Raw genomic sequence first — 112,231 nt, forward strand, 5'->3', positions numbered from 1 at the left:
AGACCACCGACGCGACACCTTCCCATCCGCCACCGCCACAGCCAAATCCCGCGAACCGTTCGCATCACCGGACACGAATGTCACCACCGAACCCGACACACCCACCTTCGTCGAACGCTCGACCACAGGGATCCCATTCACCGAATATGTCCGCACCGCCGACGCATCCTTCGCACCAGGCGCCATCGTCAACTCCGTCTCACCCAAGAACAGAGTCGTCCCCGACTTCGAGTCCGACTGCAACAACACATTGCCGTCCGCGTCGTACACCTTCGACTGCGTCACACCACCCGCCGTCACAGACGCCAACTTCCCCGACTCGTTGAACGTCAACACCTGACCAGGCCGCGTCGTCGTATTGCCCGCCGCGTCATACCCATACTCAACACCCGCCACCGACGCCACAGCATGTGGACGCGGAGAACCCGCCGCCGGATACGCATACGCCTTCGACACATCACCCGCCGTCGTGTGCGACGTCGTCGAGGTTCGGTTGCCCGTGGCCGCATCGACCGCATACGACGTCCAGTACGGAGCCTTGCCACCGAGCGCGGACACCGAACGCGCAGCCGCGCAGTTACCCGACCCCGGCGTCCACGCCTCCGTCAGATTGTGCAGAGAGTCATACGCGAAACACTGCGTCTCCGCGCCGGCCGCTCCCGTCGTCGCGATGCTCGTCACGTCGCCGGCGGCGTTCATCTTGTACAGGCGGTCGGCCTGCGTGCTGAACTTGGCCGAGTATTGCGACGTGTCGATCACCTGGTTCACGGCGCCGGAGGCCGCGTCGTACCCGAACGTCGTGAACAGTTGCGTTGTCGTCCCTCGCGTCAATTGCAACGTCTGGCCGATCGGCGTGTACGCGACCAGCGAATACAGGCTCGTGCCGGAGAGAGTGTCCACTAGACCCAGCGAGTTGTATGCGGTGCCAAGACGCTCAAGGGCCAGGCCTCCCATCGCAGGAAGCGTGCGCTGCTTGATCTGGCCCTCGACCGTGTAAGTATTGGCGAAGGTGTACGACGTCCCTCCGAAGGCGGGCGCCCCTGTCGGAATGCTGACCTTCGTCGACGTCGCGTTGTAGAGGGCGTCGTACGAAACGACCTCTCGCTTGTACGCGAGACCCGGCTTGCCCGGTGCCGATCCGGTGTAGCTCGTCGACGACGCCAACTGCCCCTTTGCGACCGTGTCATACGTCCACGACGCCAGAAGCGGCCCGCTGGTCGTGCCCGAGTATGCCGCCGTCCTGCGGTCGAGTGCATCGTAGGTGTACGCGAGGGTCACGCCGCGCGCATCCTTGGACGCCGTCAGACGGCCGCCGAGGTCGTACGCGTTGATCGTCAGTCCGGAGTCCGGATCGTTCGATGTCGCCTGACGACCGAGCATGTCATGCGTCCACGACCACGCGTTGCCCGCAGGGTCCGTCATGGAGGACATGTTGCCCTTGGCGTCGTACATATACCGAGTCACGAGGCCATCGCCGACCGGTTTGGCCGCCTGGTACTGCGCAAGGGCCGTCTTCTTCCCCTGCGAGTTGGTCAGCGTCGTAGTCGGAGTTCCACCAGCGGGCGGAGTCATGTCGACGCGATCCGGCCCGAGGTGGGCCCAGGTCGTCCGGTGAGTTTCGACGCCGTATTTGTAGACGACGGACGCCAGCGTTCTGCCCACCGCATCGAATACGGTGTCCGTGCGTCCGGGGATCTGGCTGGCGTTCGAAGCCACGAAAAGCTCGGTCGAGGCGGACACCGTGGCCCAGTACGGAACCGTCGACGACACGGTTCGACCCTGCGCATCGTACGCGGTGTCCACGATCACGCTCCCGCTGCCGATCGCGGCCGATTGACTCTGAACCACGCGTCCTAGACCGTCGAGCAGTTCATACGACACGACCGTGCCCGCCTGTTTCATGACCTCCGTGGTCACCACCGACGGCGCAGTCTGCGACAGGGTGTAGGTGTACTTCGTCGATGGCGACGACGTGTTCTCCGCATACGGACGATTCGGCAGCCACACTCCGATGCGTCGCCCGAGCGCGTCATATCGCGCGGTCGTGACGTTTCCGTTCGGGTCTGTTGCGGAGAGCTCCGCACCGCGAGCGGGATCGAAGGTCTTCTTGGTCGAGAATTGCGCCGCGTTGGTGGTTTCGATCGCGGTCGTCTGCCCTGTCGCGCCCGAAGGGGTGTACGCGGTCTTCGTGGTGCGGTTCAGCGCGTCCTTCACCGACGTGGGGCGTCCCATCGCGTCGTAGGTCGTCTCGGACGCCTTGGACCAGGTCGGGACGGTGCCGCTGACGGCGGAGACGATTTCCGTCTTGGTCACGTTTCCGGCAGTCGGGGCGGCGCCGAACGCGCCGCCATCGAAATAGCTCCGCGTGCCACTGATGAGACCGTCTGCGCCGACGGTGGATGCGCTGGCGCACGGTCCGGCCGTCTCCATCACCTGAGACACGGCGCCGACGATCCAGTTGAAGGTGTTCGGTGGTGCATACGTGGTGGTCGTGCAGGTCGCCGGAGCGTCGGAGGGCACGGTGGCCACCGTCGTGGGCAATCCCGAAGTGGGATCGAACGCGGTTGTCGTCACCGTGCTCCGGGTCGTGCCATCGGATATGGGCTCCCACACCACGGTCTCGCGGTCGCCGACGAACCGCGCCGAGTGCAATCCATCGCTGGCTGTCGGCGCACTGGACCAGGGCGTCGAGAAGGTTCTCGAGAGCAGCGGGCCGTTCACCCCGTTACGCACGATCACCTGACGAGTCCTCCCCGCGAACTGCCGCGAATCGGGGACTCCCGGGCTCCCCGTGACACTCGCAGACCGAACGCCACCCGCCGGAGTCGCGCGGTCTCCATCGAGCCCCTGAAAGAAGAGGTACACCGTTACGTTCTGCGACGCCGGCTTGTTCTTGTCACCGACCCGGACCTCGGCCGTGTCGAATCCGGCGAACACAGCCCAGGTGCGCTTGTCGGCCGGCGTCAAGGGAGAGTCGTTGTAACGCCACGCCGGGGTTCCGTAGAAGTACTGTTTCTGGACGGCGGGGGCTCCGGCGCCACCGGTGTTGGGGTTGTCCACGATCGACGTCACCACGTACTTGTGGAACAGATCCTGTTGCGGCGCTTGTGCCGGCACCACCGACGGCGACCACCACTGCGGATAGCAGAGCTTCGTGTTCGATTGCGGCGCAGCGAGGATTGCCGCCCGGTCGCCGGGAACACACTGCTGTTTGCTATACGTGACCGACACCGTTGCGCCGAGTTCCGTCGTGATTCCCGTGACGCGCCACTTATCAAGAGGAGCCAGGCCGTCCATCGTCCAAACTCGGTTCTGCATGGGCGTTCCAGCGAAAGTCACCGCCGGCTCGACGAGAGTGGTGCCTCCCACGTAGCCAGTCCGCGTCACACTGTTCAGCCACAGTGACGCCGATTCGCCATCCCCTGGCGACGGGAAGCTTTGACGGAGGGTCCACATGTCGACATCGCGATACGCGCCCTCCGAGAACGCCTGCGTCTTGATGGCGGTCACCCGGGACACGGTCCAGAACGTGGGCGAAATCAGCCCGCTGCACGGACCTGCAGTGCACAACTGGTCGTAGGGAACATCGGGATAGGACGCCGGGATAGCGGGCTTCAGGGGAAAGCCGCTGGGCGCTTGGACTTCGCATTTGTCGACGGATGCGGAACAGCGGCCTCGTGAGTCGAAGTAGAAGTGGACTTTGCCTGACGCAGCGTTCGCTGAGTAGACGGACGATTTGGTCAGCCCGTATTCAATGCGCACGAGTTCACCACCGCGCTCGTACTTCGTCGGTGTGTTTCCGTTCCGCGCGTACATGTTTGTTTGGGCGTTGTAGTAGTACGCCTGAGCGTTCCCGTGCGTATCCACGATGTAGTCGAGATTCCATCGCCATGCCAGTGAGCACGACGACGCAGCGAACGTCGACGCGTGGCACGGCTCTCCCGGGTCGTTACCGAAGACCGGCACCGTCCAGGCCGAGTTGGTCGCCGCCTTTCCTGACGTGAAGCCAGGAAGCTGGTTGAGGCCGAAGTAGTACTGCGTGCCGTCCGTCGTCACCATCTGCCAGCAGGCGGTGTCGGCTGTGCCGTTGGGCGCGCAGGGCGCACCCTTGATCTCGGTGAAACGCGTCCCGTCATCGTTGGCCAGACGGTAGGTCTTCGATGCAGGATCCAGGATCAATTCGCCGGAGTGTCCACCAAAAGAGATCGTGGCGTTCGTGTTCTTGTAGCAAAGGTCGCCCGAGGTCGCGACCTTCCCGGTAGGACCGTCGTCGACAGCGCAACCGAGATAACTGCGCTCGATGAATCCCGTACCCGCGAGGTCCCACCCTTCACCGAAAGCGGATGGCTGATTGTTGGTGGAACCCGTCAGACCATCGACCGACTGCGAGCTGTAGTTGAGCGCGAGCTCAGGGGTGGCCCCGCCGGGCGCTGGTGGAAGGCTTAGGGGGAGGTTCCAACTGAATCCGCCGTTCTGCAACGACACATCCCAGGTCGAGGCCGGCTTGAGGGGGGTCGCTGTGAAGTCGCCGGTTCCTGTTTGAGAGGACGGCGCCGCCCGCGCGGCGAGCAGGATCGGGCTGTCGGCGACTCTCGGAGTCACGACGATCGCTCCCGAACCCTCCTCGACGACGGACGGGACAGGATGCACGGCATCCTCGACGGCTTCAGCCGACTTTTCCGCGACGCCGGCGTCAACCTGAACCCAGCGTGCGCGACTCGAGAAATCGCCACCGTACTGCGCATCCAGGAACCGGGATGGGATGCGCACACCAACAGACGCGTCGGACTTGGAACCATCGACGCGCGACAGCTCGATGACCGGCCCGGTCGCCCCGAGCTTGGCAGCCGCATCATCGTCGAGGAAACGAACCTTCAGCTTGTCGGCGCGGTCCTTCGCATGGGCTCGCCGCTTCTTTCCGGAATCGAGCTTCGAGTCCTTCTTGGCATTCAGCTCGGCCTCGGTGGTTTCCTGATCAGCAGGGTCGCCAGCCGATGCCACCTCGATAGCGCTTCCACCGACCTTCTGCCACGATCCGTCGACGATCGTCGAGGTCTCCCCGTCGTCGCTGTCTACGATCGTCTCCCCCTCCCGGACGGAGTCGATGGTCACATCGAACTCGCCGCCGGTCGGCACGTCCGCGGTGACGACCGGTGCGGATAGGGCTGCGGTATCCGACTTCGCCTTGAGCTCAGGAGCTGCTTCGCCGGGGACCGCTTTCGCGAACGGTGGAACCACGGGGCCGTCTAGGGCGCGCGAAGCTGCTGGCTCGACGACTCCCCCGATGAGGGCCAATGTGGCGCCGGTCGCGATTGCGAAGGTGAGGCTGCGCCGACCGAGGGCGCGACGGCGTGATGCGTGTTTCATTCGTGTGTTTCTCTGAGTGCGTCGGAATGGCCGGTGCGAACGATCAGCGTGGCAGTGGTGTCATTGCGAGTTGCGTACTCGAGAGCACGCCGGGATAGATTCCGACCGCTACGACCTGCCCCTTGTAGCCGTCCGAGGATGAGCCGCTTGAGATCGCGGACCCTACGAGAAGGCGCCCGGTGCTCGTCGAGTTGTCTTTCGGCGGGGCAAATGCTGCGTACTGGCTGTCGGAGACTCCATCGGCGACAACCTTGATGCGGACGACACGGTTCAATGCATCCCACGTGCCAGTGATGGTTGCGGCTTTGCCAGGCTGAACACTGGGGCCGGTTACGCACCCTGCGGCAGCGGATGGACCCTGGGATTGAACACAGAAGCGCCACTTGCCCCAGGCGATCTGCAGAAGGAAGGGCGAAAAGGAAGCGCTCTCCTGCGAAACGAGTGTCTGCCGGTCGTCGACGAACGTGCTGGGAATAGCACGGACAGAGACGCTGAAAGACGACGTCGTGTCGAGCGGAGCCGCGGTTGTCGCCGTGACGGCGTTGTCGATGAGGAACCCGAGTGAGCCGACGGACGTGTTGCCTTCGCAGTCCGCCTGGCGAGTGTCGAAATAGTCGCCGTTCTGCACACAGCGGTATACCTGCACACCCTTGTAGCCGACTCCGGTCGGCACGGCAGCGGCGGTCTTCCAGCTATAACCGATTGCAACCCCGGTCACGCCCTTTCCATCGCAGGCGGCCGAGAGCGATGTCCTGTTTCCGGGGGCGACCTCGCAGAGATAGACGATGTTCGTGTTCGCGGGCTGCGGCTTTCCGGGCTCGATACGGCCGAGCTGTCCCATCGTCTGCTCGAGGCGATACCCACTCGGAACGGAGACTCCGGATGCGATCGCGCGATGGTCGTGCCCGGGCCAGATATAGCGCCCAAGCGTGACAAGGCCGTCGAAGACCATGCTCGGGTTGTCGTCCTCATCGGTGCCCCACTTCGCGAGGGAGCCCACGTTCAGGGACGGCGTGCCGTTCAGCTCGTCGTCGATGGACTTCTGGCCGGACGTGGACGCTTGCCAGATGTGTCCCGCAGAGAGGTCCGCGGAGGCCGCGCGCGTTCCGATACCGCCGGCGCCGTACTCGTTCCCGACCTTGGAGACGTTGCCAGCTCGGTCGTACGCCGCAACCCACAGGGTCGCGTTCGTGTCGAACGCTGCCAGATCGAACGTTGCCGACCCTGTCGAGTCTGCACACACGATGCGAGCCGCCTTGGCCGCGACCATCGTGTCGCAGGTGGGAAGGAGCGACCAGTACTCCGTCACGGGTGGCGGTGCGGAGGTCGCCGTCTTGTCACCGGCCTGCCACCACACCTGAAAGCCCGCGACCTTGTCCAGCGGTGCAGTGGTCACTCGTACGGTCATCTTCTGACCGATTCGCGTCCCGAGATCGACTGTCCCTGGCCGTCCTTCCGCCGGGCTGCTCGCTGACGTGACCACCACACCCGGCACTCCGGGCGACGTCGCATCCGCTGTGAAATAGCAGGATGCGGAACGAGCGGACGTCGCCGCGTAATCGCTGCTGCGAGTCGACCACGCGTACGTGTTGCCGTTCACCAGACTGCCCTTGGGGATCACGTGCGTGAGGAGAGACCCCTGCGCTTGCAGAGGAGTCGTGCTGACCTTTGTCTCCACACCGGTCGTGATGTTCTTGAGGAAGAAGTCGACGGCGACGGCGCCGGGGTCAGGGTCGGTCGCCTTCGCCGTGAGCGTCACGGCCTGGACCGCGTTGTTGAGGAATGCGGGGTTTGCCGCATCCGACACGCACGGTCGGGCAGGCGAGCTCATCGCCAGATTGGTGGGCACATTCGGCGCTGAGTTGTAGGTGACCGTGAGCTTTGCATCCCAGCGGTAGTGCTTGCGCGTGAGGGGGCTTCCCTCGTTGGCGCTGCGTAGAGCAAGAGTGATGTATGGCGCCTCATAGACAGCCGCGTCGGAAGCGGTGGGAGTGGCACTGAAGCCGACCATTCCGGGTGCCGCGCACGAGCTGCCCCGAACGTTACCCTGAGCATCGATCGCGCGGACCCATTGGGCGGGATCGCTGTTCCAGGTGAACCCCGGATTCGACGGACCGTACTGCCACAGTTGGACGAGAGTGGTGTCGCAGCTGTTCGACCACGTCTGATACACGTTGAATCGCGCGTCGCTCACCTGTTTTCCGGCCAGGAAAGCTGTGTCGAAGCGGTAGAACGCCCGCGAGAGATAGTGGACGCCGTTCTCGATGCCGTAGCCGACGCTGTTCTCCGGTGGATTGAGATACGACTGGTTCGGGAAGGCACGATCGGTGAACCAGTCGTACTGCAGATAGGCGGACCAATCAGGATCGACGAAGAGCGGGTACGCGACGACGTCGTCTGCGATCGCTTCGACATCCAGGGTGGACTCCGTCGCCGTCGCCGTGACCGACACAGCCTTGGCCTCGCCTCCGCCGGGCCCGTCGGCATCGGACTTCTCGCCTGACGAGTCCCACCACAGCGGTGTGGACGCCATCAGCGGCACGCCGTCGCCTGTTCCGGCGGTCAGCACCTCGGTTTCAGGATCTTGCGAGAGCGTCGCGCCCGAGATTCTCAACCGGAAATTCGCGACACGCTCATCCCGTGCGGCCTCGGCGTTCTTGACGATGAGGACCTCGCGTGCTCCTGCTTTGGTCGCGCGCACGCGCAGGTCAACTCCGGGGAGGACTTCCGGAAATGTCGCGGAGTTCTTTTTGACGATGGGCGCTGGGAGCGTCCCGTACGCCCACGACTCCGTTATCCAGCCGCCATCTTCGGTCTTCACCTGCATGATGTCGTTGGAACCGCCGAGCGAAATGCGAATCGGCACGGCAGCGACGGAGGGAACGAGCCAGCCGTCCTGCTCGACGAGCGACGTGTCGACCTTCTTCCACGAGCCACGCACTTTGGCCTGCTCGGGAACCTGGCTGCTCGTCGCCTCCATGCTCCCATCGGGTTTCGCAGACACGAGGAGCGTGGGCGACGACTGGGAATCTACGACCACGTCGTGGCCATACAGTCGCGCGATGTCGCGAGCGTCTCCCTCGTTCGCGGCGTGGTCGGCGTCGGCGATCAGCATCGAGGAGGCGGCCTCGGAGGGCCCCGCGTCGCGAGCATGGTGGGAGGGCAGCGTGACCGACCCAGCGACCAAAGCCCCCACCGTTGCGCCCGAGGCGAAGATCGCGGATACGGAATGAGTGAAGCGCACGTGAACCCCCGGGTATGCAGTTAGAGTGCGTGATGTTAAATACAACATCACACACTCTAGCTATTAGGCGCTCAGGCGCCAAACACCGGGGGTTCGAACGTCAGCCGAGGATGCGGATGGGGAAGGCGACGAGGGCGTCGGAGGGGATGGGCGCGAAGAGGTCGCGGTGCCACAGGCCGTCGTTGTGGCGGACGAGGATGTCGCCGCGGCCGTCGTGCTCCGGGTACGGGGCCAGGATGCGGCTGCCGGCGGGCAGGGTGTCGAGCTCGGACGGAGTCCAGGCTTCGGCGATGGGGTCGAGGGAATCGAAACGGATTCCGAGAGTTGCTGTGTTCATCATTGCGGTACTTCTTTCAAAGCGTGTGGTTGATCCGCCGTCACGCGTCGACGTGTGACGTTCGCGGCCGGCGCTCGGGATGAGCGGCCTCGCGATGGGCGGAGGCGGACAGGTGGTCCGCGGCGGGAACGGGGCCGGTCTGGCCCGGTTTCGCGGCGACGATGAGAGGGGCGTCAAGCCGAACGAAACGGTGTGTTCCGCATACAGTATAGCCGACGCGGCGCGGAAACGGTCAGGAGCGGGCCGCGCGGACCTGTTCCCACTCGTCCAGCAGCTCGGGGAGCCGCTTCTCGAGGAAGCGGTAGAACCCCGCCATATCGCGGAGTCGCTCCGTCGCCAGCGAGTCAGGGTCGTCGACCGCGGCGATGCCAGCGTCGGCCTGAGCGGCGAGCACGGCGTAGATCGGGGACTGCCTGGTCATAGAGGCGTACCAGTCGCTCGGCAGCTCGTAGCGGTCGCGGCGGCTCGCTGTCTGCGAGACGCGGCGAACGATGCCGATGGTCTGCAGGTAGCGGACGGCGCCGGAGATGCCGGCGGGGCTCGCGGAGAGACGCTCGGCGAGCTCGGCGGCGGTCATCCCCTGCTGCTCGGTGACGGTGAGCGCCATCAGCACGCGGGCGGGCATCTTCGGGAAGCCGGCGGCGGTGAGCACGGCGGCGGCGTGCTCGAGCACATCGTTCAGGGCCCTCTCGTCTCTCGCCACCGGCCTATCCTTTCATTTCCGCGGGCCAGGGCGCCCGCATCGTCTCGATATCCGCAGCGTCTCGATATCCGCGTCACCCGATCGCGAAGTCCCTGCGGCGGATGAGCAGCGTCGCCGCCGCCGTCGCGACCACGGCGATACCGAGCATCCAGTAGCCGCCCGTCCAGTCGGGGGTGCCCACGACCACCGGCGAGTGCGCGAACGGCGACAGGTCGTGCACCCAGGTCGGCAACCCGATCAGTCCGCCGAAGATGCCGACGAACGCACCGAGGCCGAGCAGCGTCCAGCCGAGCGGGATGGTCCAGCCCGGCAGCACGACGAACACCAGCGCGAGCACACCCAGATAGACGAGGGCGACCGGCAGCTGAGCGGCGGCAGCGGCGAACGAATCGCCGATGCGCGCTGCGTCCTCCCCCGCACCCACCGCGGCCAGACCGGATGCGAGAGCGGCGGCCACGAGCACCAGCACGATCGCGATCACCCCGACCAGCAGGAACTGCAGCAGCCAGCGCACCCTGGACAGCGGCGCGGACATCAGCACCTCCGCCGCGCCACCCGCCTCCTCCTGCCGCAGCCGGATGACCGCCTGCGTGGCGCACGCGGCGGCGAGCACGCCGACGATCGAGAAGATCGCCGAGATGAAGATCTGCGTCATGGGTCCAGAGCCGCCGGCGCCGATCTCGCCGAGCGCCTTCCGGATGTTGCCCAGGCTCGGGTCGTTGGCGATCGACGAGCTGACGACGCTGCCGAGGGCTCCGGCGAGCAGGCCGGTGAACAGGCCGCCGACCGCCCAGCCGAGGATGGTCGGCCACTGCAGACGCCAGGCCAGGCCGAGCGGCCCGGAGAGCATCGCGCGCGCATCCCGTCGTCCTGGGCGCTCGGCGATCAGGCCCGCACCGCTGTCGCGGGCGGACTGCAGCGCGAACACCACGGCCGTGAGTACGACGGCGAGGCCGAGCTGCAGCAGCAGCGGGCGCCAGTCGTTCGCGCCGTACGGGTCGAATTGCTCGCCCCAGCCGATCGGGCTCAGCCAGGTGGGCCACGCGCTCACCATGTGGGAGCCGTCGCCGGTGACGGTGCCGGTGGCGTCGCCGATGCCGCGCAGCAGGTAGGCGAGCACGACGACGGCCGCGGAGAAGCCGTTGGCACCGCGCGAGGTCATCATGAGCTGCGACAGCAGCAGGCCGACCGCGAGGAATGCGATGCCTGCGCCGCCGACGGCCGCACCAGCGGCGAACGATCCAGCGACGGGAAGCCCTGCTGCGATGAAACCGAGGCCGGTCGCGACGGCGAGCACGACATTCGCCAGCACGCCGTGGATGAGGGTGGCGACGGTCGGCAGGATGCGCGCGGCCGGGGTCGAAGCGATCAGTTCCGCCCGGCCGGTCTCTTCTTCCGCGCGGGAGTGCCGCACGGCGAGGAAGGTCGACATGAGCCCGGCCAGAAGCGCGAGGAAGGTGAAGATCTCGAAGAACGTCACGGCGGCGAGCCCGGTGCCCTGCGGGAGCCCGCGCAGCATGAGGATGGCCGGGTTGGCGATGGCGAGCTGCATCAGCTCGACGCGACCCTTGGCATCCCCGTATGTATTGCTGATGCTGGCGGCGGAGAACGCGGCGAGCATGGCGATGCCGACGATCCAGATCAGCAACTGCCAGCGGTCGCGCCGGATGCGCTGGCGCAGCAGCACCGCGAGGGTGCGGCCCCTGCCTTGGTCGCGGCGCACTGCGGTGTGCTGGTGCGTCGCAGGTCCGGCGGAGCGGCCGGTGGACTGCGTTGCGGTGGTCATCGTTCGTTCGCCCCCGTGAGCTCGTCGCCGTAGTGGCGCAGGAACAGCTCCTCCAGCGACGGAGGCGCGACGGTGAGGCCCTGCGTGTTCAGCTCGGCGAGCGCGGAGAGCACGCCGGACAGCTTGTCGCTGTCGGCGGTGAACCGCACCCGACCGTCGGAGGTGTGCAGGTCGTGGGCGTTCGGGATGCGTGCGAGCTGCGCATCCGACACCCCGTCGGCGGCGAACGAGACCTCGGTGCGGGTGAGGTGGCGGAGTTCGGTGAGCGTGCCGGACTCGACGGTCCTGCCCGCGCGGATGATGCTCACTCTGTCGCAGAGCTGTTCGACCTCGGACAGGATGTGGCTCGACAGCAGCACGGTGGCCCCGTCGCGGGCGACGCGGGCGATCTCGGTGTTGAAGGTCGCCTCCATCAGCGGGTCGAGGCCGCTGGTCGGCTCGTCCAGGATGTAGAGGTCGGCCGGGGTGGCGAAGGCGGCGACGAGCGCGACCTTCTGCCTGTTGCCCTTCGAGTACGCGCGGCCCTTCTTGTTGGGGTCGAGCTGGAAGACGTCCATGAGGCGCTTCTTGCGCTCGGCGTACGCCTTCTTGTCGGCGGTGCCGCCGCGGAGCCGCGCGAGGAGGTCGATGGCTTCTCCCCCGGAGAGGTTGGGCCAGAGGTTCACGTCGCCTGGCACGTATGCGATGCGCCGGTGGAGCTCGACGGCGTCCTTCCACGGCTCGCGGCCGAACAGGGTGGCGCTGCCGCCGCTCGCTTTGGCGAGGCCGAGCAGGATGCGGATGGTCGTGGACTTTCCCGCGCCGTTCGGCCCGAGGAAACCGTGGACCTCGCCCGCCGTGACGGAGAGGTCGAGACCGTCGAGCGCACGCACTCGACCGAACCGCTTTTCGAGGCCGGTAGCCTCAATGACTGTGTCCATGGAGCGTGACTCTACGCTTGTTTCAGTAATTTCTGAATATTCCTAACGGATTCTTTACGGGCTGTCGCACCGTGGCCTATGGTCGTTGCGTGCCTCTCGCTCTCATCACCGGCGCGGCGCGGGCCGACAGCATCGCTGCCGGGATCGTGCCCCGGCTGCGCGCCGACGGCTGGGACGTCGCCACCAGCGACCTCGCCGACGCCGACTATCCGTGCGACCTGTCGACGCCCACCGGACCGGACGAGCTGGTCGCCGCCGTCGCGGCCGAGCGCGGGCCGATCGGAGCGCTGATCCTCAGCCACGCCCACGACGTCGAGTCCGGGATCCTCGACACGACCGCGGACAGCTTCGACAGGCACATCGCCGTCAACGCCAGGGCGAGCCTTCTCCTGATCGCGGCGTTCGCACGCCAGGTCGCACCGGGAGGCGGGGCGATCGTCGCGCTCACCAGCGACCACACGACCGGCAACCTGCCGTACGGCGCATCCAAGGGGGCACTCGACCGCATCGTCATCTCCGCAGCGCGAGAGTTCGGGCCGCTCGGCATCTCGGCGAACGCCGTCAACCCCGGCCCCATCGACACCGGGTGGATGGACGACGAGCTCCGGGCGACGCTGACCCCCGCGCATCCGCTTGGGCGCCTCGGCACACCGGCAGACGTCGCGGCCGTGGTCTCCTTCCTCGTCTCGGACGAAGGACGCTGGGTGTCCGGCCAGCTCCTGCACACGGACGGCGGGTTCTCCGCGCGGTTCTGAGCGGGGGCGCGGTTCTGAGCGGTGGCGCGGTTCTGAGCGGTGGCGCGCGATAGCGGTGGTGCGCGATAGCGTTGGCTGGTCGTGAAGCCAACCGCCGTCCGCCCGGTCGACCGGGACATCCTGCGCCTCGCCGTGCCAGCGCTCGGCGCGCTCGTCGCCGAACCCGTCTTCCTGCTCGCCGACTCAGCGATGGTCGGGCATCTCGGCGTCGCCCCGCTCGCCGGGCTGGGGATCGCCAGCGCGATCCTGCAGACCATCGTCGGCCTGATGGTGTTCCTCGCATACAGCACGACGCCCGCCGTCGCCCGGCGGCTCGGCGCCGGCGACCTGCGCGGTGCTGTGGCGTCCGGGGTGGACGGCTGCTGGCTGGCGCTCGGGCTCGGCATCGTGCTTGCGGCGGGCGGCTGGTTCGCGTCGCCGGCGCTGGTGAGCCTCTTCGGCGCATCCACCGCCGTGTCAGAGGCGGCGACGCGCTACCTGGAGATCTCGATGCTCGGGCTGCCAGCGATGCTGCTGGTGTTCGCTGCGACGGGTCTGCTGCGGGGGCTGCAGGACACGAAGACGCCACTCGTGGTCGCCGTCGCGGGGTTCGCGGTCAACATCGTGCTGAACTACCTCTTCATCTATGTGGCGGGGCTCGGCATCGCGGGGTCGGCGGTCGGGACCGTCGCCGCGCAGTGGGCGATGGCCGCCGTCTACCTCGTGATCGTCGTGGTCAACGCACGCAGGGTGGGCGCGCCCCTTCTTCCGCACCACACCGGGCTCACCAGCACGGCCAGGTCGGGCGGCTGGCTGCTGCTGCGCACGGCAAGCCTGCGCGCCGCGATGCTGCTCGCGGTGTTCGCCGCGACCAGGCTCGGGCCGGACGAGCTCGCCGCATTCCAGGTGGCGATGACGGTGTTCGCAACCGTGGCGTTCGCACTGGATGCGCTGGCCATCGCCGCGCAGGCGCTGGTCGGCAAGGGGCTGGGGGCCGGCGACCTGGCCGGGGTGCGCGCGGTGCTGAGGCGGTGCATCCAGTGGGGCATCGGCGCCGGGGTCGTGCTCGGCGCCGTCGTGGTGCTCACCAGCCCGATCGCCGCCGGGCTGTTCACGGGCGACGCGACCGTGGCCGCCCTGCTGCCGCCTGCACTCGCGATCATCGGCGTCGGCGCGCCGCTCGGCGGGTATGTCTTCGTGCTCGACGGGGTGCTGATCGGAGCGGGCGACGCACGCTATCTGGCGCTGACCGGGCTGGTGAACGTCGCGGTGTTCGTGCCGCTCGCGGCGGCGGTGGCGGCGTGGGGAAGCCACGATGTCGCCGGTCTGGCCTGGCTGGCGGCGGCGTTCGCGTTCGGGTACATCGGCGCACGAGCGGTGACGCTGGGCCTGCGGGCGCGGGGCGACAGGTGGATGCGCGCGGGCGCCACGGTCTGACGGCGCCGCTGCCGCCGTCGCTCTCGCGCCCGCGCACGAGTCGTGCGAAACCCGCGGTGCCCACCTCCGCAACCACACTTCTCGCACGAGCCGTGCGGGCTCGTCGCGGGAACCACGACGCACGAGTCGTGCGAAAGGTGCGGTGCGCGCCTCCGCAACCGCACTTCTCGCACGAGCCGTGCGAGCTCGTCGCGTGAACCACGACGCACGAGTCGTGCGAAAGGTGCGGTGCGCGCGTCAGCAACCGCACTTCTCGCACGAATCGTGCGAGCCTGTCGCGGGAGCCATGACGCACGAGTCGTGCGGAAGGTGCGGTGCGCGCGTCAGCCGAGCCAGGAGCGCGCGGCGACCACGAGGGCGCGCACGCCGGTGCCGATCGTCGGCTGGGCCAGCGGCGCGAAGTGCGGCGAGTGGTTGGACGGGATGTCCGTCTCCGCCGTTCCCGCCGCCATGGCCGCCGCGACCTTCGCCGGGTCGCCTCCGCCGAGCATCCAGTAGACCAGGGGCGCACCGGCGGCCGTCGCCAGGTTGCCGACGTCCTCGCTGCCGGACAGCGCGCCGGGGTCGAAGATGCGGTCCTCGCCGAACTCCGCCGCGAACGCCGCGTTGACGCGCGCCGTCGCCTCCGGCTCGTTCACCGTGACCGGGTACCGTTCGCCGTAGACCACATCGGGAGCCACAACGGCACCGGATGCGGTCGCCTCGGCCGCGATGATCCGCTCGACCGACGAGAGCACCCGGCTGCGCACCTCCTCGTTGAAACTGCGGACGCTGATCCCGAGGGTCGCGTCGGCGGCGATGATGTTGTTCGCCGTGCCGGCGTGCAACGAGCCGACGGTGACCACGGATGTGTCCTGCGCTGCCACCTCACGCGACACCACGGTCTGCAGCCGCATCACGGTCGCCGCCGCCATCACGACAGGGTCGATGGTTGTCTCCGGGCGCGAGCCGTGACCGCCGCGACCGTGGAGAACGACCTCCATCGTGTCGACCGCCGCCATCGCCGCGCCGGAGTGGGCGCCGAGCATCCCGGCCGGAAGCGGGGTGACGTGCTGGCCGAGCACGATGTCGGGCGTCGGCACTCTGTCGTAGAGGCCGTCCTCGATCATCACCTGGGCGCCGCCGCCGTGCTCCTCGGCCGGCTGGAAGACGGCCACCAGGGTGCCGGACCAGGCATCGCGGTCGGCGACCAGGCTCTCGACAGCGCCGAGCAGGCAAGTGATGTGGATGTCGTGACCGCAGGCATGCATGACCGGGACAGTCGCACCGGTGTGGTCGACGCCGGTCTGGGTGGACGCCCAGTCGAGGCCGGTGTCCTCGAGCACGGGCAGTGCATCCATGTCGGCACGGAGCAGCACGGTCGGGCCGTCGCCGTTGCGCAGCACACCGGCGACGCCGGTGACGCCGATGCCGGTCACGACCTCGACGCCGAGCTTGGTCAGCTCGTCGGCGACGATGCCGGACGTGCGGTTTTCGGAGAAGGCGAGCTCCGGGTGGCTGTGCAGGTCGCGGTACAGGGCTTCGAGATCCATGGTGCCCAGCCTATGCGCGGCGGGCTGGCGGGCGGGAGAGGTGGCGCCGTGGGGAGCGGCTGCAGCGGGTGCGGGATGCGGGACGTGACGCGGAGTGCAGGCGCGGCGGGGTGCGTGCGCGGCGGGGTGCGTGCGCGGCGTGCGGGCGCTGCGTGCGGAGTGCGACCAGCGCGTGCGGTGCGGGGTGCGACGAGCGCCGCGCGGCTCACGCCGTGCGGCTCACGCCGTGCGCGGCGCCGCCGTGGTGTTGCCCAGGTGGAACACGCTGGTGAAGGCGGCCGGATGCGCGACGCGGCCCTCCAGCATGTCCACGATCGCCGCGCCGGCCGCCCTGCCCTTGTCGACAGCGGGCTGCACGAGGGTCGTCAGGTCGTATGGCCACAGGCCGTCGACCCTGGCTCCGTCGAAGCCGACGACACTCACATCCGCCGGCACCTCCAGGCCCGCCTCCTCAGCGGCGCGGATCACCCCGGCCGCGAGCAGGTCGCTCTGCGCGATGATCGCGGTCGGTCGGGTTCCGGGGTCGTCGAGCAGGGCGTGGCCGGCGATGCGGCCCTCCTCCACGAACGATCCGCGGGTGATGTAGCCGCCCGCATCCGGGAACACGTCGCGGACGCCCGCCAGGCGCTCGATGGTGGTGTTCGAGCTTCCCGCGGCGACGCGCTCGGCGGTGAGCGAGCCGCGCGAGCGGTCGCGGGTGAGCGACAGGGTGACGACGGCCACATCCGTGTGGCCGAGGTCGGCGAGATGCTGAGCGGCGACGCGGGTGGCCTCGCGGTTGTCCTGCGCGATGGTGAGGACCTCGTCTGCCGGGTCGCCCTCGATCGCGACCAGCGGGATGCCGCGCTGGCGGAGCATGGCGACCGACTCGTCGAGGCGGGGGCTGCAGCCGATGAGGACCACAGCATCCATCGGCGCGTCCTCGATGCGCTGGGCCGCCTCGCCCGCGTCGGTGAGGATGAGCAGCCCGGCGTCGATCGCGGCGATCTCTTCGGAGATGCCGTCGAGCAGGGCGATCTTGATCGGGTCGCGGAACGCGTCGCCGACGCGCTCCTCCATGACGACGCCGACGATGCCGGAACGGCCGCGGCGCAGCGAGCGGGCGCGCGGGTCGGGACCGGCGTAGTTGAGCTCCTTGGCAGCGGCGAGGACGCGGTCGCGGGTGGCGTCGGAGACAGGGCCTGTGCCGCTGAAGGCGAGTGATGCGGTGGAGTTGGAGACGCCGGCCAGGCGGGCGACCGCGGCGAGCGTGGGGCGGACGATGGTGGCCGCGCTTCGCTCCAGGTCGTCGTTATCCGCGTCGGATTTCTCCACCTCGGGGGTCGTGCTCGTGTCGTTCACATGTGGTAGCTTAGTCGAATCGTTTCGATCGAAACGATTCGATCACCATTTCGCCCACTCGAACAGCAGGATTCAGCCGATGTCGCAGACGACCCCGACAAGCACCAGAAGCCGCCGCGAACTCCGCGCGTGGCGCAATGCGGTGTTCGTCATCTTCATCCTCAGCGGGCTCGCCATGGCGAGCTGGGTCGCCCGCATTCCCGGTGTACGCGACGGCCTCGGACTCGGCAAAGACCCGTCCGCTGTCGGACTGCTCATCCTCGGGCTGTCGGCCGGAGCGATCGTCGGCCTCGTGGCCGCATCCCCGCTGCTCGTCCGGTTCGGCCCGCACAAGGGCATGGTCGGCGGCCTGTTCGTGGTGTCTGCCGGGATGGTGCTCATCGGCGTCGGCGCATCCATCGCCCACTCGGTGCCCATGGTGGCGATCGGCCTCATCCTCCTCGGCTTCGGCAACGGGATGGTCGACGTGATGATGAACGTCGAAGGCACGGCCGTCGAGCGTGAGATCGGCAAGACGCTGATGCCGCTGATGCACGCCTGCTTCAGCCTCGGAACCGTGATCGGCGCCGGCTTCGGAGCCGCGGCGGCCGCCCTCGGCGTCGACGTCTCCTGGCACCTGATCGTGACGGCCGTGGTGATCGCGGTCGCCATTGTGATCGCCGTGCGCTACGTCCCACGCGAAGCGGAACTCGGCGACGAGGTCGCGAACACGCCCGCCGTTCCGTTCCGCCAGCGGATGCGCGAGAACCTGGCCGTCTGGGCGGACTGGCGCCTCATCCTTATCGGCGTCGTGATGCTCGGGATGGCGTTCGGCGAGGGCTCGGCCAACGACTGGATCTCGCTCGCCGTGGTCGACGGACACGGCCAGAGCAACTCGACCGGCGCCCTGGTGTTCGGATTCTTCGTGGCCGCGATGACGCTGGGACGCGTGCTCGGCGGCCCGATGGTCGACCGCATCGGGCGCGTCCTCGCCATCCGCATCACCGGCGGCCTCGGCGCGGCCGGACTGCTCATCTTCATCCTCGGCGGACCGCTCTGGGTGGTCATCATCGGCACGGTGCTCTGGGGCTTCGGCGTCTCGCTCGGCTTCCCGCTCGGGATGTCCGCCGCCTCCGAGGGCGCGGCCAACCCGGCCGCTCGCGTCTCGGCGGTGGCGATCATCGGCTACTGCGCCTTCCTGGTGGGGCCGCCGGTCATCGGCTTCCTCGGCAAGGAGTTCGGGCTGCTCAACGCGCTCTACCTGGTGCTCGTGCTCCTGATCGCGGCGTTCGCGGCGGCGGGCGCGGTGCGTCCCGTTGCGAAGGCGGCGCCCGCCGCGTCGCCCGCGTCGCCCGCGTCGCCCGCGTCCGAGCCCGCCGCGTAGCAATCGAGCCCGCGGTTTTTCACCTTAAAAGCACGTTTTGGGCTGAAAAAGGCCGGGCTCGATTGCACGGGAACGCGGGCTCAGGCGAACTCGAGCGTGAAGCTGATCGGGTTCTGGAAGGTCCGGATGGTTCGCGGCGGCGCCCACTCGGGATGCGGCTTACGGGCGAACGGCCGAAGCACCGTGCGGCACAGCGCCGCGGTGGAGTTGTAGTCGACCCAACGCACGAACCTGCGCATACTCCCCCGGCGCCAGAGCGCGGGGCCGCCGAACACCCAGACCACGCCGGCGATCGGCACCAGCACCCACAAGAGCACTGACCGGACCAGCAGAAGCGCGACGATTCCCGCCAGTCGGAGATTGAAGGGTGCGCGCTCCACTCCACGACCATATCCGCGCCGCCCCGCCGCGCAGCAATCGAGCCCACGGTTCTTCCCCTTAAGAGCGGGTTTTGGGCTGAAAAAGGCTGGGCTCGATTGCTGCGGAGAGCGGGCCGCGCGCTAGAGGAAGTGGAGCGAGACCGGGGTGGGGACCGGCGCGGTGGACAGGTGCGTGAGCGCGCGGGTCTCCGGGTCGAAGGCGAACACAGAGACGTCGCCGCTGTCCTGGTTCGCGGTGAGCACGCGCGACCCGCCGGGGGCGACCACGAGGTCGCGGGGCGTGCGGCCCTGCGTGGGGACCGCATCCACCAGGGTCAGCGTGGCGGAGGGCTGGTCGAACGCGAACACCGCGATCGTGTCGTCGCCGCGGTTGGTGACGAAGACCGTGCGGCCGTCGTCGGTCACCCGCACCGCCGCGGGGCTGTTGGCGCCGGATGCGTCTTCCGGCCTGGTCGACGTCGATGACGCGACCACGAAGCGGCCGGCGTCACGACGCAGCACGTCGACCGTGCTGTCCAGTTCGTTGACCACGAAGGCGTGCCGCGCATCCGGAGCGAACACGATGTGCCGGGGGCCGGCCGCGCCGAGCACGATGGTCGCCTCCGGGCGCAGCGTGAGCGATCCGTCGTCGCCGAACGCGTACCAGCGCACGTCGCCGAGGCCGAGGTCGACCACCACCAGGTCCCCGGTGCTCGGGTCGAAACTCAGTTGGTGGACGTGCGGGCTCTCCTGCCTGTCCGCGTCCGGCCCGCTGCCCTCGTGCTGCACGAACGCCGTGCGCGCGGCAAGCGAGCCGTCGTCGGCGAGCGCGAACACCGAGATCGAGCCGCCGCCGTACGTGCCGGTGGCGAGGAAACGCTCCGACGGCTCCAGCGCGAGGTGGGCTGGCGCGGCGCCGCCGGACGACTCCGACGACAGCTCGACCAGCACGCCAGCCGCATCGCCACCGGCCGCACCGCCACCAGCCGCACCGCCACGGGCCGCGAGCGCCACGATCGCCCCCTCCGGCTCCGTCTCGCTCACCGCGTACACGCGCGAGCCGTCCGCCGTCGCCGTGACCCACGACGGGTTGGCGAGTTCGGCGACGACGCGCGCATCCCGCACGGTCGTGTCGTCGAACTCGGCCTGCAGGATGCCGCGGGCGCGACCGGAGACGTGCGGGAGGATTTCGGTATACGTGCCGATGAGGAGTTGGCGGGTCATGTGCCCATCCTGCCAGCGCCGTAGGATGATCCGGTGCGTCTCGTCATTGCCCATTGCTCCGTCGATTACGCCGGTCGCTTGAGCGCTCACCTGCCGCTCGCGAACCGGCTCCTCATGCTCAAGTCGGACGGCAGCCTCCTCGTCCACTCCGACGGCGGCTCGTACAAGCCGCTCAACTGGATGAGCCCGCCGTGCACGCTCAGCATCCTCGAGCCGGACGACGCCCAACGGGATGCGGGAGTCACCCAGGTCTGGAAGGTCAGCCAGGCCAAGACCGCCGACATGCTGGTCGTCTCCATTCACGAAATCCTGCACGACTCCGCCCACGACCTCGGCGTCGACCCCGGCCTGCAGAAGGACGGCGTCGAAGCCCACCTGCAGAAGCTGCTCGCCGAGCAGATCCACCTCCTCGGCGACGGCCACACCCTCGTCCGCCGCGAGTACATGACCGCCATCGGCCCCGTCGACATCCTGGCTCGGGATGCGGACGGCGGCGCGGTCGCCGTCGAACTGAAGCGACGGGGAGACATCGACGGCGTCGAGCAGCTCACCCGCTACCTCGAGCTGATGAACCGCGACCCGCACCTCTCCCCCGTGCAGGGCGTGTTCGCCGCGCAGGAGATCAAGCCGCAGGCGCGCACCCTCGCCGAGGACCGCGGCATCCGGTGCCTCGTGCTCGACTACGACGCGATGCGCGGGCTCGACGACAGCGACAGCAGGCTGTTCTGATGGGCGCCGCTCCCCGGTTCCCGCAGAGCTACGAGAACGTCGCCGTCCGCAAGGCGCTTTCCGCCATCGCGGCAGAGCCCACCCTCGAACACCTGGATGCGCTCCTCGCCGCCGCGACGAAGGGCGGCCTGGTCGTCGACGTCACCGGCTCCACCCCGCAGGACACCCGTCTGCGCACCCTCACCTCGACCGCCGGCGAGCCCGTACTGCCCCTGTTCACGTCGATGAAGGCGCTCCGGGATGCGGTCGGGGCGACGGAAGAGGGCGCGGGAACGCAGGTGCAGGCCGTGATCGTGCCAGCGCTGGAGGCCCTCGGCTTCATCCGCTCGGCCGAGTTCGTGGCCGTGCAGTTCAACCCTGGCGCCGAACAGACCATGGTCGTCGCCCGGTCGCACATCGAGTCAGCTCTCAGCGAGCACTGAGACGTTTCTGAAACACCTCACATACCATAGGACAGCTATGACCAACCCGACCACCACCGTCACTCGCACGTGGACCTGCGTCCTCTTCGACCTCGACGGAACACTCACAGACTCCGCACCCGGCATCACCTCCTCGCTCGCCACCACGTTCGAGAAGCTCGGCCTGCCCGTGCCATCCCCCGCCCAGCTCGTCGAATACGTCGGCCCGCCGCTGCTCGACTCGCTGCAGCAATTCGCCGGCATGTCCGAGCAGGAGGCGCGCGACGCCCTCACCATCTACCGTGCCGACTACCACGAGCACGGCGCGTTCGACTCTGCCGTGTTCCCCGGCATCCGCGGTCTGCTGACCCGCCTGCACGCCGCGGGCATTCCGCTCGCCGTCGCGACCAGCAAGCCGGAGCTGCAGGCCACGCGCATCCTGGAGCACTTCGACCTGGCGCAGTACTTCGACGTCATCACCGGTGCGTCGGAGGACGAGACGCTGAGCGCGAAGGCGGACGTCGTCGCCGAGGCGCTGCGCCGTCTGACCGCGCAGGGCGTGGACCTCGCGCACACCGTCATGGTGGGCGACCGGGCGTTCGACGTCGAGGGCGCCGGAGAGAACGGCCTGCCGACGATCCTCGTCGAGTGGGGCTACGGCTCCCCGGCCGAGGCGGCGGGCGCTATCGCCGTCGTGCACTCGAGCGACCAGCTCAGCGCGCTCCTGCTCGGCTAGCATCCGTCGCCTTCTGCTGTGGGCAGATCCGGTGTCAGCGTGCGCGAGTAAGCTGAATGTTTGCAATTCCGGATACAGATACAGCACTAGGAAACAGATATGCAGTCACGTAAGAAAATGCTCGTTCCGGCCGTCATCGCGGCGGCCCTCACCATCGGTTCCCTCGCAGGCTGCGCCAGCGGCAGCGGGAACGACTCGTCCTCCACGCCCTCGGCCTCCGAGACCGCCGCAGCTTCGGCATCGCTCCCCGCGAGCTTCCCGAAGAACGACGTCCCGCTCGTCGACGGGATCGTGCTCGTCGCCCGCGGCGACGAGGCCAACGGCTGGTCCGTCACGGTCCAGCCGAAGAACACGACGGGCTTCGCCGACGCGAAAGCCGCCCTCGAGAAGGCCGGGTACACCGCCCAGTCTGGTGCGACGGACAGCAAGGCCGTCTACACCAACGACAAGTACACGGTCGCCATCGGCACCCCCGGCGTCTCGGTCACATACACCGTCACCGCCAACTAGTAATCGAGCCGGGACTTGTGTACGCCCGCCCTCGGCGTGTCGCGTACACAAGTCCCGGCTCGATGGCTGCAGCGCCGCGGGAGAGCGGCGGGCGCCGGTCAGGAGTCGATGATGCGGACGAGCTCGTCGATGAAGGCGGCGAAGCTGTCGGCACGGCGGATGAGGCCGAGGACCGCGTCGCGGTCGGAGAACACCTCGACGAACTGGTCGAAGACGGTCTGGAACGACGCGCGGCCGCCCGCGTCGAAGGCGATGAACGCGATCACGTTGACCCGCGCATCCCCCCAATCCATCGCGGTGTCGTTGACGACGATCGCGATGGCCGTTCGCTTTGCGCTCATGGTCATGGCGTGCGGCACGGCGAGCGAGTCGGTGAACGCCGTGGACGACATGTGCTCGCGCTCGATGGTCTTGTCGACGTAGTCCTGGTCGATCGCCCCGGCCGCGATCATCCGGTCGCCGAGCGCCCTGATCATCGAGATGGGGTCGCGGGCGTAGAAGTTGCGCAGGAACAGGCCGTCGTCGAAGTACTCGAGCAGGTCGTTCTTGATCCGCGCCCTGCGACGCTGACGCCGGATGCGCGCGATGGCCTGCCTGGTGTGCTCGATGTCGGTCTCGGTGAGGAACGGCTGCACGATCACCGTGTTCTCTCGCCGGCCGCGCGGGTCGATGGTGCTGAGCACGAGGTCGGCGTCGATCGCATCCCAGTCGGCCTCGGTCGAGGTGATCACGGCGGTGACGTCGAGCTCGTCGCCGAGCGCGCTCTCCAGCCGTTCCCTGAGCAGGATGTGCATGTCGTAGTAGTTGGGGCAGATGACCGCGCAGGTGACCGCATCCCGTCGCCGCGACTGCTGCTCCAGGTAAGCGCCGACGTGCATCGCGATGTAGGCGATCTCGTCGTCGTTGACCACGATGTCCTCCGCGTCCTGCAACCGGCTGGCGATGTAGACCGCCAGCTCGTAGATCATCGGATACGAGCTCTTGATCGACCGGGTGAGCGGGTTGCGCGAGTACGACTTCTCATGGGCGCGCGCCACGAGGTTCTGCACGTGCAGGGTGAGGCGCACGATGAAGTTCTCGTCGCGCAGGTCGACCAGGTACTCGGTGGATGCGCGTGCCACGATCCCGCGCACCACCTCCAGGTCCTCTTCGCTCACGAACTCGGCCACGGTGTCGCTGCCTGCGCCCGGCGCGATCACCCGGGTGCGCAGCAGGATGGCCAGGTAGCGCAGCTCTGTCGGGTCGAGCACCACGTCGAAGTGCGCGACAACCAGGGTGCCGAGGTCGTCGGCGAGTTTCCGGATGGTCTCGCTCACCTCCGGGTCGGAGGCGGCCGGCAGCACCCGGTCTTTGGCGACGCGGTCGAGGGCGACGGCCATGTGCAGGAGCACGTCGTTGATGCCGTACTCGTTGACGAAGAAGCCGCGCGCGTCCAGCATCTCGACCAGGTCCGACTTGAAGCTCGCGAGCCCGTGGGAGGAGAACGCCTCCTGGATGCGCGCGATGTCGACGACGCCCTGCCGCATCTCGTCGCGGAACAGGCGGCTGAGCAGCTTGCGCCTGGCGATCTCCGGGCCGATGAGCTGCACGACAGGGCCGCGCCTGGCCAGCGTGAGCTCCGTGTCGGCGAGGAGGCCGCGCATCCTGGTCAGGTCGGACTCGATGGTGGAGTCGCTGACGAACAGGCTCTCCGCGGTCTCGTAGACGTCGATGCCGTCCGGCTCGTCCAGCAGGCGCCGCACGAGGAACACGAGCCGTTCCTGCGGTGAGTCCGCCGCGTCGCCGGAGCCTGCGCCGAACCCTGCGCCCGCGCCCGCTTCCACCTCGGCCAGCCAGCTGTCGTATGCCTCACGGTCGAGGCGGTAGCCGTTCGCGCCCGACTCCACCAGGTCCTTCAGCGCGGCCGTGTAGCTGCGGATGCTCCGGGTCGTCACGCCGAGCTCGCTCGCGAGTTCGGCGGCGGTCACCCAGGCAGCACGGCGCGCGAGAATGTCGAGCATTCTCGTCTGCTTCGCCGAGAGAGCCACAGCGACCACCTTTCCCCGACGAGTCAACCACCTCCCGAGCGTGCCGCGGTCGCTCCCCGGCGATCTTTCCGCACGGGAGGAAGAAACGCTGCTGGAACGCCGACGGGATGCGGGCGAGCATCGAAGAAGCTCCATCCGCACCATCTCGAAAGGCAAGGCACGATCAATGAAGATCCTCGTCGTCTGCGGCGCGGGCGCGTCCAGCACGTTCGTCGCCCTGAAGCTGCGCACCGCCGCCGCCGCCCGTGGCGTCGACGCGACGGTCGTCGCGGGGAGCGCCAGCCAGCTCGAGACGTACGCGGGCGTCGACGTCATCCTCGTCGGGGCACACCTCTCGTCCGAGCTTCCCGCCCTGCGTGAGCTCGCCACCGCATCCGGTGCCGCCGTCGCCGTCCTTCCGGCCGTCTCCCCCGCCGCGATCGACGGCGCCGTGGCGCTCGACCTGGCGCTCGGCGCGAAGGCAGCGGCACTATGAGAAGCCGGGAAGGGTTCCCGAGCCACATCGAAGGAGCACACAATCATGGCTGAGCGGATCATCACTGTCGGTTCGACCCACGGGCTGCACGCGCGCCCTGCGAAGCTGTTCGTGGAGGCGGTCGGCAAGTCGGGCGCTTCGGTGAAGCTGACCAAGGAGGGCGGCAAGACCGTCGACGCCGGCAGCATCCTCGGCGTCATCTCCCTCGGCATCGACCACGGGGACAAGATCGTCCTCACCACGGACGCGTCGAACGGCGAGGCCGTGCTCGACGACCTGGCCGAGATCATCGCGACGGACCACGACGCCTGATCATGACCGACACCACTGAGTCCACCGTCCTCACCGGCGCGGGCATCGGCCAGGGCACGGCCATCGGCCCCGTGCTCCGGATGTCCGACCCGCTCCCAGAGCCCGCCGACAGTCCCAGCGCCAGCACCCCGGACGAGGAGCGCGCACGGTTCGCGTCCGCCGTCTCCGTCGTCGCCGACGACCTGCGCGGACGCGCGGCGAAGGTGCACGGCACCGCGGCCGATGTGCTCGAAGCGCAGTCGATGATGGCGGAGGACTCCACTCTCGCCTCCGACGTCTCCGACCGCCTCGGCACAGGCAAGACCGCCGAGCGTGCCGTGTTCGAGGGCTTCGCAGTCTTCCGCGACATGCTCATCGGCCTGGGCGGCTACATGGGCGAGCGCGCCACCGACCTCGACGACGTCGCCCAGCGCGTCATCGCCGCGCTCTCCGGCCGCCCTGCCCCCGGCGTTCCGGAGTCGGACACCCCGTACATCCTCGTCGCCCACGACCTCGCACCGGCCGACACCGCCCTGCTCGACCTGACCAAGGTGCTCGGCCTGGTCACCCGCGAGGGAGGGCCGACATCGCACACCGCGATCCTGGCGCGCGAGAAGGCCATCGTCGCCATCGTCGGCGTCTCCGGGGCCGACGCGCTCGCGGACGGCACGGAGCTCATCGTGGACGCCGCATCCGGAACCGTCGTCGTCGCCCCGGACGCCGCCCAGCGCTCGGACGCGGAGCGCCGCATCGCCGAGCGCGCAGCTGCCCTCTCCGGCGGCGTCGAGCCCGGCGTGCTCGCCGACGGCACCGCCATCCCGCTGCTCGCCAACCTCGGCTCCGCCGACGGCGCGCAGAAGGCAGTGGATGCGGGAGCGGAGGGTGTCGGCCTGTTCCGCACCGAGTTCCTCTTCCTCGACCAGCGCATGGCTCCGACCGTCGAGCAGCAGCGTGCGGAGTACATCCGGCTGCTGTCGGCGTTCCCCGGCCAGAAGGTCGTGGCGCGTGTGCTCGACGCCGGCGCCGACAAGCCGCTCGAGTTCCTGAACGACGCACACGAGGACAACCCGGCGCTCGGCCTGCGAGGCCTCCGGGCACTCCGCGCCAACGAGGACCTGCTGCGCGAACAGCTCACCGCCCTGGCCGAGGCCGACGCGGCCACGGACGCCGACCTGTGGGTCATGGCCCCGATGGTCGCCACCGTGGAGGAGACGCGCTACTTCGTGCAGCTCGCCACCGAGTTCGGCCTCAAGACGGTCGGTGTGATGGTGGAGATCCCCTCGGCGGCGCTGACGGCCGACCGCATCCTGCGCGAGGCGGCGTTCGCATCCATCGGCACCAACGACCTCACCCAGTACACGCTCGCGGCCGACCGTCTGCTCGGCTCGGTCGCCGGGTTCCAGGACCCGTGGCACCCCGCCGTCCTCCGCCTGATCGGCGAGGTCGGCGCAGCGGGCCGCGAGCACGGCAAGCCGGTCGGCATCTGCGGCGAGGCTGCGGCCGACCCGCTGCTCGCCGTCGTGCTCGTCGGCCTGGGCGCCACCACCCTGTCCATGTCGCCGTCCGCCATCGCAGACGTGCGCATGTCCATCAAGCGCTTCACCCTCGACCAGGCGAAACACCTGGCCGAGATCGCCATTGCCGCCGACGGCGCGGCAGAGGCCCGGGATGCGGTCACGGCCGCGATCTCCGGGCATCCCCCTCAGTAACCCCGACAGAAACGAGGCACCACAATGTCCACGGCGTCAGAGACGACGACACGGAAGCCGGGCGGCGCACGCGTTCACGTGCAGCGCTTCGGAACCTTCCTCTCGAACATGGTCATGCCGAACATCCCCGCGTTCATCGCGTGGGGGTTCATCACGGCCCTGTTCATCGCGACCGGTTGGCTGCAGAGCACCAACTGGGCGATCAGCGGCATCCTGGGCGGCTTCGGCGACCAGGCCAAGATCGGCTGGGAGGGCGCGGCCACCGTGCTCGCCCAGGACGCAGGTGGCCATACCTTCCAGCAGTACGTCGGCCTCGTCGGCCCGATGATCACGTACCTGCTGCCTCTGCTCATCGCGAACACCGGAGGCCGCATGGTCTACGGCGTCCGCGGCGGCGTCGTCGGCTCGATCGCGACCATGGGCGTTATCGTCGGCAGCAACATCCCGATGTTCATCGGCGCGATGATCATGGGCCCGATCGGCGCATACGTGATCAAGCAGGTCGACCGCATCTGGGACGGCAAGATCAAGGCCGGATTCGAGATGCTGGTGAACAACTTCTCGGCCGGCATCGTCGGCATGTTGTTGTCGATCGGCGCGTTCTTCGGCATCGCACCGATCGTCGAGTGGCTGAGCAGCGTGCTCGGCGGCGCGGTCAACTGGCTGGTGTCGCTGCACCTGCTGCCGCTCGCGAGTATCCTGATCGAGCCGGGCAAGGTGCTGTTCCTCAACAACGCCATCAACCACGGCGTGCTCACGCCGCTCGGCATCGAGCAGGCGCAGCAGACCGGCAAGTCGATCCTGTTCCTCCTGGAGGCGAACCCCGGCCCCGGCCTCGGCATCCTTGCCGCGTACTCGTTCTTCGGTCTCGGCGTCGCCCGCGCGAGCGCTCCTGGCGCCATCATCATCCAGTTCTTCGGTGGCATCCACGAGATCTACTTCCCCTATGTGCTGATGAAGCCGATCCTCATCATCGGCGCCATCGCCGGTGGCATGACCGGTGTCGCGATCAACGCCGCCTTCCAGACCGGCCTCCGTGCCCCCGCATCCCCCGGCTCGATCATCGCCGTGCTGCTGCAGACCCCTGGCCCGAGCCTCGTCGGCGTCGTACTCTCAGTCGTGGGAGCCGCTGCGGTGTCGTTCATCGTCTGCTCGGTGATCCTGCGGGCGAGCCGCAAGCGCGACCTCGCCGCGGGCAACGCCGGTGACATGACCGCCGCCGTCGCCGCGACCCAGGCCAACAAGGGCAAGGAGTCGAGCGTGCTGCAGAGTCTCGTCAACGAGGGCGAGCACGACACCGGCGACGCCCAGGGAGACGCCACCTCGCGCCTCGTGCGCAACATCGTCTTCGCCTGCGACGCGGGGATGGGGTCGAGCGCGATGGGCGCGTCCGTCCTCCGCAACAAGATCAAGAAGGCCGGGATCGAGGGCGTGACGGTCACGAACCAGGCGATCAGCAACCTCGACGGCAGCGCCGACCTGGTGATCACCCAGCGCGAGCTGACCGACAGGGCGAAGGGCCAGTCTCCCGACTCGCAGCACGTCTCCGTCGACAACTTCATGAACAGCCCGCGCTACGACGAGGTCGTCGACCTCGTGAAGGCGCAGCAGAAAACACCGGAGGAAGCGAACAAATGACCGACACCATTCTCGACCGGGCGAACGTGGTGGCCGCGGGTTCCGCGACCACCAGGGAGGACGCCATCCGCGAGGCGGGCGCGCTGCTGGTGAACACCGGCGCCGTCGAGCCCGCGTACGTCGACTCGATGCACGACCGCGAGAACACCGTGTCCACCTTCATGGGCAACGGCCTCGCGATCCCGCACGGCACCAACGAGTCCAAGGACGAGATCAAGCGGTCGGCACTGTCGTTCATCCGCTACTCCTCGCCGCTCGACTGGGGCGGCGAGGAGGTGCGGTTCGTGGTCGGCATCGCCGGTCAGAACAACGAGCACCTGGAGATCCTGTCCAAGATCGCGATCCTCTTCTCGGAGGAGGACGACGTGCAGAAGCTGCTCGACGCACCGGATGCGGACGCCCTGTTCGCCCTCCTCGCCGACGTGAATGAGTGAGGCGGGCGAACCAATGAAGGCCGTCCACTTCGGTGCTGGCAACATCGGCCGCGGCTTCGTGGGGCTCCTGCTCCACGAAGCCGGGTACGAGGTGGTGTTCGCCGACGTCAACGCCGAGCTGATCGACGCTCTCGCCGCCGCAGACTCATACCGCGTGCACGAGGTGGGCGAGACCTCGAAGACGACGGTGGTCGACGGTTTCCGCGCCATCAACAGCGCACAGGACGAAGCAGCGCTGATCGCGGAGATCGCGACAGCCGACATCGTCACCACGGCGGTCGGCCCGCGCATCCTGCGCTTCGTGGCTCCCGTGATCGCGGCCGGGCTGGCCGCCCGCGCCGACGACGCGCCGCGCCTGGCCGTTCTGGCCTGCGAGAACGCGATCGGCGCGACCGACCTGCTCGCCGCCGAACTGTTCGACGGCCTGCCGGACGACGAGACCAGGGATGCGCTGGCCGCCAAGGCGATCTTCGCAAACACCGCTGTCGACCGCATCGTGCCAGCCCAGGCCCCGGACGCCGGCATCGACGTGACCGTCGAGGCGTTCTACGAGTGGGTGGTCGACCGCAGCCCGTTCGCTGGCGCGGAGCCGAGCATCCCCGGCGCGCACTTCGTCGACTCGCTCGCACCGTACATCGAGCGCAAGCTGTTCACGGTGAACACCGGGCACGCGACGGTGGCGTACACCGGCTTCCTCGCCGGCGCGACGACGATCAGCGAGGCGATCGCGATCCCAGAGGTGCGCTCGGCGGCTGAGGCGGCACTGGCGGAGACCTCGGCCGCCCTGGTCGCCAAGCACGGTCTGGACCCGGCCGACCTGGCGGCGTACCGGGCGAAGATCCTGGACCGGTTCACGAACCCGTACCTGGTGGACGAGGTGACCCGCGTCGGCCGTGAGCCGCTGCGCAAGCTCGGCAGGAACGACCGATTCATCGGCCCTGCCGCGGACTACGTGCAGTACGCGGGCGGCATCCCGGAGGCGCTGCTGGCGGCGGTCGGCGCCGCGCTGCGGTTCGACGTGCCGGACGACACGCAGAGCGTCGAACTGCAGCAGCTTCTGCGCGAGGCGGCAGCGGAGGACATCGTGCGAGAGATCACCGGCGTAGCGGAAGACGAGCCCCTCTTCGCACCGCTGGTGGCGACGGTGCGTGCCGTGCAGGAGTCGCCCCGCTAGGCGCACTCCCCATCGAGTGGTCCCGAATTGCCGTGCACGCCCGCGTGCTTACGGCAATTCGGGACCACTCGTTGTGTTCGGGGTGAGAGGGGTGGCGGGGTCGAGACACCAGTCGAGAACCGACGGCCACACTCCGTATCCGGCCGTGCGCTCGAGGTGACCTCCGCCCGGGATGATCGTGACCGGGATGCCCAGCGGTGCGCCGAACACGGCCAGCGCTCCCTCCGGGCAGAACGGGTCTGCGTCCGAGGCGGCGATCTGCGCCGGGGTGCCCGGCGCGGTCAGCGGAAGGGCGGCGAACGCGGCGATCTCCGGTTCGTCGGCGATGAAGGCGGGTGCAGGCGGGGCGACGAGCAGCACGCGCTCGACGGCGTCCTCCGGCGGTCGCGCCCCGAGCCAGAGCAGGCAGGCCAGGCTGTGCGCGAGCACGGTGACGCGGGCGCTGTCGCCGTCACCGCTGTCACAGCCGTCACCGCCGTCACCGTCACCGCCGTCGCCGCCAGCCGCCTCCGCCAGCGCCGCAGCCGTCGCGGCGCGCCACGCATCCACGTCGGGGTGCGCCGCATCCGGGAGCTGCGGGTACACCACCCGCTCGCCGCGTGCCCGCAGCGCGGAGGCGAGTTCGTGCTGCCAGTGGCCGGGAGGGCGGAAGTTGTCCCAGCCGTGCAGGATGAGGAAGGCGCGGCGGCCGGGCTGAGGTGTCTCGGCCTGGGATGTCTCGCTGGTCACGCAGCGACTCTACGCAACGCGCGGCCCGGCGTCTCGTCCGTGCGCATCCCGTCGGCCAGCACTGGGCGCCCGGCGACGAACACCCACGGGATGCCCGCCGCCTGCTGCCGAGGTTCGGCGTACGTGGCGCGGTCGGCGACGGTGGCGGGATCGAACAGCACCAGGTCGGCCGTGAGACCGGCGGCGATCCTGCCGCGATCGGTCAGGCCGAGGCGGGCGGCGGGGCGGGCGGACAGGTGCACGATCGCGTCCTCCAGGGTGAGCACGCCCTCCTCGCGCACGTAGTGGCCGAGGTAGCGGGGGAAGGTGCCCCAGGCGCGCGGGTGCGGCTTGGCGCCGACCAGGATCCCGTCGCTCCCTCCGGTGTGGCGCGGGTGCCGCATCATCGTGCGGACGTTCTGCTCGTCGCCGACATGCTGCAGGATGCTCGTGCCCAGCCGGTCGGCGACCAGCAGCTCCAGATACACCGAGGAGGGCGGGGCGCCTCGGTCGGCGGCGAGGGAGTCGATGGTGCGTCCGACCGCGGAGGCGAACGCCTGGTCGCGCACGCCGGAGATCTCGATGGTCGCCCAGTCCACCGGGACGCCGTGGCAGCCGTCCGTGCCGACCACCTCCAGCTCGTGCGCGACCCGCGCCCGCACCTCCTGGTCGCCGAGGCGAGCGATCGTGGCCTCCGGGCCGCCGACCGCCGCCCAGCTCGGCAGCAGCGCGGAGAGCGTGGTGGACCCCGCCAGGTACGGGTAGGTGTCGAGCGTGATGTCCACGCCGTCCGCGAGCGCCAGGTCGATCAGCGCGACCAGCTCGGACGCCCTGCCCCTGTTGACGCCGAAGTTCATGGTGGCGTGCGTGAGGTGCAGCGCGCATCCGGAGCTGCGGGCGATGTCGATCACCTCGGCGTACGCGTCGAGCGCGCCTGCGCCGTACGAGCGCTGGTGCGGCGCGTAGAAGCCGCCGTGCTCGCCGACCACCGCGCAGAGGGCGGCGAGCTCTGCAGTGTCGGCGAACATCCCCGGCACGTAGGTGAGGCCGGAGGACAGGCCGAACGCGCCGTCGCGCATCCCCTCGGCCACGATGGCGCGCATCCGGTCGAGTTCGGCGGACGTGGCCGGTCGGCGCTCGTTGCCGACCACCGCCATGCGGACGGAGCCCTGCGGGATGAGGTATGCGACGTTGGCGGCGGGCGCGCTCGCATCAACGGAGGCAAGGTAGTCGGCCACGCTGCGCCAGGTGTATTCGAGGTCGGGGACGCCGTTCCAGCCTGCGAGCTGTTCGCGGAGGACCGGTATCGTCTCGTCGGTCGTCGGCGCGTACGAGAGGCCGTCCTGGCCGACGACCTCCGTGGTGACGCCCTGGGAGACCTTGGCGAGGTGCGCGCTGTCGGTGAGGACGGCGAGGTCGGAGTGCGCGTGCATATCGATGAAACCGGGGGCGACGGCGAGTCCGTCCGCGTCGACGATGCGGGCCCCGGTGGCGTCGAGGTGCGCGCCGACGTCCGCGATCCTGTCGCCGTGCAGCAGCACGTCCGCGCGGTGGCCTGGCCTGCCGGTGCCGTCGAGCACGAGGCCGCCGCGCAGCAGAGTGGGCGGCGCTGCGGCGGACGCTGCGGCGGACGCTGCGGTGGATGCGCGGCTCACGACCCCTGCGCCGCCGCCACGAACGCGGCGGCACGCCCGGTGACCGCCGCCCAGTCCGCCGCCTCGATGGCCGCCGCCGGGACGACGCTCGACCCGGCGGTGACCGCGAGCGCGCCCGCAGCCACCCACGCGGCTGCGTTGTCGGCGTGGAGTCCGCCGGACGGAACGAAGGGGACGCCGGGGAAGGGACCTGCCAGGTCTTTCAGGTAGCCGGGCCCGACCAGCGAGGCGGGGAAGATCTTCACGGCGGCGGCGCCAGCCTCGACCGCGCGCATCACCTCGCTGGGGCTGAGCGCGCCCAGCAGGAACGGGATGCCCGCATCCCGGCAGATCGCGGCGACGCCGTCGTGCAGTCCTGGCGTGACGATGAAGCCGGCGCCAGCGGCGATGGCGGCCTCCGCCCTGGCCTCGTCGGTGACCGTGCCTGCGCCGACCAGCGCGGCCGCGTCTCCGCGCTCGGCCGCGACGGCAGCAGCGGAGACGGCCTCAGCCACGATCCGCTCGACGCCAGGGGTCGTGAAGGTGAACTCGACCGTGCGGATGCCGCCCGCGACCAACGCGGCGCAGAGGCCGGCGGGATCGTCGATGCGCGGAGCGCGCACCACGGTGAGGGCGCGGTCGGCGCGGAGGACGCCGAGGAGGGCGGGGGCGGGGGCGAGGGCGGGGTCGGTGTCGTTCATCTGGCTCCTGAGTGCGGGGGTGGTCGTCATCCGAATACCGTCTCCAGTAGGCCGATGACGTGCGGCGTCTCCGCCGTCACGTCGTCCACCACCGGCAGCGCACGCCACTTGTCGAACGTCGTGCACGGGTGCGAGAGGCCGAAGCGCATCACGTCGCCCACCTCCACCACGGCCGACTCCGGCACGCGCACGAAGGTGTGCTGGTCGTTCATCGCTGTTGCGACGGCGCCGTCGAACGGTGCGGCGACGTGCTCGCCGAAGCGGCGCAGCGCCTGCGGAACCGGAAGCCCCTCGTCGTACGGGAAGTCGCGCTTGCCCGCATCCACCAGCACCAGCCCCGGCTCCGGGCGGGACACGACCGTCGCCCAGCCGTGGATCGCGGAGCGGAACTCCCCTCCGGGACCCCGGCCGAGCGGTGTGATGCCGCTGTAGAAGCCGTCGTCGTGCGTGATGTACGCGCCGGAACGCAGCAGCACGTCGACCGCACGCCCGCGCTCGCCCGCGAGGTCGCGGCGGGGCGCGAGCACCTCGGCGACTACGTCGAAGTATGCGCTGCCGCCGGCGGTGAGGATAGCGGGCGCCCCTGCCGGGTAGAGCCCGGCCGCGTCGATGGCGTCGTGCAGGGCGAGCATCCGCTGCAGATAGGAGCGCACAACGGCGAGCGCCGCCTCAGACCCGTCGTGCGCGAGCGCGCCCTCGTAGCCCGCGACACCGGCCAGCCGCAGGCCAGTGGATGCGGCGACCGCCTCCGCAACGGCCAGAGCGTCCTCCACGGTGCGCGCCCCGGTGCGCCCACCCGGGGCGCCGAGCTCGACGAGCACACCGAGCCGCGGATGCGGGCCACCGTCCGGATGCGCGGCACCCTCCGCCGTCTCCGTCAGCACCGCATCCATGAGCTGCACCGTGCGCACCGAATCGGCCCACACCAGCACCCGTTCGGCGTTCGGCGCGACGAACCGGACGGCGTCCGGCTGCACCAGCGCGTTGGCGAGCATGATGCGCGGAACGCCCCACTCGACGGCGACGGAGAGCTGCCATGGGGTCGCGACCGTGATGCCCCAGGCGCCGGCGTCGAGCTGGCGCTGCCAGAGTTCGCGGTTCATGGTCGTCTTGCCGTGCGGCGCGATGCCGACGCCCGCCGAGGCGCACCACGCGGCCATCGTGGCGAGGTTGTGCTGCACGGCGGCTTCGCTCACCGTGACGAGTGGGGTGGGGAAGGCGGTCAGAGGGGGGCGCAGGTCGGCGAGCGCCGCGACGTCCTCCGCCCCGTACGCGAGCGGCATGGCCTTGCTGGCGAGCACACGACTCCTTCATGCGTTGCATATGACGCAACGCTGATTGCGTAAACTGTTGCCTCTGTTCTAGCATGACGACCATCCCCGACGGAACCCCGCAGCAACCGCAGTGACGGCAGCGGCACCGTCGATACGAGACCGAGACGAGGAGCGAGTGGGCACACTGGTGACGATCGGAGAGGCCATGGTCGTCCTCTACCCGGAAGCGCACCGCCCGCTCGCCGAGGCCGAGACCTTCGGCTCCGACGTCGGCGGTGCCGAGTTCAACGTCGCCACCTCGCTCGCGCGCATGGGCCTGCCGACCGCGTGGATCTCCCGCCTCGGTGATGACGGCTTCGGCGAGCGCATCCGTGCAACGGCCGCCGAGTCCGGGCTCGACCTGTCAGCGGTCGACACCGACGACGCCCGCCCGACCGGCATCTACGTCAAAGAGACCGCCAGCGGTCCAGACGGCGCCGGCACGCGGATGCACTACTACCGCAGCGGCTCCGCGGCGTCCGCCATCGGCCGCGACGGCCTCACCGCCCAACCGGCAGCGAGCATCCTGCGCGACGCGGCCATTGTGCACACCAGCGGCATCACGGCCGCCATTTCGGACAGCGCAGCGGATGCGGTCGCCGCTCTCCGCGAGCTCACCGGCGAGCACACCACGATCAGCGTCGACCTCAACCACCGGCCGCGGCTCTGGCAGGGCAGGGACACCGCGCCGCTCGACGCACTGGTCGGCCAGGCCGACACGCTGTTCGTCGGCGCTGACGAAGCGGAGCGGCACTTCGGGCACAGCGATCCCCTGCGGCTGTTCGACGCGCATCCCCTGCTCGAGCGGGTGGTGGTCAAGGACGACGCACGGCGCGCATCCAGCTATCTGCGGCATGGCGAGGAGACTCACGTTCCGTGCCTGACCGTGGAGGTGGTGGAGCCGGTCGGCGCCGGCGACGCCTTCGCGGCCGGATACCTGGCCGGGCTCGCGGAGGGACGCGACGCCGCCGCGTGCCTGCGGATCGGCCACGCGCTGGCGGCGCTGACCCTGATCGGTCACGGCGACCGTCCCCTGACAGTGCCGGATGCGCGAGAGCGCGACCTGATCGCGGAGGCCGACGACGACGCCTGGTCGCACTGGCGCGTTCACCCCGGCGAGATCCCCTGGCGGTCGGCGACGTGAGCCAGTCGCTCTCCCGCGCCCTCGACCTGCTCGGCCTCGTCGCGAACGGCACGAGAAGTCTCGACGCCCTCGCGGACGCGGTCGGCGTGCACAAGACCACCGTGCTGCGGCTGCTGCGGACGCTGGAACAGCACGGCTACGTCACCCGCGACTCCGAGTACCACTACCACGTCGGCTCCGCCGTCTTCCAGCTCGCGCAGACCTCGCTCGACGCCCGGGATGTGCGTGGCGTGGCCTCCCCCGTCCTGCGCGCGCTCGGCGCGGACACCGGGCAGACCGTGCACCTGGCAGCGTACGACGCCGGAACCGTGACGTACATCGACAAGGTCGAATCCCGGCAGCCGCTGCGGATGTATTCGCGCGTCGGACTCCCGGCGGCGCTGCACGCCACGGCGGTCGCGAAGGTGCTGCTCGGCGGCCTGGACGATGCCGAGCTGGCGCGCGTCGCATCCGGAGTCGACTACGAACGGTTCACCGGCAACACGATCGGCTCTGCGGCCGAGCTCATCGACGAGGTGCGGCGCAGCGCGGCACGCGGGTGGGCGCAGGACCACGAGGAGCACGAGACGTTCATGAACTGCGTCGGCGCGCCGGTGTTCGGAGCGGACGGGAGGATCGCTGCGGCGGTGTCCGTCTCCGTGCCGAACGTCGTGCTGCCGTACGAGGGCGTGCTCGGCCTGCTGCCCGCGCTGCACGACGCCACCGCCCGCATCTCCGCCGAGCTCGGCTTCGCGGGCGACGCACCCTACCTTCCTCCCGCATCCCCACCGTCTCGAAAGGACACCCATGGCTGACCGCACCACAATCGTCACGTCCGACGCTCCCGCCCCGGCGCACACCTTCTCGCAGGGGGTGAAGCGCGGACCGTTCCTGCAGGTCTCCGGCCAGGGGCCCGTCGACCCGGCGACCAGCGAGTACCTGTTCCCGGACGACGTGGCCGCGCAGACCACCCGCACGCTGCAGAACGTGGAGGCGATCCTCGCGGCGGGCGGAGCGACGTTCGACGACGTGATGATGCTGCGGGTCTACCTCACCAAGCGCGAAGACTTCGCGATTATGAACGAGGCGTACGGCGCGTTCATCGCGCCGCGGGTCGCCTCCGGCGTCCTCCCCGCGCGCACCACGGTCTTCACCGGTCTCCCCCGCGCCGAAATGCTCGTCGAGATCGACGCGCTCGCCGTCCTCGCCTGACCGCCCCCTCCCCCGTTCCGCAGCCATCGAGCCGCGACTTGTGCTCGCGCCTCGTCGGCGTGTCGCGTGCATAAGTCCCGGCTCGATTGCTTCGGGCGAGGGTCGGGGATGCATGTATTTGCGGGGGTGAGGTGGGGCACTAGGGTCGGGGTGTGAACGACATCGCAGTGACGATGGTGATCCTGGCCCTGGCGGTCGTAGCGTTCGTCAGCGGCAAGGTCCCGACCGGGCTCGTCGCCGTCGGAGCGTCCCTGGCACTCCTGGCCACGGGCGTGCTCGACCTCTCGCAAGCCTTCGCGGGCTTCGCCGACCCGGCGGTCGTGCTGATCGCCGCCCTGTTCGTGGTCGCGGAGGGCCTCGACGCCTCCGGACTCACGGGATGGGCCGGGCAGCAGCTCGTCGCCCGCGGCGGTACCAAGACGGCCGTGCTGACGGTGCTCGTGATGCTCGTGGTCGCCGTGCTGTCCGCTCTGATCAGCGTGAACGGCGCTGTCGCCGCGCTGCTCCCCGTGGTCGTGGTCGTCGCATCCCGGATCTCGGTCGCGCCGTCGAAGCTGCTGCTGCCTCTCGCGTTCGGCGCCCACGCCGGCTCCCTGCTCACCCTCACCGGCAGCCCGGTCAACGTCATCATCTCCGAGCTCGCCGCGACCACAGGCCACGGGGCGTTCGGCTTCTTCGACTTCACCGTCATCGGTGCGGTCCTCGTGATCGGCACCGTCCTCATCACCGTGCTGTTCGGGCGCTGGCTCATCCCCGACCGCCGCCCGGCGACCATGCCCCGCGACCTCAGCGATCACGCCCGCACCCTGCTCCGCGAGTATGCGACGCCGCAGCCGTTCGCCAGGGTCAGGGTGCGCGGCGGCTCCCCGCTGATTGGCCGCCCGACGACCAGGCTCAGCCTCGGAGACCAGTCGCCGGTGCAGGTGATCGCGGTGCAGGGCACCGACCGCCGCCCGGCCGGTGAGGTCGTCCGTCCGGGCGACCGGCTGCTGCTCCGCGGCGACACGGCGAGCATCCGCATCCTGAAGCACGACGCGAAGCTGGCAGGGCTGGGTGTCAACGGCTCGCTCGGCCGCACGGAGGCCCTGATCGACTCGACATACGGGGTGGCAGAGGTCGTGGTCGCGCCCAGGTCGAGCATGGTCGGCGAGAGCGTGTTCCCCGGCATGATCACCGACAGCGGCGACCTGGTCATCCTCGCCGTGCAGCGCTCCGGTGAGCCGATCGACACCCAGACCATCGTGCTCGAATCCGGCGACACCCTCCTCGTGCAGGGCCGCTGGGACAAGCTCGACCTCACTCTCGCAGACCCGGAGCTGCTGGTGGTCGACGCACCCGACCAGCTCCGCAGGCAGGCGGCCCCGCTCGGCAGCCGCGCCTGGATCGCCCTCACCGTCCTCGTGCTCATGGTGGCGGCGCTCGCCACCGGGATCATGCCGCCCGCGGTCGTCGGGCTGCTCGCCGCTGCGGCGATGGTGCTCACCAGGGTCGTCACGGTCGAGCGCGCTCACCGTTCCATCTCCTGGACCACCCTGCTGCTGGTCGGCGGCATGATCCCGATGTCGACGGCGATCACCAAGACCGGAGCGGCCGAACTCATCGCCACCGGGCTCGTCTCCGCTGTCGGCCAGTACGGTCCCCTCCTGGTGCTCGCCTCGCTCTGCATCGTCGCGCTGATCTTCGGCCAGCTCATCAGCAACACGGCGACGGCGCTCATCATCGCCCCGATCGCGGTCTCGGTCGCCGGAGAGCTGCACGTCTCCCCTCTGCCGTTCCTGATGGCCGTCGCCGTCGTCTGCGCCGCAGCGTTCCTCACCCCGGTCGCCACCCCGGCCAACTTCATGATCATGGGTCCGGCCGGTCTCCGCTTCGGCGACTACTGGCGCTACGGCCTGGTGCTCGTCGCCCTGTTCCTCGCGGCCGCGATCTTCCTCGTCCCCCTCATCTGGCCGTTCTAGCCCCCGCCGCCGCGCCCGCCGCCGCGCAGCCATCGAGCCCAGGCTTTCTCACCGCAAAACGCGGAAATAGCGTGAAGAAGCCTGGGGTCGATGGCGGCGTGCGTGGAACGATAGACGCGTGGAAGAGCGCGTGGTGCTGCAGGTAGACGGTGTCGGCTTCGTGCGCGGAGGACGCACGATCCTCGACGGGATCGGGATGCGCGTGCACGCCGGAGAGCACTGGGCGCTGATCGGCTCGAACGGCGCAGGCAAGAGCACGATCCTCAGTATGCTCGGCGCGGTCGTGCATCCCACCAGGGGAACAGTGGATGTGCTCGGCCGCCGTCTCGGACGCGTCGACCTGCGCGAGCTGCGCGGCCTGATCGGCCACGTCAACCCGAGGCACGAGGTGCGCTCTCCCCTGACCGTGCGCGACGTGGTGCTCACCGGAGCAACCGGCACGACAGAGCGCATGATGCGCTGGGAGCCCACCGCAGAGCAGGAGCGCAGAGCCGACGAGCTCATCCACCTGCTCGGGATGCACGACCTCGCCGACGCGCTCTGGCCCGTCCTCTCCCAGGGCGAGCGCGGCCGCGCCCTCATCGCCCGCGCCCTCCTGCCCGACCCGCACCTGCTGCTGCTCGACGAGCCGAGCACCGGTCTCGACATCGCGGCGAGGGAGCACCTGCTCGACCGGATCGACGGGCTGCGCGCCCAGCATCCCGACCTCGCGAGCGTGCTGGTCACGCACCATCTCGAGGAGTTGCCGGCGACCACCACCCACGCGATGCTGCTCCGCGACGGCCGGATCGTCGCGCAGGGCGCCGCCGACGACGTGCTCACCAGCGAGCTCATCTCCGAGACGCTCGACTACCCGCTGGAGCTGACGCGCACCGACGGTCGCTGGGCGGTCAGAACCGCGAGAAACCGGGACTGAGACCGGCCAACATGGGAATCGTCCCCGTCGGGGTCGCGCCGCCGTCACGCGGTGGTACGTTTCGCATGTGAGCCGCATCGTGTCGGTGGCTCCGGTCGTGCCCGACCGGAGTTACAGCCAGGGCGAGATCACCGCGGCTCTGCTCGCGATGATCACCGCCGACCCAGGGCGTCAGGCGGTGATGCGTCGCATCCACGCATCCAGTGGGGTGGAGACGCGCAATCTCGTGATGCCGCTCGAACGGTACAGTTCGATCGCATCGTTCCAGGAGTCGAACGACTTCTTCATCGCCGAGGGCACGACGCTCGCCGAACGCGCCCTGACCAGCGCGCTCGCGGCGGCGGGGCTGCAGCCGACGGATGTCGACTTCCTCCTGTTCACCTCGGTGACGGGCATCGCCGCGCCCTCGATCGACGCGCAACTGGTGCAGCGACTCGGTCTGCGCACGGATGTGAAGCGGCTCCCGAGCTTCGGACTTGGCTGCGTCGCCGGTGCCGCGGGAATCGCCCGCGTGCACGACTACCTCACCGGCCACCCGAACGAAGTGGCGGTGCTGCTCTCTGTCGAGCTCTGCTCGCTCACCGTGCAGGCCAGCGACGACTCGATGGCGAACATCGTCGCGAGCGGCCTGTTCGGCGACGGCGCAGCGGCGGTGATCATGGTCGGCGACAACCGCGCCACGCAGCTCGGCCTGCCAGGGCCGGAGATCGTCGACACCCGCAGCCGCATCTACCCGGACACAGCGGATGTGATCGGCTGGGACATCGGGGGCACGGGCTTCCGCATCGTGCTCAGCGCCGGCGTCCCGGACGTGATCGACCGCAACTTCGCGTCGGACGCCGAAGGGCTCCTCGCCGCGCACGACCTGACGATCGCCGATGTCGGGGCATGGGCCGCGCATCCAGGCGGCCCCAAGATCCTGGAGGCGTTCTCCCGCGCTCTCGACCTGCCGGACGGCGCGCTCGACGCGAGCTGGCGTTCGCTGGCGCGGGTCGGCAACCTCTCGTCGGCCGCCGTGCTGCACGTGCTCGCCGAACTGATGGATGCGCACCCTGCGCCCGGCACGAACGGCCTGCTCTTCGCGCTCGGCCCCGGCGTCACCGCCGAGCTCGTGCTGCTGCGCTGGGCGGACGGGACCGCGGAAGCGGTCGACGCCGCCGCATCGCGCTCCGCCGCGCTGGACGCCGCTCACGACCCCGCCTCGATGGGCACGGCCGCGTGATCCTCTACATGATCCTGGTGCTCGCCACCGGCGGCGAGCGCATCGCCGAGCTGATCGTGTCGTCGCGCAACGCGGCGTGGTCGTTCGCCCGAGGGGGCGTCGAGTTCGGCAAGGGGCACTTCCCACCGATGGTGGCGCTGCACACCGGGCTGCTGCTGGCGTGCCTGGCCGAGGTCTGGTTCGGGAATCGTCCGTTCATCCCGTGGCTGGGATGGCCGATGCTCGTGCTCGTGCTGGCCAGCCAGGCGCTGCGCTGGTGGTGCATCGCCGCCCTCGGGCCGCGCTGGAACACCCGCGTCATCATCGTGCGCGACCTGCCGCTCGTCACCCGCGGGCCGTACCGCTGGCTGAAGCACCCCAACTATGTGGCGGTCGTGGTGGAGGGGTTCGCGCTTCCGCTCGTGCACACCGCGTGGATCACGGCCATCGCGTTCACGGTGCTGAACGCCGTGCTGCTGCTGGCGGTGCGCATCCCGTGCGAGAACCGGGCGCTGGCGTCGGTGGAGCCCGCGCGAGCATGAACGCGACGCCCGGCCTGATCGCGGTGGGGGCGGGCCCGGTGGGACTTGCCTGCGCGATCGAGGCTCGGCTGGCCGGGATCGAGGTGCTGGTGATCGAGGCGAGAGACGATCCGATCGACAAGGCGTGCGGCGAAGGGCTGATGCCGGGCGCACTGGCGGCCCTGCACCTGATGGGGGTCGACCCTGCCGGGCATCCGCTGGCCGGGATCGCCTACCTGGACAGCACGAAGACGGTCGAGCACCGGTTCTCCGAACGGCAAGGGCGCGGGGTGCGGCGGACGACGCTGCAGCAGGCGCTCGCGACACGGGCGCGCGAACTCGGGGCGACCGTCGAGCGGGCGCGCGTGGTCGGGCTGGAGAACGGGGCCGACGAGGTGTCGGTGATCCTCGCGACGGACGCCGCGCATCCCACCGGTGGCAGGCGCACGGCCCCGTGGCTGATCGCGGCGGACGGACTGCACTCACCGCTCCGCCGTCTCTCCGGCCTCGACGGGCGGCCGCAACGGGATGCGCACCGCCGCTTCGGGGTGCGCCGCCACTACGCGATCGCACCGTGGACCGACCTCGTCGAGGTGCACTGGGCGGCGGACGTGGAGGCGTACGTGACCCCCGTCGACGAGAACCTCGTCGGCGTCGCCGTGCTCGGCCCTCGCCCGCTCGATCAGGATGCGGCCCTCGCGCGCATCCCGCAGCTCGCCGAACGACTGCGCGGCGTGGAGGCGGTCAGCTCGGTGCGCGGGGCCGGTCCGCTGCTGCAGCGCACGAAAGCGCGCACGGCCGGGCGCCTTCTGCTGGTGGGCGACGCCTCCGGCTACGTCGACGCTCTCACCGGAGAGGGGATGCGCGTGGGCTTCGCGCAGGCACGCGCCGCGGTCGCCGCGGTGGCCGCCGCCGACCCTGCGCGCTACGAGCGGGCGTGGCGCACGACGACGCGGGACTTCCGGATGCTCACCTCGGCGCTGGTGACGGCGGCCCGCTCGCCGATGCGCGGCCGGATCGTGCCGGCGGCGACGGCGAGGCCGCAGCTCTTCGGCTCGATCGTCGAGCGGCTGTCGCGGTAGACAAGGGAGTACGAGTAGTATGTGACACGGTCAGTAATCAGACGCGGTATTTCGAAGGGAGCACGATGGGTGAAGCAACCCCGTCCGGCGGCAAATCGGAAGCCGCCGTCGACGATGCCCCGGATGTGATCTCCGAGTTCCGCCTCCGGCCGACCACGGTCGCCGGAGTCACCGGGCTCTCGCGCCGCACGACCATCACGTTCTACCTGACGGACGGCCTGCGCAACCGGGCGCGAGCCGCCTACCGCTCGACGTCGTTCGACGAGAAGGACAGCAGTTGGTCCGAGATGCTCAACAAGGCACTCATCACCGAGATCGAGCGCCGCGAGAGCCTCTACAACGACGGCGTCGAGTTCACCGGCAACGACGAGCCGCTCACGCCGGGCCGCCCCATCGGCTTCTAGCCGCGTCGGCCGGCACGAGTCGTGCAAAACGCGCGGTCAGGGCGCGCGGCACCGTACCTTCTGCACGAGTCGTGCGCGTCCGGCGGCCGGCACGAGTCGTGCAAAACGTGCGGTAAGGGCGCGCGGCACCGCGCCTTTCGCACGAGTCGTGCGGGCTGGGCGGGCTGCGCGTCAGCGCTTGTCGAGCGTGCCCAGCTTGGTGCCGCCGTTCTTGTAGACGGTGAGCGTGTCGCCGTCGACCTTGGCCGTGTGGGCGAGGTTGAGCCACGGGGTGACGCCCTCGCAGGCCATCAGCGTGGAGGCGAACGGGCCGAAGGTGAACGTGTCTCCCGAGATCGTGCCCTTGCCGCTCATGTCGTTGCAGCCGTCGTTCCCGTGGAACGTGCCGTCGGACTCGATGGTGAGCGACGGCTTCCCCGCGGTGTCCTCACCCCAGGAACCGGTGAACGAGGAGCCGGACGACGAGCACCCGGCGAGAGCGGTCAGCATCACGACGGCGGCGATGGCGATTGCGGGGCGGACGAGCCTGGCGGTCTTCATGGCTAAAACCTAGCGGCGCCGCGCCCCCAGGGGAATGCTTGCTCAATCTCGTTTCCGCATCCGATTGCATCGCGCCCACGCGAGGGTAGCGTGACGGCAATGACAGACGACACGAACACAGACAGCACGAACACAGACAGCACGGACACAGACAGCACTCGCCACGACGACCTCGCCACCATCTCCGAGCTCATCTCGGCATCGCGCGTGGGGTTGCTCACCACGCAGACCGCATCCGGAGCGCTGCACTCCCGGCCGCTCGCCACGCAGAAGGCCGAGTTCGACGGCGATCTGTGGTTCTTCACGCAGGACCCGAGCCCGAAGGTCGCGGACATCCACGCGCATCCGCAGGTCAACGTGTCCTTCGACACGGGCAAGGGCTACCTCTCGCTGGCGGGAACGGCCGAGCTCGTGCACGACAGGGACAAGGTGGATGAGCTGTGGAGCCCGTCCATGGAGGCGTGGTTCCCGGCGGGCAAGGACGACCCCGCCGTCGCGCTCCTGCACGTCAGCGCGGAGTCGGCGGAGTTCTGGGCGTCGCACGAGCCCGGCATCGTCAAGGTGTTCAAGATCGCGAAGGCAGCGGTCACCCACACGCCGCCGGACATCGGCGAGAACAAGACCGTCGAGCTCTAGAGCACGACCCTCGTGGATGCGCGCAGCGACTCCCGCGCGGCCAGCGCGACCCTGAGCGCATCCACGGCGGCGCTCGTCGGGCAGCGGTCCGGCGAGCGGCCCGCCGAGACGCAGTCGAGGAAATAGCGGGCCTGCGCCACGAAGGGCTCGCCGTCCGCCGGCTGCAGCGCATCCACGCCGTCGGCGCCGACCAGGTCGAGGCTGGTGCTGAACGCGAACCCCTCGGGCAGGTCGGCGACGCTGAGCACCGTGGCCACCCCGCCGTCGCGGTACTCGATCGTGGTGGCAACCGGCGCACCGTAGCCGCCGGGGACGCGCACCGCGGTCACCGCCGTCGGCTCGCCGAGGTGCAGGTTGGCCTGGTCGAAGTCGTGGATGGCGAAGTCGACCACCATGCCGCCCGACTGCTCCTCGTCCGCGAGCCAGTCCGGCCGGTGCGGCGAGGAGGTGAGACGCGTCGCCCGCAGCGCGCGCACCCGCCCGATCCCTCCGGCGGCCACCCGTTCGGCGAGCGCCGCGTATGCGGGGAAGAACCGCACGATGTGCGCCACCATCAGCACGCCGGGTGCGCGGTCGGCGGCCGCGGCGACGGCGCGTGCATCCTCGACGGTCAGCGCGATCGGCTTCTCGAGCAGCACGTTCCTGCCCGACTCCAGCGCACGGATGGCGAGTTCGGCGTGGGTCGGCGTGGGCGTGCAGACCGACACGATGGTCACGGCGGGGTCGGCCAGAGCGTCGTCGAGCGTGGTGACCCAGCGCGCATCGGGAGCGGCGGCCAGCGCTGGGCGGCGACGCGGTGACACCACGGCGTGCACGGGCACGCCGAGCGCGAGCCACGCGCGGGCGTGGGCCTCCGCCATCCGACCGGCGCCGACGATCGCGACACCCTGCGGCGCGCGGCTCACCGCACCACGCGGTTGATCTCCGCGGCGTCGAACAGCTTGTCCAGCACCAGCTTCCCCGCCCCGCGGATGCCCGCCCGATCCTTGGTCACCGACACGGCGATGTCGAGGTTGTCCGTCACCATCGGCAGGCACTCGAAGTAGATCGCAGAGCGCACCCCGGCGACGAACGCCTCCGCCTCGCCGAGGATCCCGCCGAGCACGAGCCGCTGCGGGTTGAAGAAGTTCATGATGGTCGCGAGCACCCCGCCGACCCTGCTGCCGGCCTCCCGCAGCATCTGGGTGGCCAGTGGATGCGCATCCCTCGCCAGCGCCAGCACCTCGCTCGTGTCCGCGACCTCCACCCCCGCGTCGCGCAGAGCCTGGACGATCGCCGCTCCCCCGGCCACGGCATCCAGGCAGCCGGTGCGCCCGCAGGAGCACAGGACAGGCGGGGCGCCGGGCACGCTGACGTGGCTGATGTCCCCCGCCATGCCGTGGTAGCCGTGGTAGAGACCGCCGAGCGCGATCACGCCGCAGCCGATGCTCGATCCCGCCTTCACGAAGACGAGGTGCTGCACGTCGTCGCCGAGGGTGTCGTGCTCGCCGAGCGCCATCAGGTTGGCGTCGTTGTCGGTGGCGGCGGGGAGGCCGCTCAGCTCGGTCATCGCGGCGGCGACGTCGACGCCGTTCCAGCCGGGCATCCTGGATGGGGAGACCATGCGGCCGGTCGTGGAGTCGACGGGGCCAGGCAGGCCGATGCCGTAGCCGCGGAGGCGCTGGCCCGGTTCCGCGTGCTCGGCGACGAGCTCGTCGGCGACCGTCATGATCCAGCTCAGGATGCGCTGCGGCCCCTGGCCGATGTCCATGTTCTCGTTGCGCACCGCCATGAGGCGACCGGAGAGGTCGATGAGGCCGAACGTGGCGTGGTGGGAGCCGAGGTCGACGGAGCAGACGACGCCGCTGCTCGGGTCGACTTCCAGTGTGCGCGGACGGCGGCCGCCCTGCGAGACACCCTCCCCGGCCTCACGGATGTAGCCGGAGGCGATCAGGGCGTCGATGCGCTGGGCGACCGTGGAGGGCGATAGGCCGGTGCTGCGGGCGATCTCGGCGCGGGAGCGCGAGTGCCCCGAGCGGATCAGGTCGAGGATCGCTCCCGCGTTCGAGCCGTGGAGCGGGTGTGCGTCGATGGTGCTGGTCATGGCGCAGCTCGCTCTCCTCTGAACATGTGTGAGTTGAGGATACTGTACCGACTTTCTTCGATTTCGTATTAAGTAATTCCAATATTGCGCAAAACTAGGTTCACTTAGTACGCTTTCCGCAACCCGGACCACCGGCCGCTCGACCAGGCCAGATCAATGACGACGCGAGGAACCCGCATGACCGCAGCATCCGACCAGCAGCTCATGGTGAGCCTGCGCGCCGTCGACAAGCACTTCGGCGAGCTGCACGTTCTCCAGAACATCGACCTGGATGTGCACCCTCAGGAGGTCGTCGTCGTGGTCGGCCCGTCCGGCTCAGGCAAGTCGACGCTCTGCCGCTCGATCAACCGTCTCGAGACCATCGACTCGGGCGAGATCCGCGTCGACGGCGAACTGCTCCCCGTCGAGGGCGCCGGCCTCGCCCGGCTCCGCGCCGACGTCGGCATGGTCTTCCAGTCGTTCAACCTCTTCGCCCACCGCACGATCCTCGACAACGTGACCCTCGCCCCCATCAAGGTGCGCGGCACGAAGAAGGCAGTAGCGGAGAAGGAGGCGATGGTCCTGCTCGAACGCGTCGGCATCGCCGACAAGGCGCACGCCCACCCCGCCCAGCTCTCCGGCGGCCAGCAGCAGCGCGCGGCCATCGCGCGCGCTCTCGCCATGAACCCCAAGGTCATGCTCTTCGACGAGCCGACCAGCGCCCTCGACCCCGAGATGGTCGGTGAGGTGCTGGATGTGATGACCTCGCTCGCCAAGGAGGGCATGACGATGATCGTCGTCACGCACGAGATGGGCTTCGCCCGCCGCGCCGCCGACCGCGTCGTCTTCATGGACCGCGGGCAGATCGTCGAGCAGGCGACGCCCGCCGAATTCTTCGACTCGCCGCGCTCCGAGCGCGCCAAGTCGTTCCTCGCTTCCGTCCTCTCGCACTAGCGAACGGAAGGCTTCGCCCTGCACCACCCCGATCGCATCCCCGATCGCCCCCATTGGAAAGGACGCACCATATGATCCGCAGCATTACCCGCAGGAAGGCAACGGCCGCCGGAATCCTGCTCGCCGCTGTGACGCTCGTCGTCACCGGCTGCTCCGGCACCACCAGCCTCCCCGGCAGCAGCTCGAGCGCCAGCTCGTCCGGCGCCGACTCCCCCTTCACCGACGCCCCTGTCGCGAAGGCCTCCCTCATCATCCCCGGCTCCACCATGGAGAAGATCAAGAAGCGCGGCAAGCTGATCGTCGCCGAAGCGCTCGACGCCCCGCTGCTGTCGCAGCAGGACCCGACGAACCCCGACCAGGTGAGCGGCTTCGACGCCGACCTCGCCAAGCTGCTCGCCACATACATCCTGGGCAAGCCGAACGTGGAGATCGTGCCCCCCGCGTCGGAGACGCGTGAGGCGATGCTGCAGAACGGCACCGTCGACGTGGTCTTCAACACGTACACGATCACCGAGGAGCGCGCGACGCAGATCGACTTCGCCGGCCCGTACTTCGAGTCCGGCTTGGCCGTCGCCGTCAAGAGCGACAACACCTCGATCAAGAGCGTGAAGGACATCGACGGCAAGAACGTCATCGTCGGCGCGAACACGCCCGCGGTCACCGAGGTGCCGAAGGTCGCCCCGAAGGCCAAGGTCACCGCGTTCGCGACCGACCCCGCCGCCGTGCAGGCGCTCATCCAGGGCCGCGGCGACGCATACGTACAGGACTACACCCTCCTCGCCAGCGACGCCGCGAGCGAGAAGCAGATCAAGGTCGTCGGCGAGCCGTTCACCAAGGAGCCGTACGGCATCGGCCTCCAGCACGGCGACTCGGACTTCAAGTCGTTCATCAACGACTGGCTGAAGACCATCCAGAAGGGCGGCCAGTGGGGCAAGGCGTGGAAGACCACGCTCGGCACCGTGACCGACTCCGCCATCCCGACCCCGCCGGAGATCGGCTCCGTCCCCGGTTCCTGACCGGCACCTGACCGGAGCCCCCTGCTCCCCCGGCACGGGGCTCCCTCAGCTCGGGATGCGCGCGGCGCGACCACACATGCCCGCGCGCATCCCGACCAACAGGTCCTTCGCACCACCCCACCATCTCCCCTTCCCGTAGCCACGTGCAGTGAGTGAGCAATGAATCCCCTGATCGACAACCTCGGACCGATCGTCCAGGCGCTCGGCACGACGCTGATGATGGCGCTCATCGCCGGTGTCTGCTCGATCGTGCTCGGCGTTCTCGTGACGGTCGCGCGGGTCAGCCCCATCCCGATCCTGCGCGCTGCGGCGTTCCTCTACGTGCAGTTCTTCATCAACGTCCCGCTGCTCGCGCTGCTGCTGCTGGCCGTGTTCGCACTTCCGGATGCCGGCCTCCTGCTGCCGCTGACGCCCACCGCCATCATCGTGCTCACCGTCTACGAGGCCGCGTACGTCGCAGAGGCCGTGCGCTCCGGCGTCAACACGGTCTCGGTCGGCCAGGTCGAAGCATCCAGAGCCCTCGGCTTCACGCTGGCGCAGTCGCTGCGGCTCGTGGTCATCCCCCAGGCGCTGCGCGCCGTCGTGCAGCCGATCGGCAACGTGATGATCGCGCTCGCGATGAACACGGCCCTCGCCGCAGCCGTCGGCGTCGTCGAGCTCACCGCCGAGGTCAACAAGATCAACCTCATCGCCGCGCAGCCCATCCTGATCTTCTCCGGCGCCGGCCTCATCTACATGGCCATCGCGCTCGCGATCGGCCTCGCGGCCGGTTGGGTCGAACGAAAGGTGGCGATCGTCCGATGACGGATCAGCTCATCCCCGACCGCCCGGCGGCCGGACCCGCCCGTCCCGCTCGCGCCAAGCGCGGGAAGAAGCGCACGTACGCAGCCTCCTTCATCTACGACCAGCCAGGGCCGCGCGGCCGCAGGAACATCCTGATCGGCTCCGTCGTCAGCAGCGTGGTCTTCATCGTCGTCATCGGCATCGGCCTGTGGCAGTTCGCGTCGCACGGCCAGTTCGCTCCGGAGCGCTGGCAGCCGTTCACCGACTGGGCGATCTGGCAGTACCTGCTCGTCGGTCTCCTCGGAACGCTGGAAGCCGCGGCCATCGTGGCCGTGCTCGGCGGCGCGCTCGGCGTGCTCCTCGGTCTCGGCCGGATGAGCCAGCAGCGCTGGCTGCGCTGGATCTGCTCGGCGTACATCGAGATCGCGCGCACCATCCCCGTGCTGCTGATGATCTACCTGATGCTCTTCGGCCTCCCCCAGATCGGCATCAACCTGCCGACCCTGTGGAAGCTCGTCGTGCCGCTGACCATCGCCAACTCGGCCGTCTTCGCCGAGATCGTGCGCGCCGGCGTCGGCAGCCTCCCGCGCGGTCAGCGCGAGGCGGCCCTCAGCCTCGGGATGCGCGGGGCCCAGGCCATGCGCTTCGTGGTGCTCCCGCAGGCCTTCCGCAACGTGGCCCCGTCGCTCATCACCCAGCTCGTCAGCCTGCTGAAGGACACGTCGCTCGGCTACATCGTGGCCTTCACCGAGCTGCTCTACCGTGGTCAGGTGCTCGCCTCGTTCCTGCACCTGCTCATCCCGACCTACATCGCCGTGACGGTCATCTACCTGGTGGTCAACGGCAGCCTCTCCGCCCTGGCGTCTCGTCTGCAACGCGGCTCTCGCCGACGCCCATCGACACAGCCGGCGCTGCCCGGCCTCCCCGCCATCGATACGAAAGCCGCGAATGTCTGAGTCACCCGCCCCCACGGCCGCCCCCGCTGTCGCCACGCTCGCCGAGCTGGCCACGGTCACCCGCTCCGGGCTGATCGAGAGCCGTCACTTCGGCAGCCTCGTCGCCGTCGACCCGTCCGGCGCCACCGTGCTGGAACTCGGCACTCCGGATGCGGTCATCCTGCCCCGCTCGACCGTCAAGCCGCTGCAGGCGCTCGCCTGCCTCACCGCCGGCGCCCCGCTCGAAGGCCAGGAGCTGGCCATCGCCGCTGGCAGCCACACGGGCGAGGACGAGCACGTGCGGGTCGTCCGCGCGATCCTCGAGCGCGCCGGCCTCGACGACTCCGCGCTCGGCTGCCCCGTCGACCGTCCGGAGGACGAGGGCACGTTCGAGCGCCTGGTGCGCGCCGGCGAACCCCGCGCCCGCGTGCGGATGAACTGCTCCGGCAAGCACGCCGCGATGCTGCTTGCCTGCGCCGTGAACGGCTGGTCGACGCACGACTACCTGGAGACCGCGCATCCCCTGCAGCAGCACGTCCGCGCCACGATGGCCGAACTGACCGGCCTCCCCGTGGAGTGGGATGCGATCGACGGCTGCGGCGCTCCTCTCTTCGGCACGACCGTGCGCGGCATCGCGCAGTCGTTCCGTGCGCTCGTGCAGGCCGAGGCAGGCACGCCCGCCGCCCAGGTCGCGGCAGCGATGCGCGAGCACCCGTTCTACGTCGGCGGCTCCGGCCACCAGAACTCGACCCTGATGGAGACCGTGCCTGGCGCGCTCGCCAAGGGCGGCGCCGAGGGCGTCATCGGTGTCGCGGCGGCGGACGGCACTGCTGTCTCGATGAAGATCGTCGACGGCAGCCCGCGTGCCACCACTCTGCTCGCCCTGCGCGTGCTCGAAGCTCTCGGCACGGACATCTCCGGCGCGACGGCGCTCACCGCCCTGCCCGTGCTGGGCGGGGGCGTTCCTGTCGGCTCGATCGGCGTCGGCGGCGACCTGGCGGCGGCGCTGGAGCGCGTCGCGTGACCCTGCTCGAAATCTGCCTGGACGACCTCGACGGCGTCCAGGCGGCGGAACGGGGAGGAGCCGACCGCATCGAGCTGTGCGCCGCCCTCAGCGAGGGCGGCATCACGCCGTCGCTCGGCACGGTCGCGGCGGCGCTCCGTCAGGTGACCACGATGGGCATCTCTGTGCTGGTGCGTCAGCGCGGGGGCGACTTCGTCTTCAGCGACGCGGAAGTGGATGCGATGGCCGACGACATCCGCGCGATCCGCGAACTGCCGAACCCCGCCGGTGTTCCCCTCGGCTTCGTGATCGGCGCTCTCCGCCCTGACAACACGATCGACGTCGCAGCCATCTCGCGCCTGCGCGCGGCCTGCGGCCACGCGCCCGTCACGTTCCACAAGGCGTTCGACCAGACCCCCGATCTCCCGGCGGCGCTGGACGACCTCATCGGGCTCGGCATCGACCGGGTGCTCACCTCCGGCGGGGCGACGACGGCCGCCGACGGTTCGGAGAAGCTCGCCGAGCTCGTGGTGCGGTCGCGCGGCCGGGTGACCATCCTCGCCGGAGGCGGCGTCCGCGCCGCGAACGTGGCCGAGCTGGTGCACCGCACCGGCGTGACGGAGGTCCACCTCCGTGCGAGCGAAGCGCAGCCGAGCGCTGCGCGCGCAGCGGGCGCGGAGCCGAACGTGTACGACTCCGGGTACCGCATGGCGACGTCCTCCGCCATCGTGGCCGCCGTGGTGGCGGAGCTTGCGCGGGTGGCGGCATGAGCGCATCCACTGGTGAGACTGCCGCCGGCATCGTCCGCGACCACGCCGTTCTCGCCGTCGACCTCGGCGGCACCGCCATGAAGGGCGCCGTCGTCTCCGCGTCCGGCGACGCCGTCGCCGAGCTGACCAGGCCGACCCCCTCCGCAGACGTCGTGGCGGCCCTGGTGGCGCTGTTCCACGACCTGCGCGACCTGGCCGCCGATGCGGGATGCGACGTGATCGGCGCCGGGGTCGTCACCCCCGGCATCGTGGACGAGGAGCGCGGGATCGTGCTCTACGCATCCAACCTGGACTGGCGGGACGTTCCGCTCCTGGACACCATCCGCGCCGCCCTGGACATGCCCGTCGCTCTCGGCCACGACGTGCGCGCGGCCGGGATCGCAGAGCGGCTCATCGGTGCGGCGCGCGGCTTCGACGACTTCGTTCTCGTCCCGATCGGAACCGGCGTCGCCGCCGCGCTCATCACAGCCGGAGGCACGGTCACCGGCGCGACGGGCGCCGCGGGCGAGTTCGGGCACATCCCGGTCATCCCGGGCGGCGAGGAGTGCACCTGCGGCCAGCGCGGCTGCCTGGAGGTGTACGTCTCCGGCGCCGGCCTGGCACGCCGCTATGCGGCGGCGGGCGGTGGCGACCTCAGCTCGCGCGAGATCGTCGCGCGACTGGGCGCCGATCCGACAGCCGACCGCGTCTGGTCGGAAGCCGTCGACGTGCTCGCTCAGGGCCTCAACATCATGACCCTCCTGCTCGACCCCGGGGTGATCGTCCTCGGCGGCGGGTTCTCCCGCGCAGGCGACACCCTGATGGTGCCTCTCACCGAGCGCATGAGCGACGGCCTGGCCTGGCGTTCGCGCCCCCTCGTGGTGCGCAGCGAACTCGGAGGCGACGCCGGACGAACCGGCGCCGCCATCCTCGCGTTCCGCGCTGCAGGCCGAAGCGACCTGCCCGCATCCTGGGCCGAGAGGTTCGAGAAGCGGCCCGTTCTGGCCGAATAGGCAGCTCCTCGAACCCCGCCGGGCTCAGTGGATGCGGTGGTGGCGGACCGCAGCAGCCTCACGGTTGCGGCGGGCGAACAGCAGCACGACACCGAGCAGCGCCAGCAGCGCCGCGAGAGCGCCGAGACCCGAGATGTCGGAACCGGTGGATGCGAGCATCCCCGCCGCCGCGACGTCGCCGTCCGCGAGGGCGGTGACGGAGCCGGGCTCGGCCGCCGTCGTGGTGCCGCCGGTGCCGCCGGTGCCGCCGCCCGGGGTCGACGGGGTGCCGGGGTTGCCCGGCGTCGTCGGGGTGGTCGGGGTGGTCGGCGTCGTCGGCGTGGTCGGCGTCGTCGGGGTGGTCGGCGTCGTGGGCGTGGTCGGCGTCGTGGTGGCGCCGGTGGTGCCACTGTCGCCGATGACGCTGATGGCGTTGCCGCCGACGGTCACCGGGATGTCCAGCCCGACCGGAAGCTGGATGCCTCCGAGCAGGCCGCCGTCACCACTGGTCGACGGGGACCCCGCCGACCCGGTGCTTCCACCCGTGGTCGCGGCGCCGCTGGACGAACTGTCGCCCACGACGCTCACCGCGTTCCCACCCGCGGTCACCGGCACGCCGGCGCCGACGGGGAGCTGGATGCCCGAGAGCACCCCGTCGTCACCCGTCGTCGTCGGGGCGGACCCGCCAGCGGACGACCCGGCCGCAGGAGCAGCCGTCGTCGAACCCGACGAGGTCGAGTCACCGAGAACACTGATCGCGTTCCCACCGACGGTCACCGGCACAGCAGCATCGATCGGCGCCTGGATGCCCGAGAGCACCCCGTCATCGCCCGTCGTCGTCGGGGCGGACCCGCCAGCGGTCGACCCGGCCGCCGGAGCAGCCGTCGACGAACCAGACGAGGTCGAGTCACCGAGAACACTGATCGCGTTCCCACCCGCCGTCACCGGCACAGCAGCATCGATCGGCGCCTGGATGCCCGACGCAATACCGTCCGCGCCCGTCGTCGTCGCGCCAGAACCCGCGGGTGCTCCTGCCGCAGGACCAGCCGTCTTCGAACCCGACGAGTTCGAGTCGCCGAGCACGCTGATCGCGTTCCCGCCGACGGTCACCGGCACAGCCGCATCCACGGGCACCTGTGTTCCGGAGGCCACGCCGTCCGAACCGGAGGTCGTCGCCCCGGATGCCGCAGGAACAGCAGCCGCAGGAACAGCAGCGGCCGTGGAGTCCGCGGTCGCCGCATCCCCCACCGCGCTGATCGAGTTGCCCGTGACATTCACCGGCACGCTCACGTCCACGAGGGCTTGCGTGCCCGAGAGCACACCGCCCAGCCCGGATGTGTCGACCGTTGCCGACGGCGCGGGTGCGGCAGCAGGGGCAGCGGTGGCCGCAGCCGTCGAGTCCGCGCTGCTCGAGTCGCCGAGCACGCTGATGCCGTTGCCGCTGATGGTCACAGGGAGCGTTACGTCGACGACGGCCTGCGTCCCGGATGCGGTGCCGTCGCTTCCGCTGGTCTCGGCCGCATTCGCGACGCCGACACCCGCCAGTGACAACCCGCCGAGGAAGAGGGTGAACCACAGCCCCCTCGACACGTACTTGTTCATGATCTTGCCTTTCGATTGAGTGTTTGTGCTCCCACACGGGAGACTTCGGTCGCGTTCTGCCGCAGAAGAGCAGAGGCGACCCACTCAGTCGGGGCTTGTGTCGTGATCGAGGACCGGCGACGACGGAATGCGGTCGTCGCCGAACGCACCGAGCGGGCCGCCCTCAGCGGCCAGGGGTGCAATGAAGCTCTCCGGGATGGCCACACCGGATGCGGCCCCACCGTTTCCCGTCCCGCCTGCCCCACTGCCCGTGGTCGGCGCAGGGGGTGCGGCAGGCGCGGGTCCGCCCGGCTCGCCGGGGGTCGCTGGAATGCCGTCCGGCAGCGCCACAGAGCGTGCGCCGGCGCTCGCGACGGCCAACGGATGCGCGCCCCCGCGTCCTGCACGATCCGTCAGGAAGCTCGACGCGCCCGTGCCGATGCCGACGGCCTGCGCGACGGGAGCGGTCACGGCGGGCTGACCGCCCGCATCCGCCCCTGGAGCACCAGGACCGTCGGCACCCGGCGCACCAGGGGCACCCGGCGCACCGGGGATGACAGGAGGAATGATCGGCGGGATCGAGACGATCGGCGTGCCCGTGACGGGGTCGATCGCTTTCGTCGCGCCGTCGACCACGGACGCGACCGTGTCATCCACCGTGTTCGTGACCGGAGTGACGACCGTGGCGACGGGGTCGTCGCCGAGCAGGTCGTTGGTCAGCGGGATCGCGTTCACGACCGTGTCGACAACGGTCACGACCGGTGTCACTGTGCTGGTGACCGGAGCCTGGTCGGCGATGCTGCCGAGCGTGTCCGTGACCGGCATGGTCACCGTGGCGACCACATCCTGCACAGGAGCTGGCACGACAGGCGCGGCCGCCTGGGTCACGCTCGACGCTGCGTCCGTCACGCCGCCCACGACGGAACCGACCGCCGTGTCGACGTCGGAGACAACGCCGCCGACCGCTCCGAGCACCGAGTGCACGGGCGGAGCCGGGGCGGGTTCGGCGGCCGACGCCTGCGACGAGCCGAGGAAGAAGCCGAGGATCACGAGCCCCGCGCCGCCGATCAGAGATCCGATCAGCGCGCGTGCAGGGGAGAAGGCGGTGGGCTGTTCAGCCGCTTGTACCAACCCGATCACCCCCTGACCGTTCGAGACAATCGCGACTGTACTCCCTCGTCTACCCGGCGGGAACCGTCTCCTCCGAGATTTTTGCGAGGCCGTGCTCCGACCGAGCGAGACCGCGTCGTGCCGTCGCTGCGGCGATCACCATCACGATCACGGCGCCCAGCGTGATGAGCGCGCCCGCCCACAGCGGCGACGTGTACCCGAGCCCCGCGGTGATCGTCACCCCGCCGATCCACGCGCCGAGCGCGTTGCCGACGTTGAAGGCTGCGATGTTCGCGCCGGAGGCGAGGGTGGGCGCATCCGGCGCGTAGTTCATCACGCGCATCTGCAGCCCCGGCACGGTCGCGAATCCGAACGCGCCCATCAGCACCAGGGCGATCACGGCGCCGACCGGGTTGCCGGCGACCAGCGCGAACACCGCGAGGATCACGGTGAGCCCTGCGAGCACGACGATCAGCGTGCGGTCGAGCGCACGGTCGGCGAAGCGACCGCCGAGCGCGTTGCCCGCGAACAGTCCGACGCCGAACAGGATGAGCAGCCACGGCACGGCACTGGATGCGAACCCGCTGACCTCCGTGAGGGTGAATGCCATGTATGTGAAGGCGCCGAACATCCCGCCGAACCCGAGGACGGTGACCACGATGGACAGCCAGACCTGGCCGGAACGGAACGCGCGCAGCTCGTGGCGGAGGCCGCCAGGGGCCGCGGCAGGGTCGGCCGGATCGGCTGCGCCCGTGCCCTTCGGCACCAGCGTCGCCACGCCGACCGTTGCAATGACGCCGATGATCGCGATGGCCCAGAACGTGGACCGCCAGCCCAGCGCCTGGCCGAGCAGCGTGCCGAACGGGACGCCCAGGACGTTCGCCGCGGTGAGCCCGGTGAACATGATCGCGATGGCGCGCGCCTTCTTGTCCGGCGCGACCATCCCGGCCGCGACCACGGACCCGATGCCGAAGAACGCGCCGTGCGCGAGGGCGGCGAGCACGCGGCCGGACAGCATCAGCGCGTAGGTCGGCGCGATGGCGGACACCGTGTTCCCGACGATGAACAGCACCATCAGCCCGAGCAGCGCCGCCTTGCGCGGGAGCCGGTTGATGGCGGCGGTGAGGAAGAGCGCGCCGACCACCACGCCGAGCGCGTAGCCGGAGATGAGCCAGCCGGCCGCCGCTTCGTTCACGTGGAAGTCGGCCGCCACCTCGGGCAGGAGGCCGGCGATGACGAACTCGGTGAGGCCGATGCCGAAGCCGCCGAGGGCGAGGGCGATGAGGCCGACAGGCATGAGAACTCCTTGATGCTGATATTCTGATAGTTGCAGGCGCGTCATAAATAGTTGCACATGCAACTACTTTCCGCAACCCGTGGATGCACGCGCCAGCATCCGGACGGCCGCCGACAGACGACCGACGACCGACGACCGACAGGAGGCCACGATGGGAATCACCGACGACGCCGTCGAGGTGCGCGCCCAGGGCTGGCGGACACTCGCCGCGCTGCACAACTTCATCGAGAGCGAGCTCGAACGCGCACTCACCAGAGAGGTGCAGCTCTCCGTGGTCGAATACACGGTGCTCGACGCCCTCAGCCGCCAGGACGGCTGGCACATGCGGATGCAGCAGCTCGCCCGCGCGAGCGCTCTCAGCCCTTCCGCGACCACCCGCCTGGTCAACCGGCTGGAGGAGCGCGGCCTCCTCACCCGCGTGCTCTGCGACGACGACCGCCGCGGCATCTACACCGAGCTCACGGCCGCAGGGCACCACCTGCTCGACGCGGCCCGCCCCATCCACGACGACGCCCTCGAACGCGCCCTGGCCGAGGCCCACGACGTGCCGGAGCTCGCCTCGCTGATCTCCGCGCTCCCCCAGCTCGCGCTGGTGCACTGAGCCGGCCACGCCGAGACCGCTTCTGCTTCCCTGAGTCTGCTTCCCTGAGTCTGCTTCCCTGAGTCCGCTTCCCTGAGAGGGCGCCCCCGATGCTCCGCACCATGTTCAAGTCCAAGATCCACCGCGCGACCATCACGCACTCCGACCTCCACTACGTCGGCTCGCTCACCGTCGACCTCGACCTGCTCGACGCGGCCGACCTGCTCCCCGGCGAGCAGGTGAGCGTCGTCGACATCGCCAACGGCAACCGCTTCGAGACCTACCTGATCGCGGGCGAGCGCGGCAGCGGCGTGATCGGCGTCAACGGGGCTGCTGCCCACCTGGCCGAGGTCGGCCACCTCGTCATCGTCATCTCATACGCCCAGCTCACGGATGCTGAGGCCCGCGCGTTCGAGCCGACGGTCGTGCACGTGGATGCGCAGAACCACATCGTCGCCGTGAACTCCGACCCGGCGAGCGCACTCGCGCCCGGCGTCGAGACCCCGCCGTTCGCTGTGCGCTAGTCGCACCGCAACTCAGCTCGGCGCCCGCAGCTCAGCGCAGAATCTCCACCAGCGCGATCCAACTGAACAGTGCCGCCCCGATCAGCGCCACGATCGTCCCGAGCGCCACGAAGTACAGCGCGGCCGGGTTCGACAGCACCCCGAGCACCCCGCCCACGGCGAAGATCGCGAGCGGGGCCACGAACGACACGATGTGCTGCACATCCCACCGGTGGAACTCGGCCCTCTCCGGGTCGCGCAGGATCGCCCGCGCCGCCAGCACCGCGATCACCACCCCGATCGCCGTGCCGACGAGCGTCACGATCCCGTACGCCCACAGCGCCTGACCCGGAATGAGGGCCGCGCACGCCAGCACGATGCCGAGGATGAGCGCCGCGATGGCGGCTCCGGCCCGCGCCGCGAGTCCCCTCGACTCGGCGATCTGCTTGATGTTCACCGACAGCGCCACGATCAGCAGCCCGCCGAGGGCAGCCCCTGCCCCCGCGATGGCGACGTTGAACTCCGCCCACGGCTCGAGCTGCGCATCCATGCCCACATGGTAGCGACGGGATGCGGTTCCCCGGCAGACCCGCGCGCCAGGTGTTCGCGCGCCGTGCTCTTCGTTCCCGCGTTTCCGGCGCATTTGGCGGCTTTCATGGCGCGTCGGCCGCACGTTGGCGTATAAAGAGGCCATGAGCGAACCGATCGAGAAGTGGGTGGCACTCTATCGGCGGGCGTGGGAGTCCAACGATCCGGACGACATCCGGGCGTTGTTCACCGAGGACGCCAGCTACCGCACCGAACCGTTCGCCGAACCGTGGGACGGCCACCTCGAGATCGTCGAGGGCTGGCTGGATGCCCAGGACGACCCCGGCGCAGCCACCTTCGAGTGGCGCATCGCCGGCCAGGACCAGCTCACCTACTTCGTCGAGGGCGTCACCGACTACCGCGACGGCCCCATCTACAGCAACCTCTGGGTGGTGAAGCTCGTTCCAGACGGCCGCGCCGAGGAGTTCACCGAGTGGTGGATGGAGCAGGAGTCCGGCCAAGACTGACCTGCCCCGGTTCCGCAGGAGAACCCACCCGACACGCCGCACAAACCTCCGTAACGCAGGAGATCCCGCCCACCAAACCCGCAACCTCCTGCCCACACGCGCCCCGCACGCGCCCGCGCGCCCGCGTGCCCGCCCCCATTCGGCAGGAGATGACGGCGTGTGGGAGCGGAATCTCCGTCGGGACGGAGGGACACGCCGGGCGGGGCCACAAGACTCCTGCCGAACGAGGCGAGCTACAGAGAGCCGAGCCAGAGGCCGAGGCCGGCGGCGGCGAGCGCGAGCAGCATCATGCCGAACGCGTTGAACGCGGCCGCGCGGTAGCGGCGCTGCTGCGCGAGGCGCACGGTCTCATAGCTGGCCGTGCTGAAAGTCGTGTATCCGCCGAGGAAGCCTGTGCCGATCACCGCACGCCACTCCGGCGGCAGACCGTTGGCGATTGCGAGCCCGGTGACCAGGCCGAGGAGGAACGATCCCGTCACATTGATCACGGTCGTGCCGAGCGGGAACGAGACAACGATGCGGCTGCGCAGCACACCGTCGAGCACCAGGCGCGCGACGGCGCCGAGTCCGCCTGCGACGGCCACCCCGAGCACCAGCAGCGGCGTCACGTGGCGCGCCCCAGCCGTGCGGCGAGCGCGATCCCGGCGAGCGTGGCAGCAGCGCCGACGACGATTGTCGCGACGGCGTACAGGATGCTGCCGCCGAGGTTCTGCGCCGCGATCAGCCCGTCCGCATCCACCGCGAACGCGCTGTAGGTGGTGAACCCGCCCAGGATGCCCGTGCCGGCGAACAGGCGCACGTTGCGGCGCATCCCGTGGTCCGGCCCCCGCAGCGCAAGCGTCTCGAGCAGCCAGCCGAGCACGAATGCGCCGACCACGTTGATGGCGAACGTCGCCACCGGCAGTCCGGCGAGCGGGGGCACCGCCGCCGAGATCAGGGAGCGGACGGTCGTGCCGAGAGCGCCGCCGACGAACACGAGTCCGATGTAGCGCCAGTGCAGATGCACGGGGACGGGCCTGGTCGTCGACACAGCGGTATCCACCCTTCGGTCAGGAAGCGTAGGAACTATCAGCGGACGACGCGGTTCGGGCACGGGCGCTGCCCAGGCGAGATCCATCGCCGTCCGCCCACTATACCGACGCGTCGGGACCCGGACGCATCGGAACCCGGGCGCATCAGACCGGCGGGTCCTCCCACGGCAGCGCGCCCTTGCCTGGCACGGGCGCCAGCGGCACCACGATCACCGGCCGGTGCTGCCGGTGCGCCAGATGCACGGCAACCGACCCGTTGAAGAACTCGCGAATGCTTCCCCGCAGCCCCGCCTCGCGCGTCCCGACCACGATGTAGCGCGCATCCACGTCGTCGGCCAGTTTGGTGAGCGCCCACGACGGGTCTCCTGCGAGCTGCTGCAACTGGTACGGCACCCCTGTGCCGTCGAGCACCTGCCGGATGCGTTCGGCCAGTTCGGGGTCGAACGTCTCGTCCTCGACCTCCGGCAGGTCGGGGTCGTACGGGAGGGCGACGACCGTGCCGTCGACGTAGCTCGACACCAGGTACCGGTTCGGGTCGACGTTCGCGCAGACCAGGGGGACGTCGAGGTCGTCGGCCAGTTTGAGGGCCTGTTCGAGGACCGTCACCGGCTGCCCGGGGACGACCGCCACGAGGATTCCTCCGCGCAGAGTGCTGTCATTGCCGCTCATGTCCCTAGTGTGCACCACCTGTGCCCTCGACGGCTGCAGGATGCTGGGGTACGGTCGCGGTAACGCGCCGGGACAGGCCCGGCCGTTGCCGACGAACAGGGAGCCCGATGAGTTTCGAGAAGCCGCCGCTTCCCCGCGAGCGACGCAGGACCACGAAAGGCTTGCGGCCGCTGCCCGAGCTGACGAAGGACCTGGTCGCCCAGTTGCGGAGGCTTGTGGCGAGCGAGCTCGCGCTGTTCAAGGCGGAGATGAGCGCCAAGGCGAAAGCCGCCGGTGTCGGCATCGGCCTCTTCGTGGCCGCCCTGATGTTCGTGTTCTTCGCGCTCTGCGCCCTGGTGACCACGGCCGTGCTCGCCTTCGCGCTGATCGTCCCGGCCTGGCTCGCTGCCCTGATCGTCGCGGGAATCCTGCTCGTGCTCGGCATCATCGCCGCCCTGATCGGCAGGGCGAGCCTGAAGCGTGGCGTCCCGCCCGTGCCGGACGACCTCAAGCAGGAGCTGGGCGACGATCTTCGCGCCCTGAAGGGAGAGCGACCGTGACCGACCGCCGCCCCGAGCGTCCTCCCCTTCCCGACGGCGCAGGCATCCCCACGATCAAGCTCGACCTGGAGCAGACCAGGGACGAGCTCGCTTCGACGCTCGACGACCTCTTCGCGACGTTCAACCCCGGCGTGCAGATCCGGTCGCATCCCGTGCTGTCCGCCGGACTGTTCCTCGGCGCCGTCGCGGCGGCCGCCGGAGCTGTCGCCCTGCTGACGCGAGGCCGGTCGCGTGCCCGCTGACCGCGGAGGCGTCGGTGCTGCACGCGCGGAGGCCGTCGGCCGCATCGAACGGATGAACCGCGTCTCGTGGTTCAAGCTGCCCTGGGGGTTCATCCTCAAGCGCACGTTCCGCAGCTTCTCGCTCGACGCCTGCACCGACCTGGCAGCAGGGCTGACCTACTTCGCCGTGCTGTCGCTGTTCCCGGCGATGATCGCGCTGGTGAGCATCCTCGGCCTGATCGGTCAGAGCCAGGCGGGCATCGACGCGCTCTTCCAGGCGGTCGAAGAGATCGCGCCCGGCACACTGGATGCGGTCAAGGGCCCGATCGAGAACCTCGCCGCCTCCCCCGCCAGCGGCTGGGCGCTCGCGATCGGCATCGTCGGCGCGATCTGGTCGGCCTCCGGCTACGTCGGCGGCTTCGGTCGCGCGCTGAACCGCGTGTACGGGGTGCGAGAGGGCAGGACGGTGTTCTCGCTCCGCCCCGTGCAGCTCGGCGTCACCGTCGCCGCGCTGGTGCTCATCGCACTGATGGCGCTGCTGCTGGTGGTGTCCGGCCCGGTGGCGACCGCCATCGGGAATGCACTCGGCGTCGGCGCCACCGTCGAGGTGGTGTGGTCGATCGTCAAGTGGCCGATCATGATCGTCGCCATCGTGCTGCTGGTCGCCCTGCTGTACTCGGCGACCCCGAACGTCAAGCAGGCGAGGTTCCGCTGGCTGACCACCGGCTCGTTCGCCGCCATCATCGTGCTCGGGATCGCCTCGGCCCTGTTCGCGTTCTACGTGGCCAACTTCGGCAGCTACGACAAGACCTACGGAGCGCTCGCCGGCATCATCGTGTTCCTCCTGTGGATCTGGATCGCGAACGTCGCGCTCCTGCTCGGCGCCGAACTCGACTCGGAGATCGAACGCGCCAGGCAGCTCGTCAGCGGCATCGAGGCAGACTCGGTGCTGCGCCTGCCGCTCAAGTCCGACAAGGCCATCGTGAAGGCACGGGATGCGGCCTCCGCCGACATCCTCGCCGCCAGGGAGATCCGCAAGCGCTACCGTTAGGCTCGCGCTATGAGCACGGAACAGCCGGCGCAGGGCCGCCCTGGCACGAGCATCCCGGACTCCAGGGGCAGGACAGGACTGGACCACGCCGGCCGCGATCTCGACGGAAACCCCGACGTCCTCATCCGGGATGTGGAGGTCACCTCCGACGGCTGGCATGTGCTGCGCCGCACCACGTTCGACTACCGCGGCCGCGACGGCACGTGGACGACGCAGGCGCGCGAGACGTACGACCGCGGAAACGGCGCCACCATCCTGCTCTACGACCCGGAAGCGCGCACGCTGCTGCTCACCAGGCAGTTCCGCTTCCCCGCATACGTCAACGGCCACCCGGACGGGATGCTCGTGGAGGCCGCGGCAGGACTCCTCGACGACGACTCGGCCGAGGAGGCCATCCGGCGCGAGGCCGCGGAAGAGCTCGGCGTGGCGGTCGGCGAGCTGCGCCACCTGTTCGACCTCTACATGAGCCCCGGCTCCGTCACAGAACGGGTGCACTTCTTCGCCGCGCCGTACTCGGCCGCGGAGGTGCGCGGGGGCGGCGGCGTCGAGGAGGAGGGCGAGGAGATCGAACCGGTCACGGTCCGCTACGACGACGCGCTCGCCCGGATCGCGGACGGCACCATCGTGGACGGCAAGACCGTCATCCTGCTGCAGTGGGCGGCGCTCACCCTGTTCGGGCGGTGATCGTGGTCCGAACGGTCAGTGAGCGAAGCTCGTGACCTGTCCCTCGGTCGGCATGGGCGCCTCCAGCGCGTCCAGGTAGTCCGCGGCCTCCTTGATGTCGACGACCAGGCTCTCGGCCAGGTTGCGGCTCAGCCCGTTGCGCACCACGATGCGCTGCACCACGAGGTCCGAGAGGTCGTCCGGCATCGGGTACGCCGGGATCAGCCAGCCTTTCAGCCGCAGGCGTTCCGACAGGTGGTAGAGGTTCCATTTGTCCGTGTGCCCCGGCGTGAGCTGCCAGGCGAACACCGGGATGTCGGTGCCGTCGTTCCAGAGGGTGAACGCATCCATCGCCGCGATCTCGCCCGCGAGGTAGACCGCGACATCCTGGCAGGCCTTCTGCACCCGGTAGTAGCCGTCCCATCCCAGCCGGAGGAACAGGTAGTACTGCAGCAGCACCTGCGCGCCGGGGCGGGAGAAGTTGAGGGCGAACGTCGGCATGTGGCCGCCGAGGTAGGTGACGTCGAAGACCAGGTCCTTCGGCAGCGCGTCGACGGAGCGCCAGACCACCCAGCCGAGGCCGGGATACACGAGTCCGTACTTGTGCGCGGACGTGCTGATCGACGCCACCCTCTCCACCCGGAAGTCCCACGCCAGGTCGGGCTGCAGGAACGGCGCGATCATGGCACCGGATGCGCCGTCGACGTGGATGGGGATGTCCAGCCCGGTCGCCGCCTGGATGCGGTCGAGCGCCTCGGCGATGGCGGCGACGGGCTCGTACATGCCCGTGTACGTGACGCCCATGATCGCGACGACCCCGATCGTGTTCTCGTCGACGTACTTCTCCAACTCGAACCCGTCAAGCACCCGGTGCTCGTCGGTGATCGGCACGAACCGCGGCTCCACATCCCAGTAGTTGCAGAATTTCTCCCAGCACACCTGCACGGCGCTCGACAGCACGAGGTTCGGCTTCTCGACCGACTTCCCCGCCGCCTTCCGCGCGTGCTGCCACCGCCGTTTCAGCGCGAGACCGCCCAACATGCACGCCTCAGACGACCCGATGGTGGATGTGCCAACCGCCTTCCCCTGGTCGGGTGCGTTCCACAACCCGGCGAGCATCTTCCAGCACCGCGCTTCGATGGCGGCGGTCTGCGGGTACTCGTCCTTGTCGATCATGTTCTTGTCGGCGGACTCGGCATAGATCTTGTCGGCTTGGGGGTCCATCCAGGTGCCGACGAAGGTCGCCAGGTTCAGCCGCGAGTTGCCGTCGAGCATCGCCTCGTCGTGCACGATCTGATAGGCGGTCTCCGGCAGCGACTCCCCCGGCGGCAACGTGTTCAGCGGAAAGTCCGTAGCCTCCCCGGCTCGCGCGAACAGCGGATTGAGCTGGTTCTGGTCGCTGAGCCCTGTGTGAGCGTGGTGCGACTCGTGCGGCTGCCCTGCCTGCGATGTGGTCATGGTGCCACGGTAGGCCCGTGCGGGAGGCGGCGCCACAGTTCCGGGTGGACCATCCTGCGGGTTCGTAGACAAACCGGCCGTCGCACGTGTACTCTCGGAAATCCTGCGCCGACCGGCGCAGGACGCCCCGCCGAGTGGAAGGTCAGGATCATGCGAGCAACGCAGAACCTGAAGCGCGAACAGCGCGACTACCGCTCGCTCGAGCCTGCCCGGGGCCTGTAGAACCGACATCCCGTCGACCGTCACAGCCCCGTCCACCTCGAGGACCGGGGCTTTTTCTCTGCCTTCCGCCGACCGTGCGACAGGGTGCGAGGCCAGCCCCGGCCGCACCTTCACGAGAAACGAAAGGATCATGGAAAGAATCTCGAACCGCCTGCTGAGCTGGGCGACCCTGCTCGAGGAGAACACGCGCGAGCAGGCCGTCACGTCGTCGCAGATGCCGTTCATCCACCCGCACCTGGCCCTGATGCCGGATGCGCACCTCGGCCTCGGCGCCACCGTCGGCTCGGTCATCCCCACGCTGGGCGCGATCATGCCCGCTGCCGTCGGCGTCGACATCGGCTGCGGCATGATCGCTGTGCGCACCCAGTTCACGAGCGACGATGTGGCGCGCGCTGTCGGCGTGCATCCACTGTCGGAGCTGAGAGAGCAGATCGAACGCGCGATCCCGCTGTCGGCTGGCGGCCGCAACAACAAGATCGTGGCCACGGCAGAGCCGCGTGTCGCCGAGCTCACCGCGATGGCCGACGCCATCGGCCTCGCGCCCGCAACGTACGCGAAGGGCTGGGCGCTGCAGCTCGGCTCGCTCGGCTCCGGCAACCACTTCATCGAGGTCAGCCTCGACGAGACGGATGCGGTGTGGCTGTTCCTGCACTCGGGAAGCCGTGGCGTCGGCAACCGGATCGCCGGCCACCACATCACGGTCGCGCAGCGGGTCATGGAACGGTACTGGATCGACCTGCCGAACCGCGACCTCGCCTACCTGGTCGAGGGCACGGACGAGTTCGACGCGTACATCGCCGAGCTGCGGTGGGCACAGCATTTCGCGCTGCTCAACCGTGAGGAGATGATGGACAGGGTGATCCGGCAGACGGCGGAGTTCTTCGGCGCGGCTGTGCAGGAGCGGGAGCGGATCAACTGCCACCACAACTTCACGGAGCGCGAGCGGCACTTCGGTAAGGACGTGTGGGTGTCGCGCAAGGGTGCGATCTCGGCGCGGAAGGGTCAGGCAGGCCTCATCCCCGGCTCGATGGGCACGGCGTCGTACGTCGTCTCCGGACTCGGCAACCCGCTCGCGCTCGAGTCGTCGCCGCACGGTGCCGGACGCCGGTTCTCGCGGTCGACGGCCAGGCGCACGTTCACCATCGAGCAGCTTCGCGAGGCGATGGCCGGGATCGAGTTCCGGGACACGGATGCGTTCCTGGACGAGATCCCGCAGGCCTACAAGCCGATCGACCAGGTGATGGCGGATGCGGTCGACCTGGTGGAGATCCGCCACACGCTGCGGCAGATCGTCAACGTGAAGGGGAACTAGACGATCGATGGGGGATCGGGTCGCGTCACTCCGGTGGCGCGGCCCGGTGCGGCGTCGACCGCGCCCGCGCCGCTAGCCCTGCGCGAGCGTCGGCGCCGTGGCGTTGCCGAAGTCGATGTGCAGGTGGTTGCAGGTGTCGTCGAACGGCTTGAAGTTCTCGACGCTGATCGAGGAGCGGCAGTTGATCTGGCCGAGGCCCGAGCCGTTGGGGACCAGCGGGTCGAGGATGCTGATGAGTTCGAGCGAGCGGGAGTCGCCGCCGGTGAGGGGGGCGCCGTCGAGGAGGTAGAAGTCGACCGCGTGGCCTCCGCCGTTCGCGTAGTGGGAGGACTCGGTGCCGGCGCCCTCGATCTGGCCGGTGCAGCGGCGGTTGATGTCGCTCACGCCCACCTGGGAGAAGTGTTCGAGCGCGACCGAGATCGACTGCAGCACCCGGTAGTCGACGCCGCAGCCGGGGACGGCGTTGCCCTCGGCGAGGTCCGCGATCTCCGGGATGTGGTTGGGGGTGGAGCCGACAAGGCGACCGGATGCGACAGCGCCCATCAACTGGACCGCCAGCGCCTCAACGCTCGGCGACACCGACGTGTTCATGGTGGAGTCGAGCATCTGCGGAGACTCGGCGATCTGCATCCCGTCGCGGGAGACGACCTGAGCGGTGGTGCCGCCTCCGGTGAGGGTCTGGACCGCGAGGGCCGTGCGCGCGTTGCCCATGGGCGACGCTTCGGCCGAGCTGGCGTATGCCGGGAGGGCGGCGGTTCCGAAGAACGCGGTCAGTGCCAGGAGCACGGCGGCGTGGAAGCCGAAGCGCTTGCGGTGCGTGACGTGCACCTTGCGGAAGATGCCCTGCCGCGGTGCTGCGACGACAGCGCCAGGCTTCTGCGCGGTGCGCCGGGCTGACAGCTCGCGCCTGGTCGGCTTGACGACGATGCGCTCGCGTTTCGCAGGCCGCTGCCGCTCGGCTTCGACGCGCTCGCGTCGGCTGACGAAGACCTGTCCGGGGTCGGTCGAGAGCTCCGCCGACTCCTGGACGTCGACGACGACCGGAGCCCGATAGGTGCGGCGAGACCGCGACGGGGCACTGGACTGGGGCAAGCTAGGTCTTTCTGAGCGGGGGGTAATGCGCGGGCTTTGCGCAAACGCGTACTGATCTGTTTTACCCGATATCGCCTGAAGGTTCCATCAACATGCATGGATTCCCCGGCCGCAGGGGCCCGTCCCGCGCGTTCGGGTCACGCAGGAATGGGCCCCTGACCGGGGGTTTCAGTGCGGCTTGCGCCGTTCTGATGAAAACGAATCTACGGTGTCCGCGTTTTGGGGGACCGGCGGGGTACGGCTGTTACGACACGACCCCTCGGATGCGGCCTCTCGGATGCCGCCGCAGGAGCAGGCAGAGACGCCGCGCCGGTCAGGGGATCGCGACCGCCAGCTCGACGCCGCCGGAGCGCTCGCGCAGCGCGACCTCCGCCCGCCCCGCCAGGTCTTTCAACCCGATGCCCGCGCCGGGAGACGCGAGTTCGCCGCCCGAGGTCACGCGCACAAGCACGCCGCCCTCCCGCCCGCGGGTCAGCTCCAGCGTCACCGGGGAGCCGTCCCCATGCCTGACCGCGTTGGCCAGCCCTTCGGACATCGCGTCGATCACGGCCTCGCAGCGACGGTCGTCGTCCAGGCGGCCCCAGACAGCGTCGTCGATGCGAACATCGAGCGTCATCGCCCTGCGCCAACTGTCGGCGAGCATCCGGATGCGGGTGCTCGCGTCGGTCGTCGGCCGCGCCCCCCGCAGTTCGTTCCGGATGCGCTCGACGGCGTCGCGCACGGCGGCCGCGGCGTCGGCGGGGGTCGCTCCGCTCATCCCGACCGCGAGGGCGCTGGCGATGAGTTCCGACTGCACCCCGGAGTGCAGCAGCCTGGCGATGCCCTCCCGCTCGTGGTCGTAGTCGACGCGGACGCGCGCTGCCGCCTCGACCGCCGCCTGCATGGACTCCTCGATCTCGCTCTGATCGGCGCGCACGCGAACCGACAGGGACGAGACGAACGCCACCGCTGCTGCGATGCAGGGGTAGATGAAGGCCTGGAAGACGATCAGGTCGGGCGCGAAGCCCAGCGCGCGCAGCATCCGGTCGCTCTCGATGGTGAGCACCACCCCGGCCACCGCGTAACCGGCCAAGACGGTTGCCACTCGGGAGGCCGGTCGGCGCATCCGGGAGGAGAGCTTGGCGACGCCGATGTTCGCCAGCAGGAGGATGCCCAGCGCGACGGGCATCTGGACGAGCGCGAGGCCGACCCCGTACGAGCTGAGCGCGAACGGCGTGACCATCCCGACGAACAGCACGGCGGTCGGCAAGGGCGGCGCCGCCCGCATCCCGCCCACGACGGAGCCGAGCCAGCCGAGCCTGCCGGACGTCGACGACTCATCGGCGGCGCGCTCCCCCGGTGCGGCGTCCGCGGCATAGAGCTCGTGGCTCGCCGGACGCACGATGTCGTTCGCGAGCGAGCGCAGCAACCGGGAGGCGTCGGCCGGCTCGATTCCGGCGAGCATTGCGGGGGCGGCGGCCGTCTCGATCTGCGCGAGCACCGCATCCACCGACGTCGCCCGCAGGTTCCGGATGCGGTCCCGCCCCGCCCGCTCGTCGGCTTCTGCCGCCTGCCGCACGGCGTTGAGGCGGCGGTAGACGCCACGGTGGTCGCGCACCAGATCGACGCCGATCGCGATCAGCGAGAAGACGGAGATGCAGATGACCACGTTGATGGCGACGCGGGCTCCGAGGTCGCCCACCTCGACCGGGATACCGAGCAGGTCCGCCGTCCAGAGGAACAGGAACGGCCGGAGCACCCCGACGGCCGCGAAGAGCAGGAGGGCGACGACCGCGCGCATCCGATCGGGGGTGACCCTCAGCACGCCGTACGCAGCCAGCATCGCGAGCCCGACCGCGAGATGCTCCACCCCTGCGACGGCCTCTGCCTCGCCGAGCGAGCGCCCGCCGTCGACGTACTGCAGCCCGGACATCACGGTCATGGCGAAGGGGAAGGTGATGATCCAGGTCCACCAGGTGATCGCGTTGCGCCCCGTCGCACGCGCGAGGAGGCGGCGGGTGGAGACGAGGTTCACGTCCGGACCATTTCGAGCTCAGCCAAGTCCGGTCTGCGGGTCGCCGAAGGTCGCGGTGTAGAGGGTCGCCGCGGCCACGCGCGGCGTTAGACGATCGTCGCCCGAGACGCCGAGGGCGTTGAAGATCCGTTCGACGCTCTTCTCGACGGCGCGCACGGTGACGCCGCGACGGCGCGCGATCTCGGCATTCGAGAACCCGGCAGCCAGCAGACGCGTCGTCTCGAGTTGCGCCTCGCTCAGCCGCAGCAGCGCCGCCCGGCCGTCGCCGCTCGGAGCCTCCCGCGACACCGGCCGCTCGGCGAGCGCCGCCTCGGCGGCCACCACCAGTTCGTCGATGTCGGCGATGGCGCCCTTGTTGACGAACGAGGCTCCGGCGACCGTCTCCCGCGCTCGGGCGGACGCCGCCTCGCGGGAGAGGTTGCTGAGGAAGACGATGGCGAGGTACGGTGCCCGCTCGCGGAGGATCGTCGCGAGCTCGAGCCCGTTCGGCCGCTCACCGAGGTCGATGTCGGTCACCAGCAGATCGGGATCGGCCTGATCGGCCAGCTGCAGCGCATCAGCGGACGATGCCGCCGGCGTCACGTCGAATCCCCGCCGTTCGAGTGCTTCGGCGACGAGCGAACGCATCAGCGCGTGGTCCTCGACCACCAGCGCCCTGCGTCTCCACCCGTCCTCCGCCATGCCCGACAGAATATCGGCGTCGGCCGGTCGCCCCGGACCAGTTCGTGCACCCCAGTTCGGGAGGGGCAGGAGGATGTGGACGACACGCCGTCGGGGACTCCGTTCGGACGGAGTTTGTCGTGGTTGTGCGCGAATGTTCCTGCTGTGCGCGAGCGCTGGGCGGGGCACGGGATGCGGGGATGCGGGGATGCGGCGCCGACAGGGAGTGAAGGATGCCCGCCCCGGGGTTCGCGCGGCCCGGGGCGGGCAGTCGGTGGTCACCCCCGCGTGATGCGGAGGGTGACGAGCTGGAACGGGCGCAGGGAGATGGCGACCCGGCCGGGGCCGTCGCCGGTCACTGCGGTGACCACATCCTGTGCCGTCTCGCGTTCGAGCAGGTCTGTCTGCGTGACGCCCGTGTGCGGGAAGTGGACGCCGATGCTCGCCGTGGTGCGTGAGCCGTGAGCCTCGTAGAGTCGCACGATCACGTCGCCGGAGCCGTCTTCGGCGAGCTTGACCGTCTCGATCACCGCGGCCGGCGTGTCCGACGACACCAGCGGCTCGACGGCGACCGCCTGGCCGGTGCGCGCTGGGAGGTTGAGGCGGTAGCCCGCCTCGATCGCCGCATCCAGACCGCCGACGACGATCGAGGTGCGCAGCGTGTGCTCGCCCTGGTCGGCATCCGGGTCGGGGAACATCGGCGCGCGCAGCAGGGTCTGCCGGACGAGCGAGTACGTGCCTCCGCCGTCGCGGGCATGACGGGTGATGTCGTGTCCGTAGGTCGAGTCGTTCGCGACCCCGACGCCGAAACCGGACTCGGCGACGTGCACCCAGCGGTGCGCCGGCGTCTCGAACCTGGCGGTGTCCCAGCTCGTGTTGGTGTGCGTCGGCCGCTCGATGTGGCCGAACTGGATCTCCGACCTGGCCGACGCGGTGTGCACATCCACGGGCACTGCCAGCTTCAGCATCCGCTGCTTCTCGTGCCAGTCGACATGCGTGAGGATGTCGAGCGCCGCAGCTCCGGCGTCGAGCGACACCGTCTGCGTCACGACGGACGAACCGAAGCTGCGCACGATCCGCAGGGCGACGCTGTCAGCGCCGTCCGCCACGACCTCCAGCCTGTCGAGCGCGGTGAGGTCGTCGCCGAAGCGGCGGTACTCCACATCCACATCCCAGGCGTCCCACTGGGTGGGGGTGTCGCGGAAGAGCTGCAGCAGGTTGGCCCTGGTCCCCGGTGGGAGCGCCTCGCGGCCGGACGCCGCCTCGACGATCGACGTCACCAGGCCGTCGCCGTCGACCGTCACCGTGAGGAGCGCATTGGCGAGGACGTAGCCGTCGTCCGAGCGCTCGATCCGGGCATCCGCAGGCCGGGATGCGGCTCTCGCACCGAAGGCAGGAACGCCGTCCACCGCGAACGGCGATGCATTGAAGACGACACTGCCGGATGCGCCGGTGGCGCCCCCCAGCGCCGCCACCGACCGCGCGATCACGCCCTCCAGCGCCTCGGCCACGATCCCGTAGTTCTCCACGGCCTGGTCGTGCACCCAGCCGATCGACGACCCGGGCAGGATGTCGTGGAACTGCTGCAGCAGCACGGTCTGCCACGCCTGGCGCAGCTCATCCACCGGGTATGCGGCGCCTGCGCGCACAGCGGCCGTCGTCGCCCACAGCTCCGCCTCGTGCAGCAGGTGCTCGCTGCGGCGGTTGCCGTGCTTGGTGCGCGCCTGCGACGTGTACGTGCCGCGGTGAAACTCCAGGTAGAGCTCACCCGCCCACACCGGCGCGGGCGAGAACTCGGCGGACGCCGCCGCGAAGAACTCGGCGGGCGTTGCGACGCGCACGGTCGGCGAGCCCTCCAGGGACGCGGTGCGCTTGGCCGCGGCGACCATCTCCCTGGTCGGCCCGCCTCCTCCATCGCCGAAGCCGAACGGGACGAGCGAGGTGTTCGCGCTGCCCTTGTCGGCGAAGTTCTGCTCCGCGTGCGCGAGCTCGGCGCCGGAGAGCACCGAGTTGTACGTGTCGACGGGCGGGAAGTGGGTGAAGATCCTGGTGCCGTCGATGCCCTCCCAGTCGAAGGAGTGGTGCGGGAACTTGTTCGTCTCGTTCCAGGAGATCTTCTGGGTGAGGAAATACTCGGCGCCCGCTGCCCGCGCGATCTGCGGGAGCGCGCCCGAGTAGCCGAACGAGTCGGGCAGCCACACCTCCTTCGGCTCGAAGCCGAACTCCTCCAGGAAGAACCGCTTGCCCTCCACGAACTGGCGGGCCATCGCCTCCGACCCCGGCATGTTCGTGTCCGACTCCACCCACATGCCGCCGACCGGCACGAACCGGCCCTCGGCCACCCGCACCCGGATGCGGTCGAACAGCTCGGGGTAGAACTGCTTCATCCAGGCGAACTGCTGCGCCGACGAGCAGGCGAATACGAAGTCCGGGTCCTGGTCCATCAGGTCGAGGACGTTCGAGAACGTGCGGGCGCACTTGCGGATCGTCTCCCGCACCGGCCACAGCCAGGCCGAGTCGATGTGCGCGTGTCCGACCGCGAAGACTTTGTGGGCCGTCGCGGCCGCCGGGGAGGCGAGCGCCTCGGCGAGCGCGGCCCTGCCGGCCGCTGCCGTGCCGTGCACGTCGGTCGGGTCGACAGCATCCACCACCGCATCCAGTGCCGAGAACAGGGATGCGCGGCGCGGCGACTGCTCGGGCAGCACGGCGGCGAGCCCCCGCGCCGTCCACACGTCCTGCACCAGCTCCCACACCTCGCGGTCGCGGTGCACGACCGCCATCCGCCGCAGCGCATAGATGGGATGCTGGGGTGCAGTGGACTTGCGGCCCAGCTTGGTGGGGATGAAGTCCACGAACTCGCTGCCCACATCCGGGTTGGCCGCCGCCTCCACGTAGACCTCGAACGGCTGGCCTGGCGCGAGGCGCAGGCGAACGTAGCCGTTGAGCGGTTCGATCGCCTTGATGATCGTGCCGTCCGTCGCCCAGACCAACCCCTCTGCCTGGAAGCCGACCTGCCCCGCGGTGAAGCCGAGGTCGACGACCAGCTCGACGTCGTCCGGCTCCGTTTCCCACTGTGCGGGAACCGTGCCGGTGACGTGGAACCAGACGGTCCCCCACGGCCGGCCCCACGCCTGCCCGAGCTCGAACGGTGTGAACGTGTTCGTGACGGCCTGCGCGAACGGCACCGGCTCGTCCGGCACCTCCCACGCTTCGATCGTCACAGGCGCGGACGCGCGCTCCAGTGCGGGTGCGAGACGCTCGCGCACGAAACGGTCGACGCGCATCTCGACGAGCTGGTTCTGTTGATACAACGAGACTCCTTATATAAGAGGTACGGGTGCTAGCCCTTGACGGCTCCGGCGAGCGCGGACGAACCGCCGAGCACACGGGAGACGAGGACGTAGAGGGCGATCACGGGCACGGAGTAGATGAGCGAGTACGCCGCAAGCTGGCCGTACGCGACGGCGCCGTACTGCCCGAAAAAGGTGAAGATGCTGACGGCGGCCGGTTGGTTCTCCGGGCTGAGCAGCAGCACGAACGGCACGAAGAAGTTCCCCCACGCCTGCACGAACACGAAGATGAACACGACGGCGATCCCCGGCCGGACGAGCGGGACGACGACCGTCCACAGCGTTTTCATGCTCGACGCACCGTCGACCCAGGCCGCCTCCTCGAGTGAGAGCGGCACGGAGTCGACGAAGTTCTTCGTCATCCAGATCGCCATCGGAAGCGACGATGCTGCCATGAACAGGATCGTCCCACCGATCGAGTCGATCAGGTTCAGCGACACGAACAGGCTGTAGACCGGCACCATCATCGCGGTGATCGGCAGGCAGGTGCCGAACAGGATCGCGTAGAGGAACGGCTTGTTGAACCTGTTGCGGTAGCGGGACAGCGGGTACGCGGCCAGGATGGCGACGATGACCGTGATGAACGCGCATCCCGCGGACAGCAGCAGGCTGTTCCAGAGCGGCACGAACGCCAGATCGGGCGTGAGCACCTTCTGGAAGTTCTCCAGCGTCCACTGCTTCGGCCAGCCGACGGCGAGGGTGGCTGAGCCGTCGAACGACGCGAACACCACCCACACCATCGGCAGCACGAAGACGAGCCCGATGAGCAGCAGCAGGATGTTCGCGGTCCACTTGAGAGCGAGACCGCTCGGCGATGACAGGCGCATCAGTCCACCTCCGTCTTGAGGGCGCGCACGTAGACGATGGCGAACACGGCGCCCACGAGCAGCAGGATGGTCGCGATGGCGGTGCCGTAGCCCAGCTCGGAGAACTTGAAGGCCTCCTGGTAGGCGAGCACGGGGAGCGTCATGGACTTGTTGCCAGGACCGCCTCCCGTCATCACGTAGATGAGGGTGAAGACCGAGAGGGTCTGCAGGGTGATCAGCATCAGGTTGGTGGAGATGCTGCGGCGGATCATCGGCAGGGTCACCAGGAAGAACCGTTTGATGCCGTTCGCGCCGTCGACCTCGGCCGCCTCGGTGATCTCCGGCGGCACCTCCTGCAGCGCCGCCGAGTAGACGAGCATCGAGAAGGCGGCGCCGCGCCAGGTGTTGGCGAGGATCACAGCGAGCATCGGGAACGCGAACAGCCACGACGGCCCGGTGATGCCGACCATCGCGAGGATGGCGTTGAGCGTGCCCTTCTGGCTGAAGAAGGCGTACGACGCGAAGGCGGCGACGATCTCCGGCAGCACCCACGCGCCGACGACGAACGTCGACACGATGGCGCCGACCACCCGGCCGCCAGCTCGCATCAGCAGGGCCAGGATCATCCCGACGATGTTCTGCCCGATCACGGCGGAGCCGATCAGGAAGACCAGGGTGAGGACCACCGCGACGGGGAAGTCCGGGCTGTTGAACAGGTCGATGTAGTTCTTCAGCCCCACCCACTCGCTCGACGCGGCGGCGGCCCCGGTGAGCGACGAGTTGGTGAACGATCCGTAGAAGGAGGAGAGGATCGGGCCGACCAGGAACACGACCAGGAGGCCGATGGCCGGGATGAGCGGGACGGTCCGTGCGACCGATCGCCGGACTCTGCGCGAACGTGCCGTCCGCTCCGGGCGAGGCGGCCGGGAGGTTCCCCGGCCGCTCACGCCCTCGGCGACGGCGTCGATTGTCGACGTCACTGTCTGGTTACTCCGACTTCGTCTTGTCCTTGCCGACGATGCCGACGACCGTGTCGTCGTACGCCTTGGCGGCTTCGGCAGGTGTCTGCTGACCGGTCATCACCGACTCCATGGCCACCTGGATCCCGTTGGAGATCTTGGAGTAGTCCGGGGTCGCCGGACGGAACTTCGTCACATCCACCAGCGAGGCGAAGAACGTGGATGTGGGGTTCGACTTGGCGTACGCCGGGTCGGCCGCGACGTCCTTGCGCACCGGGATCTGGCTGAGCGAGATGTCGAAGTCGAGCGAGTTGGCCTTGTTGAGCGCGTAGGAGATGAACTTCCACGCTTCGTCCTTGACCTTGCTCTTCGACCCCATCGAGAGGGTCCAGCCGCCCGACATGCTGATGCTGCCCGGCTCCTGACCGGTCTGCGTCGGCATGGGAGCCACGCCCATCGTCTTCTCCCACTCCGGCCAGTTGGTGTCGCCGGTGGACTGCCAGGTGCCTGCGACCCACGATCCGTCGAGGTTGATGGCGAGCTTGCCCTGCGGGATGAGCTGGCTGGTGACGATGTTCTGGTAGTTGGTGTCGCTGGTGATCTCCTGCGACGGGCCGAGGCCGCCCTGGTAGACCTCTTTCAGCACATCCAGGGAGTCGGTGAACGCCTTCGATCCGGTGATCCACTTGCCGGACGATGCGTCGTACAGGCCGTCCTTGCTCGCGCCGTAGAGCAGCATCTCGAAGCCCTGCATCGAGCTGGCCTCACCACCTGCCTTGCCGGAGAAGATGTTGATGGGGGTGACGCCGGGGACCTTGTCCTTGATGGTCTTGGCCGCATCCAGCACGTCGTTCCAGTCCTTCGGCTTCCAGTCGGTCGGCAGACCGGCCTTGGCGAAGATGTCCTTGTTGTACCAGAGGGCGCGGGTGTCGGTTCCCATGGAGACGCCGTAGATCTTGCCGTCGTCGCCCTTGCCTGCGTCCTTGGCGTTGTCGTAGAACTGCGACCACTCGTCCCACTTGTTCACGTACGAGTCGAGCGGCTCGAGATACCCGGCCTGTGCGTCGGAGCGGATGAGGAAGGTGTCCTCGTAGAGCACGTCCGGGGCGGTGCTGGCGCTGCGGTTCATCAGCGAGAGCTTGGTGTAGTAGTCGTTCTCAGCGGCCTTGATCGGAACGAGGGTGACCTTCTCCCCCGGGTTGGCCTTCTCGAACCCGGCCTTCGCCTTGGCCATGAACTTGGCCATGAGGTCGGTGCCGAAATCCTGGTATGCCACCTTGATGGTCTTGCCGTCGTTGGACCCGGACGACGAACATCCGGCCAGTGCGACGAGTGCGGATGCGGCCACCACGGCGACCAGAACTCTGCTGCGTTTCATCGATGCTCCTTTGCTTCGATGTCCGGTGGGCGCCTTCCCTGCCCTAGCGATGCCGGACCCTGTCGTAATTTATAAATCAATTTGATTTATTTGGCAATGGGTGTGAGGAAAATGCCTGGTGAGACCCGGATGGGGGGTGGGGTGGGGTGGCTACGTCTGGGCTGATGGCGTGATCGATCGGTTACATGGGAGGGATGTAACCGATCGGTTACATCTAGACCGTGTAACCGATCGGTTACACTGGCGCGTAGTAACCGATCGGTTACAGAGAGGAGGCCTCATCGTGCGCGTGAGAAAGCCATCGGACCTCGGCGCCCTTGCCAGGGATCGGCGCGAAGCCCTGGCGTGGTCTCAACAGGAGCTCGCCGACCGCGTCGGGGTGTCGCGCCGCTGGGTCAACGAGTTCGAGTCGGGGAAAGGGAACGTTCGCGTCCGCCTCGTCTTCGATGCCCTCACCGCTCTCGGCGTCGACCTGGAGGTGGTGGACGATGGCGGCCAGCGGTAGCGAATTGCGCGCCTACCTCGACGGCACAGCGATCGGAACGTTTCATCGGACCGTCTCGGGCAACACGACGTTCACCTACGACGACGACTACCGTCAGCAGGCGGATGCCACCCCGCTCTCGCTGTCGATGCCGCTGGCAGCGAAGACACACCCCTCCCGAGCCGCTTCGCCGTTTCTTCAGGGCCTCGTCCCCGAGAGCCGTGGACGGCTCGAAGAGCTCGCAGCCCGCTTCCACACCGGAACCAGCGCCTTCTCGCTTCTCGCCGACACGGGCCGGGATGCGGCCGGCGCAGTGCAATTGCTGCCCCGCAACGTCGAACCTCCGGATGCCGCAGAACGGCGCGGCGACGTGGAACGTCTCTCGCCTCACGACTTCGACGCCGTCATGGCCGACCTGATCGCCAACGCCGGCTCGTGGGGACGCAACGACAGCGTCGGCCGGTGGTCTCTGGCGGGCACGCAATCGAAGGTCGCGCTGTTCCGCTTCGAAGACGGCTCGTGGGGAACGCCGCGCGATGCCACGCCGACCACCCACATCCTGAAACCCGCCGTGCGCGACCTGCCGTCCCACGACGTCAACGAGTACGTGACGATGGAGGCCGCCCGTCTGCTCGGACTCGTCGTCGCCGATCACGAGCTCGAAGAAACGGCCTCCGGCCACCACGTCTTCATCACCCGGCGCTACGATCGCGAGGTCCGTGAGGGCCGGTGGGTTCGCATCCATCAGGAAGACACCTGTCAGTCGCTGTCCGTCGAGCCTCGCTACAAGTACCAACAGGACGGCGGCCCTGGCGTCTCCGCCATCGCTCGGCTCTTCCGCGACCAGATGGCAGACCTCCACGACCGTGCTGATGCGCAGCGTCGATTCTTCGATGCGCTCGTATTCATGGTCGCCTCGCTCGGCACGGACGCGCACGCAAAGAACTACTCGGTGATTCTCGAGGGACCTCGGGTCACGCTCGCACCGCTGTATGACCTCGGCACGTTCGCGCCATACCGGGGACGCGTGGAGACCGAGCGGTTGAGAGCACCGATCGCAATAGGCGGCGAATACGGATTGCTCAGCATCGGGGAACGTCAGCTCGTCACCGCCGCGAAGAGTCTGAGCATCCCGGAGGGGCAGGCGCTCGAACGCTTCCGCTTCATCACAAGCCGGATTTCGGCAGCGTTCAGCCAAGCCGCGGCCTCAGCGGACAACCCGTTCGCCGTGGAGGTGGCCGGATCGGTCGAACGGTACGCGGACGCCCGCGGCTGGCCATCTGACGCGCTCGAGGATTGAGGCTTGGACGGTTCGAACGAGGTCTGACGGCCGATCCGGCCGATGAGCCCCCTACACCCGCCCGCGCGGCGAGAACGTTGCGTCCAGCACCAGGCACGCCGCCCCGACCGCGGCGACGTCGGCGCCGACGGCGCTCGACTCCGTGACGACGGGGTGGGTGAGGATGTCCATGTCGAATTCGTGCATCCAGCCGGGGAGGCGGGCGGCGTAGAAGGGTTCGAGGCGGTCCCAGGATGGGCCGCCGAAGACGACGCGGTCGATGTCGAGCAGCGCGGAGAGGTTCGAGAGGTAGTAGGCCGTGTTGCGGATGGACCGGTCGAGGATGCTCATGGCAACCTCGTCGCCCGCCGTCGCCGCCTGCGTCAGGGCCGTGAAGAGAGCGTCGACCGTCTCCACGTCGAGGTCGAGCTCGACACCGTCAGCGACGGCTTCGCCGCCCGGCGCGGAGAGGGCGCCAGACCAGATTGCCTGCATCACCAGGCGGTACGGGCGCACGGATTCGCCGTAGCAGCCGCGGCGGCCGCAGGCGCAGAGAGCGCCGCCGGGGTCGACGATCGCGTGGCCGACGTCGCCCGCGTTGTGGGTGGCGCCCGTGTAGACGTCGCCGCCGAGCACCATCCCGACCCCGACGCCCGTGCCGTAGTACACGAACACGTAGTCGTGGCTGGCGTCCGCCGAGTCGCGCCAGCGTTCCGCGACCGCCGCCGCCGTCACGTCCTTCGCCACCAGCGCCGACAGGCCCGTCGCCGCCCGCAGCTCGTCCCGCAGGTGGAAGTCGTTCCAGCTCGGGATGAGCGGCGGCCGCACCACCACGCCCGTCTCCGTGTCGATCGGGCCGGGGGCCGCGACGCCGACACCGCTGACCTTCGCCCGATCGACACCCGACTCCGCCAGCACCGTGCCGATCGCCTCCACCACGATGTCGAGGGTCTGCATCGCGTCGCCGGACACAGGAGAGTGGCGGCGCGCGTCGGCGACCACCTCGCCCTCCAGGTCGAGCAGCACGCAGGTGATGACCGTCGGGTCCAGGTGCACGCCGACCGCGTACGATCCTGTCGGCTCCAGTTGCAGGATGGTGCGCGGCTTGCCGGGGCCGTCGATGCGCTTGCCTGCCTCGCGGATGAGGCCCTGGTCGATCAGCCTCCTGCTCACGTTCGACACCGTCTGCGCCGACAGCCCGGTCGAGCCGACCAGCTCCACCCTGCTGAGACCGCCCTCCGACCGGCGCACGGCATCGAGCACGACCGTGTCGTTGAACGCGGCGATCGCGGGGAGGTTCGCTCCTCTGGGCATACGCCTCCTTCAGTGTGCGTCGGGTCGCCTTCGTAGGATACATACCGAGCCGCAGTCGGCCGCCTGTGGAGGTGGATGCGCGCGGCAGCCACCCGGGACGGCCGACGCCCATCCGTTCCGTAGACTTGCTCCGAACCTGGAACGACGGACGGAGACAGCATGGGATCGAGGTGGGCTCGCGTCGCACGCGGGTTGCTCGCATCCTGCGTCGCCATCTTCGTGGCCGCCCTGTTCCACGTCGCGGGCGGAGGGGCGGCGCCGGGGGCACTCCCGCTCGCGCTCAGTCTCGCGTTCTCGACCGTCGCATCCATCGCCCTCACCGCCCGGTCGCTGTCGCTGTGGCGGCTGACCATCGCGGTCGGGTTCAGCCAGTTCCTGTTCCACCTGCTGTTCGGGCTCGGCACGGGAACGGCCACGTTCAGCGCCCCCGCCGGCACCACGCACCTGCACGCCGGCTCGCACCTGACCATGACGATGCCGGGAGTCGCTCCCGGCACGATGTCCGGCACGATGCCGGCGCACGACGAGCTCAGCCTCGGGATGTGGGGAGCCCACCTCACCGCCGTGCTCGTCACCGTGATCGCGCTGCGGTTCGGCGAACGGGCGTTCTGGGGGCTGTTCGAGACCACCAGGATGCACGTGGCCCGGTTCGCCGACCGCCGCATCCTGGACAGGCTCGCCATGGCGCCGGCGCCGCTCGCGCACACGTCCTCCGCCGTCGCCAGCGCGCTCTCCAGAGAGCCGGCGCGCCCGCGCGACCTCGGCGTCCCCCTCCTCCGGCTGCGGCACCGCGGGCCACCCCTGGCCGTCGCGTCCTGACGGAGCGTTCCACGATCGTGCGTGGCGCCCGTCTGCCGACGCGCACCCGCACACATCGAACGCTTCCGAACAAGGACAGAACTCCCATGAAGAAACGCACCATCGCCGCATCCATCGCCGCGGCAACCACCGGCCTCCTGCTGCTCTCGGCTCCGCTCGCGGCCAGCGCCCACGTGCACGTCACCCCCGACCAGGCGGAGCCGGGCAGCTACGCCACGCTCACCTTCAAGGTTCCGACGGAGTCGGCGACCGCGGGGACCGTGAAACTCGTCGTCGACTTGCCGACCTCCGACCCGTTCACCTCGGTCACCTACCTGCCGCTCGCGGGCTGGACGACGACCGTCGACACCGAGAAGCTGGCCAAGCCGGTCAAGACGGACGACGGCACGATCACGCAGGCCCCCGTGCGTGTGACCTGGACGGCGGACGCCGGCGTGCAGGTGGCGCCCGGGCAGTTCCAGGAGTTCACGATCTCGGCGGGGGCTGTGCCGAAGACCGGTCAGATCGTTCTGCCGACGCACCAGTACTACAGCGACGGCAGCGTGGTCGACTGGAGCGAGAAGACCCCGGCTTCCGGGGCGGAGCCGGAACACCCGGCGCCGACGATCTACGTGACCGACCCTGTTCCGGCCGCTGACGGCGAGAACCTGGTCGCGACCTCCACCCCGGCACCGGTGGCCGCGTCGTCCGGGCTGGCTGCCGACGCCCTCGCGATCGGGCTCGGCATCGGCGGGCTCGCGCTCGGCGCCATCGCCCTCGTCGTCGCCGTCTTCGCGGCCACCCGGCGTGGGCGTGGGAAGGTGGGGGCATGACGCACCGCATCCGCACCGCATCCATCGGGGCGCTGACCGCCGCCATCGCGGCCGTCGCTGTCGCGGTGCTGCCCGTGGCGAGCGCCTCCGCGCACGACTACCTGGTCGGCAGCGACCCGGCGGCCGACGCCGTCGTGAGCGCGCCGCTCGACGCGGTGAAGCTCACGTTCAACGACCGCGTGCTCGACATCGGCGGCAACAGCGCGCTCGTGACCGTGACGGGTCCGGATGCGGCGACCCGCCACTTCGAGACCGGATGCGCGACCATCGCGGACACGGTCGTCTCCGCACCGGTCGCCCTCGGTGCAGCAGGGAAGTACACGATCACCTACCAGATCGTGTCCGCGGACGGCCACCAGGTGTCGAACTCGTATGCGTTCAGCTACCAGCCCCCGGCCGGTACGACCGAGGCGTCCGGCACCGAGAAGACCGCGTGCGGCGCCGGCACGACCACGCCGAGCGCCGAGCCGAGCACGACGGCGACGCAACCCGCCGCGGCCGAGCCGACGGAGACCGCAGGGTCCCCGCAGCCGACCGCAGCCGCATCCACGGATATCGGTCTGGTCATCGGCATCGCGGTCGGCATCGTTGTGCTCGCGATCATCGCGGTGGTCATCGTCATCCTCACCGCCCGCCGCAAGCCCGGCCCCGAGTAACCAGCAATCGAGCCGGGACTTGTGCACGCCAGCGCCCGGCGTGTCGCGTGCATAAGTCCCGGCTCGATGGCTGCGGCCTGCGTCGACGGTGTTGGAACGGTCGACGGGTCGCAGGGGGTTTACGCCGGGCAGGGCGCGGGCGTAACGTCTCCGCATGGACAAGGACGCCCAGAACCAGCCGACCGCGGTACCCACGGAGCAGATGGACCCGGACATCGTCCCGGCCACGCTCCCCGATCCCGCCGCCGTCGACGACGGAGACGAGGAGGACGGGCGGCTCTGAGAGCAGCGCGGCAGCGGCGAGCCTGGTCAGTCCGGGGCGCCACCCGAGGCCGTGTCCTCTTCGGTCTCGGCGTTGTGGTGCTGCTGCTTCGACGGCTCGGACTCCTGGCCGTGATCGTGGATCGCGGCCGTGAAGTCGGCGCTCGTCATCTCCTTCTCCCCATCGTCGAGGTCAGGGCGGTTCTGGTCGCTCATCCGGTGATCCTTCCGTCGCGGGGACGCCGGTGCGCCCCGTAGGCTCCGGACGGTAGCCCCTGCATCCCCGTGACGGAAGGGGGTGCGGACGCCAGCAGGGACGAGTTTCGCAAGCGCTAGAGGACACACACGTTCGGTTGAGCCCGCGCACAGCCTCGTGAGGCATGGTTGGCGGGTGGAGATCGTTGTCGACGTGGTGCTCGTGGTGCTCGCCGTCGTCGCCATCGCTGCCGGATGGAGCAACGGGGCCATCCGCGCTGCCGGTTCGCTCGTCGGGCTCGGACTCGGTCTCTGGGCGGGGCTCAGCCTCGCGCCGCTCGTCGTCGCCTGGCTCGCCGAGGCGGGATGGGGAAGCGTCACGGAGCGCTCGGTCGTCGCCGCCATCGTCATCCTGGTCTGCGCCGCCGTCGCATACGCCGTAGCGGCCGGACTCGCGTCGCTGATCGGCAAGCTGGTGCGGCACGGACCGATCCGCTGGCTCGACTCGCTCGTCGGCGCGGTGCTCGGACTGCTCACCTGGGCCGTCGTGGTGTGGCTCGTCGCCGGGTTCGCCATGGCCACCAGCCTGGCGACGGTCGTGCAGGCTGCCAGTTCATCGCGGGTGGTCGCGACGCTCGACGGCATCGCTCCGTTCCCGGCCAGCACCGTGCTCGGAGCGGTGGACGACGCTCTCGCCGGGGCGGGTCTTCCCCAGGTCTTCGAGGGCGGCGAGCCGATCAAGACGATCCAGGCGCCGGACCCCTCGGTGCCGAGCGCTGTGGCGGCCACGGAATCCTCCGTCGTCACCGTGCTCGCCTCGAAGCCGGCGTGCGGCGTCGACTCGGAGGGCAGCGGCTGGGTGGTGCAGAGCGGCAGGGTCGTGACGAATGCGCACGTGGTCGCTGGCGCATCCACCATCGTCGTGCGGGAACCGGCCACCGACAGGGTGGAGCGGGCGACGCTCGTCGCGTTCGATCCGGAGCGCGACCTCGCCGTGCTCGACGTCACCGACCTCATGGCGCCGCCGCTCGACATCGGGTCGGACGTGACGGCGGGCGCCCAGACCTTCGCGGCGGGATACCCGGGCAACGGGCCGTTCACGATCAGCCCGGAGCGCGTGCGCGACCGCATCACGGCCCGCGGCAGCGACATCTACCAGTCGGGATCGGTCGATCGCGACATCTACTCACTGCGCGGCAGCGTGCGGCCGGGCAACTCCGGAGGACCCCTGCTCGACTCCTCCGGCGACGTGGTCGGCGTGGTGTTCGCCCGCTCGACCGTCGACCCGGACACGGGATACGCCCTCACGCTGGCCGAACTGCGACCCGTGCTGTCGTCGGTGAGCTCCGCGCCGATCAGCTCGGGCGCCTGCTCGACGGGCTGAGCAGGAGAATCGGCGCGGCGCGCCGTGCTGGTCTCCGTTCGGACGGGGATCTCGGCCGCTCAACACGGGAACTCCGTTCGGACGGGGGTCGCCGGAGTCTGAGCGGCGCCGCGCGGAACACTTTGGCGCGCGAGGTGGTTGGCTAGGGGCATGAAGGCTGTCACATACACGTCGACCGGACCATCGGATGTGCTGCAGTACGGCGAGCGCGAGGAACCGCACGCCGGACCGGGAGAGGTGCGGGTGCGCATCCACGTGTCCGGGGTGAACCCCACCGACTGGAAGTCGCGCAGCGGCAGCGGCCCCGCCGAGCTCCCCCGCCCGCAGGTGCCGAACCAGGACGGGGCCGGCGTGGTGGACGAGGTCGGCGACGGCGGGAGTGCGCTCAGCGTCGGCGACAGGGTCTGGGTGTGGGATGCGGCGTACCAGCGGGCGGACGGGACCGCGCAGGAACTCGTCGTCCTGCCGGTGCGCCAGGTCGTGCCGCTGCCACCGGATGCGTCGTTCGACCTCGGCGCGTCCATCGGCATTCCCGCGCTCACCGCCCACCGCGCGCTCACCGTGCACGAGGGAGGGCCGACCGAGCTGTCGGCTGGCGCGCTCCACGGCCGCACCGTTCTGGTCGCCGGGGGTGCTGGCGCAGTCGGCCACGCGGCCATCCAGCTCGCGGTGTGGGCAGACGCGACAGTGATCGCCACCGTGAGCAGCCACGAGAAGGCCGAGCTCGCCCGAGCGGCGGGCGCCCACCACGTGGTCAACTACCGCGACGGCGACACAGCCCAGGCCATCGGCGCGCTCGCACCGCGCGGCGTGGACATCGTGGTCGAGGTCAATCCGTCCGCCAACGCCGAGTTGGATGCGCGGATCGCCGCCCCCGACGCATCCATCGCCGTCTACGCCGACTCCCCCGGCGATGCGACCGTCTCCATCCCCGTGCGCCCGAGCATGGGCAAGAACCTGCGTTTCCAGTTCGTGCTCACGTACACGACCACTGCCGAGTCGAAAGACCGGGCAGTGCGCGCGGTGGCTGCGGCCATCGCGGATGGCGCGCTGCCGATCGGCGCCGAGCACGGACTGCCGGTCACCCGATTCCCGCTCGGCGAGACGGCGGCGGCGCACGACGCCGTCGAGGGCGGGATCGTGGGGAAGGTGCTCATCGACGTCGCGTGACGCCGCCCCGCTCGGAGTGGGCTGGGCCGCTCGGAGTCGGCCTGGCCGGCCGGGCCTGCCGCGCCGGTCAGGCTTGCGGCGCCTGGCCGGTGTAGAAGCCGTAGGTGGCGTCGGCGTTCCTGGCTGCCTGGTCGGGGTCGGCCCCGGCTGCGATGTGCGCGTCGGCCCAGCGGTCGGCCACCGCGCGGGTGAACGCCTTGCCGTCGTCGGAGAGCGCCCACGCCTGACCCTCCTCCGGAGAGATCGCGCCGTCCAGCCCGCCGAGGTTGAGGGCGAGGCCGACGAGGGCCTGATCCCAGCCGACGCCCGTTGCCCCTGGGCCGAACGTCTCCCACATCCCCGCTGGGACATCGGCGACTCGTGCAGAGTGCTCCAGTTCGAACCGCGTGCGGTCCGGCGTCACAGCCGCAAGCCGCACGGTGAGCCAGGTGACTCCGCCGCCGAACTCCCAGGTCACCCGGTATTCGGCCGCGCCGTCCGATGGGGGCGTGCAGGACAGCACTTCGCCGCCCGCGTTGCCGGTGAGCTGGTACCGACCGCCGAGACGGAGGTCGCCGGAGACGGGGAGGAACCAGCGAGCGATCCGCTCGGCGGTCGTCGTCGCCTCCCAGACGTCGTCGATTCCGGCCGGATACTCCTGGCCGATGGTCTGGATGCGCGTGGGAGCGCCGTCGACCTCCTCGGTGCGCAGGCTGCGGGTGACGGCGTCGATCTGTGGGGTCACGTCGACCATGGTTGGTCCTCCTCGGGGTGTGCCGGGTCATCGGAATGCGCGCGCCGGGCCGAACGCTCGGTCGCGCGCCCTGCTGCGCGCTCTGCCGTCCGTCTGCGCTCGCGGTCGCCTCTCGCCAGCTCCGTGCCGAGGGCGGCGAGCGGCCCGCGCCAGTAGCGCTCGAACGGGCTCAGCCACTCGTTCGCCTGCTGGAGCCCGTGCGGGTCGACCGCGTACAACCGGCGGGTGCCCTCCGGGCGCACGGTGGCGAAGCCCTGCTCGCGGAGGATGCGCAGGTGCTGCGACACCCCCGGCTGGCTGATGCCGAACTCCTCCACGATGACGGAGGAGAGGCGCCCTGCGGACTCCTCGCCCTCCAGGAGGAGTTCGAGGATCCGCCGCCGAACCGGGTCTCCGAGAACATCGAACGCGTGCATGAGCACTATTGTTGCGCCGCCTCTTATATAAGTCAATGCTTAATTTAGGCGGTCCGGCCTAGCTCCGCGTGCGAGCCCGCGCCACCTGAACCGTCAGCGCGAGCAGCGCGGCGAGCGCGATCGCCGCCGCGTAGCCGAGCGCCGTCGGCAGGAGGCCGACCACGCCGATCAGCTCGCCCGCGATGAGCGCGGGGACGCCGTACGCGATGTAGCTCACCAGGAAGATGCCCGCGAACAGCTCGGCACGCTGGTTGTTGGGGGCGAGCGGGGCGAGCATCCGGAGCATCGAGGAGAATCCGGCGCCGAAGCCCGCACCGGCGATGACGGCCCCGGCGAACAGCAGCCAGAGCACCGCGAACGCCATTCCGGCCGCGGCGACGGCGATACCGAGGATGATGGCGGCCATCGAGACGATCGCCGTCCGGCGGGCGGGCGCGCGGGTGAGCAGCAGCCCCGCCGTTGCGCCGACCGCGGGAGGCACGGCGACGATGGCGCCGTTGAGGAGCCCGCTGTCGAGGTGGAAGACGCCGCTCAGGATGGACGGCGAGAGGCCGATGAACAGGCCGGCGAGCATCCAGGTGGATGCGAAGAGCGGGATGGCGCCGACGAACTCGGCCCGCGCAGCGCGGGGAACGACGAGACGCGGGATGAGCGAACCGAGTGCGCCTGGCCGCCTGGTGACCGTCTCCCCCACGCCGATCACCACGAACAGCCCGGCCACGAACAGCACCACGAGCGACACGAAGACGAGCGTGGTCGGCTGCGGCACGAACTGCACGGCGAGGCCGGTGAAGAAGGCGCCGAGCGCGATGCCACCGACAGGGGCCGTGCTTCCGATGGTCGCGCCGAGCTTCTTGTGGCGCTCCGGGGCGAGCTCCACGATCGCGGCGGTGAAGGTGCTCATGGCAGCGCCCGTGGCGACGCCCTGCACAGAGCGGGCGGCGATGATCCAGCCGATGTCCCGAGCGAAGAGGAACATCAGCATCGCGACCACCTGCAGGGCGAGAGCGCCGATCAGCACGGGACGACGGCCGATGTGATCGGAGAGCGAACCGGCGACCAGCAGCGTGACGAGGAGGGTGATCGCGTAGATGGCGAACGCGACGGTGAGCAGCCACGGCGCGAATCCCCACTCGTGCTGGTAGAGCACGAAAAGCGGGCTCGGGGCGCCGACCGCGAGGGCGACAGCGACGAAGGCCAGCGACGTGCCGACGAACGCGGGCATCGGGCGCAGCCTGCGGCGCGAGGGACGCGCGGTGCGCGCGGGGCGAGCGGGGCGCGCGGTCCGCACGAGGCCGACGAGGCCGACGGGGCCGCCCGAGCTGGCCGCCACGGGGGCGGTGCGGGTCTCTTCTGCTGTCGTCATGATGCCCTCCAAAAGCAAATCTGATTGCTTTAAGGATGCTAAACCCAAGCGTCCTTCAAAAGCAACAAGATTTGCTTTAAGCTATTCCGTATGGAGACAACCACCCCGAAGCGCACGGGGGGACGCAGCGCTGCGGTCATCCACAGTGTCCGGACCGCCGTCGAACAACTCGTCAAAGAACGCGGGCAGGACCGCGTCACCGTGCCGATGATCGCCGAGCGCGCGGGCGTCAACCCCACGAGCATCTACCGCCGCTGGGGCGACCTCCCCACCCTCATCAACGACATCGCCACCTACCGGCTCGACCCGGAGCGTCCGCTTCCGGCGAGCGGCAGCCTGCAGGAAGACCTCACGATCTGGGCGGGCGAGCTGGTCAACCACTACCGCAAGCCCGTCAACGCCGCGCTGCTTCGCGGTGGGGCAGGGGCCGCCGGCGAGTCCACGTCCGACTGCCTGCGCAACCGGCGCGAAGAGGCCACGATGTTCGTGGAGCGCGCCGCCGATGCCGGGCTCACGGTCGACGACATCGTCGACACGGTGGTCGCCCCGATCGTGCACCGGACGATCTTCCAGCCGTGGCGGCTCACCGACGACACCGCCGACGAACTCGTCACGCGACTGTTCCGCCTCGCCGTCTGACCCGGCATGGATGCACGCCGAACCGCCGCCGAGCGCGTCGCCGCACGCTCAGGCTGGGCCGTCGGCATCGCCACCGCCGCATACGGCATCTCCTTCGGGGCGCTCGCCACCGCATCCGGTCTCGACGTCTGGCAGGCGTGCGTGCTGAGCCTCGTGATGTTCAGCGGCGGCTCGCAGTTCGCGCTGATCGGCGTGCTCGCCTCCGGTGGCGTCGCCGCCGGCGGGTCTGCGATCGCGGGGGCGGCGCTGCTCGGCGTGCGCAACTCGTTCTACGCCCTCCGCCTGTCGCGCATCATCGGGCCCGGTTTCTGGCGGCGGGCCGCGGCCACCCAGCTCACCATCGACGAGTCGACCGCCGTGGCGACGGCCCAGCAGGAGCCGCGGGCGCAGCGCATCGGGTTCTGGACGACGGGCCTCGTGGTCTACATCGGCTGGAACATCACCACGCTGGCGGGCGCCCTGCTCGGCAACCTGATCGGCGACGTCAAAGCGTACGGCCTGGATGCCGCTGCCGCCGCCGCGTTCCTCGGCCTGCTCTGGCCGAGGCTCAAAGCGCGGCAGACGCAGGCGGTGGCGGTCGCGGCCGGGTTCGTCGCCACCATGCTCACACCGTTCCTGATGCCCGGCCTTCCCGTGCTGGCTGCCGCGGCGGTCGCGATCGTCGTCGGCGTGCTGAACCTGTTCGGCCGTCGCAACGACCCTCCGCATCCCGAGGCGATCCCGATGGAACGCGAGGTGGAGCCGTGACCACGTGGAACATCATCCTGCTGGCGTCGATCGCGGTTCTCGCGCTCAAGGCGGTCGGCTGGCTCGTGCCCCCGAAGGCGCTCGACCACCCCACGGTCGCACGGGTCAGCGACCTTCTCACGGCCGCACTGCTCGCCGCGCTCATCTGCGTGCAGACCCTCGGCGCCGGCCAGGCACTGCAACTGGATGCGCGCCTCCCCGCCGTCGCGATCGCCGCCGGGCTCTACGCCCTCCGGGTCCCCTTCATCGTCGTCGTGCCCGCCGCGGCCGTCGTCGCCGCCCTCATCCGCCTCCTCACCTGACCGACGCCATCGAGCCCAGGCTTTTTCACCGCAAGCGGGCGTTTTAAGCGGAAGAAGCCTGGGCTCGATGGTTGGGGGCGGCGGGGTGTCGGCGGCGGTTCGTATGCTCAGGACGCAGCGGGCCGGGCTGCGGACCCGAGAAGGAGAGCAGTGGGCGCGTGGCACCCGGTGACGAACGCACAGGCGAACGAGTGGATCCTGCGTCAGGGGACGCTCGGCGCACCGTACGCGGTGGTCCGCCGCTTCGCGTTCGGCGACCCGAACCGTCCGGACATCTGGTTCCGCGTGGTCACCTGGGCACCCACCTCCACGGGGCGTGAGCTGATCGGCTGGTGCCGCACCCTTGAGGCCGCGTCGGCCGCCGGCTGGGACTACCGGTGCGCGGAGGAGTCGTGGCGCCACCACCTCGCGGCGAAACGGGTGGATGCGGCTGCGATGGCGACGCAGCGCCCGCCCGCCTCCGATCTGGTGCGGTTCTATCGCGCGGCATTGCGGCGCCGCCCGACCGGGAGCACGATGGAGCGCACACCCTCCGGAAGGCGAACATGAGCGAACCCGTCGACGTCGATCCCGCGGATGGCCGCAGCGAGAGTGCCGCCGAGCGGGCGGATCGGAACTGGGCGGAGATCTTGCAGGAGCTGCGCGTGACGCAGACCGGCACCCAGATCATCAGCGGCTTCCTGCTGACGATCCTGTTCCAGCAACGATTCGGCGAGCTCGACGGCTTCCAGGTCGGCTTCTATCTCGTGCTCGTCGTGCTCGCCGCGGCGTGCACGGCCCTCGGCCTCGCGCCCGTCGCCCTGCACCGGCAGCTCTTCCGTCACCACGACAAGGTGCAGACGGTCGCCATCGCGAATCGGCTCCTGCGCGCGACACTCGCGCTGGTGGCGCTGCTGACGAGCGGCGTGGTGTTCTTCGTCTTCGACGTGGTCCTGGGGCTGGTGCCCGGGGTGGTCGTCGGCGGAGTGGTCCTCGCCCTGCTGTTCGTGCTGCTCTACGTCTTCCCGCGTGCGACGCTCAGGAAGATCGGCCACGCGGCACGTCGCCCGTGATCGCGGCTCAGACGACGGCTGCCATCGGCGCGACGATCCCCGCAGGTTCGGCCGCGCCCGCAGCACCGGCAGCGCCCTCAGCACCAGCAGCACCAGCACTCGCCGCGCGCTCGAGCGCGGACGCGACGTCGCCGAGCACGGATTCGATCATGCCGATCGCCACCGCGTCACCCGACGCGACCGCGCACGCGAACTCGAGCACACGCTCGCGCCCGAGAATGGGCGCGGCCGATGGCGTGAGATAGAGGTAGCGCAGCACCCGCAGGTGAACCGTCTCGATGGCCTCCGCCAGCACCTGGTTGTCGATCGACGCCAGAGCGATGAGCAGCACCCGCTGAAAGACCTCGATGGGCGAGATGTCTTCGTCGCGCTCCAGGCGACCTGCGACAAGGCGCAGTTCCAGCTCGTCTCCGTCAGTGCGCAGCCTCAGCGCCTCGGCGATGGCGTCTGGATAGAGCTTCTGCAGCACCAGGACGGCACCCGCGATCTCCGACTCGACCAGCGGCGCGACGCAGGTGAACCGGTTGGGGGCCGTTCTGACCAACCCCAGTGTGACAAGTCGGCTCAGCGCTTCGCGCACCGGTGTGCGGGACACACGCAACCACGCTGTGAGCTCTGCGTCTTTCAGACGCTCCCCTGGAACGAACCCGCCGTTCAGGATGCGCGTGAGCAGCACCTCGAAGACGTCGTTGCGCAGCAGCCTACGATCGGCGGTGAGTGCGGGCATACCGGTCGGAAAGCTCGATGCCTCGTCGATAGTCATGGGTTGGTGGTTCTTCCTGTTCACGGATACGGGAGAGCGGGTGCGGGCTCAGAGGCGGGTGCTCTGGTCTGAACTGGGCCCCGGCCGGAACCCAGCCGGGGCCCACTCCGGCCGCGAGGGGGGAATCACGGCCGGGCACTGGCCGGATACCCGAATCACGGCCAGAGTTGTTGAGGCGATCTAACGCCAGATTATATTTATAGTTTATCATTGAGCATCTAAGCTTTACAACCTCACAATTTCTCAGGGAGCTCCCATGCCGATGCCGACCGATCACGTAGCCCGCGTTTCCCTCTCCGACGAGGCATACACCCGCATCGAGGCAGCCATCATGGACGGCACCCTGGAACCGGGCGAACGGCTGCGAGACCCGGAGCTCGTGCAGTGGCTGGGCATCTCGCGCACGCCGATCCGTCACGCCCTCGACCGCCTCCTCGACCAGGGCCTCGTGGAGATGGAGCGCAACCGGTACACCCGGGTCGCGCCGTTCGACGTCGACGGCGTCCGCCAGGCGATCGAGGTCGCGGGCGACCTCTGGGCCGGGGCGGCGCTCCGCAATCGCGAGAACTGGTCAGAGGACGACCTCCTGCTGCTCGACGACATCTGCGCCGCCCTCGTCGAAGCCGGGGCTCAGGACGACACCGGACTCTACGTGCGAGCGTTCGAGCACCTCGCCACCCTCTACGTGCGCGTCGAAGGCAACGCGGTGCGGCTGCGCACCCTCGCCAACGTGATGCCGCAGGTTCGTCGCATCGCGCGCAAGCTCTCCGGCCAGGTGGACACCGAGGCGGTGCAGGCGTTCACCACCGCCCTCGCGGCTGCGACCAGGAACGGCGACGGCGAAGAGGCGGCTGCCAGAATCGGCGCGTACATCGCGCGCATCGGCGGCGTGCTCAGCGACCTCCGGCGCTGACCGCCGCATCCACGGCCTGGCACGGGCCTGCACGGTCCAGAAGATCCGTGCAGGCCCGGATGCCCCCTCCCGGCGCTCCTCATAACCTGGTCTCAGACGTTCGACCGGGGGGACGAACTACCGGGGGGAAACACAGATCGAGGCCGGAGCGGCAAACCGCACCGGCCTCGATCCTTTCCGTCCGTGGAGTCTGCGTGGCCCCGCTACCGCTCGACCACGAACGCGACGTGCCGGCGGAGCACCGTCATCGCATCCCGGAGTGCCTTGTCTGTGCGGCAGCTCGCCTGGGCGACCATACCGATCCCCGGCCCGGCGAAGACCCTCAGCAGTGCGGCGTCGTGCAGCGTGACGCCGGAGTCGACGGGTGCGTAGACGATGCGGAGCACATCCATGGTGCCTTCCGCTCCGGAGGCCGCCGTGTCGTTCAGGGCGAGGACGGAACGGGCGCGGAGGGCGCGGTTCTCGTGGAGGTCGCTCGTCGCGTCGACCAGGGCGGCGCTGGAACGGGCGTCGTCGTGGTCCACGACGTAGTCCTCTTCTGTGACGTCGAAGCGGTCGAGGCTGACGATGCATCCCGAGCCGCGCTGGCGGTACTCGATGTACGAGGCGTCCCCGCCCGGCTCGACCGCCCAGCCGGAGACGCGGTCCAGATCGGTGTAGAACGAGATCGCACCCGCGTCCGCCTGGGTGAGCGCCGCGCCGTCCGCGAACGACAGGGCGGATGCGCGCTGGCCGAACCCCTGGACGCATCCGGTCAGCAGCACGGCGACGGCCACGGCAGCGCCACACGCTGCGATGAGCCGACGGGATGCGGTGGTCGCGAGCACGTGCTCCCCCTTCTACACTCCCCCATCCTCGCACGCACCGCTCCCCCCGGACAGCACGAAGGCCGGACCCCGAAAACGGGTCCGGCCTCGTGTGCTGATGCTGGTGACTACTTGGTCAGCGGCTCAAGGGTCGGGTCGTTGGCGTACGCCTCCGCCGCGTTCTCCTTGGTCACGACGACCGGGGTGAGCAGGTAGGCCGGGACGACCTTGACGCCGTTGTTGTACGACTTGTCGTCGTTCGTCTCAGGCTTCTTGCCCTGCTGCAGGTCGGAGACCATCGCGATGGCCTGCTTGACCAGCGCGCGGGTGTCCTTGTTGATGGTCGAGTACTGCACGCCGGCCATGATCGACTTGACCGACTCGGCCTCGGAGTCCTGACCGGTGACGATCGGGACCGGCTTGCCTGCGCCCTGCACCGAGGTGATGATGGCGCGGGCCAGGGTGTCGTTCGGCGACAGGACGCCGTCGAGCTCCGTCGAGCCGTAGTTCGCGGCGAGCAGCGTGTCCATGCGGGTCTGCGCGTTCGCCGGGAGCCAGCCCTGGGTGGAGGTCTGCTTGATGTCGGTCTGCTTGGAGACGACCGTCAGCGTTCCGTCGTCGATCTTCGGCTGCAGGACCTTCATGGCGCCGTCGAAGAAGACCTTCGAGTTCGCGTCGTCCGGCGAACCGGAGAACAGCTCGATGTTGTACTTGGTCTTGCCCGGGTACTTGGCCTTCATGCCGTCGAGCAGGGCCTGGCCCTGAAGCTCGCCGACCTTCTCGTTGTCGTACGCGACGTAGTAGTCGACGTCCTTCGTGTTGAGGATGAGGCGGTCGTACGCGATGACGGTCGCGCCGGCGTCGTGCGCGGCCTTGGCCTGCGCGGCGAGCTGGCCACCGTCGACGGCGCCGATGATGACGACCTTGGCGCCGTTGGTGATCATCGACTGGATCTGCGACTGCTGGTCGGACACACCGGAGCCACCGGCGTACTGGACGTCGCCCTTGAAGCCGGCTTCCTTGAGGCCGTCGGTGAACAGGCCACCGGCGAGCACCCAGTTCTCCGACGTCTTAGTCGGGAGGGCGACGCCGATCGTGGCGCCCTTGTCGAAGCCGGCGGCTCCGGTCGAGTCGCCTGACGAGCCACGGCTCGAGCAGCCCGAGAGGGCCAGCGCGGCGGCAGCAGCGACGGCCACTGTCGCGAGTGCGATTTTGCGCATGTGTGGATTCTCTTTCTCTTGTTGAAGGTGGTGCAGGGATGGAACGGACGGGTAAGTCTTGGGGCTGGTTACTTGGTGAGGGACCGCGAGCTCGCCTCGGCGGAGTCTGCGTCCGGCATGACGACGGGCCGGTCGGCGCCGATGGCGTCGGCCGCCTGCTTCTTGCCGCCGCCGAACATCCTGCCGATCAACGACGGACCTCCTCGGCGCTTGGAGTAGACGTCGATGCCGACGGCGATCAGCAGCACGAGGCCCTTGATGATCTGGACCTTGTCGGACGTGACGCCGAGCAACTGCAGGCCGTTGTTGAGGACGGCGATCACGAGACCACCGACGATGGAGCCTGCGACGGTTCCGATACCGCCGGAGACCGCTGCACCACCGATGAACACAGCGGCGATCGCGTCGAGCTCCCAGCCGAGGCCGTCCTGCGGGCCGGAGGAGACCGAGCGTGCCACCGCGATCATGCCGGCCAGGGCCGCGAGCACGGACATGTTCATCATCACGAAGAAGTTGATCCGCTTGATCTTCACACCGGACAGCTCAGCGGCGTGCCAGTTGCCGCCGACCGCATAGATGTGGCGGCCGAAGATCGTGCTGCGGGTGATGAACGAGTACAGGATCACGAGGACGCCGAGAATGATGCCGGACACCGGGAAGCTGGTGCCGATGCGGCCTCCGGCGAAGACGAACGCGAAGTAGATCACCACGGCGTCGACCACGACGACCTTGAACACGCTGACCCAGAGCGGCGCCTTCTCGGAGCCCATCTTGGTCTGGTTGCGGCGGGTGCGCCACTCCATCACGGCGACGACGATCGCGATGATGAGACCGAGCAGCAGGGTGGAGTTGTTGTAGCCGAAGTCCGGGCCCCAGTCGGGCAGGAAGCCGCCGCCGATGAAGGTGAATCCGTCCGGCACGGGGATGGTGTTGGCGTTTCCGATGAACTGGTTCAGGCCGCGGAAGATGAGCATCCCGGCCAGGGTGACGATGAACGCGGGGACGCCGACGTATGCGACCCACCAGCCCTGCCAGGCACCGATCACGACACCGATCAGCAGGCCGAGGATGATCGCGAGCGGCCACGGGACGTGCCACTCCGTCATCGCCTTGGCGACCACGATCCCGACCACCGCGGCCACCGAGCCGACCGACAGGTCGATGTGGCCCGCGATGATCACCATCACCATGCCGATCGCCAGGATGAGCACGTATGCGTTCTGGTTGACCAGGTTGATGAGGTTGACGGACTCGAGAGTCTTGCCGCCGGTCGCGATCTCGAAGAACACGACGATGACGACGAGCGCGCCGAGGATGCCGAACTGGCGACCGGCGGACTGTCCGCTGCCGAACATCTTGGCGAGGTCGCGGATACCCCCGGACTTCTTCTTTTCGGGAATCTGTGTGGTCATTATCGGGCAACCCTCTTCTTGGCGGATGTCATGCTTTTCAGGAGCGTTTCGGGGGTGGCCTCCGCGATGGGAAGCTCATTGGTGATCTGGCCCTCGAAGATCGTGTAGATGCGATCCGAGATGCCGAGCAGCTCCGGGAGCTCGGAGGAGATGACGACGACGCCCTTCCCCTGCGCTGCGAGCTGCTGGATGATGCCGTAGATCTCGAACTTGGCGCCGACGTCGATGCCGCGGGTGGGCTCGTCGAGGATGAGCAGGTCCGGGTCGGTGAACATCCACTTGGCCAGGACGACCTTCTGCTGGTTTCCACCGGAGAGCGTGCTGACGCCGCGCTCCACATCCGGGGTCTTGATGCGCAGGCTCTTGCGGTACTGCTCCGCGATCGCGAACTCCTTCTGGTCGTCGACCACGTTGAAGCGCGAGATCTTCGTGAGCTTGGCCGAGACGATCGACTCCTTGATGTCGTCGAGCAGGTTGAGGCCGAGCACCTTGCGGTCCTCGCTCACGTACGCCATGCCGTTCGCGATGGCGTCGCTGACGTTGCGGACCTGGATCTCCTTGCCGTCCTTGTAGATCTCGCCGGAGATGAAGTTGCCGTACGAGCGGCCGAAGACGCTCATCGCGAGCTCGGTGCGCCCTGCGCCCATCAGGCCGGCGAATCCGACGATCTCGCCGCGGCGCACGTGGAACGAGGAGTCCTTGACCACGAGGCGGTCGGAGACCTGCGGGTGCTGCACGACCCAGTTCTTCACCTCGAAGAAGGTCTCGCCGATGTCGGGGGTGCGGTCGGGGAAGCGGCTCTCGAGTGTGCGGCCGACCATCCCGCGGATGATGCGGTCCTCGTCGACGCCGTCCGCCTTGACGTTCAGGGTCTCGATGGTGCGGCCGTCGCGGATGATCGTGATCTCGTCGGCCACGCGCTCGATCTCGTTGAGCTTGTGGGAGATCATGATCGAGCTGATGCCCTTGCTCTTCAGCCCCAGGATGAGGTCGAGCAGGTGCTGCGACTCCGCCTCGTTGAGCGCAGCGGTCGGCTCGTCGAGGATGAGGAGCTTGACCGACTTGTTGAGCGCCTTGGCGATCTCGACGAGCTGCTGCTTGCCGACGCCGATGTTCTTGATGGGGGTGTCAGGGTCGTCGCTGAGGCCGACGCGTGCGAGCAGCTCGGTCGCGCGCGACTTGGCTTCCTGCCAGTTGATGACGCCGCCGCGGCCCGGCTCGTTGCCGAGGAAGATGTTCTCGGTGATCGACAGCTCGGGGATGAGCGCCAGCTCCTGGTGGATGATGACGATGCCCTCGTGCTCGCTGGACCTGATGTCCTTGAAGCGCATCTCCTGGCCGTTGTAGACGATGTCCCCCGTGTACGTCCCATACGGGTACACGCCGGAGAGGACCTTCATCAGCGTGGACTTTCCTGCACCGTTCTCGCCGCAGATCGCGTGGATCTCATCGGCCTTGACGGTGAGGGAGACATCCTCGAGTGCCTTCACACCAGGGAACTCCTTGGTGATCGCGCGCATCTCCAGGATGACTGCGTTCGACGGCATCGTCGCTCCTTCGGGTTTGTTGCGGGTTTGCTGCTCAACTGCGAACTATCTGCCTAAGTAGTAAACGCTAAAGTCAGGCTTGGCGTCAAACAGTGAACACAACAAGTAAATAACGGTCTGGATGCGCACGGCGCGGTTCCGCGCTACTCGCGTCCGGCGAGAGACGCCTGGATGACCAGCGCGGCGGCCCCCAGGGACTCCGCGCGGTCGCCGAGCGAAGACATCCGCACGGTGGTCGTCTCACCGATAACCGGGATGGCGTTCTGCAGGATCCCGTGCCGGATCGGGTCGAGCAGCGCATCCCCGAGCCCGGCAAGCGGCCCGCCGATCAGCACCAGCTCCGGGTTGATCACGTTGGCGATGTTGGCGATGGCCTGGCCGATCGCCTGACCGGCGTCCCCGACCACGCGCAGGGTCGCCGGGTCGCGCTCGATGCCTTTGCGGAGGATGTCCTCCGTGGTCACCGGCGTCTCGGAGCCGCGGCCGAGGGACTCGATCATCACGGTCGTCGACGCGACCGTCTCCAGGCAGCCGCGGTTGCCGCAGCGGCAGATCACGCCGTGCTCGGTGACCGGCGTGTGGCCGAGTTCGCCCGTGATGCCGAGGTAGCCGTAGTACGGCTGGCCGTTGAGGATGAGCCCGGCGCCGATGCCGGAGCCGATCTTCACGAAGATGAGGTTGCGGACCCCGCGGTTGGCTCCCCAGGTCACCTCGGCGAGCGCGCCGAGGTTGGCGTCGTTGTCGACCACGACAGGGAAACGGAAGGCGTTCTCCAGGTCGCGCAGGTTGACTCCGACCCACTCGGGAAGGATCGCGCCCTGCAGCACCGTTCCCGTCCTGCGGTCGATCGGGCCCGGAATTCCAACGCCGACGGAGAGCACGGACTCGCGCTCCGAGCCGTTGGCGGCCAGCAGCCGGTCGATGAGCTCGGAGGCAGCGAGCAGGCTCGCATCCACGTCGTAGCCGAGCGGCAGGGCGATGCCCTCCTCCGCCAGCACCTCGTAGCCGAGGGTGGCGAGCACCACGCGCACGTGGCGTCGCCCGAAGTCGACGCCGACGGCGATGTCCCCGGTGTCGGTGAGCTGGACCAGCAGGGCGCGGCGGCCCCCGCTGTTGACCGGGCTGGTCGCGACCACGCCCTTCGCCGCCATGTCTCGCACGATGTTCGAGACGGTGGCGGTCGACAGTCCCGTTCCGCGCGCAAGCTCCGCCTGGGTGGCAGGGCCGTTGGCAAGGAGGAACTCGAAGAGCCGCTCCTGGTTCAAGTGCCTCAGTGCGCCTTGCGACCCGGGGTTGCGTGCGCCACGTACGAGAGAGCCCGAAGTGGCGGTCATGCGATAAGGGTGCAGGAGTGAACCCTTGTAGTCAAGTTGTGAACGTAACCCCACGGTTGGGGCACACGCTGCCTTCAGCTTTCTCACGCAGAGGGCGGGAGCTTTCTCATGCAGAGGGCGGGAGCTTTCTCGCTGAGGGAGCAGGGTCGTGCCTAGCGGTCGGAGGAACCCTGCTCATCCCGCTGCTGGGACAGGCTCCAGACCCGGCCGACGACCATGCCGTTCGGGCCTTCCCCCGTGGTCACGAAGTGGTCGACGTACGGGCCGATGAACGCCTGCCAGCGGGCGTTCGCCTCGTCGCTGTCGAGCGCATCCATCGCCGCGGCGAAGTCGTCGCAGTCGACCAGGTGGAACAGATCGCGTCCGCTGCGCCAGATGGTCCAGTCGTGGATGCCGACGCGCGCGAACGACTCGACGAGGTCGGCAGGGATTGTGGCGTGAGCCTCCTCATAACCGGCCTCGTGGCCTTCGCGGACGATGGAATGCAGTGCGACGCGCATCGGATTCTCCCTGGGGTTGGAATGCTATAGGAAATAGTAATAGGGTTCAGGGGACGAGCGAAAGGACTCTCGATGCCCACTCTGCCGACCCAGCCGACCCGATTCCAGCGACTCGGCCAGCCAGGAGCGGAGATCCCCGTCGTCAGCGACGGCACGACGAGCTGGGACCTGCGGCCCATCACCGCGGACATCGACGGCGCGTTCCTCGCCTCCGACGGCCTGGCACGCGCATCCACTGCCGCGCTCGCGGGCGAACTGCCCACGATCGACCCGACAGGGATGCGCATCGGCGCCCCGATCGCCCGGCCCACCGCCGTCATCTGCATCGGGATGAACTACGCCGCGCACGCACGCGAGTCCGGCTCGGAGCCGCCCACCGACATCGTCGTCTTCTACAAGCACCCCAACACTGTGGTCGGGCCGAACGACACCGTGCTCGTCCCGCCTGGATCGACCACCACCGACTGGGAAGTGGAGCTCGCCGCCGTGATCGGGAAGCGCGCCCGCTACCTGTCGTCGCCGGAGGAAGCGCTGGACTACGTCGCCGGATTCGCCGTCGCGAACGACGTGTCGGAGCGGGAGTACCAACTGGAGCGCTCGCTCGGTCAGTGGAGCAAGGGCAAGAGCTTCGAGACCTTCAACCCGCTCGGCCCGTGGCTGGTGCCGACCGCAGCGGTCGGCGACGGGTCCGGTCTTGGCATCTGGTCGGCGGTCAACGGCGAGCAGCGCCAGAGGTCGAGCACCTCCGATCTCATCTTCGGCGTCGCCGAGATCGTCTACCGGCTCAGCCGGTTCACGGTGCTCGAACCCGGCGACCTGATCAACACGGGAACGCCGGAGGGCGTCGGCCTGTCCGGACGATTCCCGTACCTCGCGCCGGGCGACCTGGTCGAACTCGGCATCGACGGACTCGGCGAGCAGCGCACCACCGTGCGCGCGGCCGACTGAGACAAGGAGAGACAACGGTGTCGCAGAACTTCCAAGGACTCGTGGCGGCCGTCACAGGCGGCGCATCCGGGCTCGGCAAGGCCATCGCCGACGAGCTCGCAGCCCGCGGAGCACGCGTGTTCGCCCTCGACCTCGACGCGGCGGCGGTCTCCGCACCGCACACGGGCATCCGGTGCAACATCGGCGACGACGACTCCGTGCGCGACGCGATCGCGGCCGTGATCGCCGACGCCGGCCGACTGGATGTGGTGGTCGCCAACGCGGGCATCGGCGCGCAGGGCGACGTGCTCGCCAACGACGACGCCGAGTGGATGCGCGTGCTCAACGTCAACGTGATCGGCTCAGCCCGTACCATCCGGCACGCCCTGCCGCACCTGCAGGAGTCGCCGTCGGCCGCCGTTGTGCTGACGAGCTCGATCGCTGCGTGGGCCGGCCTCCCCCAGCGCGTGCTGTACTCGGCGTCGAAGGGCGCCGTGTCGGCGATGACGCTGGCGATCGCCGCCGACTGCCTGCCGCTCGGCATCCGCGTGAACGCGGTCGCGCCCGGCACGGCGGACACCCCGTGGGTGGGCCGCCTGCTCGACACGGCCGCCGACCCGGATGCGGAGCGCGCCGCCCTCGCTGCGCGCCAGCCCAGCGGGCGGCTGGTGCAGCCGCAGGAGGTCGCGGAGGCGGTCGCCTACCTCGCGTCGCCTGGGTCCGCATCCACCAACGGCGTCATCCTTGCCGTCGACGGCGGCATGTACTCCCTGCGCCCCCGCCGCTGACCGAAGCAATCGAGCCCAGGCTTTTTCACCTTAAGACGCGTTCTTAAGGTGAAAAACCCTGGGCTCGATTGCTTGGGGACGGGGTGGGGACGGGGTGGAGAGCGGGGCTAGAGCGTGGCGGGGACGGCGAAGGTGTGCGCGGCGAGGGACGCCTCGAGCATCTGCATCCCGGTGCCGGGGGTGAGCGGGGCGCGGTAGCGACCGCCGGTGACCTCGACCGGTGCGACGAAATGCTCGTGCAGGTGCTTGGTGTACTCGATCATCCGGTTCTCCTGGCTGCCGGAGACGGCGACGAAGTCGAACATCGAGAAATGCTGCACCGCCTCGCACAGCCCGACGCCGCCCGCGTGCGGGCAGACGGGCACGCCGAACTTGGCCGCGAGGAGAAGGATGGCGATGTTCTCGTTCACCCCGGCCACGCGGGTGGAGTCGATCTGCACGATCGAGGCCGCCTGCGCCTGGAGGAGCTGTTTGAAGAGCACCCTGCTCATCCCGTGCTCCCCCGTCGCGATGGGGACAGGGGCGACGGCGCGGGCGATGGCCGCGTGGGCGAGGATGTCGTCCGGGCTGGTCGGCTCCTCCACCCAGGCCAGGTCGAACGGTTCCAGAGCACGGATCCAGTCGATGGCCTGGTCGCGATCCCAGCGCTGGTTGGCGTCGATGGCGATGCGGATGTCCGGGCCGACCGTCTCGCGGGCGATGCCGAGGCGGCGCACGTCGTCGGCGAGGTTGTCGCCGACCTTGAGCTTGATCTGCTGGAAGCCGTCGTCCACGGCTTCGCGGGCGAGCCTGCGCAGCTTGTCGTCGGAGTAGCCGAGCCAGCCGGGCGTCGTGGTGTACCCGGGGTAGCCGAGCGCGAGCAGCGTCGCCTCGCGCTCCGCCCTGCCCGGCACGGCGGCGCGGAGCAGTTCCAGCGCTTCGTCGCGGGTGAGAGCGTCGCTGAGGTAGCGGAAGTCGACCAGGTCGACGAGCTGCTCCGGGCTCATCCTGGCCAGGAGCTGCCACAGCGGCAGCCCCGCCCGCTTGGCCTTGAGATCCCAGAACGCATTGACCACGGCGCCGATGGCCATGTGCATCACGCCCTTCTCCGGGCCGAGCCACCGCAACTGCGAGTCGTAGACGAACTCGCGCCAGAACCCGCCGAGGTCGTCCAGGATCTCCTCGACGTCGCGCCCGAGCACGCGGTGCGCTACCGCGTCGATCGCCGCGACCTGCACATCGTTGCCGCGCCCGATCGTGAACACGAACGCGTGGCCCTCGTGGTCGTCGGACGCGTCCGTCGTGATCCGCAGGTACGCGGCCGAGTAGTCGGGGTCGGGGTTCATCGCGTCCGAGCCGTCGAGCATGGCCGACGTCTCGAAGCGGACGTCTCGAGTTTCGAATCCAGTGACGATGCTCACGCGCATCCCTTCCCATCCGTCGCCGAGCGCACCATCACGTCGGGCTTACAACCAACATCCTATTGGATATAGGTGGATGCGCGCCAGTTGTTGGCAAAGTTCGGCAGGAGAAAGCGCGCGCGGCTGCGGCGTGTTCTCCGTTCGGAAGGAGTTTTGGGCGCGCGGAAGGGCAAACTCCGTTCGGAAGGAGTTTCGGGGAGGCTGGGGGGGCTGGGGGCTGGGGGCTGGGCTGGGAGCCGGGGTTACTGCTCCACCTGCTGCAGGCTGGTCGAGATGCGCAGGTAGGACTTGGTGATGTGGTCGAGCATCGCGTTCTCGGCCGCGACGGCGTCGCCGGCGCGCAGCGCTTCGAGCACGGCCTCGTGCTCGCCGGAGGTCTCGTCGACCACGCCGTGCTTGAAGTAGATGCGGTACTGGTGCATGTGCGAGCGCAAGCGGGCGATGGCGTCGGAGAGCAGCGCGTTGCCGGAGTGCTCTGCGATGATGCGGTGGAAGGCCGCATCCTGGTCGGCGAAGTCCTTGTAGTCGCGGAACCGGTCGTCGCCGCTCTGCGCCGCCTGGCCGCTGGCGTGCATCGCGTCGCAGAGCTCTTCGAGCTCGACCAGCGTCTCCGGCGTGAGCTCGCCGACCGCGTTGCGGGTGGCGTACGGCTCCATCAGGCGGCGCATTTCGAAGAGCTGACGCAGGCCCTCGCTGTCGAGCAGCGGTGCGGCGGTGTAGCCCTTGAGCGCCTGCTTGACCACCAGGCCCTCCGACTCGAGCCTGGCGAGCGCCTCGCGCACCGGAGTGGGAGAGACATTGAGCTGGCGGGCGATGCCGTCGATGCTGGCCCGGCTGCCCGGCTCGATGACCTGGTCCATGAGCAGTCCGAGAACCGCGTCGTACACGTCGTCGGCGAGCGCCCTCCTCGCGGGGAGGAAGTGCGCGCCCGGTGCTGGTTCGGTGGTCATGCAGACATCGTAGGGGTTCGTCGGAGCGAAAGAGAGGATAGAGGATGCAGGATTCTCACGGCAGCAGCCCGGCCTCCGCGAGTTCCGCCCAGAGTGCGTCTGGCACGGGGACGGCCGCAAGCCCGGCGTTGCGGGTGATCTGGTCGGCGGAGTCCGCGCCGAGCACGACGGTCGCGACGGCAGGGTGGCGCAGCGGGAACTGCACGGCGAGTTGCGGGACCGTCACGCCGTATGCGGCCGCGATGTCCGCGATCCGGGAGGCGCGCTGGACCAGCGCATCGGGCGCGGTGCCGTAGTTGTACGTCGCCCCCTGGACCGGCCGGTCGGTGGCCAGGATGCCAGAGTTGAACACCGCGGCGACCGCGACGGACACCCCGCGCTCTGCGGCGGCGGGAAGCAGGTCATGCTCGGCCGCCTGGTCGAGCAGCGTGTACCGGCCGGCGCACATCACGATGTCGAGGTCGGTCTCCCTCACGAACCTGGTGAGCATCGCCGACTGGTTCATGCCCGCGCCGTACGAGCGGATCACGCCCTGCGCCCGCAGCTCGTCCAGGGCGGGGAACGCGCCGTCGAGCGCCTCGCGCTCGTGCTCGTCGGGGTCGTGGACGAACACCACGTCGATGCGGTCGAGGCCGAGCCTGGTCAGCGAGTCCTCGATCGAGCGCAGGACGCCGTCGCGCGAGTAGTCCATCCGCCGCCGCGTGGTAGACGGAACGGCGAACAGGTTGGCGATGTCCGTGTCGCCGTCGCGGTAGCCGGGATTGGGTTCGAGCACGCGGCCGACCTTGGTCGACAGCACGAACGCATCCCGGTCGTGCTGCTGCAGTCCGAGACCGAGACGCTGCTCCGCCAGGCCGAGACCGTAGTGCGGGGCCGTGTCGAAGTACCGGATGCCCGCCTCCCACGCTGCGGGCACGATGCCGGGCCAGACGTCGTCGGCGAGCGGACGGTAGAGGTTGCCGAGAGCGGCGACGCCGTAGCCGATCGGCCCGACGGTCAATCCGCTGCGGCCATAGGCACGGGATGCGGTGAGGGTGTTCACGATGTCCATTCTGCTCAGCCGACCCTCAGGTCGTCGATGGCGTCGAAGTCCCATTCGATGCCGAGCCCGGGCGCGGTCGGGGCGATGCCGGCTCCGTCGCGCACGATCATCTCTCTGCGGGTCACGGCGCGGAGCTGCGGGATGTGCTCCAGGTAGAGCGCGTTCGGGATGGCGCAGCACAGCGAGACGTGCAGCTCCATCAGGAAGTGCGGAGCCACGGACACGTTGAACGCCTCCGCCAGGTGCGCGACCTTCAGCCACGGCGTGATGCCGCCGACCCGCGCGACATCCACCTGCACGATCGAGGCGGCGCCCGCCTGCAGATACTCGCGGAAGTGCCCCACCGAGTAGATCGACTCCCCCACCGCGACGGGCAGGCTGGTGGCCTCCGCGAGCCGCCGATGCCCGGCGACGTCCTCGGCGGGCAACGGCTCCTCGAACCAGAAGATGTCCAGCTTCTCGAACAGGGCGGCCCGCCGGATGGCCTCCGCCGCCGTCATCGACTGGTTCGCGTCGACCATGATGTCCATGCCGGGGCCGACAGCATCCCGCACAGCGGCGAGCCGGTCGAAGTCCTCGTGCCCGCGCGGCTTGCCGACCTTGATCTTCACCCCGTTCATCCCGAGCGCCTTCGACGCCACAGCCTGCGCGACGAGCTCCTCCGTGGTGAAGTGCAGCCAGCCGCCCTCGGTGTCGTACAACGGGATGCTCGGGCGCGCGCCGCCGGCCGCCACCCACAGCGGCAGGCCGGCGGCCTTGCAGCGCGCATCCCACACTGCGGTGTCCACCGCGGCGAGCGCGAGCGACGTGATCAGCCCGACGGTGGTGGCGCGGGTCGACGAGAACAGCGCCCGCCACACGGCCTCCGGACGGTTCGCGTCCATCCCGAGCAGCACCTCCAGCAGGCCGGTGCGCAGCAGGCTGAGCACCGCGCCGCCGCCGGTGCCGATCGTGTAGCTGTAGCCGACGCCCTCCACGCCCCCGGCTGTCCGGATGCGCACGAAGATGGTCTCCTGCTTCACGAACGACTGCACAGCATCCGTGCGGACGGTCTCCACTTCGAGATCGCTCAGCCACGCCTCGGCGAAGACGATGGTGCCGTCCACGGCGATGCGGTCGATGGGCGGTGCGAGGGTCATCTGATCTGCTTTCCTGAATTGTGGGCCGGGTGTCGTCTGCGCGTGCGCGTTTCCGTCACCGGCCGCCGAAGCCGCCGAGGGCGACGCCCTTGATGAGCTGGCGCTGCAGCACGGCCACGATGATGAGCGACGGGATGATCGCGAGGGTGGACGCGGCCATCATCAGGCTCCACTGGGTGCCGTGCTCCCCGGTGAACATCGAGAGGCCGAGCGGGACGGTCGCGAGCTCCTGACTGTTGATGATGATCAGCGGCCAGAGATACGAGTTGTAGTAGCCGACGAACGAGAACACCCCGAGCACGGACAGCGGAGCGGTGAGCTGCGGGAGCAGCACCGACCACAGCGTCCTGAACCGGGATGCGCCGTCGATCAGCGCCGCCTCCTCGAACTCGATCGGGATGGTCAGGAAGAACTGCCGCAGCAGGAACGTGCCGAACGCGGTGAACGCGAACGGGATGATCAGCGCCGTGTACGTGTCGACCAGGCCGAGCTGGTTCATCATGATGAACAGCGGCACGACCAGCACTTCCTGCGGGAGCACGAGCGTCAGCACGTAGAGCAGGAAGATGCGGTCGCGGTACTTGAACCGCAGCCGGGAGAACGCGTACGCGGACAGCACGGCGACGATCACCGACAGCAGCGCGCCCATGATCGCGACGAAGAAGCCGTTGAAGATGAAGCGCCCGAACGGCACCAGGGTCCACGCGTCCACGAAGTTCGACCACTTGACCTCGGAACCGATGAACGTCGGCTTCGCCGAGAACACCTCGGACTCCGGCTTGAGGGCCGAGAAGAACATCCAGATGAACGGGAAAGTGAACACCAGGGCCACGATCGCCATCACCAGGGTGTTGAGCCAGGTCTTGGTGGCTGTGACCTTCTGGGCGCGGCGCATCCGGGGCTTGCGGCGGGTCACGGCGTCCCGTGCGGGCGTCAGCGTCTCACTTGTCATAGTTCACCCACTTCTTCTGCCCGGCGAACTGCAGGGCGGTGATGAGCATCACGACGATGAACAGGATCCAGGCGAGGGCGGATGCGTAGCCGAGCCTGTCGAACACGAAGCCGTTGCGGTACAGGTAGAGCACGAACGTGTTGGTCGACTCGCCCGGGCCGCCCTGGGTCAGGATCTGCGGCTGCACGAACACCTGGAACGCGCCGATCATGGTCATCGTCATGGTGAAGAACAGCGAAGGAGAGATCATCGGCAGGATGATCGACCGCAGCCGCTGCCAGGCGCTCGTTCCGTCCATCCTGGACGCCTCGAGGATCTCCTTCGGGATGCTGCCGAGACCGGCGGAGAGCACGATCACGTTGTAGCCGAACGACTGCCACACCGACATCGCGATCACCGAGAACAGGGCGAACGACGCATCCGACAGCCAGCTCGGTCCCTGGATGCCGACGGATGCGAGAGCAGAGTTCACCAGACCGTTGTCGCTGAGCAGCAGGCGCCACACCAGGGCGTTGGCGACCATCGGCGTGATGGCGGGGAGGAAGAAGATCACCCTCCAGAATCCGGAGAACTTGATCCTCGTGTTCAGCCACAGCGAGACGGCCAGTGCGAGCACCAGATTGAGCGCTGTGTAAACGAACGCGAAGATCACCGTGTTGATCAGGACCGTGTAGAACGTGGGGTCGGAGAACAGCTTCTGGTAGTTGGCGAAACCGACGAAGGTCGGGGTGCCGAACAGCGGCCACTCGAACAGGCTGATGACCAGCGAGCCGAGCAGCGGGACCAGGATGAAGAAGGTGAACCCTGCGAGCCCTGGCCACAGGTAGGCGAGCGCGACGAGGCCGTCGCCTTTGCGCTTCTTGTTCGCCCGCGGCGGGGTGGGGTGGGGCACGCCGAACGGGCGCGTTTCGGGCGCGGCGGGCGCCGCCGTCTCCTTCGAGACGACGGCGCCCGTGATCAGTGGGGAAGCCATGCGGCTACTGCCCCACCGAGTTCTGGATCGTGTTCATCACGTCCTTTGCCGTCTTGTCACCGCGGTACCCTTCGACGCCGTACTGGGTGAACAGGGTCTCCACCTGGTTCCAGGTGGGGGTGGTGAGCTGCGCGGTGGCGTTGCCGAGGAGCGCCTGCACGGCCGCGGCCGCCTCGGGCGTCTTGCCGTCGGCCCACGCCGACTGGGCGTCTGCGCGGGAGGGCACGATGCCGCGCTTCTCCGCCTGGCCCTTGAGCACGCTGGTGTCGGTCATCGCCTGGATGGCCTTGAACGCGCCGTCCGGGTCCTTGCAGTTCTTCGCGATGCCGAAGCCGGAGCCCGCCGTCATGCCGTGCGCCTTGCCCGAGGTGGACGGGACGATGGTCACGCCCATCTGGAACTTGGCGGCGCTGGCGAAGGTGCCGTACATCCACGGACCCTCGATCAGCATGTCCGCCGTGCCGCCGGTGAACGCCGCCTGAGCGACGTCGGAGCCGTCGGCCGCGTTCGGCGCCGCCGCGATGCCTTCCTTGCTGACCAGGTCGAAGTACGACTGCACCTGGTCGACCAGCTTGGAGTTGGTCAGGTCGAGCTTGCCGTTCTTCACCGCCTCCGCGCCGTCGGCGATGGCCCAGGCGTTGGGGATGAAGAAGCCGGGCTCGATGGCGAGCGCCTTGTGGTCGGCCGTGGTGAGCTTCTTCGCGTCGGAGAGGAACTGCTCACGCGTGTACGTGGTGCTCGGGAGCTCCAGGCCGGCCTTCTTGAACGCATCCACGTTGTAGTAGAGGACGATCGGCTCTGCGTCGTACGGGATGGCGCGGATGGTGCCGTCGACCGTCATGCCCTTGAGCATGGACGAGTCGAACGCCGAGGTGTCGAGTTTGTACTTCTTGATCAGGTCGTTCAGCGGCATGAGCAGCCCGCCGAGCTCCTGTGCACGCGCGGCCTGCGTGGTGAGCAGGCAGGGCGGGTTGGAGCCGCTGAGACGGGTCTTGACCTTCGTCCAGTAGTCGTTGAAGCTCGGTCCGTCGATGGTCACGTCGAGCTTCGGGTCGACCTTCTTGCCGAGGTCGATGAAGCCCTGCCACTGGTCGCGGTCGCTCTGACTGCTCACCCAGGTGTACATCGAGATGGGGCCACCGGATGCGTTCCCGCCCCCGCCGCCCGCGCATCCCGCGAGTGCGGTGAGCGCTCCTGCCAGTACGATTGCGGTTCCGATCCTGCTCGCCGCGCGCTTGCTTCGTGGTGTCACTTGCTGTGCCTCCTCCATTGGATTCATCAAATGTGATCGCCTACTGAGCCTGCTGTTTCGCGGAGGGGCCCTGCCGGGCTCCGGATCCACGATCCTATAGGGTCTTTGATATAGGTTATGGGGAGCATAAGCGGATGCGCCCCAGCAGGTCAAGTAGTCGACCGGGTCTGCCGTCAGGCGAAGTCGATCGCGATCACGTCGACGACGGCCCCGGATGCGCCGGGCGCGGGGATCAGCAGCTCGCCGAGCGGCTCCACATCCCGCGACGCCTGCTCGTGCACCTCGTAGTTGACCTCGTACGGCAGGCTCTCGCCCGTGGCCAGCAGCCGGATGCCGCTGACCCGGCCCACCGGGATGCCGCGCACGATCACCTGCTCGATCGGCCGCATCACCAGGTGCAGGTAGATCGTGCCGGGGCGCGCGGTCGACGGACCGTAGTAGTCGACTCCGACGGTCGGCGAGACGCCGACGACGCTCTCGGCGTGCGCATCCATCCAGCCGCCGATCTCGTCCAGCGTCTGCACCTGCGACTCGTTGAGGCTGCCGTCGCCCTTCGGGCCGATGTTGAGCAGCAGGTTGCCCCCGCGGCTCGCCACCTCGATCAGAGTGGTCACGAGCGAGGTGGTCGACTTGCTCTTGGTGTCACCAGGGCGCCAGGCCCACATCTGCCCGATCGTGAGGCACAGCTCCCACGGACCGGTCGGCGCCGTGACGGGGAAGCCCTGCTCCGGCGTCTTGTAGTCGCCCTGGCCGAGCAGGCGGTCGTTGATGACCACATCCGGCTGCAGCGACTTGATCAGCGCACGCAGCCCTGCGCTGTCCCACTCGGGCTCCGAGCGCTCCCACTCGCCGTCGAACCAGAGCAGGTCGATGGTGCCGTAGTTCGTCAGCAGCTCGGTGAGCTGGCCGCGCAGGTAGTCCTGGTAGCGCGTCCACGCCTCCGCGGAGGGGCGGCGGTGCTTGTCGTCGGCGACCGGCGTGCCGGCGTTGGCCGGGTCTCCCGCGGCGGGCCAGTGCTCGAGCGGGTACGGCCGGTCGCTGTCCTGGAAGGCCGGGTAGTCCGGGTGGTTCCAGTCCGGGAGGCTGTAGTAGATGCCCACCCGGATGCCCTCGGCACGGATAGCGTCGACGAACTCGCGGGTGATGTCGCGGCCGAACGGCGAGTGCTCGATGCCGAAGCCGGAGTGCTCGGTGTGGAACATCGAGTACCCGGCGTGGTGGCGCGCGGTGAACACGACGTAGCGCGCGCCAGCGCGCTTGGCGAGTGCTGCGAGCGCGACCGCATCCCATTCGACGGGATCGAAGGTGGGTGCCGTCGACTGGTATTGCTCGACGCTGACGGTGTCCTCCACCGCGTCGGAGCCGGGGATGATGGACCGGCCGACGAGCGGCCAGGAGATCTCGATGCCTTGCTGGCTGGCGTGATCCCAGTGCACGAACAGACCGAATCCGGCGCCGATGAACCATTCCCCGCCTGGGAGCTGGAAGTCGTTCGGACGCACGAAGGAGTCGGGTAGAGCGGTGAGGGTCGAATCCACGGGGAGAACTCTCCTTTGAGTAGGGATGCTATTGCCTATAGGATATGGAATCGGGATGCGTCCCACAATCCATTCAGCGAAGAAGGAGAATCTCAGCGTGGCAATGTTCACTGACGACCCCGTCCGCCCCGAGAACTACCAGCGGTTCGAGCGCGACCTCCCGTCCTGGTTCAGCGACGCGAAGCTCGGCATCTTCGTGCACTGGGGTCCGTATTCCGTACCCGCCTGGGCAGAGCCGATCGGCGAGCTCGGCACCATCGAGAAGCAGTACTGGTTCGCACACAATCCTTACGCAGAGTGGTACTACAACACCATCCGCATCGAGGACAGCCCTGCTGCCCAGCACCAGCGAGACGCGTTCGGCGGCGCCCCGTACGACGACTTCATCGACGCCTGGCACCCCGACGAGTTCGACCCTGACGCGTTCATCGCCCTGGTGAAGAGCACAGGCGCCGGCTACTTCGTGCCGACCACCAAGCACCACGACGGCGTCACCCTCTGGGACGCTCCGGGAACCGACGGGCGCAACACGGTGGCCCGCGGCCCCAAGCGCGACCTGATCGGCGCGTTCGAGAAGGCCACCCGGGATGCGGGCCTCCGCTTCGGTGTGTACTACTCCGGCGGCCTCGACTGGCACTTCTCGCAGCTCCCCCCGATCACCGACGAGGGCCAGGAGTTCGGCCGCCCCGTCGACGCCGCGTATGCGGAGTACGCGTACAAGCACGTCGAAGACCTGATCGAGCGCTACACGCCCGACGTGCTCTGGGGCGACATCGAGTGGCCGGACGCCGGCAAGCCGTCCGGGCCGTTCTCGATGGAGAACCTGTTCGAGAAGTTCTACGCCACCACCCCGGACGGCGTCGCCAACGACCGCTGGGGCACGACGCACTGGGACTTCCGCACCAGCGAGTACCAGCAGGGCCTCAGCGTGGAGGGCGAAGGCGGCTGGGAGAACTGCCGGGGCATCGGATACTCCTTCGGCCACAACACCCTCGAAGACGAGACGCACCTGCTGAGCGGTCCGGATGCGGTGAAGACGTTCGTGGACATCGTGTCGCGCGGCGGCAACCTGCTGCTCAACGTCGGCCTCACCGCCCGCGGAACCGTGCCGGAGCTGCAGCGCCAGACGCTGGAGCACCTCGCGGCGTGGAACGCGGTCAACGGTGACGCGGTGTTCGGGTCGTCGACCCTGGATGCGGCGATCGCCGGTCCGTCCGCCGGCGAGCCCGGCGCAGGGCCGTGGGTGCGCTGGACGCGCAGCGGCGACGTCGCGAACGCCTTCGTGGATGCGGCGGGAGCGGTCTCGCTCTCCGGCGTCTCCGCCGCGGTCGACGCGGCGTCGGCACGCCTCGCAGACGGAACGCCGGTGGCCGTGACGCGCGACGGGGACACCCTCTCCGTCTCGCTGCCGGAGCCCGCTGTCGCCGGTCCCACCCTCATCCGCTTCGACCTGGCGGCCTGAGCATGACCGTCGACGCCCACCTGCACCTCTGGGACCTCGATCGGGTCGCATACCCGTGGCTGACCGACGCGCTCGCTCCGATCAACCGCACGTTCGCGTTCGCGGAGATCGAACCGCAGTTGCGGCAGGAGGGCGTCGACGGCGCCGTGCTCGTCCAGGCGGCGAACTCGCTGGAGGACTCGGAGGCGATGTTCGCCGTCGCGGCCTCCTCCTCTCTCATCGCCGGCGTCGTGGCCTGGGTCGACCTGCTCGACCCGGCCGCGGCCGCCGCTCAGCTCGACGCGTGGTCGGCGCATCCCGATTTCGTGGGGGTGCGTCACCTCATCCACGACGAGCCGGACGCCGACTGGCTGGCACGGGATGCGGTCCACCGCTCGCTCGCGCTCCTCGCCGACCGGGGTCTCGCGTTCGACGTGATCGGGGTGCTCCCCCGGCACCTGGAGCACGCACTCTCGCTCGCCGAAGCGCTGCCGGGGCTCCGGCTCGTGATCGACCACCTCGGCACACCGCCCGTCGGAGCCGCCGACGGCGGCGCGGAGCCGTGGGCGTCCCTGATGACCAGGCTCGCCGCGCATCCGGGTGTCTTCGTCAAGCTCTCCGGGCTCACCACGCTCGGTGCGGCCGGGCGGGCGACCGCCGACGATCTGCGGCCGTACGCGGAGCACGTGCTCGACGCGTTCGGCCCGGCCAGGGTGCTGTTCGGCGGAGACTGGCCGGTCTCAACGCTCGCCGGACCGTACACGGAGACGATGCGCATCACCCGCGAACTCGTCGCCGGCCTGAGCGCCGACGAGCGATCGGACGTGTTCGGACGTGCGGCAGACAGGGCGTACCACCTAAGCTGAGCCTCATGAATTTCGGGGGGCTCATCCTCGTCGTGCTGGGGGCAGCAGCGGCGATCACATACCTGACGCTCGTGGTGGTCGCCTTCGTGCAGATCGTCCGCGACCGTTCGCTGACCTGGCAGGCGCAGACGATCTGGATGGTCACCATCCTGATGCTGCCGCTCGGCGGCACCATCGCGTGGTTCGCGGTGGGGCACCGCACGAAGGAGTTCGAGCGGATGCTCGCGCGCTGAGCGGTGCGAGAATGGGCCAATGCCCATCCTGAACAAGGACATGCAGGTCTGCATGTCGCTCGCCGCCCGGCCGAGCAACATCGGAACCCGGTTCCACAACTATCTCTACGACGAACTCGGCCTGAACTTCATCTACAAGGC

General features: G+C 69.2%; 111 protein-coding genes and 1 riboswitch (1 of these 112 cut by a window edge). Of the genes, 58 read left to right on the forward strand and 53 right to left on the reverse strand.

The genetic code is table 11. The annotated features are described in order from the left end of the window. The 6 genes from ACYVGI_RS13085 to ACYVGI_RS13110 all read right to left on the reverse strand — a co-directional run. The coding region (locus tag ACYVGI_RS13085) for an RHS repeat domain-containing protein (RefSeq protein WP_460633053.1) at window positions 1-5,367 on the reverse strand (5,367 nt) is incomplete at its 3' end. Between the two features lie 43 nt (window positions 5,368-5,410). Then, window positions 5,411-8,482, reverse strand: coding sequence for a DNRLRE domain-containing protein (locus ACYVGI_RS13090; protein WP_460633054.1), 3,072 nt, complete (start codon window positions 8,480-8,482; stop codon window positions 5,411-5,413). Window positions 8,483-8,711: 229 nt separating this feature from the next. Then, window positions 8,712-8,951, reverse strand: coding sequence for a hypothetical protein (locus tag ACYVGI_RS13095; protein WP_055896749.1), 240 nt, complete (start codon window positions 8,949-8,951; stop codon window positions 8,712-8,714). Window positions 8,952-9,180: 229 nt separating this feature from the next. Further along, window positions 9,181-9,651, reverse strand: coding sequence for a GbsR/MarR family transcriptional regulator (locus tag ACYVGI_RS13100; RefSeq protein ID WP_460633055.1), 471 nt, complete (start codon window positions 9,649-9,651; stop codon window positions 9,181-9,183). A 73-nt stretch (window positions 9,652-9,724) separates the two neighbouring features. After that, a complete protein-coding gene (locus ACYVGI_RS13105; RefSeq protein ID WP_460633056.1) occupies window positions 9,725-11,437 on the reverse strand; it encodes an ABC transporter permease in 1,713 nt (570 codons plus the stop codon). Further along, on the reverse strand, window positions 11,434-12,357 hold the full coding sequence (locus tag ACYVGI_RS13110; RefSeq protein WP_460633057.1) for an ABC transporter ATP-binding protein: 924 nt from the start codon (window positions 12,355-12,357) through the stop codon (window positions 11,434-11,436). The genes ACYVGI_RS13105 and ACYVGI_RS13110 overlap by 4 nt, the downstream gene beginning before the upstream one ends. Before the next feature lie 89 nt (window positions 12,358-12,446). Between ACYVGI_RS13110 and ACYVGI_RS13115 the strand changes: the two genes are divergently transcribed. Beyond that, window positions 12,447-13,112 carry an SDR family oxidoreductase gene (locus tag ACYVGI_RS13115; protein ID WP_460633058.1) on the forward strand — a complete coding sequence of 222 codons (666 nt, stop codon included), beginning with the start codon at window positions 12,447-12,449 and terminating at the stop codon, window positions 13,110-13,112. A gap of 81 nt (window positions 13,113-13,193) precedes the next feature. Beyond that, entirely contained in the window at window positions 13,194-14,528 is a 1,335-nt protein-coding gene (locus ACYVGI_RS13120; protein WP_460633059.1) for an MATE family efflux transporter, read from the forward strand. Between the two features lie 323 nt (window positions 14,529-14,851). Here ACYVGI_RS13120 and ACYVGI_RS13125 read toward each other — a convergent pair whose 3' ends face one another. Both ACYVGI_RS13125 and ACYVGI_RS13130 read right to left on the reverse strand, forming a co-directional pair. After that, entirely contained in the window at window positions 14,852-16,060 is a 1,209-nt protein-coding gene (locus ACYVGI_RS13125) for an amidohydrolase (protein ID WP_460633060.1), read from the reverse strand. A gap of 219 nt (window positions 16,061-16,279) precedes the next feature. Then, on the reverse strand, window positions 16,280-17,344 hold the full coding sequence (locus ACYVGI_RS13130; RefSeq protein ID WP_460633402.1) for a LacI family DNA-binding transcriptional regulator: 1,065 nt from the start codon (window positions 17,342-17,344) through the stop codon (window positions 16,280-16,282). Window positions 17,345-17,480: 136 nt separating this feature from the next. Between ACYVGI_RS13130 and ACYVGI_RS13135 the strand changes: the two genes are divergently transcribed. After that, the gene (locus tag ACYVGI_RS13135) at window positions 17,481-18,764 is read left to right on the forward strand and encodes an MFS transporter (RefSeq protein WP_460633061.1); all 1,284 of its coding nucleotides are present in this window, start codon (window positions 17,481-17,483) and stop codon (window positions 18,762-18,764) included. An 80-nt stretch (window positions 18,765-18,844) separates the two neighbouring features. Here ACYVGI_RS13135 and ACYVGI_RS13140 read toward each other — a convergent pair whose 3' ends face one another. Both ACYVGI_RS13140 and ACYVGI_RS13145 read right to left on the reverse strand, forming a co-directional pair. Then, window positions 18,845-19,144 carry a hypothetical protein gene (locus ACYVGI_RS13140; protein WP_460633062.1) on the reverse strand — a complete coding sequence of 100 codons (300 nt, stop codon included), beginning with the start codon at window positions 19,142-19,144 and terminating at the stop codon, window positions 18,845-18,847. A 120-nt stretch (window positions 19,145-19,264) separates the two neighbouring features. Continuing rightward, window positions 19,265-20,347 (reverse strand): lactonase family protein, encoded by a 1,083-nt coding sequence (locus ACYVGI_RS13145; protein WP_460633063.1) that lies wholly within the window; start codon window positions 20,345-20,347, stop codon window positions 19,265-19,267. Between the two features lie 33 nt (window positions 20,348-20,380). Here ACYVGI_RS13145 and nucS point away from each other — a divergent pair, with 33 nt between their 5' ends. The 4 genes from nucS to ACYVGI_RS13165 all read left to right on the forward strand — a co-directional run bounded on the left by nucS (window position 20,381) and on the right by ACYVGI_RS13165 (window position 22,723). Then, a complete protein-coding gene (gene nucS, locus ACYVGI_RS13150) occupies window positions 20,381-21,076 on the forward strand; it encodes an endonuclease NucS (protein WP_460633064.1) in 696 nt (231 codons plus the stop codon). Next, window positions 21,076-21,498 carry an SseB family protein gene (locus tag ACYVGI_RS13155; RefSeq protein WP_460633065.1) on the forward strand — a complete coding sequence of 141 codons (423 nt, stop codon included), beginning with the start codon at window positions 21,076-21,078 and terminating at the stop codon, window positions 21,496-21,498. The genes nucS and ACYVGI_RS13155 overlap by 1 nt, the downstream gene beginning before the upstream one ends. A gap of 37 nt (window positions 21,499-21,535) precedes the next feature. Continuing rightward, window positions 21,536-22,213, forward strand: coding sequence for an HAD hydrolase-like protein (locus ACYVGI_RS13160; RefSeq protein WP_460633066.1), 678 nt, complete (start codon window positions 21,536-21,538; stop codon window positions 22,211-22,213). Between the two features lie 99 nt (window positions 22,214-22,312). Next, window positions 22,313-22,723: a hypothetical protein gene (locus ACYVGI_RS13165; protein ID WP_460633067.1), complete on the forward strand. Its 411-nt coding sequence runs from the start codon at window positions 22,313-22,315 to the stop codon at window positions 22,721-22,723. A 98-nt stretch (window positions 22,724-22,821) separates the two neighbouring features. Here ACYVGI_RS13165 and ACYVGI_RS13170 read toward each other — a convergent pair whose 3' ends face one another. Next, window positions 22,822-24,750 (reverse strand): BglG family transcription antiterminator, encoded by a 1,929-nt coding sequence (locus ACYVGI_RS13170; RefSeq protein ID WP_460633068.1) that lies wholly within the window; start codon window positions 24,748-24,750, stop codon window positions 22,822-22,824. 166 nt (window positions 24,751-24,916) lie between these two features. Between ACYVGI_RS13170 and ACYVGI_RS13175 the strand changes: the two genes are divergently transcribed. From ACYVGI_RS13175 to ACYVGI_RS13200, 6 genes are all read left to right on the forward strand, one after another. After that, entirely contained in the window at window positions 24,917-25,225 is a 309-nt protein-coding gene (locus tag ACYVGI_RS13175; protein WP_460633069.1) for a PTS sugar transporter subunit IIB, read from the forward strand. 45 nt (window positions 25,226-25,270) lie between these two features. Next, window positions 25,271-25,537 (forward strand): HPr family phosphocarrier protein, encoded by a 267-nt coding sequence (locus tag ACYVGI_RS13180; protein WP_055896787.1) that lies wholly within the window; start codon window positions 25,271-25,273, stop codon window positions 25,535-25,537. Window positions 25,538-25,617: 80 nt separating this feature from the next. Beyond that, entirely contained in the window at window positions 25,618-27,225 is a 1,608-nt protein-coding gene (gene ptsP, locus ACYVGI_RS13185) for a phosphoenolpyruvate--protein phosphotransferase (protein ID WP_460633403.1), read from the forward strand. Window positions 27,226-27,249: 24 nt separating this feature from the next. Continuing rightward, window positions 27,250-28,863: a PTS mannitol transporter subunit IICB gene (locus tag ACYVGI_RS13190; RefSeq protein ID WP_460633070.1), complete on the forward strand. Its 1,614-nt coding sequence runs from the start codon at window positions 27,250-27,252 to the stop codon at window positions 28,861-28,863. Then, the gene (locus ACYVGI_RS13195; RefSeq protein WP_460633071.1) at window positions 28,860-29,297 is read left to right on the forward strand and encodes a PTS sugar transporter subunit IIA; all 438 of its coding nucleotides are present in this window, start codon (window positions 28,860-28,862) and stop codon (window positions 29,295-29,297) included. Before ACYVGI_RS13190 ends, ACYVGI_RS13195 begins: the two co-directional genes overlap by 4 nt. A 13-nt stretch (window positions 29,298-29,310) precedes the next feature. Then, window positions 29,311-30,471: a mannitol-1-phosphate 5-dehydrogenase gene (locus ACYVGI_RS13200; protein ID WP_460633072.1), complete on the forward strand. Its 1,161-nt coding sequence runs from the start codon at window positions 29,311-29,313 to the stop codon at window positions 30,469-30,471. 48 nt (window positions 30,472-30,519) lie between these two features. Here ACYVGI_RS13200 and ACYVGI_RS13205 read toward each other — a convergent pair whose 3' ends face one another. Genes ACYVGI_RS13205 through ACYVGI_RS13220 form a run of 4 tightly spaced genes read right to left on the reverse strand, consistent with a single transcriptional unit; the run spans window position 30,520 to window position 34,815 of the window. Further along, entirely contained in the window at window positions 30,520-31,200 is a 681-nt protein-coding gene (locus ACYVGI_RS13205) for an RBBP9/YdeN family alpha/beta hydrolase (RefSeq protein ID WP_460633073.1), read from the reverse strand. After that, the gene (locus ACYVGI_RS13210; protein ID WP_460633074.1) at window positions 31,197-32,834 is read right to left on the reverse strand and encodes an N-acyl-D-amino-acid deacylase family protein; all 1,638 of its coding nucleotides are present in this window, start codon (window positions 32,832-32,834) and stop codon (window positions 31,197-31,199) included. The genes ACYVGI_RS13205 and ACYVGI_RS13210 overlap by 4 nt, the downstream gene beginning before the upstream one ends. Then, the gene (locus ACYVGI_RS13215; RefSeq protein WP_460633075.1) at window positions 32,831-33,514 is read right to left on the reverse strand and encodes a bifunctional 4-hydroxy-2-oxoglutarate aldolase/2-dehydro-3-deoxy-phosphogluconate aldolase; all 684 of its coding nucleotides are present in this window, start codon (window positions 33,512-33,514) and stop codon (window positions 32,831-32,833) included. Before ACYVGI_RS13215 ends, ACYVGI_RS13210 begins: the two co-directional genes overlap by 4 nt. A gap of 26 nt (window positions 33,515-33,540) precedes the next feature. Further along, complete coding sequence (locus ACYVGI_RS13220; RefSeq protein ID WP_460633076.1) at window positions 33,541-34,815, reverse strand: type III PLP-dependent enzyme domain-containing protein; 1,275 nt, start codon at window positions 34,813-34,815, stop codon at window positions 33,541-33,543. Window positions 34,816-34,963: 148 nt separating this feature from the next. Here ACYVGI_RS13220 and ACYVGI_RS13225 point away from each other — a divergent pair, with 148 nt between their 5' ends. From ACYVGI_RS13225 to ACYVGI_RS13265, 9 genes are all read left to right on the forward strand, one after another. Next, window positions 34,964-35,971, forward strand: coding sequence for a sugar kinase (locus ACYVGI_RS13225; protein WP_460633077.1), 1,008 nt, complete (start codon window positions 34,964-34,966; stop codon window positions 35,969-35,971). Continuing rightward, window positions 35,968-36,765, forward strand: a complete 798-nt coding sequence (locus ACYVGI_RS13230) for an IclR family transcriptional regulator (protein WP_460633078.1) — start codon at window positions 35,968-35,970, stop codon at window positions 36,763-36,765. The genes ACYVGI_RS13225 and ACYVGI_RS13230 overlap by 4 nt, the downstream gene beginning before the upstream one ends. Beyond that, on the forward strand, window positions 36,758-37,162 hold the full coding sequence (locus ACYVGI_RS13235) for a RidA family protein (protein WP_460633079.1): 405 nt from the start codon (window positions 36,758-36,760) through the stop codon (window positions 37,160-37,162). Before ACYVGI_RS13230 ends, ACYVGI_RS13235 begins: the two co-directional genes overlap by 8 nt. A 152-nt stretch (window positions 37,163-37,314) precedes the next feature. After that, on the forward strand, window positions 37,315-39,120 hold the full coding sequence (locus ACYVGI_RS13240) for an SLC13 family permease (RefSeq protein ID WP_460633080.1): 1,806 nt from the start codon (window positions 37,315-37,317) through the stop codon (window positions 39,118-39,120). 118 nt (window positions 39,121-39,238) lie between these two features. Continuing rightward, the gene (locus ACYVGI_RS13245) at window positions 39,239-40,036 is read left to right on the forward strand and encodes an ABC transporter ATP-binding protein (RefSeq protein ID WP_460633081.1); all 798 of its coding nucleotides are present in this window, start codon (window positions 39,239-39,241) and stop codon (window positions 40,034-40,036) included. Window positions 40,037-40,103: 67 nt separating this feature from the next. Beyond that, window positions 40,104-41,258, forward strand: a complete 1,155-nt coding sequence (locus tag ACYVGI_RS13250) for a type III polyketide synthase (RefSeq protein ID WP_460633082.1) — start codon at window positions 40,104-40,106, stop codon at window positions 41,256-41,258. 8 nt (window positions 41,259-41,266) lie between these two features. Then, the gene (locus ACYVGI_RS13255; protein WP_460633404.1) at window positions 41,267-41,779 is read left to right on the forward strand and encodes an isoprenylcysteine carboxyl methyltransferase family protein; all 513 of its coding nucleotides are present in this window, start codon (window positions 41,267-41,269) and stop codon (window positions 41,777-41,779) included. Continuing rightward, window positions 41,776-42,840, forward strand: coding sequence for an NAD(P)/FAD-dependent oxidoreductase (locus ACYVGI_RS13260; RefSeq protein WP_460633083.1), 1,065 nt, complete (start codon window positions 41,776-41,778; stop codon window positions 42,838-42,840). Before ACYVGI_RS13255 ends, ACYVGI_RS13260 begins: the two co-directional genes overlap by 4 nt. A 65-nt stretch (window positions 42,841-42,905) precedes the next feature. Continuing rightward, window positions 42,906-43,244 carry a ParB family protein gene (locus tag ACYVGI_RS13265; protein ID WP_460633084.1) on the forward strand — a complete coding sequence of 113 codons (339 nt, stop codon included), beginning with the start codon at window positions 42,906-42,908 and terminating at the stop codon, window positions 43,242-43,244. A gap of 171 nt (window positions 43,245-43,415) precedes the next feature. On the opposite strand, the gene ACYVGI_RS13270 is transcribed toward ACYVGI_RS13265, so the two are convergent. Further along, window positions 43,416-43,784: an META domain-containing protein gene (locus tag ACYVGI_RS13270; RefSeq protein ID WP_460633085.1), complete on the reverse strand. Its 369-nt coding sequence runs from the start codon at window positions 43,782-43,784 to the stop codon at window positions 43,416-43,418. 99 nt (window positions 43,785-43,883) lie between these two features. On the opposite strand from ACYVGI_RS13270, the gene ACYVGI_RS13275 reads away from it, so the two are divergent. Next, window positions 43,884-44,420, forward strand: coding sequence for a pyridoxamine 5'-phosphate oxidase family protein (locus ACYVGI_RS13275; RefSeq protein WP_460633086.1), 537 nt, complete (start codon window positions 43,884-43,886; stop codon window positions 44,418-44,420). Here the strand turns inward: ACYVGI_RS13275 and ACYVGI_RS13280 are convergent. Both ACYVGI_RS13280 and ACYVGI_RS13285 read right to left on the reverse strand, forming a co-directional pair. Continuing rightward, on the reverse strand, window positions 44,417-45,325 hold the full coding sequence (locus tag ACYVGI_RS13280) for a Gfo/Idh/MocA family protein (RefSeq protein WP_460633087.1): 909 nt from the start codon (window positions 45,323-45,325) through the stop codon (window positions 44,417-44,419). The two genes, ACYVGI_RS13275 and ACYVGI_RS13280, sit on opposite strands and share 4 nt — an antisense overlap. Beyond that, complete coding sequence (locus ACYVGI_RS13285) at window positions 45,322-46,503, reverse strand: ROK family protein (protein WP_460633088.1); 1,182 nt, start codon at window positions 46,501-46,503, stop codon at window positions 45,322-45,324. Before ACYVGI_RS13285 ends, ACYVGI_RS13280 begins: the two co-directional genes overlap by 4 nt. Before the next feature lie 204 nt (window positions 46,504-46,707). Here ACYVGI_RS13285 and ACYVGI_RS13290 point away from each other — a divergent pair, with 204 nt between their 5' ends. From ACYVGI_RS13290 to ACYVGI_RS13320, 7 genes are all read left to right on the forward strand, one after another. After that, complete coding sequence (locus tag ACYVGI_RS13290) at window positions 46,708-47,436, forward strand: amino acid ABC transporter ATP-binding protein (RefSeq protein WP_460633405.1); 729 nt, start codon at window positions 46,708-46,710, stop codon at window positions 47,434-47,436. A 71-nt stretch (window positions 47,437-47,507) separates the two neighbouring features. Next, entirely contained in the window at window positions 47,508-48,452 is a 945-nt protein-coding gene (locus ACYVGI_RS13295) for a glutamate ABC transporter substrate-binding protein (protein ID WP_460633089.1), read from the forward strand. A 159-nt stretch (window positions 48,453-48,611) separates the two neighbouring features. Then, window positions 48,612-49,256 carry an amino acid ABC transporter permease gene (locus ACYVGI_RS13300; RefSeq protein ID WP_460633090.1) on the forward strand — a complete coding sequence of 215 codons (645 nt, stop codon included), beginning with the start codon at window positions 48,612-48,614 and terminating at the stop codon, window positions 49,254-49,256. After that, window positions 49,253-50,191, forward strand: a complete 939-nt coding sequence (locus ACYVGI_RS13305; protein ID WP_460633091.1) for an amino acid ABC transporter permease — start codon at window positions 49,253-49,255, stop codon at window positions 50,189-50,191. The genes ACYVGI_RS13300 and ACYVGI_RS13305 overlap by 4 nt, the downstream gene beginning before the upstream one ends. Continuing rightward, window positions 50,184-51,194: an asparaginase gene (locus ACYVGI_RS13310; protein WP_460633092.1), complete on the forward strand. Its 1,011-nt coding sequence runs from the start codon at window positions 50,184-50,186 to the stop codon at window positions 51,192-51,194. Before ACYVGI_RS13305 ends, ACYVGI_RS13310 begins: the two co-directional genes overlap by 8 nt. After that, window positions 51,191-51,943 carry a copper homeostasis protein CutC gene (locus tag ACYVGI_RS13315; RefSeq protein WP_460633093.1) on the forward strand — a complete coding sequence of 251 codons (753 nt, stop codon included), beginning with the start codon at window positions 51,191-51,193 and terminating at the stop codon, window positions 51,941-51,943. Before ACYVGI_RS13310 ends, ACYVGI_RS13315 begins: the two co-directional genes overlap by 4 nt. Then, window positions 51,940-52,935, forward strand: a complete 996-nt coding sequence (locus ACYVGI_RS13320) for an ROK family protein (RefSeq protein ID WP_460633094.1) — start codon at window positions 51,940-51,942, stop codon at window positions 52,933-52,935. The genes ACYVGI_RS13315 and ACYVGI_RS13320 overlap by 4 nt, the downstream gene beginning before the upstream one ends. A gap of 24 nt (window positions 52,936-52,959) precedes the next feature. Here ACYVGI_RS13320 and ACYVGI_RS13325 read toward each other — a convergent pair whose 3' ends face one another. The 3 genes from ACYVGI_RS13325 to ACYVGI_RS13335 form a co-directional block, all read right to left on the reverse strand. After that, complete coding sequence (locus ACYVGI_RS13325; protein ID WP_460633095.1) at window positions 52,960-54,516, reverse strand: LPXTG cell wall anchor domain-containing protein; 1,557 nt, start codon at window positions 54,514-54,516, stop codon at window positions 52,960-52,962. 84 nt (window positions 54,517-54,600) lie between these two features. Further along, window positions 54,601-55,635 carry a hypothetical protein gene (locus tag ACYVGI_RS13330; RefSeq protein ID WP_460633096.1) on the reverse strand — a complete coding sequence of 345 codons (1,035 nt, stop codon included), beginning with the start codon at window positions 55,633-55,635 and terminating at the stop codon, window positions 54,601-54,603. Between the two features lie 40 nt (window positions 55,636-55,675). Next, the gene (locus tag ACYVGI_RS13335; protein ID WP_460633097.1) at window positions 55,676-56,902 is read right to left on the reverse strand and encodes an MFS transporter; all 1,227 of its coding nucleotides are present in this window, start codon (window positions 56,900-56,902) and stop codon (window positions 55,676-55,678) included. A gap of 151 nt (window positions 56,903-57,053) precedes the next feature. Between ACYVGI_RS13335 and ACYVGI_RS13340 the strand changes: the two genes are divergently transcribed. Both ACYVGI_RS13340 and panD read left to right on the forward strand, forming a co-directional pair. Further along, the gene (locus ACYVGI_RS13340) at window positions 57,054-57,503 is read left to right on the forward strand and encodes a MarR family winged helix-turn-helix transcriptional regulator (RefSeq protein ID WP_460633406.1); all 450 of its coding nucleotides are present in this window, start codon (window positions 57,054-57,056) and stop codon (window positions 57,501-57,503) included. An 89-nt stretch (window positions 57,504-57,592) separates the two neighbouring features. Next, window positions 57,593-58,006: an aspartate 1-decarboxylase gene (gene panD, locus ACYVGI_RS13345; RefSeq protein WP_460633098.1), complete on the forward strand. Its 414-nt coding sequence runs from the start codon at window positions 57,593-57,595 to the stop codon at window positions 58,004-58,006. A gap of 31 nt (window positions 58,007-58,037) precedes the next feature. Here the strand turns inward: panD and ACYVGI_RS13350 are convergent, their stop codons facing one another. Further along, window positions 58,038-58,535, reverse strand: a complete 498-nt coding sequence (locus ACYVGI_RS13350) for a hypothetical protein (RefSeq protein ID WP_460633099.1) — start codon at window positions 58,533-58,535, stop codon at window positions 58,038-58,040. Between the two features lie 142 nt (window positions 58,536-58,677). On the opposite strand from ACYVGI_RS13350, the gene ACYVGI_RS13355 reads away from it, so the two are divergent. Continuing rightward, window positions 58,678-59,040, forward strand: coding sequence for a nuclear transport factor 2 family protein (locus tag ACYVGI_RS13355; protein WP_460633100.1), 363 nt, complete (start codon window positions 58,678-58,680; stop codon window positions 59,038-59,040). 233 nt (window positions 59,041-59,273) lie between these two features. On the opposite strand, the gene crcB is transcribed toward ACYVGI_RS13355, so the two are convergent. The 3 genes from crcB to ACYVGI_RS13370 form a co-directional block, all read right to left on the reverse strand. Further along, the gene (crcB, locus tag ACYVGI_RS13360; RefSeq protein ID WP_460633101.1) at window positions 59,274-59,648 is read right to left on the reverse strand and encodes a fluoride efflux transporter CrcB; all 375 of its coding nucleotides are present in this window, start codon (window positions 59,646-59,648) and stop codon (window positions 59,274-59,276) included. Beyond that, window positions 59,645-60,070 carry a fluoride efflux transporter FluC gene (locus ACYVGI_RS13365; protein WP_460633102.1) on the reverse strand — a complete coding sequence of 142 codons (426 nt, stop codon included), beginning with the start codon at window positions 60,068-60,070 and terminating at the stop codon, window positions 59,645-59,647. Before ACYVGI_RS13365 ends, crcB begins: the two co-directional genes overlap by 4 nt. Window positions 60,071-60,092: 22 nt before the next feature. Next, window positions 60,093-60,170: riboswitch (Fluoride riboswitch) on the reverse strand. 45 nt (window positions 60,171-60,215) lie between these two features. Next, window positions 60,216-60,740 (reverse strand): universal stress protein, encoded by a 525-nt coding sequence (locus ACYVGI_RS13370; RefSeq protein ID WP_460633103.1) that lies wholly within the window; start codon window positions 60,738-60,740, stop codon window positions 60,216-60,218. Window positions 60,741-60,847: 107 nt separating this feature from the next. On the opposite strand from ACYVGI_RS13370, the gene ACYVGI_RS13375 reads away from it, so the two are divergent. The 4 genes from ACYVGI_RS13375 to ACYVGI_RS13390 are packed head-to-tail and all read left to right on the forward strand — an operon-like array spanning window position 60,848 to window position 63,235. After that, window positions 60,848-61,279 carry a phage holin family protein gene (locus ACYVGI_RS13375; protein ID WP_460633104.1) on the forward strand — a complete coding sequence of 144 codons (432 nt, stop codon included), beginning with the start codon at window positions 60,848-60,850 and terminating at the stop codon, window positions 61,277-61,279. Then, window positions 61,276-61,521 (forward strand): DUF3618 domain-containing protein, encoded by a 246-nt coding sequence (locus tag ACYVGI_RS13380; protein ID WP_460633105.1) that lies wholly within the window; start codon window positions 61,276-61,278, stop codon window positions 61,519-61,521. The genes ACYVGI_RS13375 and ACYVGI_RS13380 overlap by 4 nt, the downstream gene beginning before the upstream one ends. After that, window positions 61,511-62,551, forward strand: coding sequence for a YihY/virulence factor BrkB family protein (locus ACYVGI_RS13385; RefSeq protein ID WP_460633106.1), 1,041 nt, complete (start codon window positions 61,511-61,513; stop codon window positions 62,549-62,551). Before ACYVGI_RS13380 ends, ACYVGI_RS13385 begins: the two co-directional genes overlap by 11 nt. Before the next feature lie 9 nt (window positions 62,552-62,560). Then, window positions 62,561-63,235, forward strand: coding sequence for an NUDIX domain-containing protein (locus ACYVGI_RS13390; protein WP_460633107.1), 675 nt, complete (start codon window positions 62,561-62,563; stop codon window positions 63,233-63,235). Window positions 63,236-63,250: 15 nt separating this feature from the next. On the opposite strand, the gene ACYVGI_RS13395 is transcribed toward ACYVGI_RS13390, so the two are convergent. Next, on the reverse strand, window positions 63,251-64,672 hold the full coding sequence (locus tag ACYVGI_RS13395; RefSeq protein ID WP_460633108.1) for a glutamate decarboxylase: 1,422 nt from the start codon (window positions 64,670-64,672) through the stop codon (window positions 63,251-63,253). A 352-nt stretch (window positions 64,673-65,024) separates the two neighbouring features. Here ACYVGI_RS13395 and ACYVGI_RS13400 point away from each other — a divergent pair, with 352 nt between their 5' ends. Then, on the forward strand, window positions 65,025-66,206 hold the full coding sequence (locus ACYVGI_RS13400; RefSeq protein WP_460633109.1) for an RtcB family protein: 1,182 nt from the start codon (window positions 65,025-65,027) through the stop codon (window positions 66,204-66,206). 72 nt (window positions 66,207-66,278) lie between these two features. Here the strand turns inward: ACYVGI_RS13400 and ACYVGI_RS13405 are convergent, their stop codons facing one another. The 7 genes from ACYVGI_RS13405 to ACYVGI_RS13435 form a co-directional block, all read right to left on the reverse strand. Then, complete coding sequence (locus ACYVGI_RS13405; protein ID WP_460633110.1) at window positions 66,279-67,298, reverse strand: hypothetical protein; 1,020 nt, start codon at window positions 67,296-67,298, stop codon at window positions 66,279-66,281. A gap of 313 nt (window positions 67,299-67,611) precedes the next feature. Beyond that, window positions 67,612-69,312 carry a sensor histidine kinase gene (locus ACYVGI_RS13410; protein ID WP_460633111.1) on the reverse strand — a complete coding sequence of 567 codons (1,701 nt, stop codon included), beginning with the start codon at window positions 69,310-69,312 and terminating at the stop codon, window positions 67,612-67,614. Between the two features lie 18 nt (window positions 69,313-69,330). Then, on the reverse strand, window positions 69,331-69,993 hold the full coding sequence (locus ACYVGI_RS13415; RefSeq protein ID WP_460633112.1) for a response regulator: 663 nt from the start codon (window positions 69,991-69,993) through the stop codon (window positions 69,331-69,333). A 257-nt stretch (window positions 69,994-70,250) separates the two neighbouring features. Next, window positions 70,251-73,283, reverse strand: a complete 3,033-nt coding sequence (locus ACYVGI_RS13420) for an alpha-mannosidase (protein ID WP_460633113.1) — start codon at window positions 73,281-73,283, stop codon at window positions 70,251-70,253. 29 nt (window positions 73,284-73,312) lie between these two features. Beyond that, window positions 73,313-74,149 (reverse strand): carbohydrate ABC transporter permease, encoded by an 837-nt coding sequence (locus ACYVGI_RS13425; protein WP_055896902.1) that lies wholly within the window; start codon window positions 74,147-74,149, stop codon window positions 73,313-73,315. Next, window positions 74,149-75,108, reverse strand: a complete 960-nt coding sequence (locus ACYVGI_RS13430; protein ID WP_460633114.1) for a carbohydrate ABC transporter permease — start codon at window positions 75,106-75,108, stop codon at window positions 74,149-74,151. Before ACYVGI_RS13430 ends, ACYVGI_RS13425 begins: the two co-directional genes overlap by 1 nt. A 7-nt stretch (window positions 75,109-75,115) precedes the next feature. Then, on the reverse strand, window positions 75,116-76,465 hold the full coding sequence (locus ACYVGI_RS13435) for an extracellular solute-binding protein (RefSeq protein ID WP_460633115.1): 1,350 nt from the start codon (window positions 76,463-76,465) through the stop codon (window positions 75,116-75,118). A 289-nt stretch (window positions 76,466-76,754) separates the two neighbouring features. Between ACYVGI_RS13435 and ACYVGI_RS13440 the strand changes: the two genes are divergently transcribed. Together ACYVGI_RS13440 and ACYVGI_RS13445 are read left to right on the forward strand one after the other, a co-directional pair. Further along, the gene (locus tag ACYVGI_RS13440; RefSeq protein WP_460633116.1) at window positions 76,755-76,970 is read left to right on the forward strand and encodes a helix-turn-helix domain-containing protein; all 216 of its coding nucleotides are present in this window, start codon (window positions 76,755-76,757) and stop codon (window positions 76,968-76,970) included. Then, a complete protein-coding gene (locus ACYVGI_RS13445) occupies window positions 76,954-78,249 on the forward strand; it encodes a HipA domain-containing protein (RefSeq protein WP_460633117.1) in 1,296 nt (431 codons plus the stop codon). Before ACYVGI_RS13440 ends, ACYVGI_RS13445 begins: the two co-directional genes overlap by 17 nt. Window positions 78,250-78,300: 51 nt before the next feature. On the opposite strand, the gene ACYVGI_RS13450 is transcribed toward ACYVGI_RS13445, so the two are convergent. Further along, a complete protein-coding gene (locus ACYVGI_RS13450; protein ID WP_460633118.1) occupies window positions 78,301-79,542 on the reverse strand; it encodes an ROK family transcriptional regulator in 1,242 nt (413 codons plus the stop codon). A 159-nt stretch (window positions 79,543-79,701) separates the two neighbouring features. Between ACYVGI_RS13450 and ACYVGI_RS13455 the strand changes: the two genes are divergently transcribed. The 4 genes from ACYVGI_RS13455 to ACYVGI_RS13470 all read left to right on the forward strand — a co-directional run bounded on the left by ACYVGI_RS13455 (window position 79,702) and on the right by ACYVGI_RS13470 (window position 82,112). Next, the gene (locus ACYVGI_RS13455) at window positions 79,702-80,361 is read left to right on the forward strand and encodes a hypothetical protein (protein ID WP_460633119.1); all 660 of its coding nucleotides are present in this window, start codon (window positions 79,702-79,704) and stop codon (window positions 80,359-80,361) included. Window positions 80,362-80,447: 86 nt separating this feature from the next. Beyond that, on the forward strand, window positions 80,448-81,173 hold the full coding sequence (locus tag ACYVGI_RS13460; protein ID WP_460633120.1) for a YcnI family copper-binding membrane protein: 726 nt from the start codon (window positions 80,448-80,450) through the stop codon (window positions 81,171-81,173). Then, a complete protein-coding gene (locus ACYVGI_RS13465) occupies window positions 81,170-81,829 on the forward strand; it encodes a copper resistance CopC family protein (RefSeq protein WP_460633121.1) in 660 nt (219 codons plus the stop codon). Before ACYVGI_RS13460 ends, ACYVGI_RS13465 begins: the two co-directional genes overlap by 4 nt. A 154-nt stretch (window positions 81,830-81,983) precedes the next feature. Beyond that, a complete protein-coding gene (locus ACYVGI_RS13470; protein WP_460633122.1) occupies window positions 81,984-82,112 on the forward strand; it encodes a hypothetical protein in 129 nt (42 codons plus the stop codon). A 26-nt stretch (window positions 82,113-82,138) separates the two neighbouring features. On the opposite strand, the gene ACYVGI_RS13475 is transcribed toward ACYVGI_RS13470, so the two are convergent. Then, window positions 82,139-82,306, reverse strand: a complete 168-nt coding sequence (locus ACYVGI_RS13475) for a hypothetical protein (RefSeq protein ID WP_460633123.1) — start codon at window positions 82,304-82,306, stop codon at window positions 82,139-82,141. Window positions 82,307-82,481: 175 nt separating this feature from the next. On the opposite strand from ACYVGI_RS13475, the gene ACYVGI_RS13480 reads away from it, so the two are divergent. Together ACYVGI_RS13480 and ACYVGI_RS13485 are read left to right on the forward strand one after the other, a co-directional pair. Further along, window positions 82,482-83,669 carry a MarP family serine protease gene (locus ACYVGI_RS13480; RefSeq protein ID WP_460633124.1) on the forward strand — a complete coding sequence of 396 codons (1,188 nt, stop codon included), beginning with the start codon at window positions 82,482-82,484 and terminating at the stop codon, window positions 83,667-83,669. 150 nt (window positions 83,670-83,819) lie between these two features. Next, window positions 83,820-84,839 (forward strand): NADPH:quinone reductase, encoded by a 1,020-nt coding sequence (locus ACYVGI_RS13485; RefSeq protein WP_460633125.1) that lies wholly within the window; start codon window positions 83,820-83,822, stop codon window positions 84,837-84,839. Window positions 84,840-84,906: 67 nt separating this feature from the next. Here the strand turns inward: ACYVGI_RS13485 and ACYVGI_RS13490 are convergent, their stop codons facing one another. From ACYVGI_RS13490 to ACYVGI_RS13500, 3 genes are read right to left on the reverse strand one after another with little or no spacing between them, the layout of a single operon-like run. Then, window positions 84,907-85,572 (reverse strand): SRPBCC domain-containing protein, encoded by a 666-nt coding sequence (locus ACYVGI_RS13490; RefSeq protein WP_460633126.1) that lies wholly within the window; start codon window positions 85,570-85,572, stop codon window positions 84,907-84,909. Continuing rightward, window positions 85,560-85,988, reverse strand: a complete 429-nt coding sequence (locus tag ACYVGI_RS13495; protein ID WP_460633127.1) for an ArsR/SmtB family transcription factor — start codon at window positions 85,986-85,988, stop codon at window positions 85,560-85,562. Before ACYVGI_RS13495 ends, ACYVGI_RS13490 begins: the two co-directional genes overlap by 13 nt. 58 nt (window positions 85,989-86,046) lie before the next feature. Beyond that, window positions 86,047-87,354, reverse strand: coding sequence for an MFS transporter (locus ACYVGI_RS13500; protein WP_460633128.1), 1,308 nt, complete (start codon window positions 87,352-87,354; stop codon window positions 86,047-86,049). 90 nt (window positions 87,355-87,444) lie between these two features. Here ACYVGI_RS13500 and ACYVGI_RS13505 point away from each other — a divergent pair, with 90 nt between their 5' ends. The 5 genes from ACYVGI_RS13505 to ACYVGI_RS13525 all read left to right on the forward strand — a co-directional run bounded on the left by ACYVGI_RS13505 (window position 87,445) and on the right by ACYVGI_RS13525 (window position 90,094). After that, entirely contained in the window at window positions 87,445-87,993 is a 549-nt protein-coding gene (locus tag ACYVGI_RS13505; protein WP_460633129.1) for a TetR/AcrR family transcriptional regulator, read from the forward strand. 6 nt (window positions 87,994-87,999) lie between these two features. Further along, the gene (locus ACYVGI_RS13510) at window positions 88,000-88,740 is read left to right on the forward strand and encodes an AzlC family ABC transporter permease (protein WP_460633130.1); all 741 of its coding nucleotides are present in this window, start codon (window positions 88,000-88,002) and stop codon (window positions 88,738-88,740) included. Next, complete coding sequence (locus tag ACYVGI_RS13515) at window positions 88,737-89,042, forward strand: AzlD domain-containing protein (RefSeq protein WP_460633131.1); 306 nt, start codon at window positions 88,737-88,739, stop codon at window positions 89,040-89,042. The genes ACYVGI_RS13510 and ACYVGI_RS13515 overlap by 4 nt, the downstream gene beginning before the upstream one ends. Before the next feature lie 150 nt (window positions 89,043-89,192). Then, window positions 89,193-89,591, forward strand: coding sequence for a hypothetical protein (locus tag ACYVGI_RS13520; protein ID WP_460633132.1), 399 nt, complete (start codon window positions 89,193-89,195; stop codon window positions 89,589-89,591). Further along, a complete protein-coding gene (locus ACYVGI_RS13525; RefSeq protein ID WP_460633133.1) occupies window positions 89,588-90,094 on the forward strand; it encodes a DUF6328 family protein in 507 nt (168 codons plus the stop codon). The genes ACYVGI_RS13520 and ACYVGI_RS13525 overlap by 4 nt, the downstream gene beginning before the upstream one ends. 7 nt (window positions 90,095-90,101) lie before the next feature. On the opposite strand, the gene ACYVGI_RS13530 is transcribed toward ACYVGI_RS13525, so the two are convergent. Beyond that, window positions 90,102-90,857 (reverse strand): GntR family transcriptional regulator, encoded by a 756-nt coding sequence (locus ACYVGI_RS13530; protein ID WP_460633134.1) that lies wholly within the window; start codon window positions 90,855-90,857, stop codon window positions 90,102-90,104. A gap of 256 nt (window positions 90,858-91,113) precedes the next feature. Between ACYVGI_RS13530 and ACYVGI_RS13535 the strand changes: the two genes are divergently transcribed. Next, a complete protein-coding gene (locus ACYVGI_RS13535) occupies window positions 91,114-91,770 on the forward strand; it encodes a GntR family transcriptional regulator (RefSeq protein ID WP_460633135.1) in 657 nt (218 codons plus the stop codon). A 203-nt stretch (window positions 91,771-91,973) separates the two neighbouring features. Here ACYVGI_RS13535 and ACYVGI_RS13540 read toward each other — a convergent pair whose 3' ends face one another. From ACYVGI_RS13540 to ACYVGI_RS13565, 6 genes are all read right to left on the reverse strand, one after another. After that, window positions 91,974-92,597 (reverse strand): hypothetical protein, encoded by a 624-nt coding sequence (locus ACYVGI_RS13540; RefSeq protein WP_460633136.1) that lies wholly within the window; start codon window positions 92,595-92,597, stop codon window positions 91,974-91,976. Between the two features lie 107 nt (window positions 92,598-92,704). Continuing rightward, a complete protein-coding gene (locus ACYVGI_RS13545) occupies window positions 92,705-93,796 on the reverse strand; it encodes a substrate-binding domain-containing protein (RefSeq protein ID WP_460633137.1) in 1,092 nt (363 codons plus the stop codon). Between the two features lie 68 nt (window positions 93,797-93,864). After that, window positions 93,865-95,208 (reverse strand): multiple monosaccharide ABC transporter permease, encoded by a 1,344-nt coding sequence (mmsB, locus tag ACYVGI_RS13550; protein ID WP_460633138.1) that lies wholly within the window; start codon window positions 95,206-95,208, stop codon window positions 93,865-93,867. Then, window positions 95,208-96,755, reverse strand: a complete 1,548-nt coding sequence (mmsA, locus tag ACYVGI_RS13555; protein ID WP_460633139.1) for a multiple monosaccharide ABC transporter ATP-binding protein — start codon at window positions 96,753-96,755, stop codon at window positions 95,208-95,210. The genes mmsB and mmsA overlap by 1 nt, the downstream gene beginning before the upstream one ends. Before the next feature lie 143 nt (window positions 96,756-96,898). After that, window positions 96,899-98,089, reverse strand: coding sequence for an ROK family transcriptional regulator (locus ACYVGI_RS13560; protein WP_460633140.1), 1,191 nt, complete (start codon window positions 98,087-98,089; stop codon window positions 96,899-96,901). A 152-nt stretch (window positions 98,090-98,241) separates the two neighbouring features. Beyond that, window positions 98,242-98,589 (reverse strand): L-rhamnose mutarotase, encoded by a 348-nt coding sequence (locus tag ACYVGI_RS13565; RefSeq protein WP_460633141.1) that lies wholly within the window; start codon window positions 98,587-98,589, stop codon window positions 98,242-98,244. Window positions 98,590-98,661: 72 nt separating this feature from the next. On the opposite strand from ACYVGI_RS13565, the gene ACYVGI_RS13570 reads away from it, so the two are divergent. Both ACYVGI_RS13570 and ACYVGI_RS13575 read left to right on the forward strand, forming a co-directional pair. Continuing rightward, window positions 98,662-99,537: a fumarylacetoacetate hydrolase family protein gene (locus ACYVGI_RS13570; protein ID WP_460633142.1), complete on the forward strand. Its 876-nt coding sequence runs from the start codon at window positions 98,662-98,664 to the stop codon at window positions 99,535-99,537. A 17-nt stretch (window positions 99,538-99,554) separates the two neighbouring features. Next, on the forward strand, window positions 99,555-100,304 hold the full coding sequence (locus ACYVGI_RS13575; protein ID WP_460633143.1) for an SDR family NAD(P)-dependent oxidoreductase: 750 nt from the start codon (window positions 99,555-99,557) through the stop codon (window positions 100,302-100,304). A gap of 107 nt (window positions 100,305-100,411) precedes the next feature. Here the strand turns inward: ACYVGI_RS13575 and ACYVGI_RS13580 are convergent, their stop codons facing one another. The 8 genes from ACYVGI_RS13580 to ACYVGI_RS13615 form a co-directional block, all read right to left on the reverse strand. Next, complete coding sequence (locus tag ACYVGI_RS13580; protein WP_460633144.1) at window positions 100,412-101,704, reverse strand: enolase C-terminal domain-like protein; 1,293 nt, start codon at window positions 101,702-101,704, stop codon at window positions 100,412-100,414. 242 nt (window positions 101,705-101,946) lie between these two features. Continuing rightward, entirely contained in the window at window positions 101,947-102,654 is a 708-nt protein-coding gene (locus ACYVGI_RS13585) for a GntR family transcriptional regulator (protein ID WP_460633145.1), read from the reverse strand. 55 nt (window positions 102,655-102,709) lie between these two features. Further along, window positions 102,710-103,696 carry an aldo/keto reductase gene (locus ACYVGI_RS13590; protein WP_460633146.1) on the reverse strand — a complete coding sequence of 329 codons (987 nt, stop codon included), beginning with the start codon at window positions 103,694-103,696 and terminating at the stop codon, window positions 102,710-102,712. Window positions 103,697-103,710: 14 nt separating this feature from the next. Then, a complete protein-coding gene (locus tag ACYVGI_RS13595) occupies window positions 103,711-104,835 on the reverse strand; it encodes a mandelate racemase/muconate lactonizing enzyme family protein (protein ID WP_460633147.1) in 1,125 nt (374 codons plus the stop codon). Between the two features lie 55 nt (window positions 104,836-104,890). Then, window positions 104,891-105,787 (reverse strand): carbohydrate ABC transporter permease, encoded by an 897-nt coding sequence (locus tag ACYVGI_RS13600; protein ID WP_460633148.1) that lies wholly within the window; start codon window positions 105,785-105,787, stop codon window positions 104,891-104,893. After that, window positions 105,777-106,760: a carbohydrate ABC transporter permease gene (locus tag ACYVGI_RS13605; RefSeq protein ID WP_460633149.1), complete on the reverse strand. Its 984-nt coding sequence runs from the start codon at window positions 106,758-106,760 to the stop codon at window positions 105,777-105,779. The genes ACYVGI_RS13600 and ACYVGI_RS13605 overlap by 11 nt, the downstream gene beginning before the upstream one ends. Window positions 106,761-106,764: 4 nt before the next feature. Continuing rightward, window positions 106,765-108,012, reverse strand: coding sequence for an ABC transporter substrate-binding protein (locus ACYVGI_RS13610; protein WP_460633150.1), 1,248 nt, complete (start codon window positions 108,010-108,012; stop codon window positions 106,765-106,767). A gap of 173 nt (window positions 108,013-108,185) precedes the next feature. After that, on the reverse strand, window positions 108,186-109,550 hold the full coding sequence (locus ACYVGI_RS13615) for an alpha-L-fucosidase (protein WP_460633151.1): 1,365 nt from the start codon (window positions 109,548-109,550) through the stop codon (window positions 108,186-108,188). A gap of 103 nt (window positions 109,551-109,653) precedes the next feature. Between ACYVGI_RS13615 and ACYVGI_RS13620 the strand changes: the two genes are divergently transcribed. The 4 genes in view from ACYVGI_RS13620 to ACYVGI_RS13635 are tightly spaced (at most 19 nt apart) and all read left to right on the forward strand, a layout consistent with a single transcriptional unit that may run on beyond the window. Continuing rightward, window positions 109,654-111,012, forward strand: coding sequence for an alpha-L-fucosidase (locus tag ACYVGI_RS13620; RefSeq protein WP_460633407.1), 1,359 nt, complete (start codon window positions 109,654-109,656; stop codon window positions 111,010-111,012). A 2-nt stretch (window positions 111,013-111,014) separates the two neighbouring features. Then, the gene (locus tag ACYVGI_RS13625) at window positions 111,015-111,857 is read left to right on the forward strand and encodes an amidohydrolase family protein (protein WP_460633152.1); all 843 of its coding nucleotides are present in this window, start codon (window positions 111,015-111,017) and stop codon (window positions 111,855-111,857) included. A 5-nt stretch (window positions 111,858-111,862) separates the two neighbouring features. Then, window positions 111,863-112,090, forward strand: a complete 228-nt coding sequence (locus ACYVGI_RS13630; protein WP_460633153.1) for a PLDc N-terminal domain-containing protein — start codon at window positions 111,863-111,865, stop codon at window positions 112,088-112,090. Window positions 112,091-112,109: 19 nt separating this feature from the next. Continuing rightward, window positions 112,110-112,231, forward strand: partial view of a shikimate 5-dehydrogenase gene (locus tag ACYVGI_RS13635; RefSeq protein WP_460633154.1) — the beginning only. 694 nt of this gene lie beyond the right edge of the window; the window shows 122 of its 816 coding nt (coding positions 1-122); its start codon is at window positions 112,110-112,112; its stop codon lies off the right edge, out of view.

This window comes from Leifsonia lichenia, assembly GCF_054780215.1.

Coding starts and splice junctions, on each gene's coding strand:
- ACYVGI_RS13090 (WP_460633054.1), bottom strand. CDS start 8,482: ATGCTGATCGCCGACGCCGACCACGCCGCGAACGAGGGAGACGCTCGC.
- ACYVGI_RS13095 (WP_055896749.1), bottom strand. CDS start 8,951: ATGATGAACACAGCAACTCTCGGAATCCGTTTCGATTCCCTCGACCCC.
- ACYVGI_RS13105 (WP_460633056.1), bottom strand. CDS start 11,437: ATGACCACCGCAACGCAGTCCACCGGCCGCTCCGCCGGACCTGCGACG.
- ACYVGI_RS13110 (WP_460633057.1), bottom strand. CDS start 12,357: ATGGACACAGTCATTGAGGCTACCGGCCTCGAAAAGCGGTTCGGTCGA.
- ACYVGI_RS13125 (WP_460633060.1), bottom strand. CDS start 16,060: ATGGATCTCGAAGCCCTGTACCGCGACCTGCACAGCCACCCGGAGCTC.
- ACYVGI_RS13135 (WP_460633061.1), top strand. CDS start 17,481: ATGTCGCAGACGACCCCGACAAGCACCAGAAGCCGCCGCGAACTCCGC.
- ACYVGI_RS13145 (WP_460633063.1), bottom strand. CDS start 20,347: ATGACCCGCCAACTCCTCATCGGCACGTATACCGAAATCCTCCCGCAC.
- ACYVGI_RS13155 (WP_460633065.1), top strand. CDS start 21,076: ATGGGCGCCGCTCCCCGGTTCCCGCAGAGCTACGAGAACGTCGCCGTC.
- ACYVGI_RS13160 (WP_460633066.1), top strand. CDS start 21,536: ATGACCAACCCGACCACCACCGTCACTCGCACGTGGACCTGCGTCCTC.
- ACYVGI_RS13165 (WP_460633067.1), top strand. CDS start 22,313: ATGCAGTCACGTAAGAAAATGCTCGTTCCGGCCGTCATCGCGGCGGCC.
- ACYVGI_RS13175 (WP_460633069.1), top strand. CDS start 24,917: ATGAAGATCCTCGTCGTCTGCGGCGCGGGCGCGTCCAGCACGTTCGTC.
- ACYVGI_RS13180 (WP_055896787.1), top strand. CDS start 25,271: ATGGCTGAGCGGATCATCACTGTCGGTTCGACCCACGGGCTGCACGCG.
- ptsP (WP_460633403.1), top strand. CDS start 25,618: ATGTCCGACCCGCTCCCAGAGCCCGCCGACAGTCCCAGCGCCAGCACC.
- ACYVGI_RS13190 (WP_460633070.1), top strand. CDS start 27,250: ATGTCCACGGCGTCAGAGACGACGACACGGAAGCCGGGCGGCGCACGC.
- ACYVGI_RS13195 (WP_460633071.1), top strand. CDS start 28,860: ATGACCGACACCATTCTCGACCGGGCGAACGTGGTGGCCGCGGGTTCC.
- ACYVGI_RS13200 (WP_460633072.1), top strand. CDS start 29,311: ATGAAGGCCGTCCACTTCGGTGCTGGCAACATCGGCCGCGGCTTCGTG.
- ACYVGI_RS13215 (WP_460633075.1), bottom strand. CDS start 33,514: ATGAACGACACCGACCCCGCCCTCGCCCCCGCCCCCGCCCTCCTCGGC.
- ACYVGI_RS13235 (WP_460633079.1), top strand. CDS start 36,758: ATGGCTGACCGCACCACAATCGTCACGTCCGACGCTCCCGCCCCGGCG.
- ACYVGI_RS13255 (WP_460633404.1), top strand. CDS start 41,267: ATGATCCTGGTGCTCGCCACCGGCGGCGAGCGCATCGCCGAGCTGATC.
- ACYVGI_RS13260 (WP_460633083.1), top strand. CDS start 41,776: ATGAACGCGACGCCCGGCCTGATCGCGGTGGGGGCGGGCCCGGTGGGA.
- ACYVGI_RS13265 (WP_460633084.1), top strand. CDS start 42,906: ATGGGTGAAGCAACCCCGTCCGGCGGCAAATCGGAAGCCGCCGTCGAC.
- ACYVGI_RS13270 (WP_460633085.1), bottom strand. CDS start 43,784: ATGAAGACCGCCAGGCTCGTCCGCCCCGCAATCGCCATCGCCGCCGTC.
- ACYVGI_RS13275 (WP_460633086.1), top strand. CDS start 43,884: ATGACAGACGACACGAACACAGACAGCACGAACACAGACAGCACGGAC.
- ACYVGI_RS13285 (WP_460633088.1), bottom strand. CDS start 46,503: ATGACCAGCACCATCGACGCACACCCGCTCCACGGCTCGAACGCGGGA.
- ACYVGI_RS13290 (WP_460633405.1), top strand. CDS start 46,708: ATGGTGAGCCTGCGCGCCGTCGACAAGCACTTCGGCGAGCTGCACGTT.
- ACYVGI_RS13295 (WP_460633089.1), top strand. CDS start 47,508: ATGATCCGCAGCATTACCCGCAGGAAGGCAACGGCCGCCGGAATCCTG.
- ACYVGI_RS13300 (WP_460633090.1), top strand. CDS start 48,612: ATGAATCCCCTGATCGACAACCTCGGACCGATCGTCCAGGCGCTCGGC.
- ACYVGI_RS13305 (WP_460633091.1), top strand. CDS start 49,253: ATGACGGATCAGCTCATCCCCGACCGCCCGGCGGCCGGACCCGCCCGT.
- ACYVGI_RS13310 (WP_460633092.1), top strand. CDS start 50,184: ATGTCTGAGTCACCCGCCCCCACGGCCGCCCCCGCTGTCGCCACGCTC.
- ACYVGI_RS13320 (WP_460633094.1), top strand. CDS start 51,940: ATGAGCGCATCCACTGGTGAGACTGCCGCCGGCATCGTCCGCGACCAC.
- ACYVGI_RS13325 (WP_460633095.1), bottom strand. CDS start 54,516: ATGAACAAGTACGTGTCGAGGGGGCTGTGGTTCACCCTCTTCCTCGGC.
- ACYVGI_RS13335 (WP_460633097.1), bottom strand. CDS start 56,902: ATGCCTGTCGGCCTCATCGCCCTCGCCCTCGGCGGCTTCGGCATCGGC.
- ACYVGI_RS13340 (WP_460633406.1), top strand. CDS start 57,054: ATGGGAATCACCGACGACGCCGTCGAGGTGCGCGCCCAGGGCTGGCGG.
- panD (WP_460633098.1), top strand. CDS start 57,593: ATGCTCCGCACCATGTTCAAGTCCAAGATCCACCGCGCGACCATCACG.
- ACYVGI_RS13350 (WP_460633099.1), bottom strand. CDS start 58,535: ATGGATGCGCAGCTCGAGCCGTGGGCGGAGTTCAACGTCGCCATCGCG.
- ACYVGI_RS13355 (WP_460633100.1), top strand. CDS start 58,678: ATGAGCGAACCGATCGAGAAGTGGGTGGCACTCTATCGGCGGGCGTGG.
- ACYVGI_RS13370 (WP_460633103.1), bottom strand. CDS start 60,740: ATGAGCGGCAATGACAGCACTCTGCGCGGAGGAATCCTCGTGGCGGTC.
- ACYVGI_RS13375 (WP_460633104.1), top strand. CDS start 60,848: ATGAGTTTCGAGAAGCCGCCGCTTCCCCGCGAGCGACGCAGGACCACG.
- ACYVGI_RS13390 (WP_460633107.1), top strand. CDS start 62,561: ATGAGCACGGAACAGCCGGCGCAGGGCCGCCCTGGCACGAGCATCCCG.
- ACYVGI_RS13395 (WP_460633108.1), bottom strand. CDS start 64,672: ATGACCACATCGCAGGCAGGGCAGCCGCACGAGTCGCACCACGCTCAC.
- ACYVGI_RS13400 (WP_460633109.1), top strand. CDS start 65,025: ATGGAAAGAATCTCGAACCGCCTGCTGAGCTGGGCGACCCTGCTCGAG.
- ACYVGI_RS13415 (WP_460633112.1), bottom strand. CDS start 69,993: ATGGCGGAGGACGGGTGGAGACGCAGGGCGCTGGTGGTCGAGGACCAC.
- ACYVGI_RS13425 (WP_055896902.1), bottom strand. CDS start 74,149: ATGCGCCTGTCATCGCCGAGCGGTCTCGCTCTCAAGTGGACCGCGAAC.
- ACYVGI_RS13435 (WP_460633115.1), bottom strand. CDS start 76,465: ATGAAACGCAGCAGAGTTCTGGTCGCCGTGGTGGCCGCATCCGCACTC.
- ACYVGI_RS13445 (WP_460633117.1), top strand. CDS start 76,954: ATGGCGGCCAGCGGTAGCGAATTGCGCGCCTACCTCGACGGCACAGCG.
- ACYVGI_RS13450 (WP_460633118.1), bottom strand. CDS start 79,542: ATGCCCAGAGGAGCGAACCTCCCCGCGATCGCCGCGTTCAACGACACG.
- ACYVGI_RS13455 (WP_460633119.1), top strand. CDS start 79,702: ATGGGATCGAGGTGGGCTCGCGTCGCACGCGGGTTGCTCGCATCCTGC.
- ACYVGI_RS13460 (WP_460633120.1), top strand. CDS start 80,448: ATGAAGAAACGCACCATCGCCGCATCCATCGCCGCGGCAACCACCGGC.
- ACYVGI_RS13465 (WP_460633121.1), top strand. CDS start 81,170: ATGACGCACCGCATCCGCACCGCATCCATCGGGGCGCTGACCGCCGCC.
- ACYVGI_RS13470 (WP_460633122.1), top strand. CDS start 81,984: ATGGACAAGGACGCCCAGAACCAGCCGACCGCGGTACCCACGGAGCAG.
- ACYVGI_RS13475 (WP_460633123.1), bottom strand. CDS start 82,306: ATGAGCGACCAGAACCGCCCTGACCTCGACGATGGGGAGAAGGAGATG.
- ACYVGI_RS13485 (WP_460633125.1), top strand. CDS start 83,820: ATGAAGGCTGTCACATACACGTCGACCGGACCATCGGATGTGCTGCAG.
- ACYVGI_RS13490 (WP_460633126.1), bottom strand. CDS start 85,572: ATGGTCGACGTGACCCCACAGATCGACGCCGTCACCCGCAGCCTGCGC.
- ACYVGI_RS13495 (WP_460633127.1), bottom strand. CDS start 85,988: ATGCACGCGTTCGATGTTCTCGGAGACCCGGTTCGGCGGCGGATCCTC.
- ACYVGI_RS13500 (WP_460633128.1), bottom strand. CDS start 87,354: ATGACGACAGCAGAAGAGACCCGCACCGCCCCCGTGGCGGCCAGCTCG.
- ACYVGI_RS13505 (WP_460633129.1), top strand. CDS start 87,445: ATGGAGACAACCACCCCGAAGCGCACGGGGGGACGCAGCGCTGCGGTC.
- ACYVGI_RS13510 (WP_460633130.1), top strand. CDS start 88,000: ATGGATGCACGCCGAACCGCCGCCGAGCGCGTCGCCGCACGCTCAGGC.
- ACYVGI_RS13525 (WP_460633133.1), top strand. CDS start 89,588: ATGAGCGAACCCGTCGACGTCGATCCCGCGGATGGCCGCAGCGAGAGT.
- ACYVGI_RS13530 (WP_460633134.1), bottom strand. CDS start 90,857: ATGACTATCGACGAGGCATCGAGCTTTCCGACCGGTATGCCCGCACTC.
- ACYVGI_RS13535 (WP_460633135.1), top strand. CDS start 91,114: ATGCCGATGCCGACCGATCACGTAGCCCGCGTTTCCCTCTCCGACGAG.
- ACYVGI_RS13545 (WP_460633137.1), bottom strand. CDS start 93,796: ATGCGCAAAATCGCACTCGCGACAGTGGCCGTCGCTGCTGCCGCCGCG.
- mmsB (WP_460633138.1), bottom strand. CDS start 95,208: ATGACCACACAGATTCCCGAAAAGAAGAAGTCCGGGGGTATCCGCGAC.
- mmsA (WP_460633139.1), bottom strand. CDS start 96,755: ATGCCGTCGAACGCAGTCATCCTGGAGATGCGCGCGATCACCAAGGAG.
- ACYVGI_RS13560 (WP_460633140.1), bottom strand. CDS start 98,089: ATGACCGCCACTTCGGGCTCTCTCGTACGTGGCGCACGCAACCCCGGG.
- ACYVGI_RS13565 (WP_460633141.1), bottom strand. CDS start 98,589: ATGCGCGTCGCACTGCATTCCATCGTCCGCGAAGGCCACGAGGCCGGT.
- ACYVGI_RS13570 (WP_460633142.1), top strand. CDS start 98,662: ATGCCCACTCTGCCGACCCAGCCGACCCGATTCCAGCGACTCGGCCAG.
- ACYVGI_RS13585 (WP_460633145.1), bottom strand. CDS start 102,654: ATGACCACCGAACCAGCACCGGGCGCGCACTTCCTCCCCGCGAGGAGG.
- ACYVGI_RS13595 (WP_460633147.1), bottom strand. CDS start 104,835: ATGACCCTCGCACCGCCCATCGACCGCATCGCCGTGGACGGCACCATC.
- ACYVGI_RS13600 (WP_460633148.1), bottom strand. CDS start 105,787: ATGACAAGTGAGACGCTGACGCCCGCACGGGACGCCGTGACCCGCCGC.
- ACYVGI_RS13605 (WP_460633149.1), bottom strand. CDS start 106,760: ATGGCTTCCCCACTGATCACGGGCGCCGTCGTCTCGAAGGAGACGGCG.
- ACYVGI_RS13620 (WP_460633407.1), top strand. CDS start 109,654: ATGTTCACTGACGACCCCGTCCGCCCCGAGAACTACCAGCGGTTCGAG.
- ACYVGI_RS13625 (WP_460633152.1), top strand. CDS start 111,015: ATGACCGTCGACGCCCACCTGCACCTCTGGGACCTCGATCGGGTCGCA.
- ACYVGI_RS13630 (WP_460633153.1), top strand. CDS start 111,863: ATGAATTTCGGGGGGCTCATCCTCGTCGTGCTGGGGGCAGCAGCGGCG.